This is a genomic window from Halopseudomonas sp. 4NH20-0008 (genome assembly GCF_057548395.1).
Map to the genome: position 1 here is coordinate 1 of NZ_BAAJMD010000006.1, position 115343 is coordinate 115343.

General features: G+C 58.7%; 91 protein-coding genes and 1 other RNA gene (1 of these 92 running past the window's edge). 40 read left to right on the top strand and 52 right to left on the bottom strand.

Going from position 1 to position 115343, the window contains the following annotated elements; genetic code table 11:
* Positions 1-77: 77 nt before the first annotated feature.
* Positions 78-1508, bottom strand: a complete 1431-nt coding sequence (locus AC27HQ_RS07445; protein ID WP_487155522.1) for an MBL fold metallo-hydrolase RNA specificity domain-containing protein — start codon at positions 1506-1508, stop codon at positions 78-80.
* A gap of 284 nt (positions 1509-1792) precedes the next feature.
* Between AC27HQ_RS07445 and AC27HQ_RS07450 the strand changes: the two genes are divergently transcribed.
* From AC27HQ_RS07450 to AC27HQ_RS07485, 8 genes are all read left to right on the top strand, one after another.
* Positions 1793-2230, top strand: coding sequence for a low molecular weight protein-tyrosine-phosphatase (locus AC27HQ_RS07450; protein ID WP_487155523.1), 438 nt, complete (start codon positions 1793-1795; stop codon positions 2228-2230).
* Positions 2231-2260: 30 nt separating this feature from the next.
* Entirely contained in the window at positions 2261-4480 is a 2220-nt protein-coding gene (locus AC27HQ_RS07455; protein ID WP_487155524.1) for a polysaccharide biosynthesis tyrosine autokinase, read from the top strand.
* Positions 4481-4584: 104 nt separating this feature from the next.
* Positions 4585-4854, top strand: coding sequence for a hypothetical protein (locus tag AC27HQ_RS07460; protein WP_487155525.1), 270 nt, complete (start codon positions 4585-4587; stop codon positions 4852-4854).
* A gap of 91 nt (positions 4855-4945) precedes the next feature.
* Positions 4946-6058: a polysaccharide biosynthesis/export family protein gene (locus AC27HQ_RS07465; protein ID WP_487155526.1), complete on the top strand. Its 1113-nt coding sequence runs from the start codon at positions 4946-4948 to the stop codon at positions 6056-6058.
* 17 nt (positions 6059-6075) lie between these two features.
* Positions 6076-6723 carry a YjbF family lipoprotein gene (locus AC27HQ_RS07470; protein ID WP_487155702.1) on the top strand — a complete coding sequence of 216 codons (648 nt, stop codon included), beginning with the start codon at positions 6076-6078 and terminating at the stop codon, positions 6721-6723.
* Positions 6720-7496, top strand: a complete 777-nt coding sequence (locus AC27HQ_RS07475; RefSeq protein WP_487155527.1) for a capsule biosynthesis GfcC family protein — start codon at positions 6720-6722, stop codon at positions 7494-7496. The genes AC27HQ_RS07470 and AC27HQ_RS07475 overlap by 4 nt, the downstream gene beginning before the upstream one ends.
* Positions 7489-9606, top strand: coding sequence for a YjbH domain-containing protein (locus tag AC27HQ_RS07480; RefSeq protein ID WP_487155528.1), 2118 nt, complete (start codon positions 7489-7491; stop codon positions 9604-9606). The genes AC27HQ_RS07475 and AC27HQ_RS07480 overlap by 8 nt, the downstream gene beginning before the upstream one ends.
* 75 nt (positions 9607-9681) lie before the next feature.
* Positions 9682-10071: a VanZ family protein gene (locus AC27HQ_RS07485; protein WP_487155529.1), complete on the top strand. Its 390-nt coding sequence runs from the start codon at positions 9682-9684 to the stop codon at positions 10069-10071.
* A gap of 232 nt (positions 10072-10303) precedes the next feature.
* On the opposite strand, the gene AC27HQ_RS07490 is transcribed toward AC27HQ_RS07485, so the two are convergent.
* From AC27HQ_RS07490 to AC27HQ_RS07500, 3 genes are all read right to left on the bottom strand, one after another.
* Complete coding sequence (locus AC27HQ_RS07490; protein WP_487155530.1) at positions 10304-11629, bottom strand: DEAD/DEAH box helicase; 1326 nt, start codon at positions 11627-11629, stop codon at positions 10304-10306.
* A gap of 329 nt (positions 11630-11958) precedes the next feature.
* Complete coding sequence (gene grxD / locus AC27HQ_RS07495) at positions 11959-12279, bottom strand: Grx4 family monothiol glutaredoxin (RefSeq protein ID WP_487155531.1); 321 nt, start codon at positions 12277-12279, stop codon at positions 11959-11961.
* A 93-nt stretch (positions 12280-12372) separates the two neighbouring features.
* Positions 12373-14469 carry a molybdopterin oxidoreductase family protein gene (locus AC27HQ_RS07500; RefSeq protein WP_487155532.1) on the bottom strand — a complete coding sequence of 699 codons (2097 nt, stop codon included), beginning with the start codon at positions 14467-14469 and terminating at the stop codon, positions 12373-12375.
* Positions 14470-14736: 267 nt separating this feature from the next.
* Between AC27HQ_RS07500 and argF the strand changes: the two genes are divergently transcribed.
* Positions 14737-15642: an ornithine carbamoyltransferase gene (gene argF, locus AC27HQ_RS07505; RefSeq protein ID WP_487155533.1), complete on the top strand. Its 906-nt coding sequence runs from the start codon at positions 14737-14739 to the stop codon at positions 15640-15642.
* 35 nt (positions 15643-15677) lie between these two features.
* The gene (locus AC27HQ_RS07510; RefSeq protein ID WP_487155534.1) at positions 15678-16799 is read left to right on the top strand and encodes an ABC transporter ATP-binding protein; all 1122 of its coding nucleotides are present in this window, start codon (positions 15678-15680) and stop codon (positions 16797-16799) included.
* Positions 16800-16824: 25 nt separating this feature from the next.
* Here the strand turns inward: AC27HQ_RS07510 and AC27HQ_RS07515 are convergent, their stop codons facing one another.
* Positions 16825-17193 (bottom strand): VOC family protein, encoded by a 369-nt coding sequence (locus tag AC27HQ_RS07515; protein WP_487155535.1) that lies wholly within the window; start codon positions 17191-17193, stop codon positions 16825-16827.
* 63 nt (positions 17194-17256) lie between these two features.
* Positions 17257-18507, bottom strand: a complete 1251-nt coding sequence (locus tag AC27HQ_RS07520) for a serine hydrolase domain-containing protein (protein ID WP_487155536.1) — start codon at positions 18505-18507, stop codon at positions 17257-17259.
* A gap of 267 nt (positions 18508-18774) precedes the next feature.
* Between AC27HQ_RS07520 and msrB the strand changes: the two genes are divergently transcribed.
* The 4 genes from msrB to AC27HQ_RS07540 all read left to right on the top strand — a co-directional run bounded on the left by msrB (position 18775) and on the right by AC27HQ_RS07540 (position 20767).
* Entirely contained in the window at positions 18775-19296 is a 522-nt protein-coding gene (gene msrB, locus AC27HQ_RS07525) for a peptide-methionine (R)-S-oxide reductase MsrB (RefSeq protein ID WP_487155537.1), read from the top strand.
* 2 nt (positions 19297-19298) lie between these two features.
* A complete protein-coding gene (gene msrA / locus AC27HQ_RS07530; protein WP_487155538.1) occupies positions 19299-19907 on the top strand; it encodes a peptide-methionine (S)-S-oxide reductase MsrA in 609 nt (202 codons plus the stop codon).
* A 71-nt stretch (positions 19908-19978) separates the two neighbouring features.
* A complete protein-coding gene (locus AC27HQ_RS07535) occupies positions 19979-20458 on the top strand; it encodes an FKBP-type peptidyl-prolyl cis-trans isomerase (RefSeq protein WP_487155539.1) in 480 nt (159 codons plus the stop codon).
* Between the two features lie 132 nt (positions 20459-20590).
* Positions 20591-20767, top strand: coding sequence for a hypothetical protein (locus tag AC27HQ_RS07540; protein ID WP_487155540.1), 177 nt, complete (start codon positions 20591-20593; stop codon positions 20765-20767).
* Positions 20768-20798: 31 nt separating this feature from the next.
* Here the strand turns inward: AC27HQ_RS07540 and AC27HQ_RS07545 are convergent, their stop codons facing one another.
* On the bottom strand, positions 20799-22700 hold the full coding sequence (locus AC27HQ_RS07545; protein WP_487155541.1) for an MFS transporter: 1902 nt from the start codon (positions 22698-22700) through the stop codon (positions 20799-20801).
* 149 nt (positions 22701-22849) lie between these two features.
* Positions 22850-24286, bottom strand: a complete 1437-nt coding sequence (locus AC27HQ_RS07550) for an MFS transporter (RefSeq protein WP_487155542.1) — start codon at positions 24284-24286, stop codon at positions 22850-22852.
* 361 nt (positions 24287-24647) lie between these two features.
* Here AC27HQ_RS07550 and AC27HQ_RS07555 point away from each other — a divergent pair, with 361 nt between their 5' ends.
* The 4 genes from AC27HQ_RS07555 (at position 24648) to AC27HQ_RS07570 (ending at position 28437) form a co-directional block, all read left to right on the top strand.
* Positions 24648-25823: a YbfB/YjiJ family MFS transporter gene (locus AC27HQ_RS07555; RefSeq protein WP_487155543.1), complete on the top strand. Its 1176-nt coding sequence runs from the start codon at positions 24648-24650 to the stop codon at positions 25821-25823.
* Between the two features lie 94 nt (positions 25824-25917).
* Entirely contained in the window at positions 25918-26796 is an 879-nt protein-coding gene (locus AC27HQ_RS07560; RefSeq protein ID WP_487155544.1) for a DUF6279 family lipoprotein, read from the top strand.
* Positions 26797-26847: 51 nt separating this feature from the next.
* Positions 26848-27273 (top strand): anti-virulence regulator CigR family protein, encoded by a 426-nt coding sequence (locus AC27HQ_RS07565; RefSeq protein ID WP_487155545.1) that lies wholly within the window; start codon positions 26848-26850, stop codon positions 27271-27273.
* A 108-nt stretch (positions 27274-27381) separates the two neighbouring features.
* Positions 27382-28437, top strand: a complete 1056-nt coding sequence (locus tag AC27HQ_RS07570) for an NAD(P)-dependent alcohol dehydrogenase (protein ID WP_487155546.1) — start codon at positions 27382-27384, stop codon at positions 28435-28437.
* Between the two features lie 52 nt (positions 28438-28489).
* Here the strand turns inward: AC27HQ_RS07570 and pyrF are convergent, their stop codons facing one another.
* The 12 genes from pyrF to mtnA form a co-directional block, all read right to left on the bottom strand.
* Positions 28490-29191 (bottom strand): orotidine-5'-phosphate decarboxylase, encoded by a 702-nt coding sequence (pyrF, locus tag AC27HQ_RS07575; RefSeq protein WP_487155547.1) that lies wholly within the window; start codon positions 29189-29191, stop codon positions 28490-28492.
* A 38-nt stretch (positions 29192-29229) separates the two neighbouring features.
* Entirely contained in the window at positions 29230-30408 is a 1179-nt protein-coding gene (lapB, locus tag AC27HQ_RS07580; protein ID WP_487155548.1) for a lipopolysaccharide assembly protein LapB, read from the bottom strand.
* Positions 30409-30413: 5 nt separating this feature from the next.
* Positions 30414-30713, bottom strand: coding sequence for a lipopolysaccharide assembly protein LapA domain-containing protein (locus AC27HQ_RS07585; protein WP_487155549.1), 300 nt, complete (start codon positions 30711-30713; stop codon positions 30414-30416).
* Positions 30714-30780: 67 nt separating this feature from the next.
* Positions 30781-31074: an integration host factor subunit beta gene (ihfB, locus tag AC27HQ_RS07590; RefSeq protein WP_487155550.1), complete on the bottom strand. Its 294-nt coding sequence runs from the start codon at positions 31072-31074 to the stop codon at positions 30781-30783.
* A gap of 293 nt (positions 31075-31367) precedes the next feature.
* The gene (gene rpsA / locus AC27HQ_RS07595; RefSeq protein ID WP_487155551.1) at positions 31368-33050 is read right to left on the bottom strand and encodes a 30S ribosomal protein S1; all 1683 of its coding nucleotides are present in this window, start codon (positions 33048-33050) and stop codon (positions 31368-31370) included.
* 158 nt (positions 33051-33208) lie between these two features.
* Entirely contained in the window at positions 33209-33901 is a 693-nt protein-coding gene (gene cmk / locus AC27HQ_RS07600) for a (d)CMP kinase (RefSeq protein ID WP_487155552.1), read from the bottom strand.
* On the bottom strand, positions 33898-36141 hold the full coding sequence (locus AC27HQ_RS07605; protein WP_487155553.1) for a bifunctional prephenate dehydrogenase/3-phosphoshikimate 1-carboxyvinyltransferase: 2244 nt from the start codon (positions 36139-36141) through the stop codon (positions 33898-33900). The genes cmk and AC27HQ_RS07605 overlap by 4 nt, the downstream gene beginning before the upstream one ends.
* The gene (gene hisC / locus AC27HQ_RS07610; RefSeq protein ID WP_487155554.1) at positions 36134-37246 is read right to left on the bottom strand and encodes a histidinol-phosphate transaminase; all 1113 of its coding nucleotides are present in this window, start codon (positions 37244-37246) and stop codon (positions 36134-36136) included. Before hisC ends, AC27HQ_RS07605 begins: the two co-directional genes overlap by 8 nt.
* Before the next feature lie 90 nt (positions 37247-37336).
* A complete protein-coding gene (gene pheA, locus AC27HQ_RS07615) occupies positions 37337-38434 on the bottom strand; it encodes a prephenate dehydratase (protein WP_487155555.1) in 1098 nt (365 codons plus the stop codon).
* 5 nt (positions 38435-38439) lie between these two features.
* Positions 38440-39525 (bottom strand): 3-phosphoserine/phosphohydroxythreonine transaminase, encoded by a 1086-nt coding sequence (gene serC / locus AC27HQ_RS07620; protein WP_487155556.1) that lies wholly within the window; start codon positions 39523-39525, stop codon positions 38440-38442.
* A gap of 8 nt (positions 39526-39533) precedes the next feature.
* Complete coding sequence (gene gyrA, locus AC27HQ_RS07625) at positions 39534-42296, bottom strand: DNA gyrase subunit A (protein ID WP_487155557.1); 2763 nt, start codon at positions 42294-42296, stop codon at positions 39534-39536.
* Positions 42297-42528: 232 nt separating this feature from the next.
* Entirely contained in the window at positions 42529-43608 is a 1080-nt protein-coding gene (gene mtnA, locus AC27HQ_RS07630; protein WP_487155558.1) for an S-methyl-5-thioribose-1-phosphate isomerase, read from the bottom strand.
* Between the two features lie 128 nt (positions 43609-43736).
* Between mtnA and AC27HQ_RS07635 the strand changes: the two genes are divergently transcribed.
* From AC27HQ_RS07635 to AC27HQ_RS07655, 5 genes are all read left to right on the top strand, one after another.
* Positions 43737-45077, top strand: coding sequence for a TRZ/ATZ family hydrolase (locus AC27HQ_RS07635; protein WP_487155559.1), 1341 nt, complete (start codon positions 43737-43739; stop codon positions 45075-45077).
* Positions 45067-45768 (top strand): bifunctional 2-polyprenyl-6-hydroxyphenol methylase/3-demethylubiquinol 3-O-methyltransferase UbiG, encoded by a 702-nt coding sequence (ubiG, locus tag AC27HQ_RS07640; RefSeq protein WP_487155560.1) that lies wholly within the window; start codon positions 45067-45069, stop codon positions 45766-45768. The genes AC27HQ_RS07635 and ubiG overlap by 11 nt, the downstream gene beginning before the upstream one ends.
* Complete coding sequence (locus AC27HQ_RS07645) at positions 45761-46453, top strand: HAD family hydrolase (protein ID WP_487155561.1); 693 nt, start codon at positions 45761-45763, stop codon at positions 46451-46453. The genes ubiG and AC27HQ_RS07645 overlap by 8 nt, the downstream gene beginning before the upstream one ends.
* Positions 46446-47186, top strand: a complete 741-nt coding sequence (locus AC27HQ_RS07650) for a YciK family oxidoreductase (RefSeq protein WP_487155562.1) — start codon at positions 46446-46448, stop codon at positions 47184-47186. Before AC27HQ_RS07645 ends, AC27HQ_RS07650 begins: the two co-directional genes overlap by 8 nt.
* 174 nt (positions 47187-47360) lie before the next feature.
* Positions 47361-48287: a GGDEF domain-containing protein gene (locus AC27HQ_RS07655; protein ID WP_487155563.1), complete on the top strand. Its 927-nt coding sequence runs from the start codon at positions 47361-47363 to the stop codon at positions 48285-48287.
* A 60-nt stretch (positions 48288-48347) separates the two neighbouring features.
* Here the strand turns inward: AC27HQ_RS07655 and AC27HQ_RS07660 are convergent, their stop codons facing one another.
* The 9 genes from AC27HQ_RS07660 to AC27HQ_RS07700 form a co-directional block, all read right to left on the bottom strand.
* Positions 48348-49088, bottom strand: a complete 741-nt coding sequence (locus AC27HQ_RS07660; RefSeq protein ID WP_487155564.1) for a SapC family protein — start codon at positions 49086-49088, stop codon at positions 48348-48350.
* A 28-nt stretch (positions 49089-49116) separates the two neighbouring features.
* The gene (locus tag AC27HQ_RS07665) at positions 49117-50775 is read right to left on the bottom strand and encodes a ShlB/FhaC/HecB family hemolysin secretion/activation protein (RefSeq protein ID WP_487155565.1); all 1659 of its coding nucleotides are present in this window, start codon (positions 50773-50775) and stop codon (positions 49117-49119) included.
* Positions 50763-68906, bottom strand: a complete 18144-nt coding sequence (locus tag AC27HQ_RS07670; protein WP_487155566.1) for a leukotoxin LktA family filamentous adhesin — start codon at positions 68904-68906, stop codon at positions 50763-50765. Before AC27HQ_RS07670 ends, AC27HQ_RS07665 begins: the two co-directional genes overlap by 13 nt.
* Before the next feature lie 172 nt (positions 68907-69078).
* On the bottom strand, positions 69079-69966 hold the full coding sequence (rluB, locus tag AC27HQ_RS07675; protein ID WP_487155567.1) for a 23S rRNA pseudouridine(2605) synthase RluB: 888 nt from the start codon (positions 69964-69966) through the stop codon (positions 69079-69081).
* A 75-nt stretch (positions 69967-70041) separates the two neighbouring features.
* Positions 70042-70812 (bottom strand): SMC-Scp complex subunit ScpB, encoded by a 771-nt coding sequence (scpB, locus tag AC27HQ_RS07680; RefSeq protein WP_487155568.1) that lies wholly within the window; start codon positions 70810-70812, stop codon positions 70042-70044.
* A complete protein-coding gene (locus AC27HQ_RS07685) occupies positions 70787-71575 on the bottom strand; it encodes a segregation and condensation protein A (protein ID WP_487155703.1) in 789 nt (262 codons plus the stop codon). Before AC27HQ_RS07685 ends, scpB begins: the two co-directional genes overlap by 26 nt.
* 97 nt (positions 71576-71672) lie before the next feature.
* The gene (locus AC27HQ_RS07690; RefSeq protein WP_487155569.1) at positions 71673-72890 is read right to left on the bottom strand and encodes a tryptophan--tRNA ligase; all 1218 of its coding nucleotides are present in this window, start codon (positions 72888-72890) and stop codon (positions 71673-71675) included.
* A 71-nt stretch (positions 72891-72961) separates the two neighbouring features.
* Positions 72962-73597 (bottom strand): L-threonylcarbamoyladenylate synthase, encoded by a 636-nt coding sequence (locus AC27HQ_RS07695; RefSeq protein WP_487155570.1) that lies wholly within the window; start codon positions 73595-73597, stop codon positions 72962-72964.
* A gap of 33 nt (positions 73598-73630) precedes the next feature.
* Positions 73631-74485 (bottom strand): PHP domain-containing protein, encoded by an 855-nt coding sequence (locus tag AC27HQ_RS07700; RefSeq protein WP_487155571.1) that lies wholly within the window; start codon positions 74483-74485, stop codon positions 73631-73633.
* Between the two features lie 135 nt (positions 74486-74620).
* Between AC27HQ_RS07700 and AC27HQ_RS07705 the strand changes: the two genes are divergently transcribed.
* The 5 genes from AC27HQ_RS07705 (at position 74621) to AC27HQ_RS07725 (ending at position 77771) form a co-directional block, all read left to right on the top strand.
* Complete coding sequence (locus tag AC27HQ_RS07705; protein WP_487155572.1) at positions 74621-74923, top strand: YciI family protein; 303 nt, start codon at positions 74621-74623, stop codon at positions 74921-74923.
* 15 nt (positions 74924-74938) lie between these two features.
* A complete protein-coding gene (locus tag AC27HQ_RS07710; RefSeq protein ID WP_487155573.1) occupies positions 74939-75319 on the top strand; it encodes an SH3 domain-containing protein in 381 nt (126 codons plus the stop codon).
* The gene (locus tag AC27HQ_RS07715) at positions 75316-75996 is read left to right on the top strand and encodes a response regulator (RefSeq protein WP_487155704.1); all 681 of its coding nucleotides are present in this window, start codon (positions 75316-75318) and stop codon (positions 75994-75996) included. The genes AC27HQ_RS07710 and AC27HQ_RS07715 overlap by 4 nt, the downstream gene beginning before the upstream one ends.
* 104 nt (positions 75997-76100) lie before the next feature.
* Complete coding sequence (locus AC27HQ_RS07720) at positions 76101-76448, top strand: Spy/CpxP family protein refolding chaperone (RefSeq protein WP_487155574.1); 348 nt, start codon at positions 76101-76103, stop codon at positions 76446-76448.
* Between the two features lie 3 nt (positions 76449-76451).
* Positions 76452-77771, top strand: coding sequence for a HAMP domain-containing sensor histidine kinase (locus tag AC27HQ_RS07725; RefSeq protein WP_487155575.1), 1320 nt, complete (start codon positions 76452-76454; stop codon positions 77769-77771).
* Here AC27HQ_RS07725 and AC27HQ_RS07730 read toward each other — a convergent pair.
* Both AC27HQ_RS07730 and AC27HQ_RS07735 read right to left on the bottom strand, forming a co-directional pair.
* On the bottom strand, positions 77750-78313 hold the full coding sequence (locus tag AC27HQ_RS07730) for a nitroreductase family protein (protein WP_487155705.1): 564 nt from the start codon (positions 78311-78313) through the stop codon (positions 77750-77752). The genes AC27HQ_RS07725 and AC27HQ_RS07730 overlap by 22 nt on opposite strands.
* Positions 78313-79362, bottom strand: a complete 1050-nt coding sequence (locus AC27HQ_RS07735) for an AraC family transcriptional regulator (protein ID WP_487155576.1) — start codon at positions 79360-79362, stop codon at positions 78313-78315. The genes AC27HQ_RS07730 and AC27HQ_RS07735 overlap by 1 nt, the downstream gene beginning before the upstream one ends.
* A gap of 172 nt (positions 79363-79534) precedes the next feature.
* Here AC27HQ_RS07735 and AC27HQ_RS07740 point away from each other — a divergent pair, with 172 nt between their 5' ends.
* The 3 genes from AC27HQ_RS07740 (at position 79535) to AC27HQ_RS07750 (ending at position 82134) form a co-directional block, all read left to right on the top strand.
* Positions 79535-79870, top strand: coding sequence for an Mpo1-like protein (locus tag AC27HQ_RS07740; protein ID WP_487155577.1), 336 nt, complete (start codon positions 79535-79537; stop codon positions 79868-79870).
* 90 nt (positions 79871-79960) lie between these two features.
* Positions 79961-80542 (top strand): HD domain-containing protein, encoded by a 582-nt coding sequence (locus tag AC27HQ_RS07745; protein WP_487155578.1) that lies wholly within the window; start codon positions 79961-79963, stop codon positions 80540-80542.
* A 212-nt stretch (positions 80543-80754) separates the two neighbouring features.
* A complete protein-coding gene (locus AC27HQ_RS07750; protein WP_487155579.1) occupies positions 80755-82134 on the top strand; it encodes an adenylate/guanylate cyclase domain-containing protein in 1380 nt (459 codons plus the stop codon).
* On the opposite strand, the gene AC27HQ_RS07755 is transcribed toward AC27HQ_RS07750, so the two are convergent.
* Positions 82127-82942, bottom strand: coding sequence for a UDP-2,3-diacylglucosamine diphosphatase (locus AC27HQ_RS07755; protein WP_487155580.1), 816 nt, complete (start codon positions 82940-82942; stop codon positions 82127-82129). The genes AC27HQ_RS07750 and AC27HQ_RS07755 overlap by 8 nt on opposite strands.
* 182 nt (positions 82943-83124) lie before the next feature.
* Between AC27HQ_RS07755 and AC27HQ_RS07760 the strand changes: the two genes are divergently transcribed.
* Positions 83125-85305, top strand: coding sequence for a patatin-like phospholipase family protein (locus AC27HQ_RS07760; protein ID WP_487155581.1), 2181 nt, complete (start codon positions 83125-83127; stop codon positions 85303-85305).
* 12 nt (positions 85306-85317) lie between these two features.
* Here the strand turns inward: AC27HQ_RS07760 and recQ are convergent, their stop codons facing one another.
* Entirely contained in the window at positions 85318-87450 is a 2133-nt protein-coding gene (gene recQ, locus AC27HQ_RS07765) for a DNA helicase RecQ (protein WP_487155582.1), read from the bottom strand.
* A gap of 159 nt (positions 87451-87609) precedes the next feature.
* On the opposite strand from recQ, the gene AC27HQ_RS07770 reads away from it, so the two are divergent.
* On the top strand, positions 87610-88200 hold the full coding sequence (locus tag AC27HQ_RS07770; RefSeq protein WP_487155583.1) for a UPF0149 family protein: 591 nt from the start codon (positions 87610-87612) through the stop codon (positions 88198-88200).
* A gap of 61 nt (positions 88201-88261) precedes the next feature.
* Here the strand turns inward: AC27HQ_RS07770 and AC27HQ_RS07775 are convergent, their stop codons facing one another.
* The 6 genes from AC27HQ_RS07775 to AC27HQ_RS07800 all read right to left on the bottom strand — a co-directional run bounded on the left by AC27HQ_RS07775 (position 88262) and on the right by AC27HQ_RS07800 (position 92372).
* Positions 88262-88588, bottom strand: coding sequence for a DUF6122 family protein (locus tag AC27HQ_RS07775; protein WP_487155584.1), 327 nt, complete (start codon positions 88586-88588; stop codon positions 88262-88264).
* A complete protein-coding gene (locus AC27HQ_RS07780; RefSeq protein WP_487155585.1) occupies positions 88585-89223 on the bottom strand; it encodes a DsbA family protein in 639 nt (212 codons plus the stop codon). Before AC27HQ_RS07780 ends, AC27HQ_RS07775 begins: the two co-directional genes overlap by 4 nt.
* A gap of 12 nt (positions 89224-89235) precedes the next feature.
* Positions 89236-90180, bottom strand: coding sequence for an oxygen-dependent tRNA uridine(34) hydroxylase TrhO (gene trhO, locus AC27HQ_RS07785; protein WP_487155586.1), 945 nt, complete (start codon positions 90178-90180; stop codon positions 89236-89238).
* Positions 90181-90288: 108 nt separating this feature from the next.
* Positions 90289-90603, bottom strand: a complete 315-nt coding sequence (locus AC27HQ_RS07790) for a BolA family protein (RefSeq protein WP_487155587.1) — start codon at positions 90601-90603, stop codon at positions 90289-90291.
* A 156-nt stretch (positions 90604-90759) separates the two neighbouring features.
* On the bottom strand, positions 90760-91713 hold the full coding sequence (locus AC27HQ_RS07795; protein ID WP_487155588.1) for an HPP family protein: 954 nt from the start codon (positions 91711-91713) through the stop codon (positions 90760-90762).
* A 149-nt stretch (positions 91714-91862) separates the two neighbouring features.
* Entirely contained in the window at positions 91863-92372 is a 510-nt protein-coding gene (locus AC27HQ_RS07800) for a DUF2059 domain-containing protein (protein WP_487155589.1), read from the bottom strand.
* An 84-nt stretch (positions 92373-92456) separates the two neighbouring features.
* Here AC27HQ_RS07800 and fumC point away from each other — a divergent pair, with 84 nt between their 5' ends.
* Positions 92457-93845 carry a class II fumarate hydratase gene (fumC, locus tag AC27HQ_RS07805; RefSeq protein WP_487155590.1) on the top strand — a complete coding sequence of 463 codons (1389 nt, stop codon included), beginning with the start codon at positions 92457-92459 and terminating at the stop codon, positions 93843-93845.
* A 1-nt stretch (position 93846) separates the two neighbouring features.
* Here fumC and AC27HQ_RS07810 read toward each other — a convergent pair whose 3' ends face one another.
* On the bottom strand, positions 93847-94827 hold the full coding sequence (locus AC27HQ_RS07810; RefSeq protein WP_487155591.1) for a DMT family transporter: 981 nt from the start codon (positions 94825-94827) through the stop codon (positions 93847-93849).
* 181 nt (positions 94828-95008) lie between these two features.
* Positions 95009-96970 (bottom strand): acetate--CoA ligase, encoded by a 1962-nt coding sequence (acs, locus tag AC27HQ_RS07815; RefSeq protein ID WP_487155592.1) that lies wholly within the window; start codon positions 96968-96970, stop codon positions 95009-95011.
* Positions 96971-97128: 158 nt separating this feature from the next.
* On the opposite strand from acs, the gene AC27HQ_RS07820 reads away from it, so the two are divergent.
* Positions 97129-97467: a 4a-hydroxytetrahydrobiopterin dehydratase gene (locus AC27HQ_RS07820; RefSeq protein WP_487155593.1), complete on the top strand. Its 339-nt coding sequence runs from the start codon at positions 97129-97131 to the stop codon at positions 97465-97467.
* An 8-nt stretch (positions 97468-97475) separates the two neighbouring features.
* Here AC27HQ_RS07820 and AC27HQ_RS07825 read toward each other — a convergent pair whose 3' ends face one another.
* Positions 97476-99617, bottom strand: a complete 2142-nt coding sequence (locus AC27HQ_RS07825) for a 3-hydroxyacyl-CoA dehydrogenase NAD-binding domain-containing protein (protein ID WP_487155594.1) — start codon at positions 99615-99617, stop codon at positions 97476-97478.
* A gap of 66 nt (positions 99618-99683) precedes the next feature.
* Positions 99684-100889, bottom strand: a complete 1206-nt coding sequence (locus tag AC27HQ_RS07830; protein WP_487155595.1) for an acetyl-CoA C-acetyltransferase — start codon at positions 100887-100889, stop codon at positions 99684-99686.
* Positions 100890-101427: 538 nt separating this feature from the next.
* Between AC27HQ_RS07830 and mnmC the strand changes: the two genes are divergently transcribed.
* Positions 101428-103434: a bifunctional tRNA (5-methylaminomethyl-2-thiouridine)(34)-methyltransferase MnmC2/FAD-dependent 5-carboxymethylaminomethyl-2-thiouridine(34) oxidoreductase MnmC1 gene (gene mnmC, locus AC27HQ_RS07835; protein ID WP_487155596.1), complete on the top strand. Its 2007-nt coding sequence runs from the start codon at positions 101428-101430 to the stop codon at positions 103432-103434.
* 110 nt (positions 103435-103544) lie between these two features.
* Complete coding sequence (locus AC27HQ_RS07840; protein WP_487155597.1) at positions 103545-106289, top strand: hybrid sensor histidine kinase/response regulator; 2745 nt, start codon at positions 103545-103547, stop codon at positions 106287-106289.
* Here AC27HQ_RS07840 and AC27HQ_RS07845 read toward each other — a convergent pair.
* Positions 106267-107025, bottom strand: coding sequence for a sulfite exporter TauE/SafE family protein (locus AC27HQ_RS07845; protein ID WP_487155598.1), 759 nt, complete (start codon positions 107023-107025; stop codon positions 106267-106269). The two genes, AC27HQ_RS07840 and AC27HQ_RS07845, sit on opposite strands and share 23 nt — an antisense overlap.
* A gap of 71 nt (positions 107026-107096) precedes the next feature.
* Here AC27HQ_RS07845 and AC27HQ_RS07850 point away from each other — a divergent pair, with 71 nt between their 5' ends.
* Entirely contained in the window at positions 107097-107330 is a 234-nt protein-coding gene (locus AC27HQ_RS07850; RefSeq protein WP_487155599.1) for a YheU family protein, read from the top strand.
* Between the two features lie 8 nt (positions 107331-107338).
* On the opposite strand, the gene AC27HQ_RS07855 is transcribed toward AC27HQ_RS07850, so the two are convergent.
* Both AC27HQ_RS07855 and AC27HQ_RS07860 read right to left on the bottom strand, forming a co-directional pair.
* Positions 107339-108649, bottom strand: coding sequence for a serine hydrolase domain-containing protein (locus tag AC27HQ_RS07855; protein ID WP_487155600.1), 1311 nt, complete (start codon positions 108647-108649; stop codon positions 107339-107341).
* A gap of 106 nt (positions 108650-108755) precedes the next feature.
* Positions 108756-109475: a substrate-binding periplasmic protein gene (locus AC27HQ_RS07860; RefSeq protein ID WP_487155601.1), complete on the bottom strand. Its 720-nt coding sequence runs from the start codon at positions 109473-109475 to the stop codon at positions 108756-108758.
* 313 nt (positions 109476-109788) lie between these two features.
* Here AC27HQ_RS07860 and AC27HQ_RS07865 point away from each other — a divergent pair, with 313 nt between their 5' ends.
* The gene (locus AC27HQ_RS07865) at positions 109789-109992 is read left to right on the top strand and encodes a hypothetical protein (protein ID WP_487155602.1); all 204 of its coding nucleotides are present in this window, start codon (positions 109789-109791) and stop codon (positions 109990-109992) included.
* 98 nt (positions 109993-110090) lie between these two features.
* Positions 110091-110960 carry a pirin family protein gene (locus tag AC27HQ_RS07870; RefSeq protein WP_487155603.1) on the top strand — a complete coding sequence of 290 codons (870 nt, stop codon included), beginning with the start codon at positions 110091-110093 and terminating at the stop codon, positions 110958-110960.
* Between the two features lie 2 nt (positions 110961-110962).
* Here AC27HQ_RS07870 and recR read toward each other — a convergent pair whose 3' ends face one another.
* From recR to AC27HQ_RS07900, 6 genes are all read right to left on the bottom strand, one after another.
* Entirely contained in the window at positions 110963-111562 is a 600-nt protein-coding gene (recR, locus tag AC27HQ_RS07875; RefSeq protein WP_487155604.1) for a recombination mediator RecR, read from the bottom strand.
* A gap of 30 nt (positions 111563-111592) precedes the next feature.
* A complete protein-coding gene (locus AC27HQ_RS07880; RefSeq protein WP_487155605.1) occupies positions 111593-111919 on the bottom strand; it encodes a YbaB/EbfC family nucleoid-associated protein in 327 nt (108 codons plus the stop codon).
* A 9-nt stretch (positions 111920-111928) separates the two neighbouring features.
* On the bottom strand, positions 111929-113848 hold the full coding sequence (gene dnaX, locus AC27HQ_RS07885; protein ID WP_487155706.1) for a DNA polymerase III subunit gamma/tau: 1920 nt from the start codon (positions 113846-113848) through the stop codon (positions 111929-111931).
* A gap of 120 nt (positions 113849-113968) precedes the next feature.
* Complete coding sequence (locus tag AC27HQ_RS07890; protein WP_487155606.1) at positions 113969-114673, bottom strand: hypothetical protein; 705 nt, start codon at positions 114671-114673, stop codon at positions 113969-113971.
* A gap of 150 nt (positions 114674-114823) precedes the next feature.
* An RNA gene (ffs, locus tag AC27HQ_RS07895) (signal recognition particle sRNA small type) lies at positions 114824-114920 on the bottom strand.
* Between the two features lie 90 nt (positions 114921-115010).
* On the bottom strand, positions 115011-115343 hold the final stretch of the coding sequence (locus AC27HQ_RS07900) for a methyl-accepting chemotaxis protein (protein ID WP_487155607.1). It continues 1314 nt past the right edge of the window; the window shows 333 of its 1647 coding nt (coding positions 1315-1647); its start codon lies beyond the right edge, outside the window; the stop codon is at positions 115011-115013.

The window sequence follows — 115343 nt, forward strand, 5'->3', positions numbered from 1 at the left end:
CCGAGTTTTTTGTAGGAGCGGGCTTGACCGCGAAGGGGTTTGCCTGGAGTCGACTTGTTCCTGCTCAAGGCCCGGCCCTACAAAAGCCCGGTTACGCTGATGGGCTTGCCCCGTTTTTCACCAGCCTGTTTCAACAGCGCAGCCAGGGCAGCTTTGGCCTCTGCGTCGCCGTGTACCAGCCTGACCTCCTGCGGCCAGTGCCGCATGCCGGTGACAAAACGCAGCAGACCGGCCTGATCGGCATGGGCTGAGTAGCCGCCAAGCCGGTGTACGCCAGCGCGTATTGGATAGCGCTCGCCGTCCAATTCAACATAGCCACCACGCGGACCGTATTGCTGAATGGCATGCCCTGGGGTGCCATGCGCCTGATAGCCGACAAATACGATGTTGTGCCGAGGGTCACCCAGCATGGCCTTGAGGTAATTGACGATGCGCCCGGCACTGCACATGCCGTTACCGGTAATCACAATGGCGGGCTGGCGCGTATGGGCCAGCCGGTTGAGCATGGCCTGATGCTGGGCGTGGGTTTCAACCGTCAGCAATTGCTCAAACCCGAGCGGCTTGCGGCCCTTGGCAACACGCCGCAGTGCTTCGTCGTTCCAATAGGGCTGGAGTTGGCGATAGAGCGCCGTAAAACGTGCCGCCAGGGGCGCATCAAGTATCACCGGGATGCTGCTCCAGGCCGACCTGTCAGCCTTGTCCTGTGCACGGGCGCGGCTGATGATGTCCTCCAGTTCGTACAACAACTCCTGGGTACGACCAATACTGAAGGCCGGGATCAGCACGGTACCGCCATCCGCCAGCGCCTGCTCCAGGACCCTCTGCAGGCGCTGGCGCCGCGTACGGCGATCCTCATGCAAGCGATCACCGTAGGTGCTTTCCAGAACCACCACATCCGCACGATAGGGCGATTTTGGCGCCGGCAGCATGGGCGCATGGGGCGCTCCCAGGTCGCCGGAAAACACAATCCGCCGGCTGCGCTTGGCGGCGGGATACTGCACATCAACCTCAACCCAGGCCGAGCCCAGAATATGCCCGGCGCGCTGGAAGCGGATACGACAGCGCAAATCCGCACGTTCAATCAAGGTCACCCAGGTGGCGTAAGGGTGCCCACTGAGCATCGGCTGTACGCGCTGGATAAAGCGTTCGGCCAGTTGTGCATCGCGCTGCACGCCGACCATAAAGGCATCCTCCAATACGGTTGGCATAAGCATGGCCGAGGGCTGGGTGCAATACACTGGCCCGCCGAAGCCCGCCGCGATAAGCCAGGGCAGTCGCCCAATGTGATCGATATGGACGTGCGTGGCGATCAAGGCCTTGACCGTATCGAGACTGAACTCTATGGCCAGATGCTGGGCATCGGCACCCTGCCCCGAGCTTTCCGCGCCCTGAAACAGACCGCAATCGACCAGCAGGCTGGTTTCAGCATCCAGCCACAATTGATGGCAGGAGCCGGTCACGCCCTTGGCCGCGCCATGGTGGGTAATGAGAGGGTAATCGCTGTTCATGGGCATGTCCTTTGCCGCGGATGTCAAGTGGAGCGCCCTGGCTCGATGGTTGAACTTGCGGTCAGTGCCGCGCTCTACCTTTGATGCCAAGGCGGTAAAGAACAGACTAACCCTGCAGGCTGCATTCAATCTGTGAGCTTGCTCACAAAGCCAGGCTTGAATGGACGGATCTGACGCGGGAATGCGCTTTTTTGACGTCATAAAAGTAATAGAACTACAGTTTATGCTGGGGCGTCGGTATTATTGCCGCCGAATCAAGCTGATCAGGCATTGAAAAAGGGACCATGATCAAATCCATTCTGGTTGTTTGTGTTGGCAATATCTGTCGCAGCCCAACCGGCCAGGCGTTGTTACAACACAAGCTGGCCGGTTCCGGCATTGCGGTAAGCTCTGCGGGCCTGGGTGCCTTGGTTGGCAAGCCTGTGGATCAGACTGCTGCTCTGGTTATGGCTGAAGCCGGACTGAGCCTGCCGGACCATGCAGCGCGGCAACTGAGCCCGGAGATGCTGGCCGGCGCGGACTTGATTCTGGTGATGGAGCAGCGTCATCTGAAGTCGATTCACGCTATGGCGCCGCAAGCTCGGGGCAAGACCCTGTTGTTTGGCAAATGGCTGGGAGACACTGAGATACCTGACCCTTTCCGCCAGCAACGCCCGGCCTTTGATCACGTTTACCGTTTGCTTGATAGGGCTGCTACGGCCTGGTTGCCCTATCTCAAATAACTACCTTCACCCACTGGATGACACTCACCAATGCAGAATACGCCGAACACCGCTTCAGACAGATCCAGCGACGAGATTGACCTGCTGGCCCTGTTTGGTGCCCTGATCGACAATAAATGGATCATTGCCGCCTTTACCGGCGCCTTTGCCATTGTCGGCATTGCCTATGCCCTGCTGGCCACGCCCATCTACGTGGCAGGGGCCGTGGTGCAGATCGAGAAGAAGTCATCCGGTCTTGGCAGCTTGATGGGCGATAGCGAGCTGTTTGCCGGCACCTCTGCTGCGGTCACTGAAATCGAGCTGCTGAAATCTCGCCGGGTAATAGGTCAGGCAGTCAGCAACCTGAACCTGGACGTGACCGCCGAACCCAAGCTGTTTCCGATGGTTGGCTCATTCTTCTATCGTCGTTGGCAGCCGACTGCCGAGCAACCGGTGGCCCCGGCCTGGCTGGGCTTTGGCAGTTTTGCCTGGGGCGGTGATTCGGTGTCGGTCTTTCAACTGGATGTCCCGGAGCAGTATCTGGGCAAAGAGCTGATCCTGCGCAGCGAAGAAAGCGGCCGATTCAGCCTGTATAACGAAGATGACAACAAGCTGCTCAGCGGCACCGTAGGCGAGGCCATTGAGCAGGCCGGTTTCAAGTTGCAAGTTGCCAGTCTGCAAGCGCGGCCAGGCACGGAATTCATCCTGACCAAACGCAACGAACTCAGCGTTATTCTCGGCTATCAACGCGAACTCTCTGCCGCCGAGCGTGGCCGGGACTCCGGGATTCTCGCCCTGAGCATCGAACATGAAAATCCTGAGCACGCGCGCCGCGTGCTGAATGAAGTCAGCCGCCTGTATGTGCGTCAGAACGTCGAGCGCAAGTCAGCTGAAGCCCAACAAAGCCTTGAGTTCCTGCGTACCCAGCTGCCCGAAGTGCGGCGTGAGCTGGAGCGGGCGGAAACGGCACTGAATACCTATCAGTCTGCAGCTGGCTCGGTGGATATAACCATTGAAACCAAGGCGGTGCTCGATCAGATTGTCGAGCTGGATACGCAGATCTCCGAGCAGCAATTGCGACAGGCCGAGCTGGAACGCCGCTTTACCCGTGAACACCCGAGCTATCAGGCCTTGATCTCTCAGCTCGCGCAGTTACAGGAGTCACGCAACCGCCTGGTCAATCGCGTTGGCGATCTGCCAGAAACCCAACAGGAATTGCTACGTTTGGCCCGTGATGTTGAGGTCAGCACAGAAATCTATACTCAAATGCTGAACAAGTCCCAGGAGCTGGATGTCATCCGTGCCGGTACCGTGGGGAATGTGCGCATTATTGATGAAGCGGCAGTTGATACCAGTCTGCCGGTCAAACCGAAGAAAGCGCTGATTGTGATTCTGGCAACCCTGCTGGGCGGCATGCTCGGGGTGGCCGTGGCACTGCTGCGGCATGCCTTGAACCGGGGCATTGAAAACCCTGATTTGATCGAGCAACTGGGCTTGCCCGTGTATGCCTCGATTCCTTTCAGCAAGGATCAACTGGCAATTGAACGCAGCCTCAAGGGCAAGTCTGTAGCGGCCAAGCCCACCAACCTGCTGGCCGCCTACAATCCCGCCGATCTGGCGGTGGAATCGCTACGCAGCCTGCGCACCAGCCTGCACTTTGCCATGATGGAAGCAAAGAACAACATTCTGATGATTTCGGGCCCCAGCCCCAGCGTCGGTAAGTCCTTTGTCTCGACCAACCTGGCCGCCATTGTCGCCCAGACCGGCAAGCGCGTACTGCTGATTGATGCAGACATGCGCAAGGGTTACGTGCACAAACTGATGGGTCGTGCCGCTGAGCCGGGCCTGTCTGGCCTACTGGTCAGCACCTTCACCCTGGCTGACGTGATCAGCAAGACCGAGGTACCCAATCTGCATATGATCAGTCGCGGGCAGATTCCGCCAAACCCCTCAGAATTGCTGATGCACGCCAACTTCGAAGAGCAGCTCAGTCAGTTGTCGAGCATGTACGACATGATCATCATCGATACCCCGCCGATTTTGGCGGTGACCGATGCCGCGCTGGTCGGTCGCCTGGCAGGCACCAGCATGCTGGTCACCCGCTTTGGCCGCAACCCGGCAAAAGAGATCGAAGTGGCCTTGCAACGCTTCCGCAACAATGGGGTCGAAATCAAGGGTGCGATCTTTAATGCAGTAGAAAAGAAGGCTTCGGCCTACGGTTATGGAAATTACGGCTATTATCAGTATGAGTACAAGTCCGAAGGTAAATGACCAACGGTCTTGCGCAAGAGCTGGAATGCCTCCTAAGGGGTTCCATTGGCCGGTACCTTGCGTATAATCGAATCATATTTCGCGGTATCAAAAGGAGACACGTGATGAGAAAACAAGCTTTAGCATTGGTGACCAGTGGATTGCTGCTCGCCTCGGGTTTCGCTGCCGCGACTGAATTAAGCCCTATTACCGGTCCGCTGCTTAACGCTGATGGCACGCCTGTTTCCAATACCAACAAAGACCAGCCGAAAGGCAACTTGGGTGGTTACGGCGGTGTTGCGCTGGGCGCAGCCGCAGTGGGTCTGGGTTTGGCAGCAGCGTCTGACAGCGGCGGCGGTAGCGGATCTTCCACGGCCACCAATACCACGCCCTGACAGATTGTTGGTCCGGCGGGTCAGAAGCCACCCTTCAACTTCGGTTGAGGGTGGCTTTTTTGTTGAACACACTCTTATAAGAATCCAAAAAATGAAACGACTCTCTCTCCTCGCCCTCGGCGCGACCACCCTGCTGCTTCAGGCCTGCATGCTCTCCCCCGGCATGCACATGGATACAACCCCGATGATCAGCGAGGATAGCGCTGAAAACAGCATGGTCGAGATGGTGCAGATCACGCCGAAACTGATTGCCCAGGACAACTCGGTGGCAACCCGCACGGCCATTCCTCAGGCATTGCTGGATTACAGCCCGGAAAACTACCGTATCGGACCGAATGATTCGCTGTTCATTACCGTATGGGACCACCCGGAGCTGACCATCCCCGGCGGCACGCAACAAACCAACGCGATCAATGCACGTCAGGTTCGGGATGACGGTACTCTGTTCTACCCCTTTATCGGCAACGTCCAGGTCGCTGGCCTGACCCTGGAAGAGCTGCGTGAAATCATTGCCCAACGCTTGGCGCGCTTTATTGAAAAGCCACAGGTTGACGTCAATGTCATCGAATATAACAGCCAGAAGATTATTGTCAGCGGCGCCTTCAACACCCCCGGCTTTATTCCGGTAAATGCCCAGCCCTTGACCCTGCTGCAGGCTGTGGGCCAGGCCGGTATTGACCCTGTGCGAGCCGACCTGTCAAACCTGACTCTGACCCGCGATGGTGTGAGCTACAATCTGGACTATGATCGTCTGACCAGCTCCAGCAGCGACATTGGCAAGATCTACCTGCGCGCCGGTGACAGCTTGCACCTGGGCCTGAACGATGCCCGCAAGGTGTTTGTCATGGGTGAAGTGCGCACGCCGCGCGCCCTGCCCTACAGCAGCAGTCGCATGACCCTGAGCGAAGTACTGGGTACCGTTGGCGGCCCGTCACCTGAAACCTCCAGTGGCCGTGAAGTGTATGTGATCCGCGGCGTAGACAATCTGGAAAACGAGAAAGCCACCGTATTCCAGCTCAATGTCCGTTCGCCCTCGGCCTTTATTCTGGCTGATCAGTTCGAGATGCAACCCCAGGATGTGGTTTTTGTCGGCGCAGCCGGTATCACCCGCTGGAACCGCTTTATCAGCCAGCTATTCCCCTCTGCCAATCTGTTCCGCACCTCCCTGCTCGTCGAGGATGACATTCGCGACCGTAACAACTGAGGGCAGCCCTGGTGAGAATGCTCAAGCACTTGGCTGCAGTCAGTTTGCTGACTGCCGGCCTGGCTGGCTGCACAGCCATGCAAAACAGCTCGTTCGAAACCCTGGGACTGGCCATTGGTGGGCTTGAGCCCAGCATCACGGTGGCCGATGTTAATGCGGTGAGAGGCCCCGCGTTACTGGTTGAGTTTGGTCAGGCTGACGCCCTGATGGTGCTGGGCGGACTGCAGGGTAATTACGTCAGCTGGACCGGCGTCAACGAGCATCTGACCACCGATTTTGGGCGCGTTGTACAGAGCGCCGGGCTGCCTACAGACATACTCGCACCGCTGTTGATAAATGATCCCTTCATAACGGGTCTGCACAAGCTGAGCGATGGCCTTGAAGTCAGCCGACAGGTGGATTATCCGGCCCTGTATCAAACGGGGCTGGTGCAAACAGCGCGTTACCAGCGCGGCCCGCTTGAGACGCTTGAGATCATGGGGCAAAAGCGCCAACTGCAACGCATTGATGAACACATCGAGATCCCTGTGCTTGGCTATCGCGCCCTGAACCGCTATTGGGTCGATCCAGACAACGGCATGGTCTATCTCAGCCTGCAGCACGTTGCGCCGAACCTGCCTCCGCTGCGCCTGACCTTGCTGAAACCCTATGGAGCCCAGCCATGAGCCTGCGAAGACTGGCCCTTTCAGCGCTGCTGTGCGCGCCGCTGGCGGCGCAATCAGTCGAAGTCGGCACGGTATTGGTGGATGGCGCCGTAAACGCACCCGGCAACTACCAATGGCAGGATGGCGCGCGTCTGCGTGACGCCGCACTGGCCGGACAGGTCAACGCCGACGCCTGGTATCTTGGTGCCGCCCTGCTGCGCCAAAGCGCCATTGAGCCTCAGCAACGACTCAAGGCCGGCGTACTGTTCGACCTGGGCGCCAATCAGGTCCATGCGCTTGCCCGTGACGATCAGTCACTCGCCGAGCTACTCGCAAGGCTTAACCAGCAAGTAGACGCCATGCCGGTAACCGGCCGCGTTGTCACACAAATGAGCCCTTACCAACAGCTGCTGCTTGCCAATAATCCTTCGCTTGAGCCTGGTGACGCCCTGATGTACCCGCGCCGACCTGATCACGTCCGTGTAATGGGTGCTGTTATTGCAGACTGCGAGCTGGCCTTTGATGCCGCTCTTCAACCCCGTGACTATCTAAGCCAGTGCCCACAGCATGACCGGGCTGACCCAAGCTATCTATATGTAATCCAGCCTGACGGGGTGGTGCAGTCGGTGGGCGTGAGCTACTGGAACACTGAGCCACTCAGTATTGCCGTCGGCGCCGTGCTCTACGTACCGATCAATCCACTGCATTTGAGCGATGAGACACCCGATCTGAACAAGGAAATGGCTGCCATGCTGGCTACGCAATACCGCTTGGGAGGCCGCTTTGATGACTGAGCGCCAACCCTATCGCCTGCTCCTGCTGCCCGTGTTGATTGCCTGCGCCTGGCCAACCATCAGTCTGGCTGATCGTTATCGTGTCACCCAGCATGATTTTGGCGGTGTCGGCCTTTTGCAAACCCCCACCGCTCGTATGGCCGAGGAAGGCATGCTGTACTTCAATGCCAACCGCACCGAACCTTACAGCCGCTACAGCATCAGCGTGCAACCCTTGCCCTGGATGGAAGGTTCCCTGCGCTATATCGCCATTACCAACCGCGACTTCGGTGATGAGTCCTTCAGTGGTGATCAAAGCCTCAAGGACAAGGCCTTTGACGTTAAATTTCGCTTGCTGCGCGAGAGCTACTGGCTGCCAGAGCTTTCCCTGGGCTTTCGAGATCTGGCCGGTACAGGTCTGTTTTCCAGCGAGTTTATAGTCGCCAACAAGCGCTTTCATGACCTGGATTTCAGCCTGGGTGTAGCCTGGGGGTACATCGGCAACCGTGGTGACTTCGGTAATCCATTGGGCGTGTTCAGTGACAACTATCGTGAACGCAATACCGAGACCGAGGGCACAGGCGGCGATTTCAGCTTTGATACCTATTTCAGCGGTCGTCCGGCGATCTTTGGTGGCGTTGAATATCAGACGCCCTGGGACCCCCTGCGTCTTAAACTGGAACTGGACGGTAACGACTACCAGTCCGAACCACAGAACAATAATCAGGCCCAGGACTCTCGCTTCAATGTGGGTGCGGTCTACCAAATACGACCCGGTATTGACCTGACCGCCTCATGGCAGCGTGGTAACACAGCCATGTTCGGTATCAGTTTTTATACCAACCTGAAAAACACCGGACCTGCGAAGTTACTCGACCCGGCACCCGAGCCACGCCGTCCCCTGGCAACCGGTGTGTCCGGAAACCAGGTTGACTGGGCCGACGTCAGCGCCCGCTTGCAGGACAACGCCGGCTTTGCGGTTGAGCACATCAGCGTCAAGGACCGCGAGCTGATTGTGACTGGTGAACAAACGACATTCCGCAACGAAGCTCAGGGACTCGGCCGTGCCAGCCGTATTCTGGATAACAGCACCGGCGAAGGCAGTTACGACTGGTATACCCTGGTCAACAAGCCGCGCGGCATGGCCGTGAGCGAGACCAGCATTCGTCCCGAGCGGCTGCGCGAGCTGGAACAGAATCGCACCGATATGACGGCCATGCGCCGCTCAACGGTGAACGCTACGCCCAGCGTGCTGGATGCCGAGGTTGTATATAACCAGCCGCTCGATGCGTTCGATTATGGGTTGTCACTCGGTTACAAGCAGAATGTCGGTGGTCCTGACGGTTTTATCCTTTATCAATTTTTGGCCCGCGCCAATGCCGAATACCGTTTTGCCCGAAACAGCTGGGTACGCGGCAACATGGCCGTCAATCTGATCAATAACTTCGACAAGTTCCGTTTTGAAGGCAGCAGTGAACTGCCGCGCGTCCGAACGCGCATTCGTGAGTACCTGACCAGCTCTGATGTGATTCTTGAAAACCTGCAATATACCTATACCCAGCGACTGGATCGTGACTTGTATGCCATGGCCTACGGCGGCTACCTGGAAAGTATGTTTGGCGGGGTCGGTGCCGAGTTGCTCTACCGTCCGCATGCAGAGGATTGGGCCATTGGTGTGGATGCCAACTATGTGGCGCAACGGGGCTTTCGTCAGGACTTCAGCTTGCGTGATTACAAGACCTTTACCGGCCACGTGACCGGCTATACGCACCTGCCGTTCTACAATATTTTGCTCAAAGGTAGCGCTGGCCGTTATCTGGCAGGCGATTATGGCGGAACGCTGGATGTCTCTCGACGCTTTACCAACGGTGTGACCATTGGCGCCTGGGTTACCCGTACCAACGTCTCAGCAGAAGAGTTTGGTGAAGGCAGTTTTGACAAGGGTATTTACTTTACCTTCCCGTTCGATGCCTTCTTCTCTCGCTCCAGCACCTCCCAGGGCACCATCGCCTGGAACCCGCTGACCCGAGATGGTGGCGCACGTCTGAGCCGTTTTTATCAGCTCTATGACATGACCAGCGCAGCAGACACGGACAGATTCAACGATGGATTCAGGACGCTGAGGGATTAATGCGGCCGACGCGTTGTCTATCAACCACCTGCGGGTGGTTGATTATCCTGAGACCTGATTTGGACTGCTGCTAATATGTGGATCACGCTTCTGCGCCAATGGGCGCGCTTCAGGCTGCTGTTCAAGCTGCTGTTCTTTGCCGTGCTGGGTCTTGGTATTTATCTGGGCATGAGCCCCTCGCCACCGCCGGTCTCGGCAGGTTGGCATGCCTATTTCTATCACGCGGGAGGACTGTTCAGTTGCACGATACTGAGCTTCCTGGCCTTCCCCAGATGGTACTGGTGGGCGCGCGGCGGGCTGATGTTTGCGGTGGGTGTGGCGGTGGAATATGTACAAAGCTTCCACCCGACCCGCTCGGCCGATATCCACGATATCTACGCCAACAGTGCCGGCGTGATCGCCGGGCTGGTGCTGATCATGCTGTTTCAATGGTGGCGTGAGCTGAAGATGCAGTCTTCCCGTTAGGGCCGCCCCGGTCCAACAGGGTTGTGGTGGGGTTTGTAGGAGCGCGCTTGAGCGCGAAGAGATTTATCTGAGACTGCGTGTAGCCTGCCTTGTTCGCGCTCAAGCGCGCTCCTACACAAAATCTGTCCCTGTAGGGCCGGGGCGGCCAGCCTGGCCTTGACCGCGAAAGGGGTTGCCTGGCCCTCCCTGCAACCTGCCCTGTTCGCGCTCAAGCGCTCTCCTACAGAAACGATTAACTGCGTCGTTTTGGTGGCGCCAGGCCGTCCGAGCTGGTGACTACCTGCCCGGTGGGCGCGCGGGGCGGTTTGCGCTTGGCGGCCGGCTTGGCTGACTTTGGACGGTTCTTGCCGTCCTTTTTCTTGTCGTCCTTCTTCTTTTTGCTACCTACCGGCTTGCCCGAGGCCTTGACCTTCTTCGGCCCCTTAAAGCTGCTGGGGACTTCCTTGACGATACGCCGCTCGAACTGACGGCGCAGATAGCGCTCGATGCTGCACATCAGGTTCCATTCATGCGGTGCTACCAGCGAAATGGCCAGACCTTCGGCACCGGCTCGGCCGGTGCGGCCAATGCGGTGCAGGTAGTCATCACCACTGCGCGGCATATCGAAGTTGATCACCAGATCAAGTTCCTCGATATCCAGACCCCGTGCCGCCACATCAGTGGCCACCAGCACACCGGTGCCACCTTGCTTGAAGCGCTCTACCGCCAGCTTGCGGTCCTTCTGATCCTTCTCCCCATGCAGCACATAGACGCGCATGTCCATGGCCCTGAGCACACCATTCAGACGGTCTGCCATGATCCGGGTGTTGGTAAAGACAATGGCCTTGGCCTCGCTCTGGTTGGTCAACAACCACTTGAGCAGGGCTTCCTTGTGCGGCTGGTCATCCACTGGGATAACCTGCTGGGTAATTGCCGGGGTGTCGTCACGCACGGTGCTGAGCTGCAGCAGACGCGGGGTACGCTGAACCTGTTCAACGACCCGTTGCAGCGCAGCATTGCCCTTGGTCGCGGAAAACAGCAGGGTCTGGCGGGTTACCGGACAGGCATTGGCCAGTTTCATGACATCTTCAGTGAAGCCCATATCCAGCATGCGGTCGGCTTCATCCAGTACAAGCACCTCAATGGCCGACAAGTCCAGGCTATTGGCGGCCAGATGTTCGAGCGCCCGACCCGGCGTGGCGACGATGATGTCGGGATTCTTGCGCATCTTGGCCGATTGCACCTTGAAATCTTCGCCACCGGTGATCAGTTCAGCCTTGATAAAGGTGAACTTGGCGAACAGTTGCACTTCACTGATGATCTGCCGGGCCAACTCGCGGGTCGGCAGCAGGATCAGGGCGCGCGGTGCGGTGGGCTGGCCCTCGGCTTCGATCAGCCGCTGCAGCAGGGGCAGAACAAAAGCGGCGGTTTTGCCACTGCCAGTCTGGGCGATTACATGCAGGTCGTCGCCTGCGATGGCCGGGGGAATGGCCGCCGACTGGACCGGGGTCGGGGTCTCGAAAGACAGGGCTTCCAGGCCTTTAAGCAGGCGTTCGTGCAGGGCAAATTCGCTAAACAAGGGGCAGGTCTCTTTGCGGTCGGTCGTGGCAGGATTTCCCGGCATTGTAGCATTGATGCCGGGGACCGCGCGCTGCTGGTCGTGTTCAAGTGCGTTGCCTCAGAAAACCAGCATGCAGTCCGCTTTGTTCGCGCTCAAGCGCGCTCCTACACAAAACCTGCGCGCCCCCTGTAGGACCGTGGCGGCCGGCCATGCCTTGAACACGAAGGGGTTGGTCTGGGCCTGCTTGCAACCCGTTTTTTCGCGCTCAAGCGCGCTCCTACACAATCCGCATGCAACCCTGCAGGCATAAAAAAACCCGCCTGGGCGGGTTTTTACGCTGATGCGGATCAGGCCGGGTTGACGGCAGTCTTGATCATGCCCTGCAGCTCACCGGATTCGTGCAGCTCCAGAATGATGTCGCTGCCGCCGACCAGTTCGCCTGCGATCCACAGTTGAGGAAAGGTCGGCCAGTTGGCATAGCCTGGAAGTTCAGCACGGATATCCGGGTTCTGCAGGATATCCACGTAGGCAAACTTTTCGCCGCAGGCCATCAGCGCCTGAACTGCACGGGCGGAGAAGCCACACTGCGGGGCATTCGGGGCGCCTTTCATGTAGATCAGGACCGGGTTGTTGCTGATCTGTTCTTTAATGGTATCGATAGTATCCATGATGCTCCTCGGTTGGCAGGCAATACGAATGCGGGGTACCCCAATTCAATGCGGGCATTCTAACGCAAAACAACCTACCAATTCACTCGGAAATTATGAGGCAGCCCTGACCTCCACCGTCACGCCGTTCAAGGCCACATTACCGGTCACCGGATCGAGGAAGCGCTCATCAGTCAGATCATTGGCACTTTCACCTGCGTGTGCCTGGGCGACATCCTGACCAATACCGGGTCGGTTATGACCCCAGCCGTGGGGCAGGCTGACCACTCCTGCTCGCATTTCATCACTGGCGCTGACAACCACGCGTACCTCGCCAACCCGCGAGCTGACCAGCACCTGCTGACCATCCTGCAGGCCGCGCTTGGCAAGATCATCCGGATGCATCAGCAGTTGATCGCGTGGCTTGCCCTTCACAAGACGCTGGTAGTTGTGCATCCAGGAGTTGTTGCTGCGCACATGGCGACGGCCGATCAGCAGCAGTTGATTGTCATCAGCGGCCGGTTGCTGCAGTTCGGCAGCAAAGCGCTGCAGATCGTCAAACATGATCGGCTGGGCTACTTCGATTTTCTGGCTGGCGGTTTTCAGGCGGGTCAGCAGATTCGGCTGCAGCGGCCCAAGATCGATACCGTGCGGGTTGTCCTTGAGTACCGCCAGACTCAGGCGGTCACCATAAGGGCCTTTGCGCATGGCGGCATCGACCATCAGCTCCGGCGCCATGGTCTCGCGGGCAGGCTGGCCGGTAATACGGGCAAAGGCCTGACCCAGACCGACAAAGATCTCCCAGTCATGCAGGCTGCCTTCCGGCTTGGGCAGAACCGGCAAGTTGATCCGGGTGACGTTACGTACTGCAAAGTTGTTGAAGGTAATGTCGTAATGATCATGCTCCAGCGCACTGGTCGGCGGCAGGATTACATCGGCATGCCGGGTGGTTTCGTTGATGTACAAATCCACACTGACCATGAACTCCAGCCCCTCCAGCGCCTTGTCCAACTGCCGGCCGTTGGGTGTCGACAGCACAGGGTTACCCGCAGAAGTAAAGAGCGCACGAATCTGCCCGTCACCGGGAGTCATTATTTCCTCGGCCAGCGCCGCCACGGGTATCTCACCGTTGAACTCGGGATAGCCAGACACGCGGCTCTGCCACGCGTTGAAATGACCGGGTCTACCATTACCGACAACATCGAATGCGGGCTGCGGGCAAAGCGCACCGCCAACCTGATCGAGATTACCGGTCACCAGGTTGATTATCTGAATCAGCCACTGGCACAGGGTACCGAAACGCTGTACGGAAACGCCCATGCGGCCGTAGCACACTGCGCGCTCGGCGGCAGCAAAGTCGCGGGCCAATTGGCGTATCTGAGCTGCCGGTATACCGCAGAAGGCCGCCATGGATTCAACACTGAAGGGTGCCAGCGACGCTTGCACCTGATCCAGGCCCAGGGTCGCATCAGCCACCGGGCTGGAGCGGGTCAGCTTTTCTTCAAACAACGTATTGAGCAGGCCGATCAACAACGCAGCATCGGTACCGGGCTTGATCGACAGATGCTGGCTGGCGACCTCGGCGGTTTCACTGCGGCGCGGATCAACCACCACCAGCTGACCACCACGGGCCTTGAGCTCCTTGATACGTTTACCCACATCCGGCACGGTCATGATGCTGCCGTTGGAGGCCAGGGGATTGGCGCCGAGCATGAGGAAGAAGTCGGTATGGTCGATATCCGGAATCGGGATCATCAGCATGTGGCCGTACAACCACAGCGACACCAGATGGTGCGGCAACTGGTCAACCGAAGTCGCTGAATAACGCTGACGGGTGCGCAACTGTCCTAAAAAGTAATTACCGTGGGTCATGGAGCCATAGTTGTGCACATTGGGGTTGCCCATATAGACGCCAATGGCATTGCGGCCATGTTCGGCCTGGATGGCGGCAAAGCGCGACGCGACCAGCTCGAAGGCCTCATCCCAATCCATTTCCACCCAGCTGTTACCTTCGCGACGCACCGGACGGCGCAAGCGCTGGGGGTCATTCTGGATATCCTGCAAGGCCACAGCCTTGGGGCAAATGTGGCCACGACTGAAATGATCCTCGGGGTCACCCTTAATGGACAGGATCTGCTCACCTTCGGTTTCAATCGTGAGACCACAAATGGCTTCACAAAGGTGGCAGGCACGGTAATGGGTTTGCGGCATGACAGGCACTCGGACGGATTATTATTAGCCCACTTTAGGCCCCTGGGTGCATTGCTACAAGCGAGGACAGGCGACAGAATACGCCGCCATTCAGTGATTGAATCCGCACGAGCAACCCTGTCAAGCACAGGGTTATTTGCCTTGCAACGGATTTTACCGATAAGATCGCTGCTTCTCTTTTGGGGTATGGCTTGTATCGGGCCTTCGGGTCACGATAGGGTTTTCTGTTTTCGGCCGCCGGACGGCCGCCATTTTCAGGTAGTGAACATGACTGCACGGCATTTTCTTTCATTGATGGACTGCTCCCCCAGCCAATTGATCAGCCTGATCAAGCGTGGCGTTGAGCTGAAGTCCCTGCACCGCCAGGGCGTCGTCTATGAGCCGCTGAAAAACCGTGTTCTGGCCATGATATTCGAAAAGGCATCGACCCGTACCCGCGTTTCCTTTGAGGCGGGCATGATCCAGCTGGGTGGCCAGGCGATTTTCCTGTCACCGCGCGACACCCAGCTTGGCCGTGGTGAGCCGATTGAAGATAGCGCCCGCGTGCTATCGAGCATGTGCGATGCAGTGATGATCCGCACCTTTGATCATGCCGACCTGGAGACCTTTGCGCATTACTCCAAGGTACCGGTAATCAACGGCCTGAGTGACGACCTGCACCCCTGCCAGCTGTTGGCTGACATGCAAACCTTCCATGAGCTGCGCGGCAGCATTCAGGGCAAGACCGTGGCCTGGGTCGGTGATGGCAATAATATGTGCAACACCTTTGTTCAGGCGGCCGTGCAGTTTGACTTTCAATTACGCATTGCCTGCCCGGCAGGCTATGAGCCTGATGCGGCTTTTCTTGAACAGGCTGGCGACCGGGTAACCCTGCTGCGCGACCCGCGTGAAGCCGTCGCCGGTGCGCACCTGGTAAATACCGACGTATGGGCCTCCATGGGTCAGGAAGATGAAGCCGAAGCGCGCCTGAAGCGGTTTGCGCCCTATCAGGTCACCCCAGCCCTGCTGGATCTGGCCGATGAGTCGGTACTGTTCATGCATTGCCTGCCCGCCCACCGTGGCGAGGAAGTCAGTGCCGAGTTAATGGATGATCCGCGCACCGTCGTCTGGGACCAGGCCGAAAACCGCCTCCATGCACAAAAGGCCTTGGTGGAATTCCTGCTGGCAGAATGACCAAGCCGCTGATTTATGACCGGGGATACCCTGAGATGGCAGACGCCAACAGCATTATCCTGGAACTGAACCAACTGGCCTGCGGTTACGCTGGCCATCCCGTGGTGTCACAGCTGGATATCCACCTGCGCAGTGGCGACATAGGCTGCCTGCTGGGGCCGTCCGGTTGCGGCAAGACCACCACCTTGCGCGCCATTGCCGGCTTTGAGCCGGTTACCGCAGGTGAGATCCGCCTGGCGGGCGACCAGTTGTCTGCTCCTGGCAAACGCATTGCTCCCGAGCAAAGGCGGATTGGCATGGTGTTCCAGGATTACGCCTTGTTTCCTCACCTGACAGTGCAGGAAAACGTGGCATTTGGCGTCAGCAAACACCCTGAACGCAAGCGTATCGTTGAAGAGCTGCTGGATATGGTCAAGCTCGGCCAGCTCGGTAAACGCTATCCGCACGAGTTGTCCGGTGGGCAACAGCAACGCGTTGCCCTGGCTCGCGCTCTGGCACCGGACCCCAAGCTGCTGCTTTTGGATGAGCCCTTCTCCAATCTGGATGGTGAGCTACGTCGGCGCCTGTCCGCTGAAGTGCGCGATATTCTCAAACACCGCGGCACCAGCGCCATGCTGGTGACCCATGACCAGAACGAAGCCTTTGCCGTAAGCGACCATGTGGGTGTACTGCGTGACGGCAAACTGCAGCAGTGGGATACGCCTTACAACCTTTACCATGAACCGGCCACACCCTTTGTCGCCAGCTTTATCGGTCAGGGCTACTTTATTCGCGGGCAGTTGATTTCACCGGATACGGTGCAGACCGAGTTGGGCGTGATTCGCGGCAACCGTGCCTATCAACTGCCCGCAGGCAGTGCAGTGGATGTACTGCTGCGGCCTGACGATATTGTTGGTCAGGCCAACAGTAGCCTGCGCGCGACCATAACCGGTAAAACCTTTCTCGGCGCCACTACCTTGTACCGCCTGCAGTTGCCTACCGGTAGCATTCTAGAGTCGATTTTCCCCAGCCATGATGACCATCAGGTGGGCGAGAGTCTGGGTATCAGGATTGCTGCAGACCACCTGGTGGTCTTTGCCGCGCAAGGCAGCGTCAACGTGCATGCACAATTGCCGCTGGAGCAGGTACTGGACACCGATACCCTGGAAGAAAGCTGAGGTATCGGCACCCTGTCAGAGACAATCAGCCCAGATAGTAGAAGGCCAACTTGTTGCCGTCGGCATCCCGCACATAGGCACCGTAAAAAGTTGGCATACGCTGCCCCGGTGCTCCATCATCGGTGGCACCCAGACCCAACGCCTTTTTGTACAGGGCATCTACCGCCTCCTTCGAGGCACCCGGAATAGCAACCATGTTGCCGTTACCGGGATTGGCAGGCTCACCGTTGTAGGGCGAACAGACGGCCAACATAGGCTTGTCAAAGCCTGAGCCAATCATCGCCAACCGCCCTACATCCAGCAGAACCTTGGCGCCCATATCTGACAACAACTCCAGGTAAAACGCCTTCGACTTCTCAAGGTCATTGGTACCGATAGTGACGTATCCAATCATGGTGCTCTCTCATTGCAGTGGTTTCAGATCCCGGTGGCGGTTGCCACCGGGTACAACAGGAAATCAGGGTGCGGGACGATAGAGAATGTGGCTGACAGTGCCGTGCACGACTCGTGAGTGACGATAGTCGGTGTTCTGCATCATGCCCAGCGTAATGATCTGATTGGTGGGGTCGACCCACATCCAGGGACCATGGATACCCCACCACCAGTAGGTATCAACCGGCAGGTGCTCGGCGGCAACGGAATCATTCACCACCGCGACATTCAGACCAAAGGTATTGCCTGGCGCCCAGTTCGGACCGTCTACGCCTTCTGGCAACTGATCACTGCGCATCATCTGCACGGTTTCAGGCTTGAGCAGACGAACGCCGTCCAACTCTCCTTCGTTCAGCAGCATGCGGGCAAAACGCAAGTAGTCGTCCATGGTCGATACAAGGCCGCCACCGCCATTCAAAAAGGTCGGCTTGCTCAACCAGCCTTCGTTGGGAAATGGCTGAAGACCACTTTCAGTGGGGGTATACGACAGGGCAAAACGGTCCTGTTTGCTTTCCGGCACGTAGAATCCGGTATCGACCATGCCCAGCGGGGTAAAGATGCGCTGCTGCAGGAATTCATCAAAGGCCATGCCCGACAGCACTTCCACCAGCCGCGCCTGGATATCCACCGAGATACTATAGTGCCATTGCGTGCCGGGCTGCTGCCGCAGTGGAATACGACTCAGTTTGGTCATCATGTCAGCCAGTGTGGTATCGATATTCTGGATATCTTCACTGACATACAGACTGTCGGTGTATGACTGCGAAAAACGCCCATAGCTGAAGCCAGCGGTATGGGTCATCAGCTCACGAATGGTGATCGGATGATTGGCTGGCTCGGTTTCAAGCGCCTTGTCGGGAAAGCCAGGCAGCTCAACACGCAAATCGCGCATTTCCGGCAAGTAGTTTCCTACCGGGTCATCCAGATTGAACTTGCCCTCTTCAAACAGCATCAACAGGGCCGTGCCGGTGATCGGCTTGGTCAGCGAGAAAATCTTGTAAATCGTGTCATCTGCCAAAGGTGTATGACTCTCCACATTCTGGAAACCGACGTTCTGGCGATGAATCACCTCGCCGTCCTGCCATACCAGTGTTGAGATACCAGCCAGCTTCTGTTCTGCCACCTGAGCCTGCATGGCGCCGCCAAGCATCTGCAACCGAGGCTCTGAAATACGGTATTGACTCAGTTCGGCGGTCTCAGCCTGGAGTGAGACGCTGCTGAAGAGAGCAGCCAGCGCCAATGGCAAGAGTGCGGCGCGATGAAAAACCCTGTTCATGCTAGAACCTCTACAATTGTTATATATTTTGATATTAGAGTAACTACTCAGTACAAGTAAGTGGTCTGGCGCCACCAACAACGCGTCCGAGCGTGCCACAAAGTACCTGTCAGTACTGAAAAGACACAATAGCTGATTATGTTCAGGCTGTGCTGCCCCTTATTACTACCGATAACGACATCTTATGAAACGATTGACGGACTACAACATGTGCACTTTTTCCCGTGAGGCCTAGTCTGAAACTGGAACTGAATGAGGTTACGCCCGATGAAACGCAGAACCCTGCTGAGTGGTCTGATCACCCTTCCCTTGTTGCCCGGCATGAGCAGACTCAGCCTGGCCGAATCCATGGAACATGAGACTGGCATGACCGTTACCCCTTTGGATCTTCCTCACAGCCATTGGCGCGACAAGGTCTCGGCAGAAGCATGGAATGTGCTGTTCGAAGAAGCCACCGAACGCGCCGGCAGCAGTCCGCTGGACAAGGTCTATGACCCCGGCAGCTATATCTGCGCCGCCTGTTATCTGCCGCTGTTTCGCAGCGAGGACAAGTTCGACAGTGGCACCGGCTGGCCAAGCTTTACCCAACCCATCGAAGGCAGCATGGGCACCAAGCAGGACTTCAAACTGATCTGGCCGCGCACCGAATACCATTGCGCCCGCTGCGGCGGCCACCAGGGCCACGTATTCAATGATGGTCCGCCGCCGACCGGGCAGCGCTGGTGCAACAACGGTCTGGCCCTGCGCTTTATACCGGCAACCGATGCCCTGCCAGAGCTCAGGAGTTGATCATGCAAAAAATCACGCTGTTTTTAATCGCTTGCTTGCTGAGCCTGACCAGCCAAGCCAACGAACCCCTTACCAGCGGCCCGGAAGGCAGCAGCATGGCGGTGTTTGCCGGCGGCTGCTTCTGGTGTACAGAGGCCGACTTCGACAAGCTACCAGGCGTGCTTGATACCGTCTCAGGCTACATTGGCGGCACCGCAGACAGCGCTAATTACCCCGAGGTCTCAGCCGGCTCGACCGATCATATAGAAGCAGTAGCGGTGTTCTACGACCCGGATAAAACCAGCTTCAGTCAACTGGTCGAGGCCTTTTGGCCAACCATTGATCCGCTGACCCCGAATGCCCAGTTCTGTGACAGCGGTCGGCAATACCGCAGCGCCTTGTTTCACGCCAACCCGGAACAGGAACAGATCATTCGCGCATCGCTCGACAATCTGAGGTTATCGGGCAAACTGGATGGCCAGATCGTGACTGAAGTTCTGCCCCAGACCCCGTTCTATGCCGCCGAGGATTATCATCAGGACTACTACCAGAAAAACCCACTGCGGTATAACTTCTACCGCAGCCGTTGCGGGCGAGATGATCGGCTGGCCGAGCTCTGGGGAGAGAAATAGCGATACGCCATGGAAAATGCCGGCGATGCACGGGATAATGCGCGCTGTCATTTTCCCCTGAGCGAATAACAATGCAGATCAGCAAGAACAGTGTCGTCCAGTTTCACTACACCCTGTCCGATGCCACAGGCGAAATCGAAAGTTCCCGGCAGCATGATCCAGTGCTCTATCTCCATGGCCAGGCGGGCTTGATTGACGGCCTGGTAGAGGCCCTTGAGGGGCGTCAGGCCGGCGACAGCTTCAGCGTGACCCTCCCCGTGGACAAGGCCTACGGCCCGCGTCAGGACAATGCCGTCCAGAAAGTCCAGATCAAGCATCTGCAGGGCGCCAAGAAGTGGAAACCCGGCATGATCGCGGTGATCGAGACTGAGCAGGGTCCGCGTCAGGTCAGTATCGTCAAGGTCGGCTTGAGTCAGGCTGAAGTCGATACCAACCACCCGCTGGCTGGCAAGGAACTGACCTTTGAGGTCGAGATTCTGTCTGTACGCGAAGCCAGTGAAGAAGAGATCGCCCATGGGCATGCGCATGGTGCCGGTGGCCATCTGCATTAAGCGACCACTCTTTCAACAGCAGTGCCTGCCCCTGAATGAGCTGCATGTCAAGTCTTTCAGGGGTTTTCACATAGCCAAGGAAGGCCGGTTCGTGTAGTATAGGTCGCCTACTTTTTGAACAGGCAGGTGACCATGACCGCTAAAACGGCTCCAAGCAAACGCAAGGCAGACGCTGCCGTTGCTACAAGCCAATCAATCGACAACCAGATTGATGCCTTTCTCGCTTCGGGCGGGCAAATTCAGCATATCCCCAACGGCAAGAGTGGTCAGGTTTACGGTGCACCGCGCCCAGGCCGTCCCGCCAAGTAACAGCCTGCTAGCCATTTATGCCGGTAAGGCCCTAAGGGGCGTTACCGCGCAGCTCCCCTACTTTCAACTGCAAGTTTTCCGGGCTGGCCTGTTCAGGTACTAGCGGCTGCCCTGCAACCAGGCAGACCCGCGACCAGACTCGACGAAACAGCCCCTTGTGCGGCGCTCGACTGAAAAAACTGCCCCACAACCCGCGCAAAGCCATGGGAATCACCGGCACCGCGTTGCTCTCGAGAATCCGCACTATGCCATTGCGAAATTCATTGATCTGACCGTCTGCCGTCAACTTGCCTTCCGGGAAGATGCACACCACCTCACCGTTATCCAGGTACGCTCGAATGCGTTCGAAGGCCCGTTCGTATATTTGCTCGTCCTCATGCCGAGCGGCAATCGGAATGGTGCCTGCGGTTCGGAAAATGAAATTCAGTACCGGCAGATTGTAGATCTTGTAGTACATCACGAAGCGCACCGGCCGTCGTACCGCACCGCCAATCAGCAAAGCATCGACAAAGGACACGTGGTTGCACACCAGTACGCAGCCACCCTCGTCCGGGATGGCTTCGAGATTGTCATGGGTAACGCGGTACATCGAGTGGCTCAGCAGCCAGATCAAAAACCGCATGCTGAACTCGGGGACGATCTTGAAGATATAGGTATTGACCGCCACATTCATCAGCGAGATGACCAGAAACAGCTCCGGAATCGACAAACCCGCGACCGACAGCAAGAGTATTGCCACCAACGCCGAGCAGACCATCAGCAAGGCATTGAGAATATTGTTGGCGGCAATTACCCGCGCCCGCTCGTGTTCCTGGGTACGGGTTTGAATCAGGGCGTACAGCGGCACGATATAAAACCCGCCAAAGATCCCAATACCCAGAATGCAACCCAGGATCGACCAGGCACCGGGCTGAGCCAGCAGCGTCAGCCAGCTGTATTGATCCACGGAGGGCGCGACGCTGTCCGCCACGGACCAGAGCAACAAACCAAAAATGGTCAGCCCCAGGGAGCCGAAGGGTACCAGACCGATTTCAACCTTGCGCCCGGACAAACGCTCACAGAGCAGCGAGCCGGTGGCAATACCAATCGAGAACACCATCAGAACCAGGGTCACGACACTTTCGTCGCCGTGCAGGTAATCCTTGGTGAAACCAGGGATCTGCGTGAGATAGGTTGCACCAAGAAACCAGAACCAGGAGTTGCCGAGCAAGGAACGCGATACCGAGGGCACCTGGCGGACCAGACCCAGATGCAGGATGGCCCAGGATTGCCGGAAGATATTCCAGTCCAGCTGCAGCTCAGGCAGGCTGGCCGCCGCCCGGGGTACACCGTGACTGGCCAGGTAGCCAAGCACCGCAACCACCACGACCGAGGCGCCGACCCAGGCCGCCCAATGCTCCCCTGACATAAGAATACCGGCATACAGCGTACCGCCGAGAATCGCCAGAAAGGTACCCATTTCCACCAGACCATTGCCGCCAACCAGCTCTTCTTCCTGCAAGTGCTGGGGCAGGATCGAGTATTTGACCGGCCCAAACAGCGCCGACTGCACACCCATACCGAACAGCACCAGTAGCATCAGCGGCAAGCTGCCAAACATCAGGCTGGCAGCACCGACCAGCATGATGACGATCTCGCCCAGTTTGATGGTACGAATCAGTGCATCCTTGGCAAACTTCTCGCCAAACTGGCCGCCCAGCGCTGAAAACAGAAAAAACGGCAGGATAAACAACATGGCGCAGAGATTGATCAGCAGATCGCGCTGACCTTGACCATCGGCATCACCCGCACTGCCCAGGGTCAACTTATACAGAATGGCCAGAATCAATGCCTGTTTGAAGACATTGTCGTTGAAGGCCCCAAGGAATTGGGTAACGAAATACGGCAGGAAACGACGCTTGCCGAGAAGACTGAACTGGGACTGCTGGGACATATACCGAACTTCCTTGATGACGGGTCCTGGGGAATCGCTGAATAGTTCCTTGTTATGGGATGACAGCATAACGGAGTCAGGACACTTTCGGCAGCCATAAACGGCCAGGCCAACCCCTGTTCAAGAGCATTGGCCCGGCCTTGCCTGCATCAGGGCTGCTGCGGCTCCAGCTGCAGACGCACGTTACGACGCATAACCCATTGATGAATGCGCTCCTGACGCTCTGCGGTCAGCGGGTATTTCCAGGCAATCATGAAGGCGGTCATATACAGAATAACCGGACCCAGGATGTACAGCACACGCAGGGCCATCAATTGCGACTCGCTGTGCACGGTGGCCTGGGCATCAAAACCAACCAGCGCCAGCAAGCCCAGTGACAGACCCAGACCTATGGCCATGGCCAGCTTGTGCGCCATGCCGGACATGGCAAAGAACAGACCGGTGCGATGTTCCTTGCTCCGCGCCGTATCCAGATCAACGATATCGGCGAGCATGGACAAGGGCAGAAACTGGAATGCGGCAAAACAGAAGCCCTTGAGCGCAAACATGGCAGCAAAAATGCCCAACTGGCCGGGCTGCAGAAAGAACATGCCAATGATGCTGGCACTGGATACGGCAACGGCAACACAGAACGCCTTGTGCTTGCCAATTCGCTTACCGGCAATCAGCCAGAACGGAATGCCGAGAATACCCACACCGAAATACACCAGATACATCAAGCCGATATGCGCCTGAATCTGGATAACATGCTGCATGAAGAACACCGACAATGCGTTGCGGAAAGACTCACCGGTCACCACAATCAACAGAATCAACATCATGCGTTTGAACGGGCCGTTGTTTTTCAGGACCCGGAAGCCCTTTTTCCACTCAGTCCGCTGAACCGATTTGGGTGGCACTTCCTTGACGCAGCACACCACCAGAATCACCGTGATTGGCAGGAGAATCAACAGCATCCAGGCCATACCGGCGAGGATCGGACCATAGCCGGTGCTCAGCTGCCCATCATTGCCCAGTAGCCAGATCGCCGTCTGCATCACGGCACCCTCGGTATCACCAGCTTCGTAGCGCTTACCCAGACTTTGCACAATCGCCGGGGCCAGAGCGGCCATGAACAGGCCCAGCAGAATAAAACCCTCACGGGCAGCCGTAACGCGACTACGTTGGTGGTAGGCCGGTGACAACTCCGCGCCCCAGGCACCATAGGGCAAGGTGACCATGGTCCAACCCAAATACATCAATACGGTCCAGAGCAGTAAATGACCGATTCCTATCCCATCCGGGGGCATGAAGATCATCACCGTGCCCAGCAACATGATGGGCATGCCCATCAACAACCAGGGCTTGCGACGCCCGATGCGGGTCTGCCAGCGGTCACTCAGGGTACCGATCAGCGGGTCGGTTATCACATCCGAAAAACGCGCAATGACCAGCACCAGTGCCATCAAAGCCATATTCAAGCCCACTTCCTGAGCATAGAACGGCGGTAAATACACGACTAACGGGTAACCAATCACGGCCAGGGGAATACCTACCGAGCCATGAATAAGAATGGTTGAGCGCTTCAAAACACCGGACTGACTCATACTTCACTCCCACTGAGTGCCTGACTTGTTATTGTGATTGCACGGCCCGGCGTGCATGCCGGTCAGTCAAGGCTGACCGGCATAACAACGAGGCTGATTTGATTCTATGCGAGCACGTTAGCTTTACAACTACATCTGACTAACAAGTCAGGTTACTGGGTGACTTGATCCGCACCCGGAGCCCCGCAGGATGGTGCCAGCCCTTGAACCGCAAGCGCTGCAGAAACTATCAGAAGCAAGGATAAGCTTTATTCACCGGACTTATGACCATGTACGCGCATGAATAAACGTTCACCGCGACGCTGACTGGCCTGTCTGGCATCACCGCGTTACCATGCGGCAACTGTCCTGGAGTTGCCTCTTGCCTGTATCAAATCCCTCCATTTTGCGCGTCATTTGTGCCGGCGCTCTGTTGCTGCTGGTCGTTCACGGCCTGGGGCGATTCATCTTTACCCCGCTGATGCCGTTACTGGTCGCTGATGGTCAATTGCTGGTCAGCCAGGCAGCCAATCTGGCCAGTTGGAACTACCTTGGTTACCTACTGGGTGCGCTGATGGCCATGCGCTGGTCGAGCCTGGATAAACTCAGACGCGCCATACCGGCAGCTCTTGCCCTGCACTGCCTGACACTGCTGCTGCTTAGCCAGACCGAACACGTCAGCCTGATTGCTGTGCTGAGGCTGCTCAATGGCATCAGCAACGGACTGGTATTCGTACTGGTCCCGGCGTTGGTCATGGAATGGCTGGTAGAGCGTGGCAAAGTGCGCGCCAGCGGCCTGATTTATCTGGGAGTAGGTACCGGCCTGCTGCTGTCCAGCGCACTGGTCAGCCTCAGCGCTCCATGGCTCAGCCAGGCACAACGCTGGTGGCCCGCTGCGCTATTGAGCCTGCCTTTGGCCTGGTGGAGCTGGCAGGTGTTGTCGTCCTTGCACATTAGCCATGGCAGTTCTGATGCCAGCAACAGCCTACCCGCGCGTCAGGCCCTGTTTGACCGTCACAGTCTGCCGCTTTTTTACGCTTATGCCGGCGCGGGCCTCGGTTACATTCTGCCCATGACCTTTCTGCCTATGCTGGCCAGTCTGCAATTGGGCAGCGACGATGCGATGGTCAGCCACAGCTGGTTGATCGTCTCACTGGCCGCCCTGCCCTCGACCTGGCTTTGGAACCACCTGGGCAGTCGTTTTGGCGACCGCAATGTGCTGTTGCTCAACTATGCCTTGCAACTGAGCGGGGTGCTCGCTGCACTCTTGCTCCCCCCTGCGCTAGGTATCGCTCTGTGCAGCCTGTTGATCGGCAGCAGTTTTCTTGGGGCGGTATTGCTTACTCAGCGTTTGGCGCGTGCCCTGCAGCCCGGGCAAGGGCCAAGATTATCGGCAGCACTGATTGCCCTGTACGGTTTGACCCAGCTGGCGGCACCCTGGTTGTCGCAATTCTGGCTGGCCCGCAATGGTGCTCTGGCAGATACCCTGTGGTTGGGTGCGGCGGCACTGTTTTTCAGCCTGCTGTGCATGGCCTGGGTAAAGGACTTGCGCCACTGAGCAGCGGCTGGACTGACGACAAATGAAACATCTCGACCTTACTGGCCGACGGACATGCGGCTAGACTGAAACCTGACAATTATGGACAAAGCTTATGCGCAGGTCATTGAGGCTTATCGCGGTGACGTTAATGCTGGCCCTGCTGAGCAGTTGCAGCGCAACCAAGCTGGCCTACGACAATATTGAGTGGCTGGTGAACTGGAAGAGCGGCGATTACGTCAGCCTGACCCGTGAGCAGAAGCGCTGGCTCATTGAAGAGATCCGCGCGCACCGCAACTGGCACTGCAGCAGCGAACTACCACGCTACCAGACGCTGATCGGACAACTGCAGCCAGGCCTGGCAGGTGATGCCATTCAGCCTGAATACCTGATTGAGCGGATACCCGAGATCGAGCCCGCAATAGACAGGGTTCTGCAACAGATAGCCCCGACCGTGGCAACCCTGCTCAGCCAAATGAGCCAGGAGCAGGTCGAGGAACTGAAAGCCAATCTGGCTAAACAACAGGAAGAGCTGCGCAGCCGCTTTGTTGCACCAGATGAAGCCACCCAAAGCAGTCAGCGTAGCGAGCGTCTGGAAAAGCGCCTGAAGCCCTGGCTGGGCAGCCTGAGTCGCGAACAGCGCAACCGCATAAACCAATGGTCTGATCAGATGCACGGTCAGAACCGCGTCTGGCTGGATAACCGCCAATTCTGGCTGGAACAGTTTACCGCCGCACTGGCGCACCGACAGGAGCCGGGCTTTGATCAACGCATCGTCAGCCTGCTGACCGACCGCCAGCAATTCTGGACGGACGAGTCCCGCCAGCGTACCGAGATCAATACAGCCCTGGCGGCGGATATGCTCTCGGATGTGCTGCAAATGGCCTCATCACGCCAGACGCAGCGCATGTCCGGCCGCCTTGAGACACTGCGTGGCGACCTGGCGCAACTGGAATGCAACCGACCCAGCACGGCACAGCATTTCATTCGATGACAAATGCCAGTGGGTGGAGGATGATCAGGTGATCTCAACTGGAGATCTACCATGCACCTGCCCCGCCTGCCCCTATTGGCCCTGAGTACGCTTTGCCTGCTTGCCAGCCCGTTGCTGCTGGCCCAACCACCGCATGATCGTGGCACGTCCTCGCACAACCTGGGCCACCCGTCAGGCTCACCGCGGCACACTGATGAGCGCAGCACTCAACTCTTTGACGAGCAGATGGTACGCAGTGTACTGCGCAGTCAGCATCAATACCTGCAACCCGCTCAGCCCCTGCCACCGGGTATCCGACGCAACCTGGCGCGCGGCAAACCACTGCCCCCGGGCATCGCTCGTCAGTTCGACGCACGCCTGAATAACCAACTACCGAGAATCGATGGTTATGAATGGCGCCAGGTCGGCACCGATGCGGTACTGGTGGCGGTCACAACCGGCGTCATTGAGGCAGTAATAGACCGTATTTTTGACTGAATCCGCCTGCCTTCATCGCACTGATGTCAAAGGCCTTGATCAGGATCAACCTATACTCGAGCAGGACGCTCTAGAGTAACCAAGGTTGCTTAATCCGAGGAGGCCCGCATGAACACTATGAAGGCAGCAGTCTTTGTCGAACCGGGACGTATCGAAATCCAGCAGCGTCCGATCCCGGTCCCTGGTCCGACTGACGCGGTTCTTCGCGTCACCACGACAACCATCTGTGGCACCGACGTGCATATCCTCAAGGGCGAATACCCGGTCAAGCCTGGCCTGATTGTAGGCCATGAGCCTGTGGGTGTGATTGCCAAGCTGGGCAATGCCGTGACCGGCTACAAGGAAGGCCAGCGTGTGATTGCCGGCGCCATAACGCCCTGCGGTCAGTGCCACCCCTGCCTGGACGGGGTGTCCAGCCAATGTGGTGGCAAGGCCATGGGTGGCTGGCAGTTGGGCAACAGTATCGACGGCTGTCAGGCCGAATATGTGCTGATCCCCAACGCCCAGGCCAACCTGACCCCGGTACCCGACAACCTCAGTGATGAACAGGTCTTGATGTGCCCTGATATCATGAGCACCGGGTTTGGCGGCGCTGAAAACGGACATATCCGCATTGGCGATACGGTCGCCATCTTTGCTCAGGGTCCGATCGGTCTGTGCGCGACGGCTGGGGCCAAACTCATGGGCGCAACCCGGATCATTGTTGTGGATGGCGTGCCTGAGCGCCTGGCTATCGCCCGCCAACTGGGCGCGGATATCACCATCAATTTCAAGCAAGAAGACCCACTGGAACGCATCATGGCGCTGACCCAGGGTCTGGGTGTGGATGTCGCCATTGAGGCACTGGGTACCCAGCAAACCTTTGAGTCCTGCCTGCGCGTTCTCAAGCCCGGCGGTACGCTGTCCAGTCTTGGGGTCTACTCCGGCAAGCTGTCGATGCCGCTGGATGCCATTGCCGCCGGTCTCGGCGATCACAAGATTGTTACCACCCTGTGCCCGGGCGGCAAGGAGCGCATGCGCCGGTTAATGGCGGTAGTGGCTTCGGGTCGGGTAGATCTGACTGCGATGGTGACCCACCGCTTCAAGCTGGACGACATTGTCGAGGCCTATGACCTGTTCAGCCATCAGCGTGACGGTGTGCTGAAAATCGCCATTACCCCCTGACCTCAGGGTATTGAACAGACCCGCAGCCTGCAGCCGCGGGTCTGTTGTCAGCTCAGGCAGACAGACTTTGCAGAATCTCGTCCAGCGCCGCAGTAGGCGAACCGGCGCGGGTGATGGGACGGCCAATCACCAGGTAACTGCTGCCGTTTTCCAGGGCCTGGGCCGGCGTCACAATACGCTTCTGGTCATCGGCACTGCTGTCCACAGGTCTGATGCCCGGGGTTACCAGCAGGAAGTCGTCGCCCAGGGCACCACGCAAGGCCTTGGCTTCCCGCGCTGAACACACCACACCATCCAGCCCGCACTCCTGTGTCAGGCGCGCCAGACGCTGCACCTGAACCATGGGTTCGATATCCACACCCACTTCCAGCAGGTCTTCCTGCTCCAGGCTGGTCAACACGGTCACGGCCGTCAGCAATGGCCGTTGACCACTGCGCCGTTGCAGCACGTCACGACAGGCCTCCATCATGCGCCGCCCACCACTGGCGTGCACATTGACCATCCATACACCCAGCTCAGCAGCGGCATGCACGGCACTGGCGGTGGTATTGGGAATGTCATGGAATTTGAGGTCGAGAAAGATCTCGAAGCCGCGCTTTTGCAATTGTTCGACAACGGCCGGACCGGCACTGGTAAACAACTCTTTCCCGACCTTGAGGCGGCAGCGCTGGGGATCCAACTGATCAGCCAGGCGAGTGGCCAACGCAACATCAGCAAAGTCCAGGGCAACAATTACGGGGCTAGTACAAGGCATGCAGTATTCCTGTAGTTAAAGCGAGCGGGATGACTGTCTCAGGCAGTCTCACTCCCCTTGAGGGGTCTGATGGTCGACCAACCATGGCAAGTGGGGCATTGCCAATGCAGGCGCTTGGCTGAAAAACCGCAAGCGGAGCAGCGAAAAGCCGGCTTTCCCGTGATCAGCGCCTCGACAATAGACCGCAGGATCAGGAGATTGTCTCGCCCTCTGGCATCAACATGGTCACTATGCAGGTCAATCAAATAAAGCAATCCGCGTAGGGATGGCCGCTGCTGAATATGCCCGAGTACAAACCGACTGATCTCGCTGAGACTCGAAGAAGCACGCATTTCGTCTGCCTTGGCCAGAATCACCGGCATCGGCGAGTGTGCACTGGCAGCAATCACCTGATCAAGAAAGACCGGCATATTCAGGGCTGCATTATCAGCGCAGCGACGCATCAGCGGCAAGGCCTGAGGCACAAAGTCGCTATCCGTATCAGCCAATCGTTGCAGCCAGCGAGCGCCATCCCGTGCCTGTCCCTGGTCTATCTCCAGCTCGGCCAGCATCAACAGGGCGCGAATGCACTGAGCGTCTATCTCCAGCGCCTGCTTCAACAGGCTGCGAGCCTGCGGCAATTCATTGTTCTTCAGCGGCAGCTGAGCGCTTTCGCAATAATAATGGGCCAATGTGACAGAAAAGGCGGCGCGTTCGCGAAGCAGCTTGATACCCACCTGGATGGCCCGCTTCCAGTCGTGTTCGCGCTCATAGACCTTGACCAACTCGACCAGTGCCTCTTCTCGCAGCGGCGAGCGCACCTCCACCAGCTCTTCGAGCAAACGCTCAGCGCGATGATCCATCCCCACCGCCAGGTAATCCCTGGCCAGCTCAAGCTGCACATGATCAGCCTGTTCACGGCTCAGATTGGGGCGTGCCAATAAATTCTGATGCACCTTGATGGCCCGCTCAACGTCACCGCGCTGGCAGAACAGCTTGCCAATCGCAATATGCGTTTCAACGGTTTCAGGATTGACTTCAAGGGCACGAATAAAGGTTTCGATCGCCTCATCCGGCTGTTCGTTCAGCAGGTAGTTAAGGCCGATGAAGTACTGGCGATCCAGCGCACTGCCATGGGGCTTGAGCATGAACCCGACCTTGATTGCCTCACGCCGACCCAAATACCAGCCGATAGCCAGCGCAACGACAAAAAGGCCTAGGAACATCAGTTCCTGCATGGCAATCAGTCCTTGATGGCTTGCGTTCGCAGCTTGTCGATTTCCTTGCGGTATCTGTTCAACTCATTGCTTTGCACCATGAGTTTCAGACGCAGTCGCGTGGTAATCAGCCAGCCGATAAACACGCCCAACAGACTGCCCAGGATAAAGGCAATGACAACATAGAGGGATAATGGGAGGGCTGGCGATTGCTGCTCTAGAAACTGCAGTTGCACACTTTGCTGGTTTTCCAGCATGAAATCCAATGTGGCGAGGGCTACCAGCAATAGAAGTACGATGAGCACCGCGCGTTTAAGCCATTGCATACCACAACACTCCGATCCATTCGTGTGCTCGCAGTATAGCCCAGCCGCCGCGGTAGCAGATACCGCTTCAGGCTATTTGCAGGGATTCGTTCACACGGTCGCGTAATTCCTTGCCGGGCTTGAAGTGCGGGACATACTTGCCATCAAGCTCGACCGAGTCGCCGGTCTTGGGGTTACGACCAACCCGCGGCGCCCGGTAATGCAGTGAAAAACTGCCGAAACCGCGAATCTCGATGCGTTCACCCGTCGCCAGCGCCTGGGACATATGCTCCAGCATGGTTTTGATAGCCAACTCAACATCCTTTGCCGACAACTGCCCCTGTTGCTCGACGATACGCTCGATCAACTCCGACTTGGTCATGGTTTTTCCTTTTTATTCAATCGGCTAGATCCGTTTTCATCGGTTTTACCACGCTTGGGCTTTAGCGGCAAGCAGTAAGCTGCAAGTGACAAGCAGTACCTGCAGTCAACATAGAACTCCTTCCCCAAAGATTTTATAAACAGGCATACCTTTGCATCCACAACATCTACCGAATTGAACGGCTCAAGGATTCGGCTTTATAGCTTGTCGCTTTAGGCTTGCAGCATGGCGCCAAGCAGCGGGCACAAAAAAGGGCGACCGAAGTCGCCCTTTTTCTTGTGGATCACAAAGGCTTAGTTGCCCTTGTTCTCCATTTGCGCCTTGATCAGATCACCGATGGTGGTCGGACCGGAAGCGGCCATTTCCTGCTGACGCAGACCCTGGATGGCTTCTTTCTCGTCTTCAACGTCCTTGGCCTTGATGGACAGGCTGATGACGCGGCTCTTGCGGTCGATGCTGATGATCTTGGCTTCGACTTCGTCGCCAACATTCAACACGTTGCGCGCATCTTCAACACGATCACGGCTGATTTCGGAGGCTTTCAATGTGCCTTCGATTTCATCGGCCAGGGTTATTACAGCGCCCTTGGCGTCAACTTCCTTGACGATACCGTTGATGATGGTGCCTTTCTCGTTCAGCGAAGCGAAGTTGGAGAACGGATCGTCTTCCAGCTGCTTGACGCCCAGGGAGATGCGCTCGCGCTCCGGGTCAACAGACAGGATGACAGTTTCGATCTCGTCGCCCTTCTTGAAACGACGTACGGCTTCTTCGCCCACTTCGTTCCAGGAAATGTCGGACAGGTGAACCAGACCATCGATGCCGCCGTCCAGACCAATGAAGATACCGAAATCGGTGATCGACTTGATGGAGCCGGAGATCTTGTCGCCCTTGTTGAACTTGCTGGAGAACTCTTCCCATGGGTTCATCTTGCACTGCTTGATGCCCAGGGAGATACGACGACGGTCTTCGTCGATATCCAGAACCATGACTTCTACATCGTCGCCCACCTGGACAACTTTGGAAGGATGGATGTTCTTGTTGGTCCAATCCATTTCGGATACGTGTACCAGACCTTCAACGCCCTCTTCCAGCTCGGCAAAGCAGCCGTAATCGGTGAGGTTGGTGACCTTGGCGGTAACACGGGTACCTTCTGGGTAGCGACCAGTGATAGCGACCCATGGATCTTCGCCCAGCTGCTTCAGACCCAGAGAAACGCGGTTGCGCTCGCGGTCGAACTTCAGCACTTTGACGTCGATCTCGTCGCCAACATTGACGATTTCGGAAGGATGCTTGATACGCTTCCACGCCATGTCAGTGATGTGCAGCAGGCCGTCTACGCCGCCCAGATCGACGAATGCGCCGTAATCTGTGAGGTTCTTGACGATACCTTTGACAACCTGGCCTTCCTGCAGGGTTTCCAGCAGGGCTTCACGCTCGGCACTGTTCTCGGCTTCGAGGACGGCACGGCGGGAAACGACAACGTTGTTGCGCTTCTGGTCAAGCTTGATGACCTTGAATTCCAGTTCCTTGCCTTCCAGGTGGGTGGTGTCGCGCACAGGGCGGACATCGACCAGGGAGCCAGGCAGGAACGCGCGGATGGTGTTGACGTCGACGGTAAAGCCACCTTTGACCTTGCCGTTGATAACACCCTTGACGATTTCTTCTGCGGCGAAAGCTGCTTCGAGGACTTTCCAGGATTCGGCGCGCTTGGCCTTCTCACGGGACAGTTTGGTTTCACCGAAACCGTCTTCAACGGCTTCCAGTGCAACGTGAACCTCATCACCCACTTTGATGGTCAGCTCGCCCTGATCGTTCAGGAACTGCTCACGCGGGATGACACCTTCAGACTTCAAGCCAGCATGGACGGTGACCCAATCGGAGTCGATGTCCACGATGATACCGGTGATGATGGAACCCGGCTGCATGTCGAGGGTTACTAGACTTTCTTCAAAAAGTTCGGCAAAGCTTTCGCTCATTTGGAATCCTGTAAATGGTTATTTAGGCAGTAACCGCCTGGCCGCTTTGTATCGCGCGCCCTGCAGCCAACGTACCCGCCACATCACCAGCTAATGTGGGTTGATTATAAAATGACCGCTGCCGGCCTGGCTGGTTAACCCGGCAGTGGATGCCCTGATCAGCCCTGCAAGTCGCGTTTTTGCGCTTCACGCAGCACTGTTTCAAGTACGTCTTCTATGGAAAGATCGGTGGAATCGAGGACGATGGCATCGTCTGCTGGACGCAGTGGAGCCACGCTACGATTCATGTCACGCTCATCGCGGGCCATAATCTCGTCAAGAAGACCCGCAAGATTAGCAGTTTCACCCTTTTCGAGCAACTGCCTATGACGGCGCTGCGCACGTTGTTGCGGACTGGCGGTCAGAAACACTTTCAAACGGGCATCGGGGAACACCACCGTACCCATGTCGCGACCGTCAGCCACCAGTCCCGGGGACTCACGGAAGGCGATCTGGCGTTGCAGCAGGGCTTCACGCACGGCGGGAATGGCGGCCACCTGGGAGGCGCCCGCGCCCATGGTTTCAGTGCGGATGGCGCGGGTCACTTCTTCGCCTTCCAGTATGATGCGCTGCTCGCGATGGCCGTCGTCAGCCACAAACTGCACATCCAGATGGGCGGCCAGGGCCTTGAGCCCCTCTTCGTTGGTCAGATCCACACCATGATTCTGCGCGGCATAGGCCAACAGCCGATACAGGGCGCCGGAATCGAGCAGATTCCAACCCAGACTATTGGCCAGCAAGCCGGCAATGGTGCCCTTGCCGGAACCGCCTGGGCCATCCAGGGTAATGACTGGTATCGAGTGTTCCGTCACGCCGTTTCCTCCAACCGGACCTGAATGCCGACCGAACTGGCCAGCTCGACAAAGCCCGGGAATGATGTCGCCACATTGGCGCAATCGGTGATGCGGATATCGCCGCTGGCGCGCAACGAGGCGACGCTGAAAGACATGGCAATACGGTGGTCACCGTGGCTGTCAACCTGACCACTCTGCAATTGGCCACCCTCGATGATGATGCCATCGTGGGTCGGCTCGGCCTTGATACCCAGTGTCTGCAGACCATCGGCCATGACCTGGATACGATCGGACTCCTTGACCCGCAGTTCCTCGGCGCCACGCAGAATGGTACGACCTTCGGCACAGGCGGCGGCAATAAAGAGTACCGGGAATTCGTCAATCGCCAGCGGCACCTGGTCAACCGGGATATCGATGCCCTTGAGCCTGGCTGAGCGGATGCGGATGTCCGCGACCGGCTCACCGCCGACCTCACGCTGGTTTTCCAGGGTGATATCGCCGCCCATGGCGCGCAGAATATTGATCACACCGACCCGGGTCGGGTTGATGCCGACATGCTCAAGAGTCAGATCTGAACCCTCGGCAATGCTGGCAGCAACCATAAAGAAAGCCGCCGAGGAGATATCCGCCGGCACGTCAATCTTGCAGGCGCTGAGCTTGTGGCCGGGCTCGATGGTGACCTTGGCGCCCTCGACCCTGACCGGATAGCCAAAGCCCTTGAGCATGCGTTCGGTATGATCACGGGTCGGTGCCGGCTCGACCACCGAGGTACTGCCGGCCGCATAGAGCCCGGCCAGCAAGAGGCAGGATTTGACCTGGGCACTGGCCATGGGCATGACATAGTCCATACCGGTCAGCGGACTGCCACCCTTGATATGCAGCGGCGGACGACCATCGTCACCAGTCTCGATCTGGGCGCCCATTTCCCTCAGCGGCTTGGCCACCCGACCCATGGGGCGCTTGGACAGCGAGGCATCGCCCATCATCACGCTGTCAAAGCTCTGACCGGACAACAACCCCGCCAGCAGACGCATGGAGGTGCCGGAGTTACCCACATAGAGCGGCCCCGGAGGCGCCTTGAGACCATGCAGACCGACGCCATTGATGGTCACGCGGCCATGGTGCGGCCCCTCTATCACCACGCCCATGTCGCGGAACGCCTGCAGCGTAGCCAGACTGTCCTCACCCTCAAGAAAGCCCTCAATCTGGGTCACGCCCTCGGCCAGCGAGCCGAGCATGATCGAGCGGTGGGAGATCGACTTGTCTCCGGGAACACGGATACGACCCTGTACCTGGGCACCGGGACTGGCAATAAAGTTGCTGATCTGATTCTGCATAGGTTCCATATACGCCCTGCGGGCCAAAATTGTACTGAAATGCTCGCGCGCCGACTTGGCCCGGGTAAAGACCCCGAGCAAGGTGTTGGCATCTCCGGCCTCAATGGCCTGGCGCAAGCCTGATAAATCCCGGGTAAAGGCGTCCAGACTACGCAGGACGGCTTCCCTGTTGGCGATAAAGACATCCCGCCACATCACCGGATCGCTGGCAGCAATCCGGGTAAAATCACGAAATCCGCCAGCGGCATAGCGGAAAATATCCAGATTCTGGCTGCGCGCCGCCAGCGTATCGACCAGCGAAAAGGCCAGCAGATGGGGCAGATGGCTGGTGGCCGCAAGCACTTCGTCGTGGTCGGCCAACGGCATATGCTCGACATCCGCTCCCAGCTGTTGCCACAGGCTGCTGACCAGCTGTAACGCCTCTTCACTGGTGTTCTCAAGTGGTGTGAGGATCACCTTGTGATGATTGAACAGACCCGCCTTGGCGGCCTCGACACCGCTCTTTTCCGAACCGGCAATCGGATGACCGGGGACAAAGCGCGCCGGAACACCACCAAAGGCCTTGTCGACCGCCTTGACCACGGCATCCTTGGTGCTGCCGACATCGGTCAGCACGGCATCGCCAAGATCCAGCTGCGCCAGCTCAGCCAGCACCCGCTCCATGGCCAGTACCGGCACCGCAAGCATGATCACATCCGCGCCCTGCACGGCCTCGGCCAGGTCAGCGGTAACCCGATCAGCCACGCCCAAAGGCAAGGCCAGACGCCGTGCTATCGGGTCAGCATCACAGCCCACCACCTCGCCGCAGACGCCCGCCTCACGCAGCCCCTTGGCAAAGGAGCCGCCGATCAGACCCAGCCCGACAACCGTCAGGCGGCCGATCTTGACAGAGGAAGATGACAGGCTGCTGACATTACTCACGGGCCAGAACCTGTCCCAGCACGTCAAGGAAGCGCTGGTTTTCCTGGGCCAGGCCAATGGACACCCGCAGGTGATTGGGCATTTCATAGTTGCCGACCGGGCGCACGATCACGCCCTGACGCAGCAGCGCCTGATAAATGCCAGACGCATCACGGCCCAGATCCACGGCAATAAAGTTGCCCCGCGAGGGAATCCAGTTCAGACCCAGGACCGCAAAGCCCGCCTCAAGCTGGGCCATGCCTTCGCGGTTGACCTTGCAGCTGGCGGCCAGATAATCGGCATCGGCCAGGGTCGCAACCGCCGCCGCCAGAGCCAGGCTGTTGACGTTGAAGGGTTGGCGTACGCGGTTCATGGCATCGGCAATGGCCGGCTGACAGACCGCGTAACCGACACGCAGCGCCGCCAGACCGTAGGCCTTGGAGAAGGTACGTGAGACCAGCAGATTGGGGTAACGCGCCAGATAGTCCATGCCGTTGGGCACTTCACCGTTTTCCACATACTCGGTATAGGCCTCATCCAGCACAACGATGACCTGCTCGGGAACCCGGGCGAGGAAAGCCTCAAGGGCCGCCGCGTCAATCCAGGTGCCGGTCGGGTTATTCGGGTTGGCAATGAACACCAGCCGGGTAGCCGGTGTGATCGCGGCCGCCATGGCCTCAAGATCATGCCCCCAGTCACGGGCCGGCACTACCACGGCACGGGCGCCCACGGCCTGGGTGACAATCGGGTAGACGGCAAAGGCGTGCTGGCTGAACACCACCTCATGCTGCGGCCCGACAAAGGCGCGGGTGATCAGCTCGAGAATGTCGTTGGATCCGTTACCCAGGGTAATCATCGCCGGGCTGACGCCGAGGCGCTCTGACAGCGCGCTTTTCAGCGCAAAGCCGTTGCCGTCGGGATAGCGCGTCATCTCCGGCAGAGCCGCCTTGATCGTCTCAATGGCGCGCGGGCTGGGCCCCAGAGGATTCTCGTTACTGGCCAGTTTGACGATATCCTGCGGCCGCAAACCAAACTCACGCGCCAACTCCTCGACCGGCTTGCCGGGCACGTAGGGAGACAGCTTTTGCACACCCGGCTGAGCCAGGCTGAGGAAATCACAGGTCATAAACAAGCCTCAAGCTATAAGCTGCAAGCTTCAAGCCACGGGAGACTGCAGTTGCTTGCAGCTTGTCGCTTGAAGCTTGTGGCTGACGATTCAGAGTACGGCCTTCGGATACGAACCCAGCACCTTGAGGGCCACGGATTCATCGTTGATCTTCTCCAGCGCGTCCTTGATCAGCGGATCCTGCTGGTGGCCGAAGAAGTCTATAAAGAATACATAGGTCCATTTGCCACTGCGCGAGGGCCGTGTTTCGATGCGTGTCAGGTCGATGCCGTTGTTGTGGAACGGCTGCAGCAGGTGATGCAGCGCACCCGGCTTATTGCGCATCGAAACAATGATCGAGGTCTTGTCGTCACCGGTCGGTGGCACGGTCTGGCTACCGATGATCAGAAAGCGCGTGGAATTATCCGGGCGGTCTTCGATTTTTTCAGCAATGCGTGTCAGGCCATACAGTTCACAGGCCATATCACCGGCAATCGCCGCGGAATTCCACTCACCCTTGACCCGCTTGGCGGCCTCGGCATTACTGGCCACCGCCACGCGCTCGACATTCGGATAGTGCGCGTCCAGCCACTTGCGGCACTGGGCCAGTGACTGGGCGTGGGAATAGACCCGGGAGATCTTGTCGGTCTTGGTGTTGTCGCCGACCAGCAAATGATGGTGAATGCGCAATTCGACTTCACCGCAGATCACCATATCGTGCTCAAGGAAGCTGTCCAGGGTGTGGTTTATGGCGCCTTCGGTGGAGTTTTCCACCGGCACCACACCAAACTGGACTGCGCCAGCGGCGACCTCACGGAAGATTTCGTCAATCGCGGCCATCGGCACGCTGATCACCGAATGACCGAAGTGCTTGAGCGCCGCCGCCTGGGTAAAGGTGCCTTCCGGCCCCAGATAGGCGACTTTCAGCGGTTGTTCAAGGGCCAGACAAGCGGACATGATCTCGCGGAACAACCGGGCCATCTCCTCATTATCGAGAGGCCCCTTGTTCAGCTCCATGATGTGCTTGAGCACCCAGGCTTCACGCTCGGGGCGGTAAAATACCGGCTTGGCGCCTTCGGGCAGGGCTTTCTGCTTGACCTGCGCCACTGTCTGAGCACATTTGGCACGTTCGCTGATCAGTTCGAGAACCTTCTCGTCGATCGCGTCAATGCGGTTACGCAGTGCCTTGAGCTGGTCTTCATCGGACATGATCATCAACCCTGCTTTTGTTCAAACTCAGCCATGTAGGCCACCAGCGCATCAACCGCTTGCTGGCTGACGGCGTTGTAAATCGACGCACGCATGCCACCGACCGAGCGGTGACCCTTGAGATTCAGCAGGCCGCGCTCTTCAGCACCGGCCAGGAACGACTTGTCCAGCCGATCATCGGCCAGCCTGAACGGCACATTCATCCAAGAGCGGTCCGAGGTATTGATCGGGTTGCTATACAGCTCACTGCGATCAATTGCGCCGTACAGCGTACGCTGTTTGGCATCGTTGATCCGCTGCATGGCCTCGAGACCGCCCTGCTGCTTCAACCATTTGAAGATCAGACCCGCCAGATACCAGCCGAAGGTCGGCGGAGTGTTGTACATCGACGCATTCTTTGCCGCGACGCTGTAATCCAGCATGGTTGGACAGAGGCTGCGGGCCTGACCGAGCAGATCTTCACGCACGATGACCACCACCAGCCCGCTGGGGCCAATATTTTTCTGCGCGCCGGCGTAGATCATGCCAAAACGCGAGACATCCAGCGGACGCGAGAGAATGGTCGAGGACATGTCGGCAATCAGCGGTACATCACCGACCTCGGGAATCCAGCCAAACTCCAGGCCACCGATGGTTTCATTCGGGGTATAGTGTACATAGGCCGCGTCATTGCTCAGGCGCCAGTCATTCTGACCGGGAATAGCAAAATAATCGTAACCCTTGGCGCTTGCAGCGACATTGATACGACCATAACGCTCGGCCTCTTCAATCGCCTTGACCGACCATATACCGGTATCGATATAGTCGGCCACGCCGTCTTCAGTCAGAAAGTTCAGTGGAATCTGGGCAAACTGCTGACTGGCGCCGCCCTGCAGGAACAGCACCTTGTAATTATCAGGGATGCTCAGCAGGTCGCGCAGGTCCTGCTCGGCTGTCTCTGCGACACTGACAAACTCGTCACTGCGATGACTCATTTCCATCACCGACAGACCCTTGCCCTGCCAGTCCAGCAGTTCGGCCTGGGCCTGTTGCAGCACGGCCTCCGGCAGCGCAGCCGGGCCGGCACAGAAGTTGAACAAACGCTTGCTCACAGTACGGGTTACTCCTGCTCGTCTGTCGCTGACGCCTGATCGTCAACGACGGTTTCATCCAGCGACACCTGCTCGTCATCGACGGCATCCAGCGTCTCTTCCAGACCATCATCTTCCGGCTCAAGCACCCGCTCCAGACCGACCAGTTTCTCGTCGGTGGCCAGCTTGATCAGGGTAACGCCCTGGGTATTGCGTGACAGACGCGAGACCTCACTGACGCGGGTACGCACCAGTGTGCCCTGATCGGAAATCAGCATGATCTCGTCACCATCAACCACCTGCACGGCACCCACCAGTCCGCCGTTACGTTCGTTGCTGACCATGGCAATCACGCCCTGACCGCCACGTCCACGACGCGGGAATTCCTCAAGTTGGGTGCGCTTGCCGTAACCCCGCGCCGAGGCGGTCAGAATCTGCACCTCAGGCTCCGGGATCAGCATGGAAATCAGACGCTGACCTTCAGCCAGACGCATGCCGCGAACACCCCGGGCAGTACGGCCCATGGTGCGCACATGGCGTTCCTTGAAGCGAATCACCTTGCCGCCATCGGAGAACAGCATGATGTCACGCGCACCATCGGTGATGGCGGCCGCAATCAGGGTATCGCCTTCATCCAGACGCAGGGCAATCAGACCGTTGCTGCGGGGCCGACTGAACTGCACCAGCGGGGTCTTCTTGACCGTGCCGCGCGCGGTAGCCATGAAGATATAGGCGCCGGTCGGTTCGTCCTGATCATCGTCCGATTCTTCCTCGGATTCGCTGTCGACGTCGGGTTCCAGCAGCTCGCCTTCGATCACCGGACTGTCTTCATCCAGTTCCTCGTCGGCACCGGCACTCTGTTGCAGCGCCTCGAGGTCGATCTGCAGCATGGCGGTGATGCGTTCACCCTCCTCCAGCGGCAACAGGTTGACCATCGGCCGACCCCGCGCCGTGCGCGAGGCTTCCGGAATTTCATAGGTCTTCAGCCAGTAAACCTTGCCCTTGCTCGAGAACAGCAACAGGGTGGCATGGCTGTTGGCGACCAACAGATGTTCAACGTAATCCTCATCCTTGACGCCGGTGGCCGACTTGCCACGACCGCCACGGCGCTGGGCCTGGTAATCGGTCAAGGGTTGGCTCTTGGCATAACCGCCGTGGGAGATGGTCACCACGCGCTCTTCTTCGGTAATCAGATCACCAATGGTCAGATCCATGCGTGAAGCAACAATTTCAGTACGCCGCGCGTCACCAAAATCGGCCTTGATCTTCTCCAGCTCCTCAACGATCACTTCCATCAGGCGTTCCTGACTGTTGAGGATGCGCAGCAGCTCGCCGATCTGCAGGAGGATTTCCTGATATTCGGCCAACAGCTTCTCGTGCTCAAGACCGGTCAGGCGGTGCAAGCGCAGCTCAAGAATGGCCTGGGCCTGTTCCGGTGACAGGTAATACTTGCCGTCGCGCAGACCAAATTGCTCATCCAGTCCGTCCGGACGGCAGGAATCGGCACCGGCGCGCTCGACCATATCGACTACCGCACCCGGCTCCCAGCCAGCAGCGATCAGACGCTCCTTGGCTTCAGCCGGTGTCGGCGAGGCCTTGATCATGGCGATCACCGGGTCGATGTTCGACAGGGCGACAGCCTGACCTTCAAGGATGTGACCGCGTTCGCGGGCCTTGCGCAGTTCGAAAACAGTACGTCGGGTCACTACCTCACGGCGGTGACGGATAAAGGCGTCGAGCAGTTCCTTGAGGTTCAGGATGCGTGGTTGGCCGTCCAGCAGACCGACGATATTGATGCCGAACACACTCTGCATCTGGGTCTGGATATACAGGTTGTTGAGCACCACCTCGGCCACTTCACCGCGGCGCAACTCGATGACCACGCGCATGCCGTCCTTGTCGGACTCGTCACGCAGCTCGGTAATGCCCTCGATCTTCTTCTCCTTGACCAGCTCGGCGATCTTTTCGATCAGACGCGCTTTATTCAACTGATAAGGGAGTTCATGAATGATGATCTGCTGGCGGCCACCGACCTTGTCGATATCCTGAATTTCGCAGCGGGCCCGCACATAAATGCGGCCGCGACCGGTGTTGTAGGCTTCAACGATGCCAGCACGGCCATTGATGATACCGGCGGTCGGGAAGTCCGGACCGGGGATATGTTCCATCAGTTCGGCAATGCTCATGTCCGGATTAGCGATCAGCGCCAGACAGGCGTTGATCACTTCGGTCAGATTGTGCGGCGGAATATTGGTCGCCATGCCCACGGCAATACCGCTGGAGCCGTTGATCAGCAGGTTGGGCACCTTGGTCGGTAGCACCGCCGGAATCTGCTCGGTGCCGTCATAGTTGGGCACCCAGTCAACGGTTTCCTTGTCCAGGTCGGCCAGCAACTCATGGGCCAGCTTGGTCATGCGGATTTCGGTGTAACGCATGGCGGCGGCGTTGTCGCCGTCGACCGAACCGAAGTTGCCTTGGCCATCGACCAGCAGGTAGCGCAGGGAGAACGGCTGCGCCATACGAACGATGGTGTCGTATACCGCCGAATCACCGTGCGGGTGATATTTACCGATCACGTCACCGACCACACGGGCCGATTTCTTGTACGGCTTATTCCAGTCGTTACCCAGTTCGCTCATGGCGAACAGCACGCGGCGGTGAACCGGCTTGAGGCCGTCACGCACGTCCGGCAATGCCCGCCCGACGATCACGCTCATGGCGTAATCCAGGTAGGACTGTTTCAGTTCGTCTTCGATATTGACTGGAAGGATTTCTTTGGCCAGTTCACCCATGAAACGGCATTCCTTTTATTGTCGGCAACCTGATGATGCCCATTGCAAATTATCTGCGCATTCAGGGGCTCTGCGAGCCAGCATGAGGCGTTATGACGCTTTCAGCCAACCCTGATACAGGGGCCCTGCTCAAAGCCCGGTAGGATACCACAGCGGCGGCCGCTGAGGGAGCCGAAAGACACCTCAGCGGGCCATATAAAGGGTAAAAACAGACAGGGTGTGACCGAGGCACTCAATGCAGGTGGCGTGAGCTCATCAAATCCGCCATTTTGCGCGCGTCCGGGCGCTCGACAATGCCCTTTTCGGTAACGATCACGTCGATCAGATCAGCCGGGGTTACATCAAACACCGGATTGAACACCGGCACACCGGTATCCAGTGACTGCGCCCCCAGGGTCAGCAACTCACTGGCCGGGCGCTCCTCGATTTCGACCTCATCGCCGTTTTCCAGTGCCATATCAATAGTTGAGCTGGGCGCCACCACCATAAAACGCAGGCCATGGTGCATGGCCAGAATCGACAGTCCATAGGTGCCGATCTTGTTGACCACGTCACCGTTGGCGGCAATACGGTCAGCGCCGACTATCACCCAGGTGATCTGCTCGGTCTTCATCAGGTGTCCGGCCGCCGAGTCGACGCTGATGCGCGCGGCGATGTTGTCCTGCTGCAATTCCCAGGCGGTCAGCCGTGAGCCCTGCAACCAGGGCCGGGTTTCATCAATAAACACCTGATCAACCAGCCCGGCGGCATGGGCCGCGCGAATCACCCCGAGCGCAGTACCGTAGCCACCGGTAGCCAGGGCGCCAGCATTACAGTGGGTCATCAGGTTCTGTTTCTGCTTCTGGTGTTTGCGAATCAGCTCCATGCCCAGCCGACCCATGGTCAGATTGGCCTCAATGTCACTCTCGTGAATGCCTTTGGCGGCCTCCAGCAAGCGCGCCGGCACATCCTGATCAGGCCCCAGCCGTTGCAGGCGCTCGCGCATCATGCGCAGGGCCCAGGACAGGTTGACCGCCGTTGGCCGGGCACTCTCCAGACGCTGAAAGTCTGCTTCCAGTGCCGCAATCCAATCCTTGCTGTCGGCAATCTGTGCGGCACTCAGGGCAATACCGTAGGCCGCAGCAATACCAATGGCCGGCGCGCCACGTACCACCATATCGCGAATGGCCTGCGCTACTGTTGCCCCATCGGTGCACTCCAGATAGGCCTGTGTGCCCGGCAGTTGACGCTGATCCAGCAGGCGCAGCACGCCGTCCTGCCAGGCCAGAGCGCGGACAGCATCAATTGTTTCGGTAGGACGACTCGAAGGCATGCTCGATTCCAAAAAAAGGAAGAGTATACCTGTGCAGCCGCCAGCCTGACGAACGCGGTAATGAAATGCACCTGCACAGGCCGCAGGCAGACGTTATACTGCCGCCCATGAAACAATCAGAGCTGCCCATGAGCCCCTTACCAGACACCCTTGACCTGATCATCTCGGCGCGCTGGATTGTGCCCGTCGTCCCAGCCGGCAGTGTCCTTGAGGGCCACAGCCTGGCCGTGCATCAGGGCCGCATTCTGGCGATTCTCCCGGATGCCCGCGCCAATGAACTGCAGGCACTGGAACGCCGCGTATTACCTGATCATGTGCTGATCCCCGGGCTGGTCAACGCCCATGGCCATGCGGCCATGAGCCTGTTCCGCGGTCTGGCAGACGATCTGCCGCTGATGACCTGGCTGAACCAGCATATCTGGCCGGCCGAGGGCAAGTGGGTCAGCGAGGACTTCGTCCGGGTCGGCACCCAATTGGCGGTCGCCGAAATGCTGCGCGGTGGCACCACCTGTTTTGCCGACATGTACTTTTTCCCGGATATCGCCGCCAGGGTGGCACTGGATGCTGGCATGCGAGCGCAACTGGCCTTTCCAGTCATCGACAACCCGATTCCCGGCGCCCGCGACAGCGCCGAGGCGATCTCCAAGGGCCTGCGCCTGCACGATGAAATGAAGCACAGTGGCCTGATCAGCGTCGCCTTTGGCCCCCATGCGCCCTATACCGTTGGCGATGAGACGCTGATCCGGGTCCGAACCCTGGCTGATGAGCTGGAGTTGCCGGTACACATGCATATCCATGAGACCGCCTTCGAGGTCGAACAGGCCGTGCAGGCGACCGGCATGCGCCCGCTCGAGCGTCTGCGCCGTCTTGGCCTGCTGAGTCCGCGCCTGCAGGCCGTGCATATGACCCAGGTTGATGATGCCGACCTGCAATTGCTGCACGACTTTGCCGTACAGATTGTCCATTGCCCGGAATCGAACATGAAGCTGGCCAGCGGCAATTGCCCGGTGCAGCGCCTGCTTGAAGCTGATATCAATGTCGCCCTCGGTACGGATGGCGCGGCCAGCAACAACGATCTGGACATGTTTGGCGAGATGCGCACTGCCGCCCTGCTGGCCAAGAGTCTGTCTGGCCAGCCGACCGCTGTGGATGCCCATCGTGCCTTGCATATGGCCACCCTGGGCGGCGCCATGGCGCTGGGACTGGGCGAGCAAACCGGCTCGCTGGAGCCGGGCAAATTCGCCGACCTGGCTGCCATCAATCTTGGCGGTCTGGCCAGTCAACCGGTATACCACCCGGTGTCACAACTGCTCTACACCTGCAACGCCAGCCAGGTATCGGATGTCTGGGTCGCCGGACGCGCCAAGGTGCGTGACGGCCGCCTGCTTCTGCCAGCACAGGACCAATTGCTGCAGGGCGTGGCGCACTGGGCACAACAGATCAAACAGGGAGATAGCCATGACGCTTAATGTCGACCACGCGGAAATCGCCAAATTCGAGGCCCTGGCCAGTCGCTGGTGGGACCGCAACAGTGAGTTCAAGCCACTGCATCAGATCAATCCCTTGCGCACCAACTGGATTGACGAAAGGGTCGGTCTGGCCGGCAAGACCGTACTCGATGTCGGCTGCGGCGGCGGCATTCTGGCTGAGGCCATGGCCCTGCGCGGCGCCAGCGTGACCGGTATCGACATGGGCGAAGCGCCGCTGGCCGTAGCGCGACTGCACCAACTGGAATCCGGCGTCGAGGTCGATTACCGGCAGACCACGGCCGAGCAACTGGCCGAAGAGCAACCCGGACACTATGACGTGGTCACCTGCCTGGAAATGCTCGAGCATGTACCGGATCCCTCGTCGGTGATTCGCGCCTGCGCGGCCCTGGTGAAGCCCGGCGGCGAGGTATTTTTCTCGACCATCAATCGCAACCCCAAATCCTTCCTGTTTGCCATTGTCGGTGCCGAGTACGTTCTGCGTCTGCTGCCACGCGGTACCCACGAATTTGCCAAATTCATCAAGCCGGCCGAGCTCGGTGCCTGGTCGCGCGAGGCCGGACTGGATCTGCAGGACATCATCGGTCTGACCTACAACCCGCTGACCAAGGTCTACAGGCTGGAACAGAACGTCGACGTCAACTACATGATCCACACCCACCGCAGTGAGTAAGCAGCCCATCACCAGCGTGCTGTTCGATCTGGACGGCACCCTGCTGGACACCGTTGAGGACTTTCTCAGCATCATTCTGCGCATGGCCGCCGAACGCGGTCTGCCACCGGTCCCGGCGGATGTGGTCCGGGCCCAGGTCTCGAACGGTTCCGTTGGCATGCTCTGCGCCGCCTTCGACATCAGCGCGGATGCCCCCTTGATGGCGGCGCTGCGTGACGACTTCCTGCAACGCTACGAACGCGACCTGGCTGTGCATACCCGCCCCTTTGACGGCATCGAACCGCTGCTCGACTGGCTGGATGAGAGAGGCTTGCCCTGGGGCGTGGTGACCAACAAGCTGAGTCGCTTCAGCATCCCGCTGATGGATGCCATGGGCTACGGCCAGCGCTGCCAAAGCCTGATCTGTCCCGATCAGGTCAGCTTCAGCAAGCCGCACCCCGAACCTTTGCTCAAGGCCTGCGCGGCCATGGGCGTGAAGCCGCAGTCATCGGTATTCATCGGTGATCATCTGCGTGACATTCAAGCGGGTATCGCCGCCGGCATGCCGACCATAGCCGCGCTGTATGGCTATATTCCAACCAGTGAAAATCCGGCGAGCTGGCACGCCAGCCACCTCGTCAACCATGCCACCGAGCTGCGCCCCTGGCTGCAGCAAGGATTGGATCAGGAGAGCCTCGATGTTTGATTACAACGCCCCCCAGGATCTGCTCAAGGACCGGGTCATTCTGATTACCGGCGCCGGTGATGGCATTGGCCGTGCCTGTGCGCTCAGCTGCGCAGCCCACGGTGCCACTGTGGTGCTGATCGGCAAGACCCCCGGCAAACTGGAAGCGGTTTATGATGAGATCGAAGCCGCCGGCTACCCGCAACCGGCACTCTGTCCGCTGAACCTGGAAACGGCTCTGGAGAAGGATTACAACGACCTCGCCGAGCAATTGTTCGAGACCTTTGGCAAACTTGACGGCCTGGTCCACAACGCTGCCGTGCTGGGTCCGCGGACCCTGCTTGATCAGGTCAAGGCGGAAAGCTGGCTGCAGGTCATGCAGGTCAACGTCAACGCGCCCTTCCTGCTGACCAAGGCAATGATGCCACTGCTGCGCGCCGCCACTGACGCCTCGGTGGTGCTGCTGTCCTCCAGTGTCGGGCGCAAGGGCCGTGCCTACTGGGGGCCCTATGCGGTCAGCAAGTTTGCCGTTGAGGGCCTGATGCAGGTGCTGGCAGACGAACAGGACGGTACCAGCGCGATTCGCGTCAACAGCCTGAATCCCGGTGCCACCCGCACCGCCATGCGTGCCGCGGCTTACCCGGGGGAGCCGCCGGAAACCAACCCGGTGCCTGCCGACATCATGCCGGCTTTTCTCTACTTGCTTGGCCCTGACAGCATAAGCACCAATGGCCAGGCGCTGGATGCTCAGTAAGACGCTTTTCTGACACTGACAATCCAGACGGCCCTGCAAAGGCGGCAAACTTCTGCCGCTTTTGCTACATGAAACTGCAATACAATCACCAACCACATGATTTTAATCGTTTTTAAAATTATGGCACGAAGTCTGCTTTCAACTGATTAATCTTAATGCAGTGCAGGATTGATCATGACGCTAACCCAGGGCAACACCATTGATTTTGATTCCGCCAGGCTCAAACTGAACCAGGCGAGCAAGACTGCTGCCTTGCCAGAGCGGCCTGCCTCAGCCCCAAGCCTGCATGCTGTCCAACAGCAACTGGGCATGCAGCTGCAAACCACGCTGGAGCTGGAACAGGTGCTGGAAATGTTTTTCCGCCAGTTGAACCGTTTCCTCGGACTGGATTCACTGGAATACCGCAACGACGCGCAGAAGATCCAACTGCGCATCGGTCAGCTCAGCCTGCATCGCTGCAGTTATCGCATGACCCATGAAGGCGACTATCTGGGTGAGATTCAATTTACCCGCACCCGGCGCTTTTCAGAGGCACAACTGGCTGGCCTTGAAGCCCTGCTAGGCACGCTGCTTTATCCGCTGCGCAACGCTCTGCTATTCCGTGAGGCCGTCTTCTCAGCTCACTCCGACAGTCTGACCGGCATTGGTAATCGCATGGCGCTGGAGCAGGCCCTTGATCGCGAGATCCGGCTGGCTACACGACACAATCAAGCGCTCTCGATATTGCTGCTGGACATTGACCACTTCAAATCGATCAACGACCGCTTTGGGCACGCCTACGGCGATGAAGTGCTGATGGCTACGGTTAACTGCATCAGTCAGTGTCTGCGTGAAGTGGACGGTGTATTTCGACTGGGCGGGGAAGAATTTGTCATTGTACTTGGCAATACCGAGCACGGTCCTGCGACGCTGGTGGCCGAACGCATTCGCCTGGCTATAGAGCAAATGCAGTTTGAGATTGACGGCGTTTCTCTGCCGGTCACGGCCAGTATTGGTGTTGCCACCTATCGCCAGCCAGAAAGCCGACGTGAGCTGCTTGAACGCTGTGACAAGCTGATGTATCAGGCCAAACGCAATGGCAGAAACCGCACCTGCGCCTAGCGAACCACTGAAAGCTACCTGCGTTTTCAGCGGCTCACTAGCTATAGGCTCTTAGTTGATTCAGTGCGCCTTGGCGGCACGCTGTTTGACGTCGAGGTAGTGTTCAAACAGATGGTTGGCATTACCCAGTGACATCAGGTGGGCATAAATCCAGCCGAGGAAACCGGCCTTGTGCAGCGCCAGCACATCCTCATCACCCAGCTTGAGAAACGCCTCCTCGTCCACTGCCTGAAAGTCCTTGAGCATGAAGCTTTCGCCGCTAGCATGGGTCAGTTTCAGGGTGCGCGGTGCCAGCAGCTTGAGTGACTGTAGCTGAGTAATGAAGTTGCGCGTACGCTGCATTTCAGCGGTAAAGTTCTGAAGAAAGCCGATCATCTCATTCAAATAATCGCTGTTTTCACCCTGTCCGGAGAACAGCTCGCGCCCCTCTGATTCATTCCAGCCGGCATAGGCCGCATCAAAGCAGACGGTGAATTGCTCGTCTTCGCCCTGCGCCAGAACAAAGGGATAGCGCCGGATAAAGGCCGGGACATAGGTATTGTTGCGCCATTGGCCTTCATCACTGACAAAGCTATTGAGCCCTTCCCGCAGACCCAGCAAGGCAATCGGACTGACAGCCTCGCCTTCACCGATGAAAACCACGGGATAGCTACGCGCCGCCTGGAAGAACTCAAGGCCCGCCAGAGGAACAATATGGGTGTCTGCCGCAAACTGACAATCGCCGGTGGTTTTCAGCTTCAAGGACTTGTGCTGATCACGGTTGAGCGCCTTGATTTCCTTGTATAAAAGCAGTGTTGACATCCTTCTTTCCCCGTCTTTTTAATGTTTTTCAACGAATGACTATTTGCAGCATGACCTGGGACTTGTCCTGATCAGGCACGACATCCTTCATGGTTCCAGCAGCCACCAGGCTGGCGGAAAAGCGATCGCCCCAGCGCATGTTCAGGCCCAGGCCGGCACTGGCAAGATCAACATCCTCGTCACCCAGCTCCATCGCGCGACCATAGTCCAGAAACACAAAGGGCTGCCAGCGCTCACTATAACGCCATAAACCCTCAACACTGAAGTTGACGCCCCAGGGTGACGCAATGATGCCGGGATCGTAACCACGCATGCTGCTGATACCGCCAAACTGCTTGAGCAGGGCCGAGGGCAGCTCATCCTGTTTGGTCGCATACTGCCAACCCATCCTGCCGCTGAGTTCATAACGCTGACCCAACGCGCGCATGGCGTAAAGATCACCATTGAGGAGGGTAAAATTGCCGCCATCCCCGGTGACCTTGTTATCTACCGATGACTGCCGCAGACGCTGATCGTAACGGACATACCAAGGCTGGGCGCGGTATTCGAACTGGCCCTTGAGGGTCAGCTCCTGGATGTCCAGTTCGCTCAGGGCCAGACCCTCAATGGTATTTTCCGAGGTCTGCATGCTGTAGCCGATACCACCGAGCAACAACCATTGGTCTGACAACCACCAGGGTTGATCAAAACCCAGGGCATAGTTGCTGGACTCGCCCTCGACATTCAGGTCGGCCAGCGGACCGCTCTCGATCTCCAGGCTGTTGCGCCCGGCCTCAAACCAGACCACCGCATTATTACGGGTTACCGGCCTGGAGTAGCGCAGGCTGTAATACTGGGTGCCTGAAGTACCGACCAGCACCAGCCCGAGGTTATCGGCCACGCCGGTGGGCGAGAACCAGTTCAGCGTGGCGCCCAGTTGCTCACGGCCAGTGCCTTCACTACCGTAATTATTGGCAAACAGTGACCAGGCAAGACGATCCGGCTCGAAGGTTTCCAGGTCGACCCGCGTAGTGCCAAAACGCTCACCGGGGGCCAGGCCCGCACTCACTTGCGGCCCGGGCGTGGTGGCGTTGAAACGGCGGATGTTGTCGATCAGCATGGGGCTGTCCAGCACCTCACCGCCCTCTACCGTCAAGCGCTCACGATAGAAGGATTCTTTGACATGCTGCGTGTCACCCACCAGGTTGACCGAGTCCACCTTGGCCTCAACCAGCACCACGCGCAGGCTGCGATTTTCCAGTGACTGCGGCGGGATCACCGCGCGGGCAGTCAACTGACCCAGTTCGCTGTAGCGCTGGTTGATCTCACGGACCAATTGATTCAGGTCGGCAAAGGTGATCTGACGCCCCACATACGCGGTCGCCAGCGCCTGCAACTCCGCCTCTGTAAGAAACACCGAGGCATTGAAACTGATTTCATCCAGCACAAAGGGCGGACTGTCATCGGGCAGGGCATCACCGGCTTCAACCTGTTCACCCTGCAAGGCCGGAATCTCTATTCGCCGTGCCCGCTCCTCGATCAGTTGCTGCTGCTGCGGACGCTCTATCTGTTCACGCAGCAGGCTCGGATCAATCAGACCGGGTGACAACACCTGCGCTGCCAGCCCACCGGTGAGGAATACTGACCCCAGACCAACAACCCCAACTGCACTGAATCTGGCCAACTTGCTCCCTGTCAGATTTCCCACGATTGCTCCTTGTCCCCGCCGTTTTCAGAAAAAGCCTGCATATCCAGATTCAGACTCTGACCACCCTCGCCTTCCTCAATATCCTGTTCAGGCGTTGGCATATAGCCGCCCATCTGGTTGATCAACTCACCCAGGCGCAACAGCGTGTTGTCTGGCGTCAGCAGCAAGGCGGAGTATGCCGCTGCGGTAATCGCCTGGTAATCCACACCGCCATCCTGGTGACCCTCGGCAAAGTTCGGCACCCGAATCTGGTGACTGAAATCACGGTGCAGCACATAACCGTTGGTGTAGGTTTCCAGGGTGTTCTGATAGAGCCAGAAGGTCTGGTCCATCTCATAGACCTGGACATTGGCTTCAGCCCGGTAACCCGGACTCAGGTTATCCACTGTCACCACCGCCTGGGGCGTGGTCAGGAACAGATAATCGACATTGGTGGCATTCTCAAAGTCGACCAGCAGAGCCGTGGTATCAAACTCGGTATAAACCGTATCCAAATCACTGACGACCACATGGGTAGCATCCAGGCGGGTCAGGAATCGGTCACCAGCACCGCCGGTATTGTTCAACCCGGTAACGCGCAGATTGAGCAGCCCGCTGCCGCTGTGACGGCCATAGAGCTCGATATCCTGCGCCTGCAGATCAGCCGACTCGCCGATACTGGCATCCCACAGGCGAATGGTCTGACCGGCACGCAGCTGCATGGTCGGCGCCTGCGCTTCCTGCAGTTCGATGGTCGCAGGTGAGGCGACGCCATCGCGCCAGCCGGCATTGATCTCCAGTCCCTGATCAGCCTGGGCACGATGACCACGGGTATCCAGCAGGCTGTCCAGCAGGGCCTGACCCTCAGCCAGCAGGCGATTGAAGCCGATGTCCTCATCCGCCAGCCAGATCTGGTCACCACCGCTGAGGCTGTCGCCAACCCGGATCGAGCCGCGGGCCAACAGATCAACATCATCGGCTGCCTGCAGATTGGCAAAGTCCAGGCTCAGGCCATCGGCCAGAATGCTGCCGGCTGCTGCACCCACATCGGTGGCGCTGATATCACCACTGGCCAGCAACTGCACAGATCCGTTGAGCACTTCACCCTGATAGGGAATGGCCGTGGACAGCACATTGCCGCCGACCCGAATGTCGCCGTCGGCGGCTTCAAGCAGAATGTCGCCACCGGCCAGAATGTCTTGATCAATGTTGATCGCACGACCGGAGCGAATGCTCAAGTGGCGACCGGCTGTGGCCCCCAGCAGATCAACCGTACCACCGACTACAAAGGTCAGATCACGGCCGGCTTCAGCGGTACCGTTGATGTCCAGATCCTGACCGACACCCACAGTCAGGTCGCGACCGGCCTTGAGTGAGTAGCTGCCACCGAAACGCACGGTCGGCATGACCAGATCGCCATTGGCCAGAATAGCCACATCACGATGCGCCTCTACCAGCAGACCGATGATATTGCCATGGCCCTGAGCGGCATCGCCGATGGCCTGAAGGTAGACATCACCTGCCAGACTTTCAGCCCGGCCAAAGAACAGATTGCGGCCAATCATGCGGACTTCACCAACTGCCTCGGCGTTGCCGCCGAAGATATCGCCGTCGGTCTGCACCAGAATATTGGCATCCGAGTACAGGTGAGCTGGCTGCAGCACGCCCTCGGCATCAGGATCGGCCAGCAGGCCAAAGCGGATACTGCCAAACGAGCCCGGTTCGGTAGTCAGCGTCAGGTCCTCGCCACTGTGACCGCTGAACAGCGTCAGATCGCTGAAACTGTGGACGCTGAGGGTTTCGGCTGCCTCTGCCTGACCAACGTCAACCGAACCGGCCTGCAACTGGATCAGCCCCTGTGGACTGAGCAACTGGGCTGCAGCGAAGTTGCCCGAGGCATTGAGCAGCAGATCACCGGTGCGACTTTCCAGCAGACCGAGATCGGTGCTGCCGACATCGAACTGCACATCCTGCCCGGCCGACGCGCGGTCGCCGTACCAGTTGCCCGGACCGCTGACCTGCAGAGCCTGGCCCACATTCAGGTCACCCCAACCCAGTTGCGCGTCGGTGCTGCTGCCATGCAGTTCGGCCCATTCACCAACCTCCGCCTGCCCCAGGTGCATGTCGCCTGACACATCGGTATTCAGCCAGCCGCCGGCATCCAGTTGATCAACTCGCAGATCGCCACCCTGGTAACGGATATTGCCGAGGGCCTGTAATTGCCCCAACTGCAGGCTCTGGCCTGCATTTCCGAGCACGATATTACCGCTTTCGGCGCGCATCAGTGTGCCGCTCAGTGCGTTCAGATTGCGCAGATAGATGTCGCCCTGACGGGTTTCGGTACGGGTCAGTTCGGGCATATCAACCAGCAAAGCCCGGGCGGCACTGCCGATCCCCGACTCGGCCAGCATGATGGCTGAACCCGTACGCTCGGCGCGCAGGTTGACCTGACCATCACCGTTGCCCTCGATACGACCGCCTGCCTGCAGATTGAACAGATTGCCCTCAGCCAAACCAGTTCGGTACAACTGACCCAGGGACATATCGCCGTCGGTACTGATGGCCAGCAGGCCACCCGCCTGTATCAGGCTGTCAGCATCCATGCTCAGACTGGCACCGAGCCAGGTGGCATTGCCACCGGCAAGGGCCTGCTCACGCAGACGCAGGGTATCCAGAGAACTGACAAGTAGATTGCCACCCGCTGACACACGCTGCAGGTCAATGGCTTCGGGTGAGTTCAGCTGCAGGTCACCAACGGCTTGCAGATCACGTCCGCTCAGTGTCGACTGGGCATTCAGGTACAGGCTGCCACCGGCGCTGACGACCCCGGCACGCAAGGCACCGGTGTCACTCAAACGAATATCGCCACCGGCTGTCGCAGCCAGTTCACCGTCCGCCGACGACTGATCAATAACCAGCGCCGCGCCATCCAGACCGAGAATAGCGTCACGGGCGTTCAACTGGATGCTTTGACCGGTGACTGCCAGTCCCTCAAACTGGCCCAGGAGGCTACCGTTTGGTGCATCCAGGCGCAGATCACCAACGGCGAAGACACGACCAATACGGAAGTCGTCACCCAGCCAGCGCAGACCGATGTGCTGACCCGCCGAGGCCGACAGCAAGCGACCGGCCACATCCAGGGAGAGCATCTCATCCGTGTCTGGCGTACCCAGATTGCCTGTGCCGGCCTGCAGCGTCAGATCGCCGCCAACAATCAGGCTGCCTGCGCCGTTGGCTGCCAGAATACTGCTGGCCGCTGCCAGGCGTGCATTGCCGCCACTGTTCACGGTACCGATATTCAGATCACCGGCTGACTGCAGGTAGAGCGCTCCGCCGCTGCTGGCATCAAAGCGTTCGCTGGCCGCCACATAGAATGGCTGGGTCCGATTGACCAACAGACTGACCAGTTGGCCCTGCTCATCACGGTTCAGCTCTACATCACCCGGCGCGTTGGCGATCGCCAGCGCAGCGGCTTCCTGGGGCGTGAGATTACCGGCACGCAGGGCGGCAAAATCGATCAGCAGACTGTCAGCCAGGCGGCCGATGTTCTGCCCGGTGATCAGCGTCACATGGCGACCGGACACATTCGGGTCTGCTGCCCCTACAGGCGTGCTGGACGCCGAGCCCAGCGCCGTGGAGTCGATGGCGTAACGCAGCTCACCTTCGGTCCAGATGGCATCACGGGTAAGGGCTTCAATCTGCGCTGCGCTGGCGGTGTAGCTGAAATCGCTGCGCGGCGTCTGGAAGTCAAGCTGCTGCGCCCAGTTGTCACCAAATACCCCTTCGAAGAACAGAGCATGGCCGTTATAGCGCTCGGCAGCAAAGGCTTGCACCTCGGTATCACTGAGTCCAGCGTGACCGGCCTGCAACTCGGCCAGTGGGCGGTAAAAGTCCAGACTGTCAGCGTCCAGCACAAAGCTGTCACCCTGCAGGCTGCCAAGTTCGCGCAGGCGCCAGTATTCACGGTACTGACTGACCACCTGATCTTCGAAGGGCTTGACTGTGCCCTGTTGAATATTGTCTTCGGCACCGAACTCACTGGTGAGCTTGAGCTTTTCCCAGATCTGCTGGCGCTGGGTTTCATCCAGGGTATCCGAGGCCAGACGCTGGCCGGCATCATACAGCGAGCCGTTTTCGACCCGCAGCGAGACGTCGCCGGTTTCCGAGACTATCTGGCCAACCCAGGCATCGCCCTCGATTTCATTGATGAACACATCCCGTACCGCAAAGGCGTCCAGGTTGCCATGGGTACTGCCACCAGAGGCAGTAGCCTGCTCACGGGCTATGACCCGCAGCGCAGTGCTGTCACTGCCAATGCCCCCTGTGGCATACAGGTCAAGGTTGCGACCCAGTACATGGGCGGTGCCGGATGACAGCCCGGCAATGGCCCCCAGGTCGCCATTGACCCTTACCACCACATCGCCCAGACCATTACCGGCATTGATACTGCGTACCAGCGCGCTGGAGGTAAGGTCGAGATTGATACCTGCGGCCCCGGAGCTGGCTTGCAATATGCCATTGCCCGCAAGACCGGCGACCACAGCACGGCCATCCTGGCCAATGAAGCCACCCGCTGTCATCTGCAGTTCGCGGCTGAAGCTGCTGCCGTCGCTACCATTGATGATGTTCTCAGCGGCCGTCAAACGCGTCAGACCACCGGGGTTGTTAAGCCGTCCGCCAATGATCAGGTTATTGTTGGTCTTAGCATCAATCAAACCGGCTGAATTGCCGACGAAGGCTATCTGGAACGGGTTGTCAGCCTTGACCGAGTGGTCGATACGCAGCGACGCAGACTGCGGCATCCGGTATACCCACTGTGCATAATAATCGCCCGCACGGCCATGGCCTTCAGGATACTGACCGCTGGCCGTGAAGCCCCAGTTGCAACTCGAGCCCAGACCGCCTTCACAGCCATGGTAATTGACTCCCTGGTTGTAATAGCTGCCCAGGCTGCCGCTGATAGTCTGCTCATAGACATTGTCCACGGCCCGTGTCACCACCTGACCAGAGGAAACAAACCAGGGGTCGTTCAAGGCCACATCGTTCCAGACCCAGTTGCTGACCGAGAAATTATCTCCATCCCTGTTCACAACCCGTGACAGCGTGGCTTGCTGATACCATTCAAAACGCAGGTTGGCGAGCGGATTGTAGCTGGTTGAACTCGCCATCGAGCTGGAGATGCGATAGGCATTCAGGACCGAATTGGCGCCGTTGCGGTTGTCGTATACGCTGAGACCGTTGTTCTGATCATGCACATACCAGGTACTCAGATGCTGGCCACCGGTGGTGGTCTTGAAGGTATCAACAATCTGTACAATACCCACCGAACCCACCCCGGTATCGATATCACCGAGTTGCAGTTGCTGCGCCGAGCGGTTGTCAATGACCACTTCACCGAAGCCATTGTTGACCTCGATGCGACCCGCCGGATTGGTGCTGATGATGCCGCCACGCATATAGATGAAACCACCACCGGAGGCATTGACATCATCCAGCTGAATACGCTGATTGACGAAATCGTACTTGGCTCCGATTGGCTGACCACTGGTGGCGGTGAGCAGATGCGTAGGAATATCCACCGCCTCGACACACAGGCCATTTGAGCAGCCATGCTGACTGATCCAGGTATCCAGATCGGCGCTGATGGTTACCGAACGGTTGGTCGCCATGCCACTGGTGATGGTGCCGTTGATATCGATATAACGTGCTTGAATACCAACCTGGCCACCCACCACCCGACGGCCGTCACCGTCGCTGCCGATGCTCCCCTGCTCATAATTGACAGCACTCTTGTAGAGAGCGCGGTAGTTGATGATGGGCATCCATGACGATGCATTATCAATGCCGCGGAACTGGAAGGCACCACCGTTGAATGAGCGCGCTGTGGTTTCGCTGCAGTTCAGTGCTGAACCTATGGATGCCGGCAGGCAGCCGCCGAACAGCACCACACTGGAACCCGATGAGTCGCTATCAAAGCTGCCACGGTAAACCATGGTGCCGGTCAGGGTTGCTGAATTGCCGCCACCGAAAACAGAACTGGCGATATATTCCAGGGCAACATTAGCCGAGCCGGTCACGCCGGCAAAGGAGCGCCACTCCGAGAACGGGTTGCTGTTGATGGACCAGTAATCGTTGGGCTGGAAGACCGTCATTGAACCGTTCGGAATCTCCACCAGCACCTGCTGACCATAGGTCAGACCAAACTGTCCGAGCGAGCCCTTGGCATTGGAGATATGAATCAGACCACCCTGATTGAGAATATCGCCCACCAGGAAGATCGCCGGACCGTAACTGACATTACCGACATTGCCGCCAAAACTGTTGTCGATACGAATCTCGGCACGCCGGTCAGCAGCTACTTCGTTGACCTGACCATTGAACTGCGAACGCGCGGCTGCACCGGTGAAGAACACCCGGCCACCGGGCTGATCGGGGATCAGGGCATTGCCAACCAACAGGTAATTGGCGCTCTGGTTGATCACTTCGATACGTGGGCCACCATTCGCGGTCAAGGTACCGTTACCGAACAGGCTATCGGCATTAATGGTCACGGTACCACCAGCAGCCAACATGTCACCCAGCTCGATAGCGCCAACATTACTGCCGGAAATCGTGCCTTCAATAACCCCGCGGGTCACTTCATCCATGTCAGTGAAGGTATCGAGGAACTGACGTGGATTGAAGTTGGTAATCCGCACGGCACTGACGGGTAAACCCGCGGACTGTGTAATAGTGCCGTTAGCGGCAATATGGATCAGCAGCTCATGGTAACGACCGGCCAGCAGCGTGCCGTTCAAGGTAGCGGTGATGTTGCGGCTGATATTGGCGTTGCTGTTACGGCTGGTCACCGGGATGAAACCCAGCTGATAACCGCGGGCCTCACCATCGGCCAGGGCACTGACCAGGCCGTAGTAACTACCGGCTCGAACATTACGTGCAGCCAACGCTTGACTGCCGGAGGCCAGCACGGTGTTGGCCTGGTTATTGATATGCGCGTCCGCACCTACTGTGGGCACCGCAATGATGCCGCGCACCGAGCTATGCGCCACAGAGTTCAACTGCAGGGTGTTCTGCCACAGTCCTTCCGGATCATCACCCGCAGTCAGCGTAATGTTGCCCAACGCCTCCATGAGGGTGTTGCTGCCAACCGACAGTAATTGGTTGGAGTTCAGGTCACCATCAACCCGCGCATCGGCCACGCCGGCTGCGCCCCAGGTGCTGGCCAGCGCCTCCAGGGACATGCCGGCCTGACTATAGGTGCCCGCGCCCAGCGAGCCACTGGAGAATAGATAGCTGTTGGTCCCGATAGTCACGGTGTTATTCAGATTCGCTTCACTGTCGACGCGTACGCCACCACCGGCAATAGCGCCACCGGTGCTCAGGGTCACAGACTCGGTCACCTGCATGCGGGTGAAGGCACGCAGCAACAGGCGAGAGCTGTAATCAGCGGCATTCAGACCGGCGAGCAGCTCAACGTTGTTGCCCACATCGACATGGGCCGTGCTGTTGATCAAGGTATCACTGTAAACCGCCTGCCCACTGATCACGCCGCCACCGGCACCGGAAGCCGCTTCACCCAGGTGACGACTGAAAATATTATTGTTGGCGGTGACGACCAGGTCCTGTGCTGCTGCCAGCTGACTGTTCTGACCAATACTGGCCAGGCTGTTGGCAAACACACGGTTTACCCCACCCGCGCCACTGGCACCCGCCAACGCGGCATTCACCGAGTTCGCATGGGTGCCATAGATCGCCCGGTACTCGGCGGTCAACGACAGATTGCGCATGGCAATCTGCACTGAGTCACCGATTTGCGCGGTCGCTGAACCCTCGGTACGGGTGCTGGCTACCGACGCATTACCGGCAATCACGCCACCACTACCGGCCACCGACTTGGCCTGATTGATATCCTCGGCGTTGGCATTGACCAGCAGATCGCTGATCAGCGCAGCGCCATCGCGGTCATTGGTAAAATTACCCAGACGCGCCAGTGTCGTGCTGTCCGATTCAGCCTTGGCCACCGAGGCGCCTACCGCCAGACCACCCACGGCTACACCTAGGGCATCGGCATACTGATGACTGCGACCATCAGCCAGAATCTCGATGCGGCCTGAAGGCAGCTTCAGATGCGTACCGGTCAGCGCACTGACACTGGCGGTGTTGAAGGCTTCGGCAATGGTCGCATTGGCGCTGAGGAACAGACCGCCGCTACCAGCAATGGACTCGGCACGGACATTGGCTTGATCGGGATCTATCTCGCTGCCAACGCGGTTGTATTCAAGTTCTGCCTTCAGGCGCAGCCCACCGGTGCCGCGCACATCAGCGCGGTCACCCAGGCTGGCCGTCACGGTATTGGCCGTTTGTGCCCGGGCATAGGATGCCCCGACGGCAACGCCCCCGGCTACGCTAGCTCCCAGTGCATAGGCATTGAGTTGCGGCAGTACGCTGGCGCTGAGTGATACGCCACCCGTGCGGCCATCCAGTATTACATCGTCACCAACCAGCACCTCCACACGGGTGCTTTCCAGCGCCACTGAGGCCACTCCGGTTCCGGCGCCAAACAGACCGCCTGCGGCGGCCAGACCATACACATCGATACCACCCTCACCACGGGCGGTCAGGTTGATCGCGCTGGCATACAACGCGGCGTCATCGGCGACCAGCACCTCAACGTTGCTGTCACGCGCCCCGGTAGCGACCACGATGCCCACTGCAGCAGCACCGGCGCTGGCACCCAGAGCGTCGATATCCAGATCCAGCAGGTCGCTGGCATTCAGGTTGATTGCGCCCGTGCTGCTGTGCGCCCCGCTCACGCTGCTGCTGATGTCATTGCGCATCTGACCGATGGCCAAGGCGGCGCCAAGACCAACACCAAAACCGGCGGCACCGGTATAGGCTTCCACTTCAACGGCGTCGTCATGCCCATCAAGGGTACGCGCCAGGGCGCTGATATCCAGCAGCGCAGACTGACTGCTGCCACCGTTCAGCTCGGCAGCTACCCGAGCATTGGACAAGGTAAAGGACACCGCAGCACCCACCGCGGCTGTCCCGGACGCCTGGGCCGAACCGCTCAGATTACGGTTATAGATCCGGTCTTCGGCATTGATATTGAAATGCCCCAGGGTGTTGATCTGGCTGTTGCTGACCCGTGCCAGGGTTTCATGCTTGTAGGTATCGCCAGCCTGGAGGCGGTCGGCACTGGAGCCGATCTGGCCTTGCTGATTCAACCAGTCGGTATCAGCCGAATTGCTCCGGGTTACCTGTCGGTATTCACCCGTATCCTGGTCCAGCTCCATGGTCTGGTATTCAGTCTCGGCAGTCTCGCGCGCCGTAAAGCCATCGACCATCGACAAGGTGCCATTGTTACCGCTGTTCAGCTCGTCCATGGCATCGCTGTCATCGACCTGGATAGAACCCGAGCCGAGCATGATCATGCCTATGCTGCCACCCAGTGCGGCGCTGCCGCCAACTCCGCCAGTAACGGTATAGAGCTCGACATCACTTTCGCGCAGCGCGTTCACATCCACTGCACCACTGACCCAGGCCTGGCTATCCAGCAGCATGGCGCGGGTAGCGTTATTGGCTACCAGTACGTTGGCACTGGCACCCAGTGAAACACCACCAGCAGCAGCCGAACCTGCTGCACTGGTAACATCCAGACGGTCGTAGGCATCCACCTTGAGGCTCGCCGCACGATTGCTACTGCTGCCGATATCGGTTACGCCCACACCGGCTTCGGTAACGTTCTCAATGATCAACACATTGACTGAGCCAGCTGCGGCTGTGCCACCACCACTGATACTGACACTCAGAGCCTGGGCCTCGGTAACACTGGCCGCCTCGACGCTGACCGCCCCAGCCGTCGTGACGCGGGTGCGTCCTTCAGCACTGCCGGGCTGTCCACCCAGCCAGGCACGCACTGTGCTGTTGTTGTAGCCAACCCCCACACCGGCCCCGGCACCCACCGCGCCGCCGCTAGCCGTATTGGCTGAGGCTGAAAGGTAGTTAGTCGCGTCAGCATTGATCGCCAAGCTGCCCACGGTCAGTTGGCTGGCATCATCCACCAGTGCCTGGGTACTGCCTTCCAGTACCAGCACACTGGCACTGCCGGCCACACCAACAATAGCGCCAGAGGCGCTGATGACAATATTACTGGCCGAGCGCGTTGAGCCGGCCTTGACCCGGGTCTGCCCGCGGCTGGTTACCGTTGCGCCACTGATTTGCGCGGTCACATCACGACTGATCACGCCGGCATCAGCCGTTACCGCAACAGCTGCGGCACCCAGCGACAGCGCCGCATTCAATACACCGCCAAAGCTGTAGCTGTGGGCATGGGCCGCCACACTCACCTGCTGTGCCGTTGCTGCGCCCGCGTTATCCTGGTTGATCAGCGCCTGATCAATGGTCGCCAGGGTCGAGCCGCCCAGCACACTGGTGTTGCTCACACCGCCAACCGAGGCACTGCCAATAGGCACCAGCGAGACTGCTGCGCTGACGCTCATCTGACCAGCCTGTTGCAGCGTGGTGGCGCGTACCGCAACGCCACGAACGATCTCCGAACCGGTCTGCAGATCGGCCACCGGATTGAAGGCTTCCTCATCGGCCCAGAACTGGGTATTGGGTGCATTGGTTACCAGGCCGTTATCCACCGATACGCCTGTACCCAAGGCCAGCGCAGTGACGCGCGTGCTGTCGCCACGAATGGCTGCCTCGGTATCACTCTGTACCAGATTGACGGTCAGAATGCCGGACACGGCGGCATTGCCGCTGCCAGCCACCACGCCGGCATAGGAGTCAATCAGATCGCGGTTGTAGGCAACCACCGCCACATTGTTCTGCGCCACCACGCGGGCGCCATCGCTGATCAGCGCACGGGTGTTGGTATCCAGCATGCTGGTGGCAACGCCGCCATTGACTGCCGCCGTGCCCGAGAAACCGCCGGAAACCGAAATGGTCTGTATGCTGGCGTCAGATCGGGCCTGCACGCTGAGATCGTTCAGCGTGAAACCACTGCCGTTGCGCGCACCGGTCAGGCTGGCTTCGATATCGTTGGCAACCCGGTTGACCGCCGTCGCCACACCCACTGCGGCAACGCCTGCACCAGCAATGCCACCGGACAGGGAGTTGATCTGCGAGTTGTCCGTGGCCTTGATCTGCAGGTTGTCCATGCTGCCGCTACTGCCGGACACCTTGGCGTAGGTTTTTGCATCGATATTGTTACTGGTATTGGAGAACACAGCGGCCGCTGTACCGGCACCGGCACCACTGAGGGCAAGGGTATCAATACGCGCTGAGGTCAGCACCTCGATCCGCACCGGTGCGGCGGCGGACAGATTCAACTCGGTATTCTCGACCAGTGCCTGACGGCGCTGGCTGATCGTGCTGATGGCCACCGCACCGGCGCCGGCACCGGTGCCACCACCCTGGACGTTGCCGGCCAGGGTCTTGATATCCACTTCGCCACGGGTAACTTCCACAGTCAGTGCGGTGGCGCCTGCAACGCTGGCGTCCTTGATGCGTGCGGTCTCTTCACCGTCCACCACGTTGACCGCAACGGAGGCACCCACAGCCGCAGTACCGGCACCGCCGCCACCCAGTGCGGCAGAACGAATCAATGCATCCCCGCCGCTGGCCAACGACAGGGCACCATTCAGGGTCAATTCGGCATCGTCTATCTCGGCAATGCGCTTGGCCAGAATGATGTTATTGACATTGGCTGCACCCACTGCGGCTGTACCGGCTCCGTTGAGTACCAGGCCCAGACTCCAGATCGTGCGCTTGCCCTCTGCCGTAGACAGATCAAGGCTACCGACATCCAGGGTACTGCCCACAACGGCAGCACTTTCGGTGCCGTCCAGAATATTGGTAGCCGTCGCGCCGTTGACCGCTACGGTACCCGCACCGCCACCGGCTACGGCGATCGAATAGATGGCCTGCTCAACGCCACTCTTGAGCTCAACACTGGCAAAGTCGGTGACCGTGCTGTTGTTGATCAGCGCCGACCGATCGGCATCAATGCGATTGACCGAGGCGGCCAGGCCGACAGCAGCGGTTCCGCCGCCGGTGACCGAGCCCGCCAATGAAGCGATGGTAATACCGTTACCGGCGCTGGCGTCCAGCGACAGGCTCTGACCGCTGTCAGTGGCGATCAGACTGGAATCACTGATGACTACCTCATCCTTGCCACTGATGTTGTTGAACGCAAAGGAGCCACCAACCCCGGCGGTTCCGCCGCCAGCAGCATCAATACCGATACTCCAGATTTCGCCATCCAGCGCCGAGGTCAAGCTGGCATCACCACTGAGATTGACCGTGCTGCCGGTAATCCTGGCCGCACGCTCGGCGTCGATCAGGTTGACCGCGACGCCGGCACCGACACCAGCGCTGCCACCACCTGCGGCAATATTGAATGCCAGGGACCAGATACTGGCACCCAGATTCGGCTGGCTGGCGGCGATAGTCAGATCTCGCGCCGTCAGCTCAGCTTGCAGCAACTCGGCCGTCGTAGTGTCGGCAATGCGGTTATAGGTCATGGCCGCGCCAACACCGACTCCGCTGGCTGATACTGCGGCAGACAGTGCAGCAGTTATGATGCGGCTCTGCTGAGCGGCACTGAGGGTGGCATCGCCACTCAACTGATAGGTACCACCCTGCACCAGGGCCGTGGATCCCTGCTGCATGTCATTGATACTGAAGGCACCACCGACTGCCACGGTATTACTGCTGGCGGAAATACTGCCGGCCAGCGAATAGAAACCACCGGTCTTCAGCGCTTCCACCACCAGATCATCGGCCACCAAGGTACGGCCGGTCATATCCAGATCGGCACTGACGGTACCCCGCCCGATCAGCGCAGTGGCCGAACCGGAAACCGAGATATTCTGTGCTCCGGCGGCACCTATGGCACCCGCCAGCACATCGGTTTCATTGCGCGCAGCGACCCTCAGATCACCGCTCAGATCAATATCGGTATTGGCAATACTGGCGGCATAGTCACTGCCGTTATAGACCACACCAAAGGCCCCGCCGACCGCCGTCTTGCCACCGGTGGCCGCCAGGGTCCCGGCAATGCCCAATACCGCTTCACCGGCTATCGAACCATTGTCAAACAGGTTGCGGGTGGTGGTATCGGCACCACTGCTGCCCTCAGCCGCATCGGTATCAAAGCCTTCATCACTTTCGGCAAAGAGCTCATCGTTGGTTTGCGACTCGACCTCGATTTGCGCTGTGGTATGGGTGCCATCCAGATCCAGCCCGCTGTTGAGCAAGGTGCCCGAGGCACTGGCATCGTGAACAAAAATGCTGTCCAGTGCATCCAACCCGGCAACACTGGCCGCCGACACGGTGACGTTGCCACCGCTGAGTGAAGAGTCGGCGTTATCGGTTTTATCGACTCGCGCCTTGACCTGGTTATCCATGATCACGACAAACAGCGAGCCGGCACCAGCACCGCTCTCGGAGCCGGTACTGACTGCTACGCCGAGTGCGCCAGCCAGTACCCGCGAGGCACTGTTGGCCTTGACATCCAGGCTGGCAAAATCGGTGGCCGTGCTGCCTAACCACTCCGCTTCCAGCTGGTTCTGCATGACCCCGACAACCACCGAACCACCGCCGCTGCCGCCTTTATCGGTACTGACGGCAAAAGCGCCACCACCGAGCAGATTGCGTGAACGGTCATAGGCATTGACCGCGATGCTGCCGGGATTATCGGCACGCTGCTGAATAACCGAGTCGACCACTGAGGCACGGGTCTGGTTACCAAACACCCCGACCGAACCCGAGAGTGCGACAGCAACATTGGTTTCACCACCTGTGGCCACCGACAAACCCAGACCCAGAGCAATCTGATCACCGCCACTGGCAGCTTGCACATTCAACAGATCATTGTCGGTCAGGGTCACATTGACCACGCTGGCCTCAGTGACATTGTTCAACTGATTGAAGGCCATGGCGCCGGACAGCGCGGCGCTGAACTCGCTCTTGTCACCACCACCGGACAGGGTCAGGGCACCGGCACCGGCGCCACTGAACTGGTGTGTCTGATTCAGCGACAGTACATTGACCTGACTGCCGCCATCGATGCTGCGCGGATCCAGTACGATATTGCCCAGATGACTGCGGTTTTTCTGTGCCGAGACATTGACACTGCCGGCCGCGGCGGCAGCCAGACTGAACCCTTCGGCCGGATCACTGCTGCCCTCATCGGCACCACCACCGCTGCCGTCAAAAATGCCCTGCAGCTTGCCCCAATACTCACCGATCTTGTCGAGGGCCGCTTCACCCTGCTCGACGGTCTTGTCCTTGGCCGCGGTGACCTCCCCGGTCAACAGCGCCAGACCATTGGTCAGAGAGGTCTTGATCACTTCACCCAGACTACCGGCCTTTTCCTGACTGCCCTTGTCGGCACCACCGCTTTCAGCGGCCACCTGATCCTGCTGTTGCTGCTCTTCCTCGGAGCGGGCCAGTGCTCCGGCCACCGAGAAGGCGCCACTCTGCCCGGAACTCTGAGCGCTGAGACTCAGCTCATCGACCAGCCAGTTACCCGAACTTGCATCCACCAGCCCCGCCGCCATGCTCTCAGGCCGCCAGCTGTTTTTGCCTGACGTACGCAGATTGTTGTCGCCCACCAGCGCATAGACATCGGTATTCACCACATTCACCGCAACACCGGCACCGATGCCGACGTTCTCGGAAGCCGCCAGCGCCCCTGCGGCGCTCCAGACGCCCAGCCTGTGTTCGGCATCCAGATTTACCCGGTCAGCCGTCACATCGGTGCTGCTGTGCACCGACGCATGCACGGTGCCTTCAACCACACTGACCACCACCGAGCCATTGCCAGCCACACTGGCACCCTTGCCCGCTGAGGGGCTCAGGCCAATGATCATTTCGTCCTGCAGGGCGCTGACATCGAGCGTCTCGCTAACAACAGTGCCGCCAGCGCCAATACCGGCCACGGCACGGTTGTTGGTTATCTGAACGTTGACGCCAGCGCCGACCGCGCCGCCATCGCTGGTTACCCCAAACAGGGCATCGAAGTTACCGGCAACCGCCAGTTGCTCGAGCTGGTTCTCGGCCCGCACGCTGACTGGTGCGGCCCAGGTCCAGGACAGGTCCAGCAGCCCCTGACGGGCTTCGTCATCGTCAATCACCGGCAGGATATCCAGCGGGTTGCTGGTCCAGCTATCGGCATCCAGCGCCGTGGCGGTCAGGGTGGCATTGTCGCCAACCCAGGCACTGGCATCGGTATTGTTCTGCAGAATCGACAGTGAGCCCGCCATACCGAGTGTATCGGCCTGGCCGGTGGAGTTGGCGTACTGGGTCGCCAGTTTGCCGACGATGCCCTGCTTCTGTTCAACCAGCAGTTTGAGGTTGGCATACACTTCATCCAACGAGCTCCAGCGATCCAGGCCGAGCAGATTCAACGGCTGACTGTTCTGCGCACCAACGCCGATACGCGCCGCCGTGACATTCGCCCCATCACCGACGATCGCATGGGTGGTCTGATCCAGTTCACTGTAAACCGCCGCCACACTGAGACTGACAGCCGCGCCATCGACACTGCCATCGTCGCGCTTGGCTGAAGCATTGACCTTGCTTTGCGCACTGGTGTGCATATCACTCTGGCGCTGCAGTGCCTGTACGCTCAGATCACCGCTCAAATCCAGGGCCGGGGCCGCATCAGCGCTACCCAGTACCGCTTCAACACGATGATCGGCGAGGCTGATGGTCAGGGCCGACGCCAGACGGAACTGGCTGTCAGTCGGGGTTGCCGGCGTGTCCTCGGAAGGGGCCTTGGGCTCGATACCAAACAGGCCCTTAACTGCATCACCCAGATAATTGGTGACCGGATCGGCAACCTGTTCCTTGGCCTTGGTCTTGAGCTTGTCGAGATACCCCGGCTCGGACGCACCGGCTTCAACGGTCACCGACAGATTCTGCCCATGGACCAGATTGGCCGCGGTCAGATTGAGGTCGCGCGCACCGGCAAGATCGGCACTGAATTCAGCCCGGGTGGTACTGTTGAGGATCGACAGGCCGATGGCCGGCCCCCCGGTCGCGCCTTCGCCGCTGGCCTTGAAGCTGACCGTATTCTTGAGGCTTTGCTCAGTCAGGGCAGTGACGTTCACATCACGCGCTACATCCAGCAGCACGCCCTGCTCTACCACAGCCCGGGTTTCGGTATCGCTCATGGCCATACCAAAGCCCAGACCCATGGTTTTCAGCGCACTACCATTACCATCAACGCTGTTTTCCGCTGCGGAGAGTACGCTGAGGGTATTCTGGCTGTGCGCCAGCACCGACAGGTCGTTACCGCTTTCCAGGCTGGCGCCATCAAGCACATCAACCGCGGTGATACCTGAAATCTGGCCATAGGCGGCGCTGAAACCAAAGGGGATCTTACTGCCCAGACCCGGAATTTGCCAGGTCGAGCTATCTACCGTGCGCGTGGCATCGGCCTGCAGATGGATATCCGCACTGGCCATCAAGCTGGCATTCGAGCCTATGACAACCTGCGAGTCGGCCTTGGCAATATAAGCTGACAGCCCCGGTACCAGTACCGTGAGTTCGGTATAGTTGGTCGGTGTCTCAAGAAAGGCATCACGGCTATCGGTGTTTTCGTAGGCCGCTATTGGCTCGTACAGGGTGTCGAGGATGTTGCCCCAGGTTTCCTCTTCACCCCAGCTGTTCAGGTCCTTGAGTGCAGCAATATCGTCTTTCAGGGCATCGGTATTGAGTAGCGAGCCAAGCACATCCCGGGCTACCTCGGCACGGCTGTCGGCGTGCAGATTGATCTCTCTGCCCGTCAGGCTGCCGTTGACTTCAATACGGGCACTGGCCTCGGCATAGCCAGCCAGTTGACGATTGATGGCAAAGGCATTCAGGTTCAAGTCGCCGGCCAGGCTGTCGTCATCGACCTGCCCGGCATCCAGCTCGGCATTCTCGCCAATGATGATTTCGGCCTTGCCAAGGTTGGCCGACAACCAGGGATTGGCCTGGCTTTCAATACCCTGCTTCAGCTCGTCCAGGGTCTGCGGCTCGGCAGACTCATCGCAGAAGCTGCAGCTCAGATCACTCAAGGCATTCAGGGTGATATCGCCAGCCTGGCCGGCACCAGAGGCAGCAGTAACGATCCGGGCATTGTCATTCAGTGCCAGACTGGGCGCCTCGATGATCACATCACCACCATCTTCCCCGGCGTGGCCACGGGTATCAATCAGCGCATCATCGGACAGGGTCACTGCGCGATTGGCCGCAATAGCAACGCTGGCGCCGCTGTCATCGGCCATCAGGGCAGCCAGTTCACCACTGATCTCGACCTGGTCTGCCGCGGTAATCAGAATACCGCCGTTTTCCCTGGCGACGCCTGCGCCAATCGCCAGACCCTCGGTATTCACGGTACTGGCGAACACCGCCTGGGCAATATCGGTACCCGCCTGCAAACCGGCGGAGGCTTCAATCAGAACGGATGCACCATGCAGATTGATACTGCCATTGGTGTTGACCATGCCCTGGATGACAATGGCATTGGAGCCATCTTCTTCGGCCTGCACACTGGGTAACTGGCCGGCAGCCAGCGAATCGATATAGGCATTGGCCTGTTCGGCATTGACGTGACCATCAACGGTGGCCACACGCAGCAACTCGTCCATGGTCGCCATGTTCGGCGTGCTGACGGTAAGGCTGCCGACGTTGACCACGCCACTGCTGCCAACGACAAAGCCATGCGGATCGGCGAACAGGATATGCCCACCGACCTTGCCGCCTTTCAAACCATTCAGGGTGCCATTGATTTCAGCGCGGGAATCATGAACCAGGTTGACCAGATGGCTGGCCGCGCCGGGCACATGCAGGTTGACGGTATTGCCCTCGGAAACCCGGAAATTGCCAAAGGAGTTGAAACCGGCCTTGCCGCGTACGGTGGCCGTGGTGATATCCGTGACGTTGCCGTCGACATCAATAGTGGTTTGGGTCACACCCGGGCCAGCAACACGACCACTGCCATCATACAGGGTGATGTCATTGGCCATGGCCCAGCCGGGCAGCAGGCCTGAAGCCAGCATAAGCGCTGTCAGGGGGTGGCGGGTTAACTGTCGGGAGCCATGCAGGGTGCTACCAACTGACTGCTTTTTGCCCAAGCCACGGATGCGCATCGTCAACCTCACTGTCAACATGTCGAATTATTAGTGGTCAAATTCTAATCAAAACGACCTGTAATGACAACGCGATCACAGTTTAAACTTGACGGTCTAAAACAAAGTAATTATCAGGCGCCAATTTTACGTCACACTTGCGCATCCGAACCGCAGCCCACCCAACTCAATTTCAACGCTTGCTGGAATGATGCCCCTTGCCGCGCTTGATGGTCCGCGCCTGATGCATGGATGGCTTGCGCGCAAGGCGCTGCTGCTTTTCCTTGTCACTGGTTTTAAGGGCTGGCAAGGACACCGGCTCAAGCGCGACCTCTTTGCTCAGCGCATCAATCTCGTTCTGCTTCATTTCCCGCCAGCGACCCACTGGCAATTCCGGGCCCAGGAAAACCGGCCCGAAACGTACGCGCTTGAGGCGGTTGACGCGCATACCCTGGGATTCCCACAAACGCCGCACTTCGCGGTTGCGGCCTTCCATCAGACAGACGTGGAACCAGCGATTGATACCTTCACCACCGGAGGCCACCACATCGGTGAAGCGTGCCGGACCATCATCCAGCATGACGCCGGTTTTCAGACGCTCGATCATCTCTTCATCCACCTCACCCATGACCCGGACCGCATATTCGCGATCCATCTGATAGGAAGGGTGCATCAGGCGATTGGCCAACTCACCGTCGGTGGTGAACAGCAGCAGGCCCGAGGTGTTGATATCCAGACGACCGACATTGATCCAGCGGCCATGACGCAGACGCGGCAACCGATCGAATACGGTCGGGCGACCTTCGGGGTCATCGCGAGTACAGACTTCACCCTCGGGCTTGTTGTAAATCATAACCCGGCGGGCTTCTTCGTTCTCAATATCACGCTTGACCGGACGACCATCGACCAGAATCTGATCCAGGCTGTCGACCCGACAACCCAGGGTGGCGGGCTGACCATTGACGCTGATTCGCCCAGCGGCGATCCAGCTCTCGATTTCGCGGCGCGAACCAAGACCCACACGGGCAAGGACTTTTTGGAGTTTTTCGCCACTGACGGGGCTTGAGGGGATATCGGTCATGCTGGGCACCTCCCGGTGTACTGTTCAATTGACCGCGCAGTCTACCACTGCATTGTGCCGCCAGCCAGCAGGCTATCAGGGCTGCCGATCATCGGTCGGGTCGTCATCAACCTGCTGCTCGGGCTGGTAGTCATCAAAATCGGTTTTAAGATTGGATTCCATGCTGTTGAGCTCGTCCAGCAACACATGGAAGCCACTCTCTGCGCCGGCCTGCTCCAGTGGCTGCAAAGGCTCCACCGGCATCCAGGGGGTATCCTTGTCCTGATCGGCGTCAACACCTTCGTCCTGCAGCGCCAATTCAGGTTCAAGCTGATCCAGATCGCGAATCGCTGCCAACGGTGGCAGGTCACTCAGGCTGCGCAGATTGAAGTGATCAAGGAACTGCCGCGTGGTCGCATACATAGCTGGCCGGCCGGGCACATCACGATGCCCGACCACCCTCACCCACTCGCGCTCGAGCAGGGTCTTGATGATCTGGCTGCTGACCACCACACCGCGCACATCTTCAATCTCGCCACGGGTGATCGGCTGACGGTAGGCAATCAGCGCCAGGGTTTCCAGCATTGCACGGGAATAACGCTGGGGACGCTCCTCCCACAGCCGACCAACCCAGGGGGCATAACTCTCGCGCACCTGCAGGCGCCAGCCACTGGCCACTTCGCGCAATTCGAAACTGTGTTGCTGATAGTGCTCGACAAGATTGCCCAAGGCCTGCCGCAAGGCCTCCAGCGTCGGGGCATCGTCCTCGTCAAACAGCTCACGCAGACGCTCCAGCGACAGCGGCCGACCGGCAGCCAGCAAAGCCGCCTCAATGATCCGCTCAAGCATCGGTTGTGACATGCTCACCTCGTACCTTGACGTGAATGGGCGCAAAGGGCTCGCCCTGCACCAGATCAATCAGTTGCTCCTTGACCAGCTCCAGCACCGCCATAAAGGTCACCACCACGCCGAGCTTGCCTTCGGCCACGCTAAACAGACTGACGAAAGGCACAAAGGCCTGACCGCTCAGCCGCGCCAACACCTCGGCCATGCGTTCGCGGGTTGACAGCAGTTCGCGGGTAACCTGATGACTTTCGAACATGTCTGCCCGCCGCAGCACCTCGGACAACGCCAGCATCAACTCGGCCATATCGACATCGGGGTGGCTACGGCGCGCCTGCACCACGGGGGCCTCGGCGCTGGCCAGGGCCAGATCACGGCCGACCCGGGACAAACCGTCGATTTCCTCGGCGGCCTGTTTGAAGCGCTCGTATTCCTGCAGACGACGGATTAGTTCGGCGCGCGGATCGTGCTCTTCGTCTTCGTCTTCAACATGTCTGGGCAACAACAGACGCGACTTGATCTCGGCCAGCATGGCGGCCATGACCAGATATTCGGCGGCCAGCTCCAACTGCACCACTTTCATCAGCTCGACATAGCCCATGTACTGCCGGGTAATGTCAGCGACCGGGATATCGAGAATGTCGATGTTCTGCCGCCGGATCAGGTAAAGCAGCAAATCCAGCGGCCCTTCGAAGGCATCGAGAAACACCTCCAGCGCTTCAGGAGGGATATACAGATCCTGAGGCATCTGCATCACCGCCTTGCCATAGACCATGGCAAAGGGCATCTCCTGCTGCCCAGAACCCAACGACTGCGGCGCACTGACGTTAGCCGCCTGGGCAGGCTGCTCTGGTGCGGGCGCGAGCTCGTCGTCGGTCATGGGTTCAGGGCCGGTATTGCAGGCCCATGGCCTGGCGTACTTCGATCAGGGTATCGCGCGCGGCCTCGCGGGCTCGCTCGGTACCCTCGCTGAGGATCATGCGCACCGCTTCCGGGTTGGACTCGAACTCACGCACGCGCACCTGCATGGGCGCCAGTTCCAGCGAGACCGCATCAATCACCGGTTTCTTGCAATCCAGACAGCCAATACCGGCACTGCGGCAACCTTCCTGCACCCAGTCATGGGTGGCCTTGTCGGTATAGACCTGATGCAGTTGATACACCGGGCACTTGCCAGGATCACCCGGATCGGTGCGGCGCACGCGGGCTGGATCGGTCGGCATGCGGCGAATCTTTTCGCTGACTTCATCCGTGGTATCGCGCAGGGTAATGGTGTTGTTGTAGGACTTGGACATCTTCTGACCGTCCAGACCAGGCATCTTCGAGTCCGGCGTCAACAAGGCCTGGGGCTCCGGCAGAATGACCTTGCCACCGCCTTCCAGATAGCCGAACAGCCGTTCCTTGTCACCCAGAGTGATATTCTGCTGCTCCTTGAGCAGGGCCCGCGCGGTTTCCAGGGCATCGGCATCGCCCTGTTCCTGATAGGCCCGGCGCAGACTGGAATACAGCTTGGCAGCCTTCTTGCCCATCTTGTGTACGGCTGACTCGGCCTTCTCTTCAAAGCCCGGCTCCTTGCCGTACAGATGATTGAAGCGCCGAGCCACTTCCCGGGTGATCTCGACATGCGCCACCTGATCAGCCCCAACCGGCACCAGGCCGGCGCGGTACATGAGAATATCGGCGCTTTGCAGCAGCGGGTAACCCAGGAAGCCGTAGGTGGCCAGATCCATATCCTTGAGTTTTTCCTGTTGATCCTTGTACGTCGGCACGCGCTCCAGCCAACTGACCGGGGTGACCATGGACAGCAGCAGATGCAGCTCGGCGTGCTCAGGCACCTGGGACTGGATGAACAGGGTTGCCGAGCCACCACTGACACCAGCGGCAAGCCAGTCAATCAGCATGTCCCAGACATTCTGCTCGATATTTTGTGGAGTTTCGTAGTGGGTGGTCAGTGCATGCCAGTCAGCAGCGAAAAAGAAGCACTCAAACTCATGCTGCAGCTTGACCCAGTTTTTCAACACGCCGTGGTAATGGCCAAGATGCAAACGACCGGTGGGACGCATGCCCGACAAGACGCGACGCTGTGAATCAACGGAACTCAAGGGAAACTCCTGAAAGTGTAAAAGACATCAAAGTGAAGGATGATTGGATTATACGCATAAAGCCAGTGTTCTCAGTGCTCACGGCTGCCGCCGAAGGGCTCTGGATCACCCAGCCCAAGGCGCAGCACTTCCGGTTGATCATCCAGCAGGCTGATCACTGTGGTGGGCTCGACCGTACAAGCACCGCCATCGATGATCAGATCAATCTGCTTGCCAATACGGTCGCGAATCATCTCCGGATCGGTCAGCGGCAGAGTATCTCCCGGCAGGATCAGCGTCACACTCATCAAGGGCTCGCCAAGCGCCTCAAGCAAATCCAGGGTGATCTGGTGCCCGGGAATGCGCAGACCGATGGTCCGGCGCTTGGGATGTAGCAGGCGCCGGGGCACTTCAGTCGTGGCATTCAGAATAAAAGTATAGGGTCCGGGGGTATTGGCCTTGAGCAAGCGGAAGGTCGGGTTATCGACCTTGGCATAGACACCCAGCTCGGAGAGGTCACGACACATCAAGGTAAAGTTGTGCTTGTCGTCGAGCTGACGCAAACGCCGAATTCGCTCCAGCGCCTCCTTGTCACCCAGATGACAACCCAGGGCGTAAGCCGAGTCGGTCGGATAGGCGACGACGCCACCCTGACGAATGATGTCCACCGCCTGACGCACCAGTCTGGTCTGGGGATTCTCCGGATGGAGATGAAAATATTGACTCACTGGAGACTCACTTGTTGTTCTGATCGTCCGAGTTTATCGGGAAAAAAGCGGATCGTCCCATACTGGCTGACAATCTGCAGGCAATGCGGTCATCTTGCCCAATGCCATCCAGGGCGAATCAGGGTGATGAAAGTCACTGCCACAGCTGGCCAGAAAACCGAACTCGTTGCATAACTTGCCCAGATAAGCGACCTGTTCAACCGGTTGCTGGCCATTGACCACTTCGATGCCCCGACCTGCCGCCATCGCAAATTCTCGGAACAAGCGCCGCAGCTTGGAACGAGTAAAGCCATAGTGCCAGGGGTGCGCTAGCACAGCCATGCCGCCAGCTGCCCGGATGTGCGCAATGGCATCGGGCAATTCTGGCCAATGCTGTTTTATATCCCCGAGCTTGCCGGCACCGAGCCATTTACGGAATGCCTCGGCACGATCACGCACGTGACCGGCCTCAACCATCCAGTCGGCAAAGTGCGGCCGCGCCGGTGGACTCTGTGGATCGCTGCCGGCGGCCAACTGGATCGCCATGGCACCTTCAAGCGCACCCGGCATGCGTTTGGCAGCCAGCCGCAGGGCAATCTGCTCAGCGCGCTGCCAGCGACCATCGCGCACGGCCAGCATGGCCTGTTGCAAATGCGCAGAGGCGGGATCAAAGCCATAGCCTAGCACGTGCAGCGTGTGCCCCTGCCACTGGGCAGATAGCTCAACACCACTGATCCAGCGCATGCCCAACTGATCTGCCGTGGCCGCCGCCTGAGCCAGACCATCGAGGCAATCATGATCAGTCAGCGCCACCAGGCCAACGTCTGCCGCTGCGGCACGGCGCATCAGCGCGTCCGGATCGAGGGCGCCATCAGAGGCAGTACTGTGCATGTGCAGATCGGCTATCAATAACGGCTCCAGTGGGGTTGCATTGACCAACAACAGATAATTTTAGCTATTATGCCGCCCTAACGCTGACAACACCTAACTGAATGACATAAGTTAGGCATCGTTCCGCCTCAAACCGACGATCAGGAAACCCGCATGTATTTCGCCATCATGGCTAGCGATGTAACCGACTCACTGGCAGCCCGCCTGGCTGCCCGCCCCGCTCACCTGGAGCGTTTGCAGCAACTGCTGCGTGAGGGCCGCTTGCTGGTTGCCGGGCCGCACCCTGCGATAGAATCCCTTGACCCGGGTCCGGCTGGCTTTACCGGCAGCCTGATCATTGCCGAGTTCGACAGCCTGGCTGCGGCAGAAAGCTGGGCAAGTGCAGATCCCTATGTGGCCGCTGGCGTATACGCCGAGGTCAGTATAAAACCCTTCAAACCCGTTTTACCGACCTGATTTCGGAGATTCATGATGTCGAGAATGCTTGTCTCAGCCCTGCTCCTGGCCTGCATCGGCAGTCTGCCCAACGCCATGGCTGAAGAATCTGTCGTCAATGACCCCGACATTGGCGCTCTGCAAGCCGAGCTTGCCAGCGTGGAAGCGGCGCGTCAGGCCCTTGAGGATCAGTTAAAAACAGCCAGCAATACCGACCTGATCGAGCGTCTGGAGCAAGAGAATCAGGCTCTCCGGGAGCGCCAGGCAGAGCAGACCGCCATCCTGCCCGCTGCTCTGGAGTATGATCGCCAGCAATGGTTCCTGATTGGCGGCATAACGGTTTTCGTCAGCCTGCTGATCGGTTTCATTCTGGCCCGCCTGGGTGGCGGACGGCGGCGTCGCGAGTGGTTGAATTGAGTAACAACAGCATTCTGATCATTGACGATGATCAGGAGCTTTGCGCCCTGCTCGCCGACTGGCTCAGGGCTGAAGGCTTCAGCCTGACCAGCACCCATGATGGCAGCAGTGGTCTGGAAGCGGCGCGCAGTGGCCAGTTTCAGGTCATCATTCTGGATGTGATGCTGCCCGGCATGAACGGACTGGACGTGTTGCGCAGCCTGCGTCAGAACTGTAATACCCCGCTGTTGATGCTCAGTGCCCGGGGAGAACCGGTCGATCGCATTCTCGGACTGGAGCTGGGCGCAGATGACTATCTGGCCAAGCCCTGCGACCCCCGGGAACTGGTGGCTCGGCTAAGAGCCCTGCTGCGCCGTAGTCATACCCAGGGCAGTGGCAACAGCTTGCAGGTCGGCGATCTGCGCATGGACATGGACAGCCTGATGGCCTGGCTGGACGAGGAAGCCCTGGCGCTGACCCAGAGCGAAGCCATGATTCTGCGCAGCCTGCTGGAAAAGCCTGGGCAATTGATCGACCGCCAGACCTTGTCGCGGCAGGCATTAGGCAAACCCCTCGGTCCCTACGACCGCAGCCTGGATATGCACTTGAGCAATCTGCGCCGCAAGCTCGGCCCACATGCCGATGGTCGACCGCGCATCCAGGCCCTACGTGGACGCGGCTATCTGTATAGCAATTGAGCCTTTACACAGTCTTTACCCATGGCATGCGCTTGTTGACTCAGACGGGCGTAGAGTGACCCTCACTGGCCGCTAAATGGCCGTCACTGAAAAGGAGTTACCCCATGAAAAAGACCCTCTTCGGCTGCCTGGTTCTCTGCTCCAGCCTGATATCAGCTGTGGCACTGGCGGACAACCATCGACATGCTGGCCACCATGAAAACTATCTACAGCACATGGCCGAGCAGCTCGACCTGAGCACCGAACAGCAGGTCAGCCTGCGGGAATTGCATGAAAAACACCGCAGCGAGCACCGTGCCCTGCGCGAACAGCACAAAATCGAAGTCAACGCGTTACTGACCCCCGAGCAGCAGACTGCCCTGGAGGAGATGCGCGCTGAACGGCGTGCGCGAATGGCTGAGCGGCGGGCAGAACATGCCGGGTACGACGACCACAAGCAGGAAGAGTACTGATCCATGCGGCTGTTCTGGAAAGTCTTTGCCGTACTCTGGCTGGCAACCTTGCTGGTCGGTGGTTCAGGCTTTCTGGTCAGTCGCGCACTGCACCAGGACTGGTTGTTGTTGCAGTTCCATCCGCAGCTCAAGGACTTTGCCGCCGAACTGGTTAGCACCTATGAGACCCAGGGTCCGGCTGCGGCTCAGCGCTGGCTTCACAGTCAGCGCGAAGAGCATAAATTGCGCGCACAACTGTTCAGTCGTGATGGCGTACCACTGCTTGAGGGCAGCCTGCCGCGGCAACCGATCTTCGAACAGATCAACCCTGTCGAAGCCTCTTCCCGGGAAGTCTGGCAGGGCCGTCTGTTTCAACTGGACTGGCTATCAACCAGCAACCGCTACCATCTAAGCCTGTTTGTTCCCGCATCGGAACTGTTCAGGTGGAAACGCAATCCCTGGGCCATGCTGGTCAACATCACCCTGGCCATGTCATTACTCGGGCTGGTCAGCCTGCTGCTCAGCCGTTATCTGACCAGCCCCCTGCGTCAACTCGGCATTGCCGCTCAATCCCTGGCACAGGGCCGCTTCGAGGCAGATACCCTGCAGTCCATGGGGCAGCGCCGAGATGAAATCGGCGATCTGTCGCGTCATTTCAACCAGATGGGTGAGCGAGTCCAGACGCTGCTTGATAGCCAGCGCCAGCTGATGCGGGATATCTCCCATGAACTACGCTCGCCCTTGGCTCGTCTGCGCGTTGGCCTGGCGCTTGGCAGTACGCAGGCATTACCCGCCGCCGACCCGCTGTGGTCACGCCTGGATCTGGAATGCAGCCGTCTTGACCGCCTGATCGAAGATATCCTGACCCTGAGCCGGCAGGATACTGATGATCAGGCAGCCCAGCCCTTCGAGCTGGATAGTCTGATTGAAGATGTCCTGGAAGATATCCGTTTCATGGCCGGCGAACAGCAGATTGAACTGCTTGGCCAGAGTGGCTTGCACCTACTTGGCTGGTCATCACAGCTGTCCAGCGCACTGGATAACCTGCTACGCAACGCACTGCGCTTTTCCCCTGAACAGGGTTTGATTCGTGTCAGCCTGGAGCGGCAAGGTAACCGTTGCCTGATCAGTGTTGAGGATCAGGGACCGGGGGTGGAAGACAGTTGGCTGACGCAACTGGGCGAGCCTTTTCTGCGTTTACCTGGCCAAGCCAGCAATAGCGGTCACGGCTTGGGGCTGACCATCGCGCGCCGCGCGGTGGCCATGCACGGCGGCCAGTTGAGCTTCAGCCGCAGCCCCCTTGGCGGCCTGAAAGCCTGTATTCAGCTACCGGTCCAGGGCTGAACAAAATCCTGCACAAGCAGATCAGGCACTGATTTAACTGCGCCCGCCGGATGACCAAGGTACAAAAAGGCAATGATGTGCTCGTTATCGGCCAAGCCAAGACGCGAGCAGACATGCCGGCTGTATGCCATCTCACCCGTTCGCCAGACCGCACCCAGGCCCATGGCATGGGCCGCAACCAACATATTGCCAACAGCCACTGCGCAGGACATATCCTGTTCCTGGACTGGCACCTTGGGATGCTCGGTATGGCGGCTAATGGCGACAATGATAAGCGGCGCACGCTGCGGCAAGCCCCTGAGTCGGGTCAGGGCCTCCTGGCTCAAGTCCGGTTCAAGCTGCAGGGCTGCTTCGGCAAATACCTCACCCAGTGCCACCAGTCCCTGCTGCTCCAGCAGCAGAAAGCGCCAGGGCCGTAACCAGGCATGATCAGGAGCACGCAAGGCGGCCTTGAACAAGGCCTGACATTGCACGTCAGTAGGCGCGGGGCCAACCAGCCTGGGTACCGAGACACGCTGATGCAAAGCCTCCAGGGCGTCCATCATTGATCCTCCAGCTCATTTTTTGCCTGTTCGGCCTCGCGCTCCAGCTGCTCTCTGTACTGCCCGGGCGGCATGCCGAACCAGCGCTTGAAAGCCCGAAAAAAGTTGCTTGGATCAGCAAACCCCAGCAAGTAGGCAATTTCCAGCAAGGTCAGGCGCCGCTGCCGAAGAAACTGCATGGCCAGTTCCCGGCGGGTTTCATCCAGCAGTTGCTGAAAGCTGGTGTGCTCATCCTGCAAGCGCCGCTGCAGGGTGCGGGTGCTCATGCGCAGGGCACTGGCAACAGCCTGGCGTTTGGGCTCACCCTGGGGCAGCAGCCTGCACAGTACCTGACGTGCCTGGTGGGTAACGCGCGTTTGTTCAAAACGAGCCAGATACTCGCCAGCGAACTGATCATGCATCTGCGCCAGTGTTTCATTACCTGTCGCCAGCGGACGCTCCATCAGGGCACGATCAAAACGCAGATGAAAATGCGGTTGGGAAAAACTCAGCGGGCAGTCAAACAGGCCCTGATAGGGTGCTAAATCATCAGGCTGAGGGTAAGCAAACCCGGCCTCGATCGGACGCAAATGCTCGCCGGTCATCCAGCGCAAAAAGGCCAGGATGTAGGCCAGCGCAGCGTCATGGCTCTGCCTGGGTGCGGGCAGGCTGTCGCCGTGGATCTGCAATTGCAGGGAGTAACTGTCGGGCGCTTGTACCAGCGCCATGTCAGCACCTTCACCTATGATGCGCTGGTAGCGCACCAGGCGACCCAGGCCCTCTTTCAGACTGCGGCTGGAAAGCAGCGCAAAACCGACCACATTGAAGTGTGCCGGTCGCACCACCCGCGCCATGTTCAACCCTATGGCCTGATTACCGGATACCGCCACAGCCCGTTGCCACAGTCGGGTCATCTGATCCTGGGGAATACGCGAGTCCGGATCGGACAACAGGGAGTAGTCCAGACCCAGATCAATAAAAAGTTGCTGGCCTTGCAACCCTTCAAGTTCCAGGGCCTGGACTATACCCATGGCCCAACTGGAAGAGGTGGTACGTTCAGGATAAGGCATATGGCTCTCTTGGCATCCATGGCGTGCCCGGATACGCAGTTTTTCTATTCAGCAGAGGTTCAGATGGCATGCGTGACGAAAAAGAAGGCAAGGCTTTGGCACACGCAGTCATAGGGTCACCTGACTCACTGCACTATAGTCGAATGATAACGCACAGACAGGGAAAATGATCATGGCGCAGAACGAGACTGTTGATCCCACAACGCCCAAGGCATTCAATTCCTTTGCAGAGTTTTATCCTTACTATCTCACAGAACACAGTAATGATACCTGTCGCCGCCTGCATTATGCTGGCAGTTTGCTGGTACTGGCCATCATTGCCTATACGCTGCTGAGTTTCAATCTCTGGTGGCTACTTGCCGTGCCTGTCGCAGGCTACGGCTTTGCCTGGGTCGGGCACTTTTTCTTTGAACACAACAAGCCCGCTACCTTTGATTACCCTCTCTACAGCCTGATGGGTGACTGGGTCATGTTGCGCGATGCCTTCACCGGACGTATCCGTTTCTGATCCGGGCCTGACATTGTCAGCCGAGTGACAGTTGTACAGCGTGGCTAATGCTAAAGTAAGGTCTGATTAGAACAACATGAGGTACTGGTCATGGGTGAACAACGCGCTGCTTTCAAAGCCATGCAGGAAGGTACGGCAGCGGATTGGCAACTGATCTCCAGCCACTTCAAAGATTTCGCTTCCGCGTTACCTGATCGCATCATGGCCCACCTCAAGCTGCTTGATGGCGACTTTGGCGGCTTCCCGATCGACCGTTTGCAACACTCATTGCAAACCGCCACGCGAGCTCATCGTGATGGTCGTGATGAAGAGTACGTGGTCTGCGCCCTGCTGCACGATATCGGTGACACACTGGGCTCTTTTAATCACCCTGACATAGCAGCCGCCATCCTTAAGCCCTTCGTGTCGGAGGAAAACCTCTGGATGGTAGAAAAACACGGGGTATTCCAGGGCTATTATTTTTTCCACCACCTCGGCATGGACCGGCACCTCAGGGACCAGTTCAAGGACCATCCGCTGTACCAGCGCACCGCAGAATTTTGCGCACTTTACGACGCACCGGCCTTCGATCCGGACTACGAGGCCGAACCCCTGGCATTCTTCGAACCGATGTTGCGCCGCGTTTTTGCCAGACCCTTACGCTCGGTTTACCAGGCCCGCGAGTCTGCCTGATCGCCCAAAGCATCATCCCAGGGGGCAACTGCGACTGCCCCCACTGCCACCTGAAATGAGCCCTGAATAGCGGTTTAACTTCGGCTGCATGCGTATTATGATCTGCCCCTGAACTGCCCAATATGAGACACCTGCTGTTCTTGCGAACAGACAACCAATACGATAAAGGTGTTTTACAGGCGGCCACCCGACAGGCCAGGGAAAGACTGAACATGATCTTCAAAAGCCGCATGCAGCCGGTCAAACCTCCGCTGGAGGGCTATCACTCCAGAGTCATTGCCTATCTTTGCGTCGCCATCAGCTTCACCGCACTTGCTACCGAACAGGGCCTTAGCAACCTGTATGCCGGCATCATTGTCTACGCACTGGTGTATCCGCATGTGGTACGCGCTCTTGTCGAATTTGTTAACAGTGAAAAACCACTGCACGGCCGCATGGTTCTGCTCGGACTGGATGGTTTGCATACCGGGCTGTTTATAGTCATGTGCGGCTTCAGCGCGGTACCCAGTATCGTATTCATGTTGTTGATCAGTTTCGCCAGCATCATCATTGGCGGGCCGCTGTTCATGTTTGCCGCCTGGCTGCTGGTGCTGGTTGGGCTGATGGTTTCTGCGGCGATAATGATGCCGCAATTCATGCCGCAGAGCTCTGCCCTGGTGGCGCTGGCCAGCTTGCTCAGCGGCGGGACCTTCATGCTGATCATGGCCTCCTTTGTCTACAGCCAGGGGCGCAAGCTGGAACAGGCGCAGAAGGCCATTCGCGCCGAACAGGAAAAAACCGCACGCCTGGCTACCAACCTGTCGAAATACCTGTCACCACAGGTCTGGGAATCGATTTTCTCCGGCAAGCAAAGCGTCAAGCTGGAAACCCGGCGCAAGAAGCTCACCGTGTTCTTTTCCGACATCAGGGGTTTCACCGAGCTGGCCGAGGAAATGGAGGCCGAGGCACTGACCGACCTGCTGAACAACTACCTCAACGAAATGTCACGCATTGCCCTGGAGTACGGTGGCACCATCGACAAGTTCATCGGTGACTGCGTTATGGTGTTCTTTGGTGACCCGGTCAGCCAGGGCGCCAAACAGGATGCGGAGGCCGCCGTTTCCATGGCCATTGCCATGCGCAAGCATATGAAGATCCTGCGCCAGCAATGGCGTAGCCAGGGCATCACCAAGCCGCTGGAGATACGCATGGGCTTGAGTACCGGTTATTGCACAGTGGGTAACTTTGGTGCCAACACGCGCATGGACTACACCATCATCGGCCGTGAGGTTAACCTCGCCAGCCGCCTTGAGAGTGCCGCCGAAGCCGGAGAAATCCTGATCCCGCACGAGACCTATTCGCTGATCAAGGACTTGATCATGTGTCGCGACAAGGGTCAGATCAGCGTCAAGGGCTTTTCCAGACCGATCCAGATATACCAGGTGGTAGGCCTGCGTCGTGATCTTGGGGCAGCACCGACCTTTGTCGAGCACGAAAAGCCGGGCTTTTCCATGTACCTGGATACCAACAATATCCGCAATTACGACAAGGACGAGATTATCCGTTCGCTGGAACAGGCCGCGGGCAAGTTACGCGACAAGATCATCATCTGATTGCTTCGGCACTGACCGATACCGGCTCGTTCTGCCGGGCCGGGCTGTCCTCCCAGCGGAACAGTTCCATTCGCCCGTCATGGTGTTCTATCAGCGCAGTACAGGACTCGACCCAATCTCCGCAATTATGGTACTGAATGCCGTTGACCTCACGAATCTCGGCATGGTGGATATGGCCACATACCACGCCACTGAAGCCGCGCTTGATGCACTCATGAGCCAGAGCGTCCTCAAAGTCGCTGATGAAATTGACCGCCTTTTTTACCTTGTGCTTCAAATACGAAGACAGGGACCAGTAGCCGTAGCCGTAACGCCCCCGCCAGTGGTTCAACCAGCGATTGAGCACCAGGCTGAACTCGTAGGCATGATCACCGAGAAACGCCAGCCAGCGATGACAGCGGGTGATGACGTCGAACTGATCACCGTGGATCACCAGCATTGTCCGCCCATCCGGCGTCACATGCTCGGCCTCATCCACCAGATGGATATTGCCCAGCACCAGGGATGAGTAGCGACGCAGGAATTCGTCATGATTGCCAGTGACATAGGTGACCTTGGTGCCACGCTTGCTCATGGTCAACACGCGGCGCAGCACATTGGTGTGCGCCTGGGGCCAGTAAATGCTCTTGCGCATGCGCCAGCCGTCGATGATATCGCCAACCAGATACAGATGCTCGCACTGGTAGCCCTTGAGAAACTCGGCCAGACGTTCAGCCTGACAACCACGGGTTCCCAGATGCAAATCCGATATCCACAAGGTCCTTACCTGTTTTTTTCTGGACGGCAGACCGATTTCAGCAACGCTCATGGCAGTCTCTCCTCTGGTGTCTTGCTTCAACCTAACCCCGCTGCTTGACGCCAAAGTGACAGTCCTGTGGCATTCGCGTGACGATCACCGCTCGGACTCAATGCCAAGATCAATCATTATTTCCCTGCCGGCTCGTATACACTATGGCCTGCCGTCATTGCCTTGCTTACCGGGTTTGCATCATGCTCAAACGTCTCCTATTGCTCTGCCTAATCTGTCTGGCCCCCTATGCCAGCGCCAGCGAATTGCGCACCGGACTGGTCCTGTCCGGCGGTGGCGCGCGCGGGCTGGCCCATATCGGTGTACTCAAACAGCTGGAAGAGATGAATATCCCTATCCATGCGATAGCCGGCACCAGCATGGGCGCCGTGATTGGTGGTCTTTATGCGGCCGGGTACAGTGCCGACGAACTGGAGCAAATTGCCCTGGAACTGGATTGGGCCAATACCCTGAGTGACGAGCCGCTTCGTGAAGATATTCCCTTTCGCCGCAAACAGGACGACCGGGATTTTCTGGTTAAACAGCGTTTGAGCTTTGATCGTGGCCGACCGAACCTGCCAATGGGACTGCTGCAGGGGCAAAATCTCAGTCTGGTACTGGAAAGCCTCTTGGTGCATACCAATGACATTGATGACTTCGACCGCTTGCCGATTCCCTTTCGCGCGGTGGCAACCGATATAGCCACAGGTGAAGCGGTTATCTTCGATCAGGGCCATTTACCACTGGCGATCCGCGCCAGCATGGCCTTGCCGGGATTTTTTGCCCCAGTGAAACTCGAGGATCGTTTACTGGTCGACGGCGTACTGGTCAAGAACATTCCCATAGATGTAGCACGTAGCATGGGCGTTGATCGGGTCATTGTGGTGGATATCGGTACCCCGCTGAAGACCGCCGACCAGCTGAACTCGCTGTTTGATGTCATGGACCAGACCACTACCCTGCTGACCCGCACCAACAGTCAGGAGCAACTTGACACCCTGCGCGAAGAGGATCTACTGCTACAACCGGATATTGGTGATATGGGCTTTGGCAGCTTTGACCAGGTGCCCCTGGCGATTCTGGCCGGCGAGACCAGTCTGCAGAACGCCGTGAACGTCGAGCGCTTTGCCCGCCAACAGTTACGCACCAGTCCCGGCGGCAATCTGGCCAGTCAGCGCCCACAACGGCACCCGGTGATCCATGCAATTCGTATCGAGAACAGCGGCAAAGTAGCCGATGAGGTTATTCTCAGCATGCTCCGCCAGCCTCTGGGTGAGCCACTGAATCTCGATCGACTGGAAACCGACATGGGGACCATTTATGGCACCGACTACTTCAGTCGAGTGAACTATGAAATCGTCCATGGCGAAGAGACCAACACCTTGCTTATTCGTACCAGCGGGCGGGAAACCGGTACAGACTACTTGCGTCTCGGTATCAACCTGGTAGACGATTTCCAGGGTGGTAGTCAGTTCAATATCGGCGCCAGCTTCCGTGTCAACGGCGTCAACCAGCTTGGCGCCGAATGGCTGACCCGCTTGCAACTGGGTGCCAACCAGGTATTTTACAGTGAGTTCTATCAACCACTGGATTACGGTTCGCGTTACTTTATCGCGCCCTTTGTCGATATGGAGTCGCGCAATATCGAGGTAATTCAGGACAACCAGCCGGTGGTCGACTACAGACAAACCCGCTATGGCCTGGGCTTCAATCTGGGGCGGCAAATTTCCAACAACGGCGAAGTACGCTTCGGTCTTTCCCGCTATGAAGGGGAGTCCGATGTCAGGGTTGGCGACCCCGATTTGCCCTCCTTCAGATTTGAAGAAGCCTTTTACACCCTGCAGTTCGATCGCGACACGCTGGATGACGTGAACTTCCCCCGCAGTGGCGATGAGGCTCGCATCACCTGGCGCCAGTCAGAGCCTGACCTGGGTGCCGATGCGCGCTATGAACAACTGGAAATGCGCGCCAATAAAGCCTTTTCCAGTGGCCCGCACAGCTTGCAGGTGGGCGCCTTTCTCGGTCGCACCGAAGGCGGTGTAGGGGTCGCACAAAGCAGTTTCCTGCTGGGCGGACCGGGACGCTTTTCCGGTTTCAGACAAAACGGACTGGCCGGACAAAATTATGATCTGGCTCGACTGATCTACTACCGACGACTCAACCCGGGCGGCTTCGTGCCGGTCAATATACCCTTTTACCTGGGCGGGAGCCTTGAGTACGGCAATGTCTACAACAAGGAGGATGACGGCTTTGACAGCGGCGGGATAAGCGCTGGCAGTGTGCTGTTGGGCATGGACACGCTGTTGGGCCCGCTGTTCTTTGGCCTAGGAGCCAATACCGAAGGTGAACGTGCGCTGTTTTTGAATCTGGGCCAGACCTTCTGATCGAAGGTCTGATCAGGATCCAGCTATCTCGTGAACGAGGGCGGCACGAATGCAGTGCAGAACGCCCTCTTCCACCGGCTCATCCAGTTCCCTGGCCAGCGTCCTGACGCCAGGCAGATCCTCCTCGGCCAGATTCAAAAAGGCATCCTGTATCCGCTCCAACTGACCCGGCGGCAATTCGATGGCACGGTTGAGCGGCAACTTGCCCAGCCCTATCGCCTGGGCCAGGTGCAGATAAACCTGATGGACACTCAACTGCAGCTGCATGGCGATCTGCTCAGCCCCCATACCGGCCATGGCCAAAGCCTGAGCCTCCTGCCCTGTATCCAGCGCCTGAACCTCGTCCTGTGGTTGATCCCCAGCCAGCAACACCTGCAGAAAATCTGCGCCATAGCGCTCCAGCTTGTGTGCACCAATACCGCTGACCAATCCCATATCCTGAAGGGTAGTGGGTCGCTGACGGAGCATATCGACCAGGGTTGAATCCGGAAAAATCACATAGGGCGGCACACCATGGGCTTCGGCCAGCTTCTTGCGCAGGGCCCGCAGCGACTCCCAAAGAGCTCGATCCGCTGGCGCCACCATGGCCTTGTCGTTGCGCGCAGGTACACTTGGAGCACGGCTGACGTCACGGCGCAGCGCAAGGGTCTGTTCTCCACGTAACAGCGGACGGCACTGATCGGCCAGACGCAGACTGCCATAGCCGTCCAGGTCGATCTCAGCCAGACCCCGGGCAATCAACTGACGGAATACCGAGCGCCACTCCTGCTCAGTCAGCTGTTTACCAATGCCATAGGTGGACAGGTGCTGGTGCCCGGCGCTGCGGATTTTCTCGTTGTCGCGGCCCAGCAGAATGTCGATCAGATGCCCGACGCCATAGCGCTGACCACTGCGATAGGCTGCCGACAGCGCCATGCGCGCCGCTTCGCTGCCGTCCCAGGTAGCGACCGGTTCAATGCAGTTATCACAATGTCCGCAGGGCTCCGGCATGTTTTCGCCAAAGTACTCGAGCAGCATCTGGCGTCGGCAGGTGGTGATTTCGCAGAGTCCGAGCATGGCATCGAGCTTGTGCCGCTCGATACGCTTGTGCCGCTCGTCACCCTCGGAATTGGCCATGATCTGATTGAGCATCAATACATCCTGCAGCCCATAGGCCATCCAGGCATCGGCCGGCAAACCATCACGGCCTGCGCGCCCGGTTTCCTGATAGTAGGCCTCGATACTCTTGGGCAGATCCAGATGCGCGACAAAGCGCACGTTGGATTTATCGATGCCCATGCCAAAAGCGATGGTAGCGACCATGATCAACCCGTCTTCATTCAGAAAGCGCTTCTGGTGGAAGGCGCGCAGCTCGTTGGGCAGACCGGCGTGATAGGGTAACGCCGGCCAACCCTGATCGCTCAGCCATTGCGCCGTTTCATCCACCTTGCGACGCGACAGACAATAGACAATTCCGGCATTGCCGCGATGCCGTTGCAACAGGCCGAGAAGTTGCTGCCGAGGCTTATCCTTGGGCACAATGCGGTAAAAGATATTCGGCCGATCAAAACCGGACATGAAGCAGCGCGCCTGCTCCAGCTTCAGGCGCTGGGTAATATCGCCTTGAGTGCGCTCATCGGCAGTTGCCGTCAGCGCCATGCGTGGCACCTGCGGAAACAGTTCAGCCAGTTGCCCCAACTGCAGGTACTCGGGACGGAAGTCATGCCCCCACTGCGACACACAGTGCGCCTCATCAATGGCAAACAACGCTATCTTCAGGCTTTGAAGAAAATCCAAGGTCCGTGGCTTGAGCAGACGTTCGGGAGCCAGATAGAGAAAGTCCAGCTCACCCCGGCGCAATTGCGCGGCAATGTCACGCTGTTGATCATCGCTGAGTGTCGAGTTCAGCGCGGTCGCCTTGAGACCCAGCTCGTTCAAGGTGGCGACCTGATCATCCATCAACGCGATCAAGGGCGAGACCACCACAGTCACACCGTCACGCAGCAGCCCGGGCATTTGATAGCACAACGACTTGCCGCCGCCGGTGGGCATCAATACCAGCGCATCACCGCCCTGTGCCACCGTCTCAATAATGTCGGCCTGCTGACCTCGGAATTCGGCATAACCAAACACCGCCTTGAGTCGCTCCAGAGCTTGCTCGCGCATGGGTCTCCCTTGTTTGAGAATGATTCAGGCCAGAATGGGCGGAAATTATACCAGCACCCGCCGCCAGGTCCCGGTACAACGGCAGAAATACCAAGGGATTTTGGTAAATAATCACCGGCGCGCGTACAATGCCAGACTATTCCAATGATGAGGTGTCACATGTCCTTTGCCGACCAACTCGAGCGCCTTGAGCAGTTCCTCGATGCCGATGATCTGCACGATGAAGCGCTGGATTATCTTGCCGGGCATGGCTATCTCACCGCCCTGAGCATCAGCCCGGTTGAGGTGCCTGAAGCCGAATGGATCGCCGAGCTGTTTGCCGAAGAGCCCAACTATACGGACGACGCGCAAAAAGCCGACATCGAATCTGCTCTGCTGGCCCTCAAGGCCCAGATCGCCCGCGACCTGGCCAGTGACGAAGACCTCGAACCACCCTGTGACCTGACCCTTGGCGATGAGCCAGACTACTCGGACCTGCGCAGCTGGTGTGTGGGCTTCCTTGAGGGTGTGTTTCTGCGCGAGGAAGACTGGTTCGCCGATGACGAAGAAACCGTCAGTGAGCTGCTGTTGCCGATCATGGTTGGCTCGGGACTGTTTGATGATCAGCCGGAGTTTGCTGACATTGCCAAGGACCAGGACATGGTCGAGGACATGATGCAGCACATTCCCGAGATTCTCACCCAGCTGTTCCTGCTCTTCCACGCCCCGGAAGACAAGCCGAAACCGGCCCTGCTGGCACCCCGTCACTAAAGACGCGCCTGCTGCATAAAAAAGGCCGGACACTGTCCGGCCTTTTCGTATCTGCCAATCCTCAGGGCAGCGGAAAGCCCGCCATGCGCCAGCAATCACTGGCATCCACCAGCATATGCAGCAACAGCCCCAGACCAGCCAGACGCAATGGCCGCCACAGGCACATCAACAGATAGCCGGTGATCGCTGTGTAACTGTGCAGCGGGTGAAAACCGATTGAACAGCGACCCGGGTCAAAGATCGGATCAGCCAGCAGGTGATCCAGGTCGACCAGCATGGTCAGCATCATGATCAACCAGGCACGCTTCCAGTCCTGGCGAAAGAACAACAGCGCCACGAGCAAGGGCAACAGTGCATGTAAGGCCAGATGTATAGCCGTACTGATCATGACTCAGGCACAGACTGACCGGCCTGCCACCAGCGCTCGAATAACGGCAGAACGTCGCTGGCCGACTGGTAACCGTTAGTCAGCAGGGCGAGTTGACCATGACGCTGGCCCAGCAGGGTTGGAAAGCCATCGATTCCCAGGTCGCGGGTCCAACTGAAATCCGCCGCAATGGCAGCACGGGTCAGTTCGGCATCGAATTGCTGGGCAAAGTCTTGCGGGTTGTAACCGGCAGACTCGGCCAGCGCCAGCAGGACTGATGCCTGCCCGATATCACGGGCCTCGACATAAAAGGCTTGTTGCATGGCCTCAAGCAGAGCCCATACACGCTGGCTGTCCAGCTCACGTCCGACTATCAAGGCCCGGCAAGCGGGCTCAGTGTTGTAGACAAACTCGGCGGGCAACAGGTCGGGGTGGGCAAAGGGCTGCGCCGAAGCGATATGCACTGCCTCCCAGTGCTCTGCCAAAGCCGCGCGGGACGCGGCATCCAGCAGAGTGCGCTGACCCGGACGCAAACCGCCCGGCACCAGTCGCACTTCCAGCTCGGGTGCAGACTCGCGGATCTTGCGCAGGACTGGCGCAAAGCCCCAGCACCATGAACACATGGGGTCCATTACATAGATCAGGCGCTGGCTCATGGCAGGGCTCCGTCAGTCATTGCTGTTGGGGGACGCCTGCGCCTGTGGCAGGCCAATCGGGTGAGGCTGATTACGCAACTTGGCCAAACGTACCTGCTTTTGACGCTCTTCCGCCCGACGCCGGGTTTTTTCCGGGAGGCTGGCGTAACAGCGCGGGCAACTGACCCCCTCCTGATACTGCTCGGAGGCCTTCTCCTCTGCAGAAATCGGGTGTCTGCAGGCATGGCACTGATCATAGGAGCCTGGCGCCAGATCATGGCGCACGGTAACGCGGTTATCAAACACAAAGCACTCACCGTTCCACAAGCTCTGCTCAGCCGGCACGCTTTCAAAGTACTTGAGGATACCTCCCTTCAAGTGAAAGACCTGATCAAAGCCCTGCTGCAACATGAAACTCGAGGCCTTCTCACAGCGGATGCCACCGGTACAGAACATCGCCACTTTCTTGTGCTTGGCCGGATCGTAATGGGCTTTCACATACTCGGGGAATTCACGGAAGGTGCTGGTTTTCGGATCCACCGCCCCCTCAAAAGTGCCGATGGACACTTCATAATCGTTGCGGGTGTCAATCAGAAGCACCTCGGGATCACTGATCAGCGCGTTCCAGTCCTCGGCCTCAACATAGGTACCGACTCGCTCGTTCGGACTGACACCGGGTACACCGATGGTGACGATCTCCTTCTTCAGCTTGACCTTAGTGCGGTAGAAAGGCATGTCCTCACAGAGCGACTCCTTCCAGTCCAGATCAGCCAACCGCGGCTCCCGGCGCAACCAGGCCAGCACCGCATCCATGCCAGCGCGCGGGCCGGCTATGGTGCCGTTGATGCCCTCACGGGCCAGCAACAGGGTGCCCTTGACGCCGTTCTCCATCAGCACATCGAGCAGCGGCTGGCGCAGCTCGGTGTAATCGTCAAGGGTGACAAATTTGTACAACGCAACCACAACTATCTGTGACATCAATGCCTCTCGGTTTCAGTTATCGCCCACGTAAAGGGCGCACCTAGTAAGGGCGCAGAGTCTAGCAGAGGTGGACGATCACGTCAGCGCCGGGCAGCCCCCAGGCTGTCAGTGATCGGCCTTGCTGCCGCCCAGGCAATTGGGTGAGGCCGGCGCCTGTTGCCGCTGCGCCCACTCCTCAGGGGTATAGGTGTGCAGCGCCAGGGCATGTATGCGCCCCATCCAGTCGCCCAGTGCCCGATAGACCGCCTGATGGCGCTTGACAGCATTCAAGCCGGTAAAGACGTCACTGACCAGGACCAGCTTGAAGTGCGACTCCGAGCCAGGCGGCACGCTGTGCATATGACTTTCATTGGTCAGCTCAAGGTGCCTGGGGTTCAGGCTTTGCAGCGCCTGCTGCAAGGCCTGTTGTGTGCTACCCATACTCTGTATCTCCAACGTTTGACCGACAGGTTTGCCTGCCTGAGCGGCAGAATTGATCGGAATAACCCCATCATGAATTAATTGTGCCTGACAGGTACACACCTTCTCAGGCGATAAATCCCCCTGTATGAGCGACAGCCTTGTGCAGGTTGTCGCTCACGGCTCGCGCGTAGACGCGCTCTCAAGCTTGACCCGGTGCCAGCCGCCACCCTCCGCCTCTACCCGGTAGCGCGCCCAACGTGCAAACTCAGAGAGCCTGGACAGTCCTACGACACCGGCCTCAGCGCCGGCAACGACCTTGTAACGTACGCGCCCACGCAATCCTCGCCGGCGCGGCTGGATAAACTGTACCTGACGCACCGACCAGTTGTCGCCAGTCAGGCCATTGCTATAGAAACCCAGTTCAACCAGGTCCTGTTCACTGACCCCATGGTGGCTTGCATGTTCGTTGGCCAGCTCTACCAAATGAACCAGATCATCGAATTTGATATCCAGATAGGCATTCATCTTGCGCAACGCAAAGTGAAAGTCTTCCGGCGCGATACCCGGGCTGCTGTTGATCTGATAGCGGGCCAGCGCCAGCGGATAGCGCCGCCAGTGAAACAGATTGTTGAACAACAGGGCGGCCACCACGATCACCAACGCATCCAGCAATATGGGATAAAGCAGAAAGCTCAGTCCCGCCTGCTGAATTGCTGGCCCGCCCAACACCACTATCATTGCCGTAGCACCGCCTGGCGGATGCAGGCAACGCAGCAACATCATCAAAAAAATGCTGCTACCTACCGCCAGTGCCGCCACCCACGCTCCATAGGGCAACCAAGTAGCGTAGCCCATCCCAATCCCAGCCGAGACCAGATGACCACCAATCACGGACCAAGGTTGGGACAGCATGCCGTGCGGCATGGCAAACACCAGCACCGCTGAAGCGCCCATTGAGCCGGTGACCCATAGCGCAGAATCACCATCCAGCAATTGGTGCGTTATGGTATAGACCAACAGCAAAGACAAGGTAGCGCCCAGGGCCGATATCAGCTTTTCCAGATGACTGGTTGTGTCCGGAGTCCAACCGAAACCGCTCAACAACCAGCGCAAATGACGACGTTGCATGCGTTATTCCCATCGTGCAAAGGACAGCATGATACCTCTAGACTGGTCTCATACTCGATTTTAGGGAGAACCCGGTATGGCGGGCCGCTCAGCCAACAGCTAAAACACCACACCATGGAGCCAGCACAAGACCTCGCAGTGCCTGGAATTCATGGCGCTGGCGGCGCCAACTGGCGCTCTTCGATCTCGACAGCCATCTCATCAACCAGGATCTGAATCTGCGGACCGACCTGCTCTTCAACGCGCCTGTGACTGACGGCCATGGAATCCCGGGTCAGTTGCGGCAAATGTTGCATCAGCTTGCTACCCACCTCGGATTGGTAGAAAGCCGACAGCTGGTCAAACTCAGCTTCACTGAACAGCGGCAGATACAGGTCGATCAGCTCATCGCGCATAGACTCCCAGGCCATCGCCTCATCCACCACTACACGGGCGCGCTGCTGATAATCACGCAACAGATACTCGTACTGCATAGAGCCGCCCATCTGGGCAAACTGAGCTGTCATCAGCCGTTCCACCTGCTGGTAGACCGGCGCACTCATACCGTCGGCATTGGCCAGCTTCAGAAAGCGCTCGGCACTGGTCCGGTGCGAGGCCGTATCGGCAAGGGCCAATGAACTCCAGCAACAGACAATCAACAACCCGGTCACTATTCGCATGTAATTGCTCCCAACCTTTTTACAGCAATGGACGCCTATACTGACAGCCTGAACACATCGATTCCACGATATTGGGGAGGACTGATGAACACACGTACCGAATCCGACAGCATGGGTGAGATTGCCGTTCAGTCTGAGCACTACTGGGGTGCACAAACCCAACGCTCGCTGCACTACTTTGCCATCGGCAAAGAGCAGATCCCATTGCCGGTGGTGCATGCCCTGGGGCTGATCAAGAAGGCGGCGGCGCGAACCAACCAGCAACTGGGTCAATTGGATGCTGAACTCGCGGGGCTGATCGAACAGGCCGCCGACGAGGTCATCTGCGGTGAGCTGGACGCTCACTTCCCGCTCTCGGTGTGGCAGACCGGCAGCGGCACACAAAGCAACATGAACGTTAATGAGGTGATTGCCGGCAGGGCCAATGAACTGGCTGGCCAAGGACGCGGCGGCAAGTCGCCGGTGCACCCGAATGATCACGTCAACCGCTCGCAAAGCTCCAACGACACCTTTCCAACCGCCATGCATATTGCCGCCGCGCAACAGACCCTGGAGCAGCTATTGCCGAACGTACAGGCCCTGCGCGATGCCCTGCACAACCTGGCCCAGGAGCATGCCGAGCTGATCAAGCTGGGGCGCACGCATATGATGGACGCCACACCTGTGACCTTTGGCCAGGAGTTATCCGCCTTTGTTGCCCAACTGGATATGGGGCTAACGGCCGTACAGCAGAGTCTGCCGGATGTGATGGCCCTGGCCCAGGGTGGCACGGCAGTGGGCACCGGTTTGAACTGCCCGCCCGACTTTGCCCGGTTGGTGGCCGCCGAGCTTGCCGACCTGACCGGCCTACCCTTTCGTCATGCCGACAATGTCTTTGCCGCACTCAGTGGTCATGAACCGCTGGTGCGCTTGCACAGCGCTTGCAAGCAACTGGCCGTGACCCTGATGAAGCTGGCCAATGATCTGCGCCTGCTGAGCAGCGGACCGCGGGCCGGGTTGGCAGAAATTCGTCTGCCGGCCAACGAGCCCGGCAGCTCGATCATGCCCGGCAAGGTCAATCCAACCCAGTGCGAAGCTCTGTCGATGATCGCCTGTCAGGTCATGGGTAACGATCTGACCCTGGGTATGGCCGCCAGCCAGGGCCAGTTACAGCTGAATGTCTACAAACCGGTAATCATCCATACCCTGTTGCAATCCATTCGTCTGCTCAGCGATGGCTGTCGCAGCTTTCGCCAACACTGCGTCGAGGGTCTGGTACCGGATACCCAGCGCATGCGCGAACTGCTCGATAACAGCCTGATGCTGGTCACCGCGCTGAATCCGGTACTGGGCTATGACAAATCCGCCGAGATTGCCAAGAAAGCCTATGCCGAGGGCAGTAGCTTGAAACAGGCGGCGCTGGCGCTCGGTTATCTCGATGCCGACGCCTTTGATCAAGCGGTCAGACCCGAGGATATGCTGGGTCAGACCTAGCTCATGAAGCGGCAGGCGGCGGCGTGACACTGACCCGACGCAAGCGACGGGCACGCAGTTTTTGCAGCACGCTGGGCGCCAGGGCCACCAATGCGGAACCGCAGACCACCATCAGGGCACCGAGATAAGCCAGACTGTTGAGCAGTTCTGGCTCAATCACACTGGGCCAGAGCAGGGAGCCTAACGCCACCATGGCAAAGGTAAACAGTGGCGTAGTCGCGATGGTCGCGCTGATCCGCGACGCTTCCCAGTGCGCCAGGGCCTCGGCAAAGGCGCCATAGGCAATCAGGGTATTCAGGCAGCAGGCCATCAGCAGCCAGAACTGCAGAGAACTCAGATCGAGGATAGTCAGGGGCGCCGACAGCGGCAGCAAGAGTAGCGAGCAGGCCAGGTAGATGACCATCATCACCCCGACTGACGACCAGACCGTCAGCAACTGTTTCTGCGCCAGTCCATAGAGTGCCCATGCAAAAGCCGACGCCAGGGTGATCAGAATGCCCAGGGTAAAACTGCTCATCTGGGTAAACAGCTCAAACAAGCGCTGATTGAAGAACAGCACAAAGCCCGGCAGCAGCACCAGCACACCAAGCACCTGGCCCAGGCCAAAGCGCTCGCGGAACACCATAAGGCTACCAAACATCAGCATGATGGGTGCGGTCTGGATCATCAACTGCATGGTGCCCGGGGTCAGGCGCGCCAGACCCATGAGGTAGAGCACATAATTCAGTGTCAGACCAACAATCGCCAACGCCAGAAGCCAACGGTTACGCCTGGATAACACGCGCAGTGAAGGCAAACGACCACGCACCAGCAATACGATAAAGAGCAACACACCAGCACTGAACAGCCGATACCAGGTGACGGTATAGGGGTCCATGTCCTTGAGCACTTCCTTGAGCATGATTGGCAGCACCGCCCAGAGCACGGTGGTCAACAGAGTCAGAACAAAGCCGTAGAGCCAACGGCCAGAAGCAACATGCATGGGGAAGGACTCACTGCAGCGGAAAGACCAGACAACCCAGTGTAGGCCAGTATTGCAGCTGACCACAGTGACAGTTAGCGCCTGAATTGCCTGGCATCTGTGCCGTTAAAAAAGCGGCGCCCGCTGGGCGGGTCGCCGCAAAGGAGAACAGTGTAATCCGGCTGCCACCGGCGCCGAAACCTCAGGCAGACAGGGCTGACATGCTGCGGTGCTCGTTGATCAGGTGCTCGACGACGGCGGGCTCGGCCAGGGTTGAAATATCACCCAGCCCCTCATATTCACCCACCGCGATCTTGCGCAGAATGCGCCGCATGATCTTGCCCGAACGGGTCTTGGGCAGTCCGTTGGTCCATTGAATACAATCGGGTGAGGCAATCGGACCGATTTCGCGGCGCACCCAGTTTTTCAGCTCCAGACGCAAGGCTTCGCTGGTCTGTACGCCCTCGTTGAGGGTCACATAGACATAGATGCCCTGACCTTTCAGATCATGGGGCACACCGACCACAGCGGCCTCGGCCACCAGCCGATGGGCGACCAGCGCGCTCTCGATTTCAGCCGTCCCCATGCGGTGACCGGACACGTTCAACACGTCATCAACCCGACCAGTAATCCAGTAGTAGCCGTCCTCATCCCGGCGCGCACCATCACCGGTGAAGTAGCTGCCCTTGAAGGTCTTGAAGTAGGTATCGACAAAGCGATCATGGTCGCCATAGATCGAGCGGGCCTGGCCCGGCCAGGAATCCAGCAGCACCAGATTACCCTCGACGGCGCCCTCCAGCAGATTGCCTTCGTTATCCACCAGCGCCGGCTGCACACCAAAGAAGGGACGGGTCGCCGAGCCTGGCTTCAACGCCGTCGCGCCCGGTAACGGGCTAATCAGAATGCCGCCGGTTTCGGTCTGCCACCAGGTATCAACAATCGGGCAATTGGCTTTGCCAACGCTGTTGTAATACCAGTTCCAGGCTTCAGGGTTGATCGGCTCACCGACCGAACCGAGAATGCGCAGACTGGCGCCATCGGCTCCCTGCATGGCGGCGTCACCCAAAGCCATCATGGCGCGAATCGCGGTGGGCGCGGTGTAGAGAATATTTACCTTGTGGGTATCAATCACCTTGGCCATGCGCGTGACGTCGGGGTAGTTGGGCACACCTTCGAACATCAAGGTAGTCGCACCGTTAGCCAGTGGGCCATAGATCATATAGCTGTGGCCGGTAATCCAGCCGATATCCGCGGTACACCAGTAGACCTCGCCAGGACGATAATCGAATACCAGCTCATGGGTCATGGCGGCATATACCAGGTAACCACCCGTGGTATGCAACACGCCCTTGGGTTTGCCGGTAGAACCCGAGGTGTACAAGATAAACAGCGGATCTTCACTGTTCATCGGCTCGGCCGGGCACTGCGCGTCAGCCTCGAGCATCAGTTCAGCATAATCGCGGTCACGGTGCTCGTGCCAGGCGATCTCGGCGCCGGTATGCCGTACTACAATCACCCGCTCGACGGTCTTGATCTCGGGGTGGGTCAGCGCTTCATCGACATTGGCCTTGAGCGCAGTACGACGACCACCCCGTACACCCTCATCGGCGGTGATCACCAGGTTGGATCCGCAATCCTGAATCCGGCCGGCCAGCGCCTCCGGCGAGAAGCCGGCAAACACCACCGAGTGCACGGCACCAATGCGCGTGCAGGCGAGCATGGCAACCGCCGCCTCGGGGATCATCGGCATATAAATGGTCACCACATCGCCCTGGGCCACACCCTGATGCTTGAGTGCATTGGCAAAGCGGCAAACATCGGCATGCAGTTGCCGGTAGGTGATATGCAGGGCCTGACCCGGCTCGTCGCCTTCCCAGATGATCGCGGTCTGATCACCACGCTCGGCCAGATGCCGATCAAGGCAATTGGCCGAGACATTCAGATGGCCACCCAGAAACCATTTGATATCGACGTTATGGTCGTCGAAGGAGGTCTTCTTGACCTGGCCAAAGGGCTTGATCCAGTCCAGCCGTTCGGCCTGCTCAGCCCAGAACAGCTCGGGCTGGCGAATGGACTGTTGATACATGCTCTGATAGCGGGCATCGTCGATCAGGGCCTGGGCCGCGCATTCGGCGGAAACCGGATAAAGATTCTCGGCGGACATGGAACACCTCTGACAAGGTTTTATAAAGTTGCCATGCAGTGTCCACGGACTCAGCCCCGCGAGCCATTCGACCAAGGTATCAGTGGGCTGCACGCGCAGAGGCAATCGCCGCCATTGTCGACTAGTGTTGGAGTAGATGATTCTGAAAGGGGATAGACATGCAGGACCTGAAAACACAAACATTGGTATTTGATGACCCCAAGGCCCGTGTGCTGGACGCTGTCACACTGAACGAGGCGCTGAGTGCCCTGCCCGGCTGGCAGGTGCGCGTGGTCGAGGGTATCAGCCGTATCGAGAAGGACTATGCCTTTGAAAACTTTCTCGATGCCATGGCCTTCAGCAATCGCGTGGCGGCGTTGGCTGAATCCGCTGGCCATCACCCTGCCCTGCTGACCGAATGGGGCAAGGTCAAGGTCAGTTGGTGGAGTCACAGTCTGCGCGGTGTGCACTACAACGACCTCATCATGGCCGCCCGTACCGAGCCGTTAGCGGGCTGAATCGTCCTTTAGCGGAAGGATTCACCACTGGCGGCTTTCTCGAGCAGTAATGCAGGCGGCTGGAAGCGTTCACCGTAGCCTTCGGCCAGTTGGTTGGCGCGGGCGACAAAAGCGGTTAACGGGTATTGGTTGATGTACTGCAGGGCGCCGCCGGTCCAGGCGGCAAAACCGATGCCGAAAATTGAGCCGACATTGGCATCAGCGGTGGATTGCAGCACGCCCTCCTGCAGGCAGCGCACGGTTTCCAGTGCCTGTACAAAGAGAAGGCGGTCACGCACATCCTCCAACGGCAGTGAGGCTGCTGCGCCAAACTGCTCGATCAAGCCAGGCCATAGCTGTTTTTTGCCGCCCGCCGGATAGTCATAGAAACCGCCACCGGCCGCCTTGCCGGGCCGCTGCAGTTCAAGCATACGGTCAATCACCGCAAAGGCCGGGTGCGCTGGCACAGCCTGGCCTTCGGCGAGCAAATCCTTGCGCGTCTGCTCGCGGATATGACTCATCAGGCTCAGGGACACCTCGTCGGATACCGCCAGCGGCCCCACCGGCATGCCGGTCTGGCGGGCCAGATTCTCGATCAGCGCCGCCGGCACTCCTTCACCCAGCATGGCAATGCCTTCACTGGTATAGGTACTGAACACCCGCGAAGTAAAGAAACCCCGGCTGTCGTTGACCACAATGGGCGTCTTGTTGATCTGCATGACAAAGTCGAAAGCCCGCGCCAGAGCCTGATCACTGCTCTGGGCACCGCGAATGATCTCGACCAGCGGCATGCGCTCGACCGGACTGAAAAAATGCAGACCGATAAAGTTGTCCTGGCGCGTCACTGCCTGCGCCAGCCCGGTGATGGGCAGGGTCGAGGTATTGCTGGCCAGCAGGGCATCGGGCAGCGCCTGACGCTCAGCGGCCGCAGTCACCTGCGCCTTCAGACTGCGGTCTTCAAACACCGCCTCGATAATCAGCTCACAGCCGACAAAATCACTGTCATCGGCGCTTGGCCTGATGCGCGCCAGGCACAGATCGCGCTGATCGCTGCTGATTTGCCCGCGCGCGAGTTGCTTGTCGAGCAGACCGGCCGAATAGGCTTTGCCCTTTTCTGCCGCCGCAAGGGACACATCCTTGAGGACCACCTCGATCCCCGCCCTGGCGGCCACATAGGCAATACCGGCGCCCATCATGCCCGCGCCAATGACCCCGAGCTTGCCGATACGACGGCTCGGCAGCTCGGCCGGACGCGAGTCACCGGCCTTGATCTGATTGAGCTGAAACCAGAAGGTACCAATCATGTTCTTGGCTACCTGACCACAGGCCAGCTCGGTGAAGTAACGGGTTTCGATGATCTGCGCCGTATCAAAGTCGACCTGGGCCCCCTCGACCGCCGCACAGAGAATCTTCTCGGGTGCCGGAAAGCAGCCCTGGGTCTTGCTGCGCAGGACCGCCGGGGCGATTGGCAGCATCTGCGCCAGCGCTGGCTGCGCCGGCGTCCCACCGGGCAGCTTGTAACCCTTGTCATCCCAGGGTTGACGGGCATCCGGATTGGCCAGAATCCAGGCCCGGGCCATGTCCAGCATGCTCTGCTGATCATCTGCCAGAGCATGGATCAGTCCGGCGGCGAAAGCCTGGCGCGGACGCAACTGCTTGCCTTCAAGCAGGTAGGGCAAGGCTTTTTCCACGCCGAGCAGGCGTACCATGCGCACAATACCGCCACTGCCCGGGAGCAAGCCGAGGGTGACTTCCGGCAAGCCCAGTTGCGTCTCCGGCAGGTCCAGGGCAATACGGTAATGACAGGCCAGCGCCAATTCCCAGCCACCGCCGAGGGCGGCGCCATTGATCGCGGCGACCACCGGGCGACCCAGTGTCTCCAAACGCCGCAATTGGGCTTTCAAGCCCAGCACCATGCGATAAAAAGACTCAGCGTCTGCCGGGCTGACACGAATCAATTCGTTCAAGTCACCGCCGGCAAAAAAGGTTTTCTTCGCCGAGGTGATGATCACCCCGCTGATCTCGGTGCACTCCGCTTCCAGGCGGTCCAGCGTGCTGACCATGGCCTCGCGGTAAACGGCATTCATGGTATTGGCGCGCTGACCCGGCATATCCAGGGTCAGGGTAACAATACCCTGCTGATCGCGCTGGTAAACAATGGCAGTGGACATCTTGACTCCTGAAGCCCGATTCAAAGGGGCTGACTGACGATCTTGAGGTGCAGCAGCGCTCCGCAATCAGAGCCGCTCGATAATCGTGGCAATGCCCATACCGCCACCGACACACAGGGTCGCCAGGCCATAACGCAACTGGCGGGCCTCCAGTTCATCCAGCAGGGTGGCGAGAATGATGCAGCCGGTGGCACCGAGCGGATGACCCATGGCAATGGATCCGCCGTTGACGTTAACCTTGTGCTCAGGCACCTGCAGCTCCTTCATGAACTTCATCACCACCGAGGCAAAGGCCTCATTGACCTCGAACAGATCAATGTCGGTAATCTCCAGGCCAGCCTTGCGCAGCGCCTTGCGGGTTGCAGGTGCCGGGCCGGTGAGCATGATGGTCGGATCGGTGCTGGTCACGGCGGTGGCCAGAATACGCGCGCGGGGCGTCAGGCCCTGGGCCTGGCCGGCGGCCTCGGAGCCGATCAGCATGGCCACGGCGCCATCCACGATGCCGGAACTGTTGCCCGGGGTATGCACATGCTGAATGGCTTCAACCCAGGGATAGCGGCGCAGCGCCGCGGCATCAAACCCCATCTGACCCATGCCTGCGAAACTCGGTTTGAGCGCGGCCAGGCCCTCCAGGGTGGTATCGGCGCGGATAAATTCGTCCTGATCCAGCAGGACAATACCGTTCTGATCGGTCACCGGCATCAGGCTGCGGGCAAAGGCACCGGTAGCACGGGCCTGCGCGGCTTTTTGCTGGGAACGCAGGGCAAAGGCGTCGACCTCGGCACGACTGAAGCCCTCCAGAGTGGCGATCAGATCGGCGCCAATACCCTGGGGTACAAACTGGGCCTGCATATTGGTTTGCGGATCCAGCGCCCAGGCGCCACCATCCGAGCCCATGGGTACCCGCGACATGGACTCGACGCCACCCGCCACCACCAGGTCCTCGAAGCCGGAGCCTATCTTCATGGCCGCCAGGTTCACGGCCTCCAGGCCAGAGGCGCAGAAGCGGTTGATCTGCACGCCAGCCACCGACTCATGCCAGTCGGCCACCAGCGCGGCGGTCTTGGCAATATCGGCGCCCTGATCACCCACCGGGGTAACGCAGCCCAGCACAATGTCATCAACGCGGGCGGTATCCAGATCATTGCGTTGCTGCAGAGTGCGCAATACCGCGGCCATGAGATTGACCGGCTTGACACTGTAGAGCGAGCCATCGCGCTTACCCTTGCCTCGGGGCGTACGTACGGCATCGAAAATCAGGGCCTCGCTCATGCTGCGCTCTCCGGGTGAAAAACCAGCCTCTACCCTACCCCAGACAGCCGCGACGGCAACAACCAAATCGGTCAATTCACAGGTCATTTTCACCGACGCACGTGCCCGCGAAGGACAAACAGAACAGAGCGTGACAGCGTGATGACAGGCTCAGATTGAGTGGCAATTTTCTGCCATGTGCTTGTAGCCAATTGGTCTAATACCGGGGCATAGGCAGGCTAAAGTAAAAAGTGAGCCGGTTTTATCGGAACGACGGCAGACAATATCTGTCAGTACTACAAGGTTGACCCGCCAGTGGGTGACCGAACGTGACGCGACCTGGCCAGTACTCGGCCGACGCAGCAGACCCTACCAGGGTAACTGCACAAAATAAAAAAGGTGATCACAATGAAACAGCTTTTCAAGGCCCAATGGCCTACCTTCGGTCTGGTTTTCATCGCTACCTGGCTACTGCTGATCTACCCCAATATACCCTGATGTTCTGCTCAGTCGGCTTTCACGGGTAGACTACCCGGCATCACCATCAGCCGGAGTCACCGTGAAAGCCTTGCCACCCCATGCCGATCTGATATGGGCCGATGACGGCCAACCTTTCTCCAGCCATTTTGGTGACCTGTACTTTTCCCGCGAGTCCGGACTGGAAGAAAGCCGCCACGTATTTCTCCAGCATAATCAATTACCTGCACGCTGGCGCCAACTGGCCACTGATGCGCACTTTTGCATAGCAGAAACCGGCTTTGGTACCGGCCTGAATTTTCTCAGCGCCTGGCAACTCTGGGATGACTGCGCGCCGCCTGGCGCTCGGCTGCACTTTGTCAGTTGTGAAAAATTTCCGCTCAGGGTGACTGATCTGCAGCGCGCGCTGGCGCTCTGGCCGGAACTGGCACACTGGTCTGGACAATTGCTCGCGCAGTACAGCGACCTGACCACCGGCTGGCAACATTTTGTGCTGGCCGAGGGGCGGGTAACCCTGACCCTGCTGATCGGCGATATATTCGATACCCTGCCAGAGCTTGATGCCCAGGTTGACGCCTGGTTTCTGGACGGCTTTGCCCCGGCAAAGAATCCGGAGATGTGGCAACCGGCGCTGTATCAGCAGATGGCCCGATTGTCCCGGCCAGGCAGCACTGTCGCGACCTTTACCAGTGCCGGCGATGTTCGTCGCGGCCTGCAGGCGGCCGGCTTCAGCATGAACCGGGTCAAGGGCTATGGACGCAAGCGCGAAATGCTGGCTGGGCTATTCACAAAGCCAGTCGAACTGCCCTGGCAGGCGCCCTGGTATGCCCGACCTACTGGCCATCCGGGCACGCGTGAAGTGATGATCATTGGTGCCGGTCTGGCCGGCTGCAGTACGGCGATGGCCCTGGCCCGCCGCGGCTGGCAGGTGCAACTGATCGAGCGTCATGCCAGCCCAGCGCAGGAGGCCTCGGGTAATCCTCAGGGCATTCTGTACTGCAAACTGTCACCCCACCAGCCGCCGCTATCACGCTTTATCCAGAGCGCCTATGCCTTCAGCCTGCGACAACTGCACGCGCTAATGCCGCAGTCGGAGGATACCTGGGCCGCCTGTGGTGTGTTGCAACTGAGCAAGGATGATAAGGAAGCAGAGCGCTATGAGGCGCTGGCGCAACAGGGCTACCCTGCAGAGTTCCTGCGTGGCGTCAGTGCCGCCGAAGCCAGTGTGGTTGCCGGTCTCAAGGTCTCGCGCGGCGGCCTGTTCTTCGCCGGTGGTGGCTGGGTCAACCCGCCGAGTCTGTGCCAGGCCTTGCTGCAACATCCCAATATTCAGCTGTTGAAGCAGCATGAAGCACTGGCGTTGACGTACAGCGACGGGCAGTGGACTGCACAGGATGGCACTGGGCAAACCATCGCCAGTGCTGCCTGCGTGGTGGTCTGCAGTGCCGCCGATAGCAAGCGATTTGAGCAGACCCGGCACTTGCCGTTGAAAGCCATACGTGGCCAGATCACCCACCTGCCTGCCAGCGAATCAAGCCAGGCACTGCGCACCGTACTGTGCAGCGAGGGCTATGTATCACCGGCTCGGCATGGCGAGCACCACCTTGGCGCCAGCTTTCGCTTTGACTGGCAGGATATGCAGCCGACCAGCGAGGAGAACCAGTCCAATCTGGCCCTGCTGGCTGACCTGTCGAGCGAACTGACAGACGCACTGGCCCTGTCACAACAGGATCCTGCTGAGCTCAAGGCGCGAGCGGCCCTACGCTGCACCAGCCCTGATTACCTGCCGCTGATCGGTCCGGTTGTTCAGCCCGAGCCGTTCATCCGGGACTACGCCGTGCTCGGCAAGGACGCTTCCAAACAGTTGGATACGTCCGCACCCTGGTATCCGGGGTTGTTTATCAATAGCGCCCATGGTTCCCGCGGCCTGATCAGTTGCCCACTGAGCGGTGAATTGCTGGCCGCCCTGCTCAATAACGAACCGCTGCCCCTGCCCAGGCAACTGGTGCAGGCTGTGCATCCCAGCCGCTTCCTGTTACGCCAACTGGTACGCGGGCAATTTGCCCGGGGCTCTAACGCTGACGCGTAATAACAGACTGCGGCATGGTGACTAACACTGAGCCATTGCTGTGCTAGCATCAAGGTTGTCTCTGCCAACAACATCATCAAAAATGGTCAGGTCAGTGAGGTGCTGTATCCATGCGTGTGCCCGGGTATCTGCTGATGCTGTTTTACCTGTTGCTGCCGGCCGTCACTGCCCAGGCGCACAGCCCCTCGGCCCTGCTCATTGATCACACAGACCTGCGCAGCAGCCTTACCACTTACACCCGAATACTTGAAGACGCCGATGCCAGTCTGGTGCTGACGACCTTGCCCGCACTCGATGATCCGGCCTGGAAGACCGTTCAGGGCACCTATGTGAATCAGGGTAAAAACCCATCGGTCTGGTGGCTGTATTTCAGCCTCGACAACAACCGGGATAGTACTGTCGAAGGCGTGCTGGAAATCAACTACCCGATACTTGATCGCCTTGAACTGTTTCAACGGCACGATGGCAGCCTATTGCAGCATCATCTGAGTGGCGACCATATCCTGCTGCAGGACCGTCCGATGCAAGTCAGAAATCCCTGGATCCCCCTGTCACTTCCAACCGGAACCAGCGAGTTCTACTTGCGGGTGGAAACCAGCAGCACCCTCTTTGTACCCCTGTATTTTGCTACCTGGCCTACCGCTGCGGAACATCTTGAAATCAGTAGTCTGGCCAACGGTCTGTTTTATGGCGTGCTGCTGGGTCTGTTTGCCTACAATCTGTTTCTTTATGCCTCCCTGCGCGAAACCAGCTATTTCTGGTACCTGATCTACAACCTGAACATGCTGCTGTTCATGGCCGCCCTCGACGGTCTGCTGTGGAAATGGCTGCAGATGAATGTGTTGTTCCAGTCTTTTTCGATCTACAGCCTGATGTATCTGCATTGCATAGTCGCCACCCAGTTCAGCCGTCATTTTCTGCATACGGCCGAGCGCTTTCCGCGGATTGATTTGTGGCTGCGCAGCGTTCTGATACTGGTCACACTCGCACTTCTCAGCCTGCCACTGATCGGACTGGCCAACTACAATCTGTTTGCCAGTCTGTTTGTACTGGTCAACTCGATGATTTTGCTGTCAGTGGGCATTCATGTCTGGCGCCGTGGCTTCCGCTACGGCTCCTACTTCACCCTGGCCTGGGGCCTGTTGCTCTGCTCGCTGATCCTCTCGACCACCGGTTCGCTGGGCTACGAACCAGCCATTGCCTACGGTACCGATCTGGTCAAGCTGGGCATATGCGTAGAGCTGTTTATTCTTTCACTCGGCCTGGCTGACCGCATCAATGCACTTAAGGAAGCGCGCTTTCTGGCTGACGAGCAGGCCCGGCAGGCACGTCTGGAGTCACGTGCTCAGGGCCGCTTTCTGGCCAAGATGAGCCACGAGATACGCACACCCTTGAACGGCGTACTGGGCATGCTGCAACTGTTGCGTGACACACGCCTGGACAGTTCCCAGCGCTTTTTTGTCGACACCATCAACAGCTCGGGACAGGCGCTGATCTCGGTCATCAACGATATTCTCGACTATGCCCGTATCGAGTCGGGACAGGTGCGACTGGAGCAAATCGAGTTTGATCTTGAGGAACTGTTATCCAGCAGTTGCAGCCTGTTTACCGCCGAGGCGCTGAACAAGCAGTTGGCCGTTTACTGCAGTCTGGACCGCGATGTCCCGCGCTATCTGATTGGCGATCCGACCCGGCTCAAACAGGTACTGCTGAACCTGCTGAGCAATGCTTTCAAATTTACCGATCAGGGTCATGTCAGCCTGCATGTCAGCTTGCAGTCATCCCAGGATGACCTGCTCAGCCTGCAAATGGCTATCAGGGATACCGGCATCGGCATCAGTCCGCAGGCGCGCAGGCAACTTTTTGAATCCTTTACCCAGGCCGACAGCAGTACCACCCGACGTTACGGCGGCAGCGGCCTGGGTCTGACCATCAGCCTTGAGCTGGCCAAACTGATGGGTGGCGATATCAGTGTAGAGAGCGAGGTCAATGTCGGTTCCTGCTTCTGCCTGAAGGTCCCCCTGCGATCAAGCCCACGACATCAGCCTGACCATCCGGAGCTGCGCCAGGCCATTCTGGCAGGCAACGACCCGCAGGCCATCAGCAGCTATACCCCGTTGTTGCAGCGATTGGGTTTCAGTGTTGTCCGACAACCCCTAGGCATGCTCACCGGCAAGGCCGTCGACGCCAGGACAGCATTGCTGGTGATTGCCACCCAGGGCATGGGTAACGAGGAACTGAGCCAAGTCGCTGCCCTGATGCACGCCAGTGACCAGCCGCTGTTGAGTATCTGCAACGCCAGGGTACGCGATCTGCTGGCAGCCACTCAATTGGCACCAAGCTGCCGTATCCTGAGCATGCCGGTCACCCCGACTCAGCTGCGCCAGACCCTGGATGAGTTGCAGCAGACCCGCCACACCGCTTATCCCGCTGAGGCCAAGCTGCAGCTAGGCAATGCAACAAGGCTGCACGTGATGCTTGCTGAGGACAATCCCGTCAACCAGCTGGTTGCCCGCGGCATGCTGGAGAAGTATGGCTGCCAGACCACTGTGGCGCTGAATGGCTCAGAGGCGCTGGCACTCTATCGAGCCAAGCCTGAAGACGTCCACCTGATCCTGATGGACTGTGAAATGCCGATCATGGACGGCTTTGAAGCAACCCGCCGCATCCGCGCCTTCGAGCAACAGCATGATTTACCCGCTGTGCCCATTTTTGCCCTGACAGCGCATGTATTGGATGACCACATGCGCTCCGGAACGGCCGCAGGCATGAACGGCTTTCTGGCCAAACCGATTGAGGCCGACGCCTTTGATCAGCTGATTACCGGGCTGCTCAAATCAGCTGCAGAGCAGTAAAGCCGTCGAACAAAAGCTTGCAACCGGTGGCAAAGAGAAACAGATAACAAAGCTGATAGATCAGTTTGTCGTTACTGCGTTGCAGCATCCAGAAGCCCATCCTGACCCCCAGTGGTGCCAGCGGTAGCAGCACCAGGGCGGTCAGCAGATTGGCGCTATTGAACTGACCGAGGTAGACATAGGCAGGCAGTTTGGCCAGATTGACCACGGCAAAAAACACCGCAATGGTGCCCATCAATACGGTCTTGTCGAGTTTCTGCGGCAACAGGTACACATTGATCGGCGGCCCGCCAGCATGGATACCGAAACTGGTAAAACCAGCCATCATGCCCCAGAAACCGCCTCGCAGCCGGCTGACCGGCCGCACTGGCGGCTCACCCCGGCGCAGCCAGATATTCAGGGTAAAGATCAGCGCAATAGCGCCAATCAGAATCTGAATATGCGCATCATTGAGCAGCCTGAACGTCAGGGCGCCAATCACCACACCGACCAGTGAGGCCGGCAGTATGATGCGCAGATTGACCTTGTCCCAGCGCCCCCTGAAGGTTCGCAGGGCAACCAGATCCATGACAATCAAAATCGGCAACAGAATGGCCGCCGCCTGCTGCGGCGCGACCACCAGTGCCATCAAGGGTACCGACAGAATGGCGATATTGCCGCCAAAGCCACCCTTGGCTATACCATAGAGCAGCACAGCGGGAATGGCGCAAAGATAAAACAGCGGATCACTGATCATGACAGGCCAGGCAGAAAGAACAGGCTGCGCAGTGTATCATCAGCAGCTCTGTCATCCATGAAGTAGGCAACATGCTGATACCCCATGAGCTGCTCGATCCACAGACCCTGCAGGCGCTGCTGGAGGACTTTGTCACCCGCGAAGGCACCGACAACGGTTATGACGTCAGCCTTGAGCAGCGCGTGGAACGGCTACGACGGCAGATCGAGTCAGGTCAGGTGCTGATCGTGTTCCACCCCGAGAGCGGAGACACCAGCCTGGCGCATCGGCGTGATGTGCCAGCTGAGTACCTCAAGGACGAGTAACAACTGGGCTACTCGGTGGCATTTTCACGCAACAGGTCGGCCAGCGCGCGCATGGCCGGCAGGGTGGTCGGAAAGGTATGCGCCGAGCTGGCCAACGGATGGGACGACAGGCGCACGACCACCAGACCGACAGTCGGATTTACATGAATCATCTGACCATGGACGCCCAAGGCTTCATAGGCACCATCGGCATTGTGACTGATCCACCACTGGTTGCGATAGGAATAGTCCGGCTGGAAATCCCGACCGGCGGCCTTGAACGCCTCGCGATCACCTCCCTGCAGAATGTGCTCGACAGCGGCACTGCTGACAATCTGCTGGCCATTGAACCGCCCCTTCAAGCGCATCATTTCGCCAAAACGCGCCAGGTCGCGCAGGGTCACATTCAAGCCTGCCCCGGCCCATTCCGTACCCTTTGAGTCCAGCAACATATAGGCATCCTGTTCGGCACCCAGAGGAATCCATAGCCGTTCACTGATCAGTTCAGCGAGATGTTTACCGGTCGCTTTGCGCAGCACCCATCCCAGCACTTCGGTATGCACGGTGCGGTAGATAAAGCGTTCACCATGGGCCTGGTCGGCGCCGATACTCGGCAGATAGCTGTACAGATCACGCGGCCCGGGGTAGGTCGTCGGAGCCGGCATCATGCCCGCCGCGAGGGCATATTTGACCACGTCAGATTCGGCATCGGCATAGACTTCGCTGTAGTCGATGTCGGCCGTCATGTTGAGCAGTTGCTGAAGGGTTGCACCTTCCCAGCCACTGCCCTGCAGTTCAGGGACGTAATCAGTCACCAGCGCATTGGCATCCAGAACACCCTCCTCAATCAGTTGAGTCGCCAGCAAACCGGCAAACGACTTGGTGACCGACCAGAGCATGTGCGGATTCTCGGCTGGCATGCCTTCATGGTAGGCCTCGTAGATCACCTTGCCGTTCTGCATTATCAGCGTGGCATCGGCATAGCTGTTGGTCAGGTAATCGGCAAAGCTGACAGGCTGCCCATCCGGACCGGGGAAGATCAGACTGTCAATGTTTTGCTTGCGATCATCACCAACCGGCAAAACAGCAACCGGTCCCGCACCACGCAGGACCGCCCGGCTCGGCAACAGTTCGCGCATATGATGAAAAGCCCAGCGCAGATTCGGGTAGTCAGACAGAAAATTGGCTGCCGTGACCTGCTTGTCAGGCGGCGGCGGAAAGCCCTGCATCAAAGCCAGCTGGTCCAGACGCACGCTCTCGGGTGCAGGCAAGGTCTGGGCATGAACAGAAAGGGTCAGAGCGGCGATCAAAACAGCAAGGCTGAGGCGGGGAAGGGGCATGGTGGAGTCCGGTTGTCATTATTGTTCTGACAGCCTAGCCAATAGACTAGGATAAAGCAGTGCCGGAAACGCCACTCAGGGGGCTGAATCGGCCAATTCATGACGCTCAGTAGGCAGCATAACGCGCTTCTATTTCCTGGTATCGACCGTTCTCGCGGATCTGCTGCAAGCCCCTGTTGAACTGGTCGCGCAGAGAAGTATCAACAAAACCCATGCGGTAGGCCGTGGGTTCAAACAGGGGATGGATGTCGATCTCCTGAGTGGTATCAACCCGGTCGGCCACCTCGTCGGTAAAAGCACGAATAATCCGCCTGTCACCGATCATCACGTCAATACGCCCGGCATACAGCAGCAGATTACGTGTTACCTGCCGAGCCTCCTCGCGGTAAAGCCGGTTACTCAGCGCCATACTGCGAAACTCGTCACCGAGCAATAACCGGGCACGCTGGAAAGCGCTAACCGAGTATTGGCTCAGGTCACTGATCCGGTTCAGGCGGATATTGCGCGCCTTGAGGGTCACTGCGACATTCTGATAGGTGATGTATACATCAGAATAATGGGCACTAACGCCACTGGCCTCACTGGTGACGGTTATACCGTCCAGCTCCTGGTGTTCAAGCATCATGTGCAAGCGTTCCAGAGGCGAGTAGTAAGGCTCCACCAGCAACCCTGCCTGCTCCAGAGCGGCAATAACGATGTCCACCTCAAGCCCGCGATGCTCCTGCTCAAACACGTAGGGGGGCTTATGCGTGCCAAAGCCGATAACCACCGTCTGTGCTGACGCTGCAAGAGGGAGGCTAAGGAGCAAGAGCAGCAAGATGCCCAAAGTGTATTTCCAATCAGATTGGCGTATCAGTACCTGTCCCCCTTTGTGGGCTGCTGGGCAAAGAGACATCGCCCGCCGAATGAACTGGTTTCAGTGTAGTTGCTAAACAGCCAGACCACTGATGCATTTATCCAACGCACAGGATGTGACAACAGGTCACCCTGATCAGACTTGGATGCCTGCAGCAATGGGACTAATATACAAGCCTTACAGCCCGTAAGGGCATTGACGAGGTTACACAATGAAACTGCTTTCCAGCCTACTCCTGACTAGCCTATTCCTTGTCGCCGCCATGCCAGCAAGCGCCTGTAGCATGGATGACGCTGTAGCCAAGGCCGAGCAGGTCGCCGAAACCATCAATCGCCTGGCACATGACGACCCACAGCGTGCCGAAGCGATGAACGCGCAGCTGATTGAACTGCAACAGCGTGACCCCACGCGCAGCGATCATGGTGCCTGTGAAGCTTACGACCGCATCATCCGCGAGCTTGAAGAGCACTTTGGCAACAGCCAATAACCCATCAGTCAAACCGATAGGTTTGGCGCATTTTTTGCGCTATTCCGCCAGTCATTCGAACAATAGACTTGTCTCATAGTCCTTTAAGGAGATGAGACATGACTAACTTACTCAATCGTGACCTGGTCGAACAACTGACCGGACGCACTGCCTCCGATGGAGATGGCGTCAAACTCAAGCGGGTGTTTGGCGGCAGCGGTGCCGAACGCTTCGACCCCTTCCTGATGCTCGACGAATTTGGCTCGGACCAGGCTGAAGATTATCAGGGCGGCTTCCCCGCCCATCCGCACCGTGGCTTTGAAACCGTCACCTACATGCTTGAAGGGCGCATGCTGCATGAGGATCACCTGGGCAATCGCGGGCTGCTGGAACCCGGTGGCGTGCAGTGGATGACCGCCGGGCGCGGCATTGTGCATTCGGAGATGCCACAACAGACCTCAGGACGCATGCGTGGTTTTCAGCTGTGGATCAACTTGCCCGCCGCAGAAAAAATGCAGCCCGCCAGCTATCAGGACCTGCCCGCCAATGCCATGAACAACCTGGTATTGGCTGAGGGCGGCAGTGTCAGCATGATTGCCGGCACGCTGCAGATTGAAGGACAGTCTGTCGAAGGGCCGATTCAGGGCAAGTCGACCCAACCGCTCTACGCCGACCTGCACTTGCAGCCAGGTCAATCAATCTCCCTGCCCGTGCCCGAGACGCTGAACACCATGCTCTACGTCTATGAGGGCAGCCTGACCATCCGTGGACGTGACCGTGAGGCGGGGCTCGGGCGCGGGCAACTGGGCCGACTTGGCTCGGGGAACCAGCTATCAATACAGGCAGGTGATCAGGGTGTTCGTGCCTTGTTGATTGCCGGCAAACCGCTGGGCGAGCCGATAGTGCAATACGGGCCCTTTGTCATGAACAGTCGTGAGGAAATCGAGCAGGCCATGCGCGACTACCAGGGTGGTCGGCTGGCCTCTTGAGGTCAGAGGATAGGTGTGCGCCCTGCCAGAGCATGGGCCAGGGTGCCGCCATCAATAAACTCCAGTTCGCCGCCCAGGGGGACGCCATGGGCAATACGTGAGACCTTGATACCTCGGGGTTTCAGCAATCCGGCAATAAAATGCGCAGTAGCCTCACCTTCAACCGTGGGGTTGGTCGCCAAAATCACCTCGGCAACCTGTGAATGCTCAACCGCCGCCAACAGCAACGGAATACCTATTTCCTCGGGTCCCAATCCATCTATGGGTGACAGCTGCCCCTTGAGTACAAAGTAACGCCCGTGAAAGCCCCCTGCCTGCTCCACCGCCCACACATCCGCCGGGCTTTGCAGCACACACAACAGACTGGCATCGCGACGCGGGTCGGAACAGATGGTACAAATCTCGGTTTCACTCAAAGTGCGACACTGACTGCAGTAGCCCACCCCATCCATGGCTTCGAGCAATGATGTAGCCAGGTACCTGGCTACATCACGATCACGCTCCAGCAGATGCAAGGCCATACGCTGAGCCGTCTTGGGCCCGACCCCGGGCAGTCCACGCAAGGCATCAATCAAACGGCGAATCAGTGGACTGAAGCTCATAGGACTACTCTGTCAGTAAAGGGAAGCACATCAGAAAGGCATCTTGAAGCCATCGGGCAAGTTCATGCCCTGCGTCAGGCCGGCCATTTTGTCCTGACTGTTCTTTTCCAGCTTGCGTACGGCATCGTTGAAGGCCGCCGCAATCAAGTCCTCGAGGATTTCCTTGTCCTCGGACAGCAGGCTGTCATCCAGGCTGACACGCTTGACATCATGCCGACCGTTCATGACCACCGACACCAAACCGGCACCGGATTGCCCGGTGACTTCGGCATTGGCCAGTTCTTCCTGCATTTTCGCCATCTTTTCCTGCATTTGCTGTGCCTGCTTCATCAGCCCGGCCATGCCACCTTTCATCATGATCTTTCCTCAGTCTGTCACGGTTGTATCAATCGGTCGGATACTGTCAGCACAGATTTCCGCCGCAAAATCGCGTATCAGCCCCTGTACCAGGGGGTCTTCACGTATCAGCTGCTCGGCCTGCAATTGACGTCTCTGGCGTTCACGCGCTGCGGCCAGCGCCGGGGTCTCCTGATCCGGTTGCTGCACCAGCACTGTCAGCGTCAGACTCTGGCCCAGACAATCGATCAGCGCCTGTTGCAGGCGCAACCGGTGATTCTCGTTATACAGGGCACTGTGACCCGGATCCAGGTGCAGCAACCACTGTCCAGCATCGCAACTGACCAGTTGACAATGGGCTGCGATACTTTGCGTCAGCCCGCTCAGTGGCAGTCGCAAAAACAGCTCCAACCACTGTGCGGCAATACCGCTGGCCACCGGCAAGGGACTGACCTGTTCCGCCACGGCAGGCGCTGCTGTCTCAGCTTCATCCATCTGCCAGTCAGGCAGGTAGTCCATCAGCTCATCCTGCTCCTGACGATCACCCTCGTCATAGTCCGGCACCGACTGTAACCAATCGGCATCCGGCTCATCGAGTGGCGGCTTGACCGGCACGCCAGACTTCAGTGGCTGACCGCCCTGTACACGCATTGCCGGTTCAGCGCTGACAGGCTGGTTGACCGCTGACGTGGCCGGCTCGACAGTAGGCGCTGTGGGTGCTGGCGGCACAGGTTCGGCAACAGGTTCGGGCTGAGCCAACTCGGGTTGTGGCCGGTTTGGCTGGGAATCAACCCTGGCCTGGCTGATCCCCTGCGGCTTTCCCGGCACACTGACCGGCGGCGCCAGCGCGGCAACGCCATGAGCCACCCCCGGCCGAAAGGCCAACATGCGCAGCATGGCCATTTCAAAGCCGCCACGCGGCTCCGGCGCCAAGGGCAAATCGCGGCGCCCGTGCAAGCCCAGTTGATAAAACAGCTGCACGTCCTCGCCGCTCAAGCGCCCGGCCAGTTCCAGTATGCGCGCCTGATCACCCTGGCTATTATCCGCCGCCGCCGGCAGCACCTGAGCAATCGCCAGCCGCTGCAAGGTCGAGAGCAACTCGGCCAGCACTGCAGCAAAATCCACGCCCTGCTCTGCCAGCTCGGCAATCGCCGCCAGTAGCGCCGGCGCATCATGGGCTGCCAGCGCCTCCAGCAGGCCAAACACCTGCCCGTGATCAATGGTGCCAAGCATGCTGCGCACATCGGCCACGCTCAGCGCGCCGTTGCCAAAGGCGATGGCTTGATCAGTCAGGCTCAGGGCGTCACGCATCGACCCGTCGGCGGCGCGTCCCAACAGCCAGAGGGATTCTTCATCAAAGCGGATCATCTCTTCGCCAAGCACATGCCGCAGGTGCTCGACGACCTTTTCCGGCGCCATGTTCTTCAGGGAAAACTGCAGACAGCGGGAGAGAATGGTCACCGGCAGTTTCTGCGGATCCGTGGTCGCCAGCAGGAACTTGACGTGCTCAGGTGGCTCCTCAAGGGTCTTGAGCAGCGCGTTGAAGCTGTGACTGGACAGCATGTGCACTTCGTCGATCAGATAGACCTTGAAGCGTCCACGGGACGGCGCATATTGCACGTTATCCAGCAGTTCACGGGTATCTTCGACCTTGGTACGGCTGGCGGCGTCGACCTCGATCAGGTCAACAAAACGCCCCTCATCAATTTCCTTGCAGGCTGAACAGACGCCACAGGGCTCGGAGCTGATGCCGGTCTCGCAGTTCAGGCACTTGGCCAGAATGCGCGCAATGGTGGTCTTGCCGACGCCGCGGGTACCGGTGAACAGGTAGGCGTGGTGCAGACGATTGTGATCCAGGGCGTTGATCAGCGCCTGCAAGACGTGAGTCTGGCCGACCATTTCGCGGAACAGGCGCGGACGCCATTTACGGGCAAGAACCTGATAACTCATGGGCGGGGGCTTATCCACATCGGTCGTTCATGAAGCGGCTACTGTACCCAATGCCGACCGACATTGCGAGACGCAAAGCCACCGTTGAACACCTTGTACCCTGGCAGTCAGGCCGGGGCCTCATGCCCGGCTGAGACTGATCCAGGTTGCCAGGCCCTTGGCCAGCAAGCGACCGTCAGTATGGTAGATGGCGGTACCCGCCTGATGCTTGCGTCCGTCGTGCGTCAGCGCCCAGCCCATGACCAGCAGCGGCTCGGCAACCGGCACCGGGGCATGCTGCTCAACGGCGAAACGACCGAGCAATGCCGGCCCTGATTGCGCGTTGACGGCAAAGTAGCCTGGGCAGTCCAGCGCCGCCCAGACAAAGGGTTTGAGCAGATTGCCGCGCTCGTCAGCCAGGTCGGCCGGGGCCTGCCAGCGGGTGGCCACCAGCCCCTCAGCCAGCGGACCGGCAAATATCCGCAAGCCGTCGCCCGGCCTGCGATCCGGACCGCAGACAAAGCAACCAGGCAGATTGTGCATGCTGAAGCCAGCGTAGTGTGGCTCCGCCGCGGCAACCTGTTCAAGGTCAGGCATCGGCGGCACATCGAGTTCAAAGTGGCAGGGAACGGCACTGCCAATCCGCTGCTCATCCAGCCATAACTCAGCGCCACTGTCCGTCGTGTGCAGTTGCATCGGCGTATCCAGGGGCGGCGGGGCGTGCAGCGTAACCTGACTGTTGCCCTCAATCATGGACGCCAGACAACCGGCCACATAGCCACCATTACCGCTGGCCGGCGGCCCACAAAAGCGCTTGTCGATAATCAGATTCAAAGGAGTACTCATGGGCTTTGCTCAATACTGGGTATGCCACTTTCTACCCCCTGACAGTTCGACAAGGCAAGACTTCAGGCACAGGATTGAGCAGCGCAATACCGGGGTATCAATCAGCAGGGTGTCGCAAGGGAGGGGGGACCAGAGCGTTATGGGTGGCAGCCCCGCCAGCCACACCCCGGCACACGATATAACCGCTGTGGCTGCTCCCTTCCGGGCCTGACCAGGTTCGCGGCTGATCGTTGCGAGGGGACCGACGGGGCCACCATAACGAACCCGCACTGGGCGGGCCGCGCTATTGTAACGGCTTGGTTGCAGGATACAACCGCTTTTGCGCTGTAGGTTCTGATCAGGTCCGGAAGCGCCCCACCTGTTGCTGCAGCGCCGACGCCAGACGTGCCATGGAATCGCTGGCCTGGCGACTTTCCTCGGAACTTTGCGCAGCCTGGTTCGACAGATCGCGTATGCCACTGATATTGCGCGCAATCTCTTCGGTGGTTTTGCTCTGCTCTTCACAGGCAGCGGCAATCTGCGCAGCCATGTCATTGATTCGCACCACCGACTGCGAGGTTTCATTCAGTGACTGCTCGGCGCCTGCTGCCTGCTCGACACTCTGTGCAGCCAGGGCTGCACCACGCTGCATGACACTGACGGCCTGGGCGCTGCCGGACTGCAGGCTCTG

What these genes read in the sequence shown, in the direction of transcription:
- AC27HQ_RS07445 (WP_487155522.1), bottom strand. Translation starts at nt 1,508, where the DNA reads ATGAACAGCGATTACCCTCTCATTACCCACCATGGCGCGGCCAAGGGC.
- AC27HQ_RS07450 (WP_487155523.1), top strand. Translation starts at nt 1,793, where the DNA reads ATGATCAAATCCATTCTGGTTGTTTGTGTTGGCAATATCTGTCGCAGC.
- AC27HQ_RS07455 (WP_487155524.1), top strand. Translation starts at nt 2,261, where the DNA reads ATGCAGAATACGCCGAACACCGCTTCAGACAGATCCAGCGACGAGATT.
- AC27HQ_RS07460 (WP_487155525.1), top strand. Translation starts at nt 4,585, where the DNA reads ATGAGAAAACAAGCTTTAGCATTGGTGACCAGTGGATTGCTGCTCGCC.
- AC27HQ_RS07465 (WP_487155526.1), top strand. Translation starts at nt 4,946, where the DNA reads ATGAAACGACTCTCTCTCCTCGCCCTCGGCGCGACCACCCTGCTGCTT.
- AC27HQ_RS07470 (WP_487155702.1), top strand. Translation starts at nt 6,076, where the DNA reads ATGCTCAAGCACTTGGCTGCAGTCAGTTTGCTGACTGCCGGCCTGGCT.
- AC27HQ_RS07475 (WP_487155527.1), top strand. Translation starts at nt 6,720, where the DNA reads ATGAGCCTGCGAAGACTGGCCCTTTCAGCGCTGCTGTGCGCGCCGCTG.
- AC27HQ_RS07480 (WP_487155528.1), top strand. Translation starts at nt 7,489, where the DNA reads ATGACTGAGCGCCAACCCTATCGCCTGCTCCTGCTGCCCGTGTTGATT.
- AC27HQ_RS07485 (WP_487155529.1), top strand. Translation starts at nt 9,682, where the DNA reads ATGTGGATCACGCTTCTGCGCCAATGGGCGCGCTTCAGGCTGCTGTTC.
- grxD (WP_487155531.1), bottom strand. Translation starts at nt 12,279, where the DNA reads ATGGATACTATCGATACCATTAAAGAACAGATCAGCAACAACCCGGTC.
- AC27HQ_RS07500 (WP_487155532.1), bottom strand. Translation starts at nt 14,469, where the DNA reads ATGCCGCAAACCCATTACCGTGCCTGCCACCTTTGTGAAGCCATTTGT.
- argF (WP_487155533.1), top strand. Translation starts at nt 14,737, where the DNA reads ATGACTGCACGGCATTTTCTTTCATTGATGGACTGCTCCCCCAGCCAA.
- AC27HQ_RS07510 (WP_487155534.1), top strand. Translation starts at nt 15,678, where the DNA reads ATGGCAGACGCCAACAGCATTATCCTGGAACTGAACCAACTGGCCTGC.
- AC27HQ_RS07515 (WP_487155535.1), bottom strand. Translation starts at nt 17,193, where the DNA reads ATGATTGGATACGTCACTATCGGTACCAATGACCTTGAGAAGTCGAAG.
- AC27HQ_RS07520 (WP_487155536.1), bottom strand. Translation starts at nt 18,507, where the DNA reads ATGAACAGGGTTTTTCATCGCGCCGCACTCTTGCCATTGGCGCTGGCT.
- msrB (WP_487155537.1), top strand. Translation starts at nt 18,775, where the DNA reads ATGAAACGCAGAACCCTGCTGAGTGGTCTGATCACCCTTCCCTTGTTG.
- msrA (WP_487155538.1), top strand. Translation starts at nt 19,299, where the DNA reads ATGCAAAAAATCACGCTGTTTTTAATCGCTTGCTTGCTGAGCCTGACC.
- AC27HQ_RS07535 (WP_487155539.1), top strand. Translation starts at nt 19,979, where the DNA reads ATGCAGATCAGCAAGAACAGTGTCGTCCAGTTTCACTACACCCTGTCC.
- AC27HQ_RS07540 (WP_487155540.1), top strand. Translation starts at nt 20,591, where the DNA reads ATGACCGCTAAAACGGCTCCAAGCAAACGCAAGGCAGACGCTGCCGTT.
- AC27HQ_RS07545 (WP_487155541.1), bottom strand. Translation starts at nt 22,700, where the DNA reads ATGTCCCAGCAGTCCCAGTTCAGTCTTCTCGGCAAGCGTCGTTTCCTG.
- AC27HQ_RS07550 (WP_487155542.1), bottom strand. Translation starts at nt 24,286, where the DNA reads ATGAGTCAGTCCGGTGTTTTGAAGCGCTCAACCATTCTTATTCATGGC.
- AC27HQ_RS07560 (WP_487155544.1), top strand. Translation starts at nt 25,918, where the DNA reads ATGCGCAGGTCATTGAGGCTTATCGCGGTGACGTTAATGCTGGCCCTG.
- AC27HQ_RS07565 (WP_487155545.1), top strand. Translation starts at nt 26,848, where the DNA reads ATGCACCTGCCCCGCCTGCCCCTATTGGCCCTGAGTACGCTTTGCCTG.
- AC27HQ_RS07570 (WP_487155546.1), top strand. Translation starts at nt 27,382, where the DNA reads ATGAACACTATGAAGGCAGCAGTCTTTGTCGAACCGGGACGTATCGAA.
- pyrF (WP_487155547.1), bottom strand. Translation starts at nt 29,191, where the DNA reads ATGCCTTGTACTAGCCCCGTAATTGTTGCCCTGGACTTTGCTGATGTT.
- lapB (WP_487155548.1), bottom strand. Translation starts at nt 30,408, where the DNA reads ATGCAGGAACTGATGTTCCTAGGCCTTTTTGTCGTTGCGCTGGCTATC.
- AC27HQ_RS07585 (WP_487155549.1), bottom strand. Translation starts at nt 30,713, where the DNA reads ATGCAATGGCTTAAACGCGCGGTGCTCATCGTACTTCTATTGCTGGTA.
- ihfB (WP_487155550.1), bottom strand. Translation starts at nt 31,074, where the DNA reads ATGACCAAGTCGGAGTTGATCGAGCGTATCGTCGAGCAACAGGGGCAG.
- rpsA (WP_487155551.1), bottom strand. Translation starts at nt 33,050, where the DNA reads ATGAGCGAAAGCTTTGCCGAACTTTTTGAAGAAAGTCTAGTAACCCTC.
- hisC (WP_487155554.1), bottom strand. Translation starts at nt 37,246, where the DNA reads ATGACCTGTGATTTCCTCAGCCTGGCTCAGCCGGGTGTGCAAAAGCTG.
- pheA (WP_487155555.1), bottom strand. Translation starts at nt 38,434, where the DNA reads ATGTCCGATGAAGACCAGCTCAAGGCACTGCGTAACCGCATTGACGCG.
- gyrA (WP_487155557.1), bottom strand. Translation starts at nt 42,296, where the DNA reads ATGGGTGAACTGGCCAAAGAAATCCTTCCAGTCAATATCGAAGACGAA.
- mtnA (WP_487155558.1), bottom strand. Translation starts at nt 43,608, where the DNA reads ATGCCTTCGAGTCGTCCTACCGAAACAATTGATGCTGTCCGCGCTCTG.
- AC27HQ_RS07635 (WP_487155559.1), top strand. Translation starts at nt 43,737, where the DNA reads ATGAGCCCCTTACCAGACACCCTTGACCTGATCATCTCGGCGCGCTGG.
- ubiG (WP_487155560.1), top strand. Translation starts at nt 45,067, where the DNA reads ATGACGCTTAATGTCGACCACGCGGAAATCGCCAAATTCGAGGCCCTG.
- AC27HQ_RS07650 (WP_487155562.1), top strand. Translation starts at nt 46,446, where the DNA reads ATGTTTGATTACAACGCCCCCCAGGATCTGCTCAAGGACCGGGTCATT.
- AC27HQ_RS07655 (WP_487155563.1), top strand. Translation starts at nt 47,361, where the DNA reads ATGACGCTAACCCAGGGCAACACCATTGATTTTGATTCCGCCAGGCTC.
- AC27HQ_RS07660 (WP_487155564.1), bottom strand. Translation starts at nt 49,088, where the DNA reads ATGTCAACACTGCTTTTATACAAGGAAATCAAGGCGCTCAACCGTGAT.
- AC27HQ_RS07670 (WP_487155566.1), bottom strand. Translation starts at nt 68,906, where the DNA reads ATGCGCATCCGTGGCTTGGGCAAAAAGCAGTCAGTTGGTAGCACCCTG.
- rluB (WP_487155567.1), bottom strand. Translation starts at nt 69,966, where the DNA reads ATGACCGATATCCCCTCAAGCCCCGTCAGTGGCGAAAAACTCCAAAAA.
- AC27HQ_RS07685 (WP_487155703.1), bottom strand. Translation starts at nt 71,575, where the DNA reads ATGCCCTTTGCCATGGTCTATGGCAAGGCGGTGATGCAGATGCCTCAG.
- AC27HQ_RS07705 (WP_487155572.1), top strand. Translation starts at nt 74,621, where the DNA reads ATGTATTTCGCCATCATGGCTAGCGATGTAACCGACTCACTGGCAGCC.
- AC27HQ_RS07710 (WP_487155573.1), top strand. Translation starts at nt 74,939, where the DNA reads ATGTCGAGAATGCTTGTCTCAGCCCTGCTCCTGGCCTGCATCGGCAGT.
- AC27HQ_RS07720 (WP_487155574.1), top strand. Translation starts at nt 76,101, where the DNA reads ATGAAAAAGACCCTCTTCGGCTGCCTGGTTCTCTGCTCCAGCCTGATA.
- AC27HQ_RS07725 (WP_487155575.1), top strand. Translation starts at nt 76,452, where the DNA reads ATGCGGCTGTTCTGGAAAGTCTTTGCCGTACTCTGGCTGGCAACCTTG.
- AC27HQ_RS07730 (WP_487155705.1), bottom strand. Translation starts at nt 78,313, where the DNA reads ATGGACGCCCTGGAGGCTTTGCATCAGCGTGTCTCGGTACCCAGGCTG.
- AC27HQ_RS07735 (WP_487155576.1), bottom strand. Translation starts at nt 79,362, where the DNA reads ATGCCTTATCCTGAACGTACCACCTCTTCCAGTTGGGCCATGGGTATA.
- AC27HQ_RS07740 (WP_487155577.1), top strand. Translation starts at nt 79,535, where the DNA reads ATGGCGCAGAACGAGACTGTTGATCCCACAACGCCCAAGGCATTCAAT.
- AC27HQ_RS07745 (WP_487155578.1), top strand. Translation starts at nt 79,961, where the DNA reads ATGGGTGAACAACGCGCTGCTTTCAAAGCCATGCAGGAAGGTACGGCA.
- AC27HQ_RS07750 (WP_487155579.1), top strand. Translation starts at nt 80,755, where the DNA reads ATGATCTTCAAAAGCCGCATGCAGCCGGTCAAACCTCCGCTGGAGGGC.
- AC27HQ_RS07755 (WP_487155580.1), bottom strand. Translation starts at nt 82,942, where the DNA reads ATGAGCGTTGCTGAAATCGGTCTGCCGTCCAGAAAAAAACAGGTAAGG.
- AC27HQ_RS07760 (WP_487155581.1), top strand. Translation starts at nt 83,125, where the DNA reads ATGCTCAAACGTCTCCTATTGCTCTGCCTAATCTGTCTGGCCCCCTAT.
- recQ (WP_487155582.1), bottom strand. Translation starts at nt 87,450, where the DNA reads ATGCGCGAGCAAGCTCTGGAGCGACTCAAGGCGGTGTTTGGTTATGCC.
- AC27HQ_RS07770 (WP_487155583.1), top strand. Translation starts at nt 87,610, where the DNA reads ATGTCCTTTGCCGACCAACTCGAGCGCCTTGAGCAGTTCCTCGATGCC.
- AC27HQ_RS07775 (WP_487155584.1), bottom strand. Translation starts at nt 88,588, where the DNA reads ATGATCAGTACGGCTATACATCTGGCCTTACATGCACTGTTGCCCTTG.
- AC27HQ_RS07780 (WP_487155585.1), bottom strand. Translation starts at nt 89,223, where the DNA reads ATGAGCCAGCGCCTGATCTATGTAATGGACCCCATGTGTTCATGGTGC.
- trhO (WP_487155586.1), bottom strand. Translation starts at nt 90,180, where the DNA reads ATGTCACAGATAGTTGTGGTTGCGTTGTACAAATTTGTCACCCTTGAC.
- AC27HQ_RS07790 (WP_487155587.1), bottom strand. Translation starts at nt 90,603, where the DNA reads ATGGGTAGCACACAACAGGCCTTGCAGCAGGCGCTGCAAAGCCTGAAC.
- AC27HQ_RS07795 (WP_487155588.1), bottom strand. Translation starts at nt 91,713, where the DNA reads ATGCAACGTCGTCATTTGCGCTGGTTGTTGAGCGGTTTCGGTTGGACT.
- AC27HQ_RS07800 (WP_487155589.1), bottom strand. Translation starts at nt 92,372, where the DNA reads ATGCGAATAGTGACCGGGTTGTTGATTGTCTGTTGCTGGAGTTCATTG.
- fumC (WP_487155590.1), top strand. Translation starts at nt 92,457, where the DNA reads ATGAACACACGTACCGAATCCGACAGCATGGGTGAGATTGCCGTTCAG.
- AC27HQ_RS07810 (WP_487155591.1), bottom strand. Translation starts at nt 94,827, where the DNA reads ATGCATGTTGCTTCTGGCCGTTGGCTCTACGGCTTTGTTCTGACTCTG.
- acs (WP_487155592.1), bottom strand. Translation starts at nt 96,970, where the DNA reads ATGTCCGCCGAGAATCTTTATCCGGTTTCCGCCGAATGCGCGGCCCAG.
- AC27HQ_RS07820 (WP_487155593.1), top strand. Translation starts at nt 97,129, where the DNA reads ATGCAGGACCTGAAAACACAAACATTGGTATTTGATGACCCCAAGGCC.
- AC27HQ_RS07825 (WP_487155594.1), bottom strand. Translation starts at nt 99,617, where the DNA reads ATGTCCACTGCCATTGTTTACCAGCGCGATCAGCAGGGTATTGTTACC.
- AC27HQ_RS07830 (WP_487155595.1), bottom strand. Translation starts at nt 100,889, where the DNA reads ATGAGCGAGGCCCTGATTTTCGATGCCGTACGTACGCCCCGAGGCAAG.
- AC27HQ_RS07840 (WP_487155597.1), top strand. Translation starts at nt 103,545, where the DNA reads ATGCGTGTGCCCGGGTATCTGCTGATGCTGTTTTACCTGTTGCTGCCG.
- AC27HQ_RS07845 (WP_487155598.1), bottom strand. Translation starts at nt 107,025, where the DNA reads ATGATCAGTGATCCGCTGTTTTATCTTTGCGCCATTCCCGCTGTGCTG.
- AC27HQ_RS07850 (WP_487155599.1), top strand. Translation starts at nt 107,097, where the DNA reads ATGCTGATACCCCATGAGCTGCTCGATCCACAGACCCTGCAGGCGCTG.
- AC27HQ_RS07855 (WP_487155600.1), bottom strand. Translation starts at nt 108,649, where the DNA reads ATGCCCCTTCCCCGCCTCAGCCTTGCTGTTTTGATCGCCGCTCTGACC.
- AC27HQ_RS07865 (WP_487155602.1), top strand. Translation starts at nt 109,789, where the DNA reads ATGGATGACGCTGTAGCCAAGGCCGAGCAGGTCGCCGAAACCATCAAT.
- AC27HQ_RS07870 (WP_487155603.1), top strand. Translation starts at nt 110,091, where the DNA reads ATGACTAACTTACTCAATCGTGACCTGGTCGAACAACTGACCGGACGC.
- recR (WP_487155604.1), bottom strand. Translation starts at nt 111,562, where the DNA reads ATGAGCTTCAGTCCACTGATTCGCCGTTTGATTGATGCCTTGCGTGGA.
- AC27HQ_RS07880 (WP_487155605.1), bottom strand. Translation starts at nt 111,919, where the DNA reads ATGATGAAAGGTGGCATGGCCGGGCTGATGAAGCAGGCACAGCAAATG.
- dnaX (WP_487155706.1), bottom strand. Translation starts at nt 113,848, where the DNA reads ATGAGTTATCAGGTTCTTGCCCGTAAATGGCGTCCGCGCCTGTTCCGC.
- AC27HQ_RS07890 (WP_487155606.1), bottom strand. Translation starts at nt 114,673, where the DNA reads ATGAGTACTCCTTTGAATCTGATTATCGACAAGCGCTTTTGTGGGCCG.